The organism is Winogradskyella wandonensis (assembly GCF_004346845.1).
GTDB lineage: Bacteria > Bacteroidota > Bacteroidia > Flavobacteriales > Flavobacteriaceae > Winogradskyella > Winogradskyella wandonensis.
In genome coordinates this window covers 1-115,343 of sequence record NZ_SMGI01000001.1, presented here as the reverse complement: position 1 = coordinate 115,343, position 115,343 = coordinate 1, and the positions used below count along the sequence as shown (strand labels likewise).

The 115,343-nt window shown below is 35.4% G+C and carries 113 protein-coding genes, 2 tRNA genes and 1 pseudogene (1 of these 116 running past the window's edge); 38 read left to right on the top strand and 78 right to left on the bottom strand.

The genetic code is table 11. From position 1 onward, the window contains the following. From ftsH to DFQ05_RS00560, 5 genes are all read left to right on the top strand, one after another. On the top strand, nt 1-1,210 hold the 3' portion of the coding sequence (gene ftsH / locus DFQ05_RS00580; protein WP_132702507.1) for an ATP-dependent zinc metalloprotease FtsH. It extends 752 nt beyond the left edge of the window; the window shows 1,210 of its 1,962 coding nt (coding positions 753-1,962); the start codon falls outside the window, past its left edge; its stop codon occupies nt 1,208-1,210. A gap of 106 nt (nt 1,211-1,316) precedes the next feature. Continuing rightward, on the top strand, nt 1,317-1,925 hold the full coding sequence (locus DFQ05_RS00575; protein WP_132702505.1) for an LUD domain-containing protein: 609 nt from the start codon (nt 1,317-1,319) through the stop codon (nt 1,923-1,925). After that, the gene (locus DFQ05_RS00570) at nt 1,926-2,750 is read left to right on the top strand and encodes a phosphatidate cytidylyltransferase (RefSeq protein WP_132702503.1); all 825 of its coding nucleotides are present in this window, start codon (nt 1,926-1,928) and stop codon (nt 2,748-2,750) included. Further along, entirely contained in the window at nt 2,740-3,393 is a 654-nt protein-coding gene (locus tag DFQ05_RS00565) for a phosphatidylserine decarboxylase family protein (protein ID WP_132702501.1), read from the top strand. The genes DFQ05_RS00570 and DFQ05_RS00565 overlap by 11 nt, the downstream gene beginning before the upstream one ends. Beyond that, nucleotides 3,390-3,656: an acyl-CoA-binding protein gene (locus tag DFQ05_RS00560; protein ID WP_132702499.1), complete on the top strand. Its 267-nt coding sequence runs from the start codon at nt 3,390-3,392 to the stop codon at nt 3,654-3,656. The genes DFQ05_RS00565 and DFQ05_RS00560 overlap by 4 nt, the downstream gene beginning before the upstream one ends. A gap of 8 nt (nt 3,657-3,664) precedes the next feature. Here the strand turns inward: DFQ05_RS00560 and DFQ05_RS00555 are convergent, their stop codons facing one another. The 36 genes from DFQ05_RS00555 to rpsL form a co-directional block, all read right to left on the bottom strand. Next, nucleotides 3,665-4,576 (bottom strand): dimethylarginine dimethylaminohydrolase family protein, encoded by a 912-nt coding sequence (locus tag DFQ05_RS00555; protein ID WP_132702497.1) that lies wholly within the window; start codon nt 4,574-4,576, stop codon nt 3,665-3,667. 73 nt (nt 4,577-4,649) lie between these two features. Next, nucleotides 4,650-5,936, bottom strand: coding sequence for a citrate synthase (locus tag DFQ05_RS00550; protein WP_132702495.1), 1,287 nt, complete (start codon nt 5,934-5,936; stop codon nt 4,650-4,652). A gap of 176 nt (nt 5,937-6,112) precedes the next feature. After that, entirely contained in the window at nt 6,113-7,405 is a 1,293-nt protein-coding gene (gene eno, locus DFQ05_RS00545) for a phosphopyruvate hydratase (protein WP_132702493.1), read from the bottom strand. A gap of 237 nt (nt 7,406-7,642) precedes the next feature. After that, nucleotides 7,643-8,743, bottom strand: a complete 1,101-nt coding sequence (gene carA, locus DFQ05_RS00540; RefSeq protein WP_132702491.1) for a glutamine-hydrolyzing carbamoyl-phosphate synthase small subunit — start codon at nt 8,741-8,743, stop codon at nt 7,643-7,645. 225 nt (nt 8,744-8,968) lie between these two features. After that, nucleotides 8,969-9,442, bottom strand: coding sequence for a 50S ribosomal protein L17 (gene rplQ, locus DFQ05_RS00535; protein ID WP_132702489.1), 474 nt, complete (start codon nt 9,440-9,442; stop codon nt 8,969-8,971). A 69-nt stretch (nt 9,443-9,511) separates the two neighbouring features. Further along, a complete protein-coding gene (locus DFQ05_RS00530; protein WP_087491748.1) occupies nt 9,512-10,504 on the bottom strand; it encodes a DNA-directed RNA polymerase subunit alpha in 993 nt (330 codons plus the stop codon). Between the two features lie 97 nt (nt 10,505-10,601). Beyond that, nucleotides 10,602-11,207, bottom strand: coding sequence for a 30S ribosomal protein S4 (gene rpsD / locus DFQ05_RS00525; protein ID WP_132702487.1), 606 nt, complete (start codon nt 11,205-11,207; stop codon nt 10,602-10,604). Nucleotides 11,208-11,374: 167 nt separating this feature from the next. Beyond that, nucleotides 11,375-11,758, bottom strand: a complete 384-nt coding sequence (rpsK, locus tag DFQ05_RS00520; protein WP_132702485.1) for a 30S ribosomal protein S11 — start codon at nt 11,756-11,758, stop codon at nt 11,375-11,377. Nucleotides 11,759-11,857: 99 nt separating this feature from the next. Continuing rightward, nucleotides 11,858-12,232: a 30S ribosomal protein S13 gene (rpsM, locus tag DFQ05_RS00515; protein ID WP_132702483.1), complete on the bottom strand. Its 375-nt coding sequence runs from the start codon at nt 12,230-12,232 to the stop codon at nt 11,858-11,860. Between the two features lie 92 nt (nt 12,233-12,324). After that, a complete protein-coding gene (gene ykgO / locus DFQ05_RS00510) occupies nt 12,325-12,441 on the bottom strand; it encodes a type B 50S ribosomal protein L36 (RefSeq protein ID WP_008269159.1) in 117 nt (38 codons plus the stop codon). A 79-nt stretch (nt 12,442-12,520) separates the two neighbouring features. Then, complete coding sequence (gene infA, locus DFQ05_RS00505; RefSeq protein ID WP_007094967.1) at nt 12,521-12,736, bottom strand: translation initiation factor IF-1; 216 nt, start codon at nt 12,734-12,736, stop codon at nt 12,521-12,523. Nucleotides 12,737-12,746: 10 nt separating this feature from the next. Continuing rightward, the gene (gene secY / locus DFQ05_RS00500; protein ID WP_132702481.1) at nt 12,747-14,096 is read right to left on the bottom strand and encodes a preprotein translocase subunit SecY; all 1,350 of its coding nucleotides are present in this window, start codon (nt 14,094-14,096) and stop codon (nt 12,747-12,749) included. Between the two features lie 10 nt (nt 14,097-14,106). After that, nucleotides 14,107-14,559, bottom strand: a complete 453-nt coding sequence (gene rplO, locus DFQ05_RS00495) for a 50S ribosomal protein L15 (protein ID WP_132702479.1) — start codon at nt 14,557-14,559, stop codon at nt 14,107-14,109. Nucleotides 14,560-14,576: 17 nt separating this feature from the next. After that, nucleotides 14,577-14,756, bottom strand: a complete 180-nt coding sequence (rpmD, locus tag DFQ05_RS00490) for a 50S ribosomal protein L30 (RefSeq protein ID WP_132702477.1) — start codon at nt 14,754-14,756, stop codon at nt 14,577-14,579. Nucleotides 14,757-14,769: 13 nt separating this feature from the next. Continuing rightward, the gene (gene rpsE, locus DFQ05_RS00485) at nt 14,770-15,294 is read right to left on the bottom strand and encodes a 30S ribosomal protein S5 (protein WP_132702475.1); all 525 of its coding nucleotides are present in this window, start codon (nt 15,292-15,294) and stop codon (nt 14,770-14,772) included. Nucleotides 15,295-15,300: 6 nt separating this feature from the next. Further along, nucleotides 15,301-15,657: a 50S ribosomal protein L18 gene (gene rplR, locus DFQ05_RS00480; RefSeq protein WP_132702473.1), complete on the bottom strand. Its 357-nt coding sequence runs from the start codon at nt 15,655-15,657 to the stop codon at nt 15,301-15,303. A gap of 10 nt (nt 15,658-15,667) precedes the next feature. Then, nucleotides 15,668-16,210 carry a 50S ribosomal protein L6 gene (rplF, locus tag DFQ05_RS00475; RefSeq protein ID WP_132702471.1) on the bottom strand — a complete coding sequence of 181 codons (543 nt, stop codon included), beginning with the start codon at nt 16,208-16,210 and terminating at the stop codon, nt 15,668-15,670. A 13-nt stretch (nt 16,211-16,223) separates the two neighbouring features. Beyond that, nucleotides 16,224-16,622, bottom strand: a complete 399-nt coding sequence (gene rpsH, locus DFQ05_RS00470; RefSeq protein WP_132702469.1) for a 30S ribosomal protein S8 — start codon at nt 16,620-16,622, stop codon at nt 16,224-16,226. A 76-nt stretch (nt 16,623-16,698) separates the two neighbouring features. Next, nucleotides 16,699-16,968: a 30S ribosomal protein S14 gene (rpsN, locus tag DFQ05_RS00465; RefSeq protein WP_132702467.1), complete on the bottom strand. Its 270-nt coding sequence runs from the start codon at nt 16,966-16,968 to the stop codon at nt 16,699-16,701. A gap of 2 nt (nt 16,969-16,970) precedes the next feature. Then, nucleotides 16,971-17,522: a 50S ribosomal protein L5 gene (gene rplE / locus DFQ05_RS00460; protein WP_132702465.1), complete on the bottom strand. Its 552-nt coding sequence runs from the start codon at nt 17,520-17,522 to the stop codon at nt 16,971-16,973. 2 nt (nt 17,523-17,524) lie between these two features. Next, a complete protein-coding gene (rplX, locus tag DFQ05_RS00455) occupies nt 17,525-17,836 on the bottom strand; it encodes a 50S ribosomal protein L24 (RefSeq protein ID WP_132702463.1) in 312 nt (103 codons plus the stop codon). Nucleotides 17,837-17,850: 14 nt separating this feature from the next. Next, nucleotides 17,851-18,219 carry a 50S ribosomal protein L14 gene (rplN, locus tag DFQ05_RS00450; RefSeq protein ID WP_132702461.1) on the bottom strand — a complete coding sequence of 123 codons (369 nt, stop codon included), beginning with the start codon at nt 18,217-18,219 and terminating at the stop codon, nt 17,851-17,853. Between the two features lie 2 nt (nt 18,220-18,221). Continuing rightward, nucleotides 18,222-18,479, bottom strand: a complete 258-nt coding sequence (gene rpsQ / locus DFQ05_RS00445) for a 30S ribosomal protein S17 (RefSeq protein WP_073085362.1) — start codon at nt 18,477-18,479, stop codon at nt 18,222-18,224. A gap of 17 nt (nt 18,480-18,496) precedes the next feature. Beyond that, nucleotides 18,497-18,688, bottom strand: coding sequence for a 50S ribosomal protein L29 (gene rpmC / locus DFQ05_RS00440; RefSeq protein ID WP_073085360.1), 192 nt, complete (start codon nt 18,686-18,688; stop codon nt 18,497-18,499). Nucleotides 18,689-18,699: 11 nt separating this feature from the next. Next, a complete protein-coding gene (gene rplP, locus DFQ05_RS00435; protein ID WP_132702459.1) occupies nt 18,700-19,119 on the bottom strand; it encodes a 50S ribosomal protein L16 in 420 nt (139 codons plus the stop codon). A 23-nt stretch (nt 19,120-19,142) separates the two neighbouring features. Next, entirely contained in the window at nt 19,143-19,865 is a 723-nt protein-coding gene (gene rpsC, locus DFQ05_RS00430; protein ID WP_132702457.1) for a 30S ribosomal protein S3, read from the bottom strand. 9 nt (nt 19,866-19,874) lie between these two features. Beyond that, nucleotides 19,875-20,282, bottom strand: a complete 408-nt coding sequence (gene rplV / locus DFQ05_RS00425) for a 50S ribosomal protein L22 (protein ID WP_132702455.1) — start codon at nt 20,280-20,282, stop codon at nt 19,875-19,877. 5 nt (nt 20,283-20,287) lie between these two features. After that, on the bottom strand, nt 20,288-20,566 hold the full coding sequence (gene rpsS / locus DFQ05_RS00420; protein ID WP_008269180.1) for a 30S ribosomal protein S19: 279 nt from the start codon (nt 20,564-20,566) through the stop codon (nt 20,288-20,290). A 13-nt stretch (nt 20,567-20,579) separates the two neighbouring features. Then, nucleotides 20,580-21,407, bottom strand: coding sequence for a 50S ribosomal protein L2 (gene rplB / locus DFQ05_RS00415; RefSeq protein ID WP_132702453.1), 828 nt, complete (start codon nt 21,405-21,407; stop codon nt 20,580-20,582). A gap of 10 nt (nt 21,408-21,417) precedes the next feature. After that, on the bottom strand, nt 21,418-21,708 hold the full coding sequence (gene rplW, locus DFQ05_RS00410) for a 50S ribosomal protein L23 (RefSeq protein ID WP_073085351.1): 291 nt from the start codon (nt 21,706-21,708) through the stop codon (nt 21,418-21,420). A gap of 8 nt (nt 21,709-21,716) precedes the next feature. Further along, on the bottom strand, nt 21,717-22,346 hold the full coding sequence (rplD, locus tag DFQ05_RS00405; protein WP_132702451.1) for a 50S ribosomal protein L4: 630 nt from the start codon (nt 22,344-22,346) through the stop codon (nt 21,717-21,719). After that, the gene (gene rplC / locus DFQ05_RS00400) at nt 22,346-22,963 is read right to left on the bottom strand and encodes a 50S ribosomal protein L3 (protein WP_132702449.1); all 618 of its coding nucleotides are present in this window, start codon (nt 22,961-22,963) and stop codon (nt 22,346-22,348) included. Before rplC ends, rplD begins: the two co-directional genes overlap by 1 nt. A 124-nt stretch (nt 22,964-23,087) precedes the next feature. After that, nucleotides 23,088-23,393 (bottom strand): 30S ribosomal protein S10, encoded by a 306-nt coding sequence (rpsJ, locus tag DFQ05_RS00395; protein ID WP_007650482.1) that lies wholly within the window; start codon nt 23,391-23,393, stop codon nt 23,088-23,090. A gap of 12 nt (nt 23,394-23,405) precedes the next feature. Next, the gene (gene fusA, locus DFQ05_RS00390) at nt 23,406-25,532 is read right to left on the bottom strand and encodes an elongation factor G (protein ID WP_132702447.1); all 2,127 of its coding nucleotides are present in this window, start codon (nt 25,530-25,532) and stop codon (nt 23,406-23,408) included. 6 nt (nt 25,533-25,538) lie between these two features. After that, the gene (gene rpsG / locus DFQ05_RS00385; RefSeq protein WP_132702445.1) at nt 25,539-26,015 is read right to left on the bottom strand and encodes a 30S ribosomal protein S7; all 477 of its coding nucleotides are present in this window, start codon (nt 26,013-26,015) and stop codon (nt 25,539-25,541) included. Between the two features lie 22 nt (nt 26,016-26,037). After that, nucleotides 26,038-26,412 (bottom strand): 30S ribosomal protein S12, encoded by a 375-nt coding sequence (rpsL, locus tag DFQ05_RS00380; RefSeq protein WP_008269190.1) that lies wholly within the window; start codon nt 26,410-26,412, stop codon nt 26,038-26,040. Between the two features lie 179 nt (nt 26,413-26,591). On the opposite strand from rpsL, the gene DFQ05_RS00375 reads away from it, so the two are divergent. Together DFQ05_RS00375 and rlmB are read left to right on the top strand one after the other, a co-directional pair. Beyond that, a complete protein-coding gene (locus DFQ05_RS00375; RefSeq protein WP_241974184.1) occupies nt 26,592-28,277 on the top strand; it encodes a POTRA domain-containing protein in 1,686 nt (561 codons plus the stop codon). 23 nt (nt 28,278-28,300) lie between these two features. Then, complete coding sequence (gene rlmB / locus DFQ05_RS00370; protein ID WP_132702443.1) at nt 28,301-29,035, top strand: 23S rRNA (guanosine(2251)-2'-O)-methyltransferase RlmB; 735 nt, start codon at nt 28,301-28,303, stop codon at nt 29,033-29,035. Nucleotides 29,036-29,038: 3 nt separating this feature from the next. Here rlmB and DFQ05_RS00365 read toward each other — a convergent pair whose 3' ends face one another. Further along, entirely contained in the window at nt 29,039-29,773 is a 735-nt protein-coding gene (locus DFQ05_RS00365; RefSeq protein WP_132702441.1) for a rhomboid family intramembrane serine protease, read from the bottom strand. 215 nt (nt 29,774-29,988) lie between these two features. Between DFQ05_RS00365 and DFQ05_RS00360 the strand changes: the two genes are divergently transcribed. From DFQ05_RS00360 to DFQ05_RS00345, 4 genes are all read left to right on the top strand, one after another. Then, nucleotides 29,989-33,054, top strand: coding sequence for a SusC/RagA family TonB-linked outer membrane protein (locus tag DFQ05_RS00360; RefSeq protein ID WP_132702439.1), 3,066 nt, complete (start codon nt 29,989-29,991; stop codon nt 33,052-33,054). A gap of 10 nt (nt 33,055-33,064) precedes the next feature. Beyond that, on the top strand, nt 33,065-34,534 hold the full coding sequence (locus tag DFQ05_RS00355; protein WP_158281875.1) for a SusD/RagB family nutrient-binding outer membrane lipoprotein: 1,470 nt from the start codon (nt 33,065-33,067) through the stop codon (nt 34,532-34,534). Nucleotides 34,535-34,547: 13 nt separating this feature from the next. Further along, entirely contained in the window at nt 34,548-35,072 is a 525-nt protein-coding gene (locus DFQ05_RS00350; RefSeq protein WP_132702435.1) for a hypothetical protein, read from the top strand. 82 nt (nt 35,073-35,154) lie between these two features. Further along, nucleotides 35,155-36,432, top strand: coding sequence for a replication-associated recombination protein A (locus tag DFQ05_RS00345; RefSeq protein WP_132702433.1), 1,278 nt, complete (start codon nt 35,155-35,157; stop codon nt 36,430-36,432). Here DFQ05_RS00345 and DFQ05_RS00340 read toward each other — a convergent pair. The 4 genes from DFQ05_RS00340 to radC are packed head-to-tail and all read right to left on the bottom strand — an operon-like array spanning nt 36,429 to nt 40,031. Then, complete coding sequence (locus DFQ05_RS00340; RefSeq protein WP_132702431.1) at nt 36,429-37,307, bottom strand: coiled-coil domain-containing protein; 879 nt, start codon at nt 37,305-37,307, stop codon at nt 36,429-36,431. The genes DFQ05_RS00345 and DFQ05_RS00340 overlap by 4 nt on opposite strands. Before the next feature lie 48 nt (nt 37,308-37,355). Then, complete coding sequence (locus tag DFQ05_RS00335) at nt 37,356-38,039, bottom strand: YjjG family noncanonical pyrimidine nucleotidase (RefSeq protein ID WP_132702429.1); 684 nt, start codon at nt 38,037-38,039, stop codon at nt 37,356-37,358. Further along, complete coding sequence (locus DFQ05_RS00330; protein ID WP_132702427.1) at nt 38,032-39,330, bottom strand: polysaccharide deacetylase family protein; 1,299 nt, start codon at nt 39,328-39,330, stop codon at nt 38,032-38,034. Before DFQ05_RS00330 ends, DFQ05_RS00335 begins: the two co-directional genes overlap by 8 nt. Then, entirely contained in the window at nt 39,330-40,031 is a 702-nt protein-coding gene (gene radC / locus DFQ05_RS00325) for a RadC family protein (RefSeq protein ID WP_132702425.1), read from the bottom strand. The genes DFQ05_RS00330 and radC overlap by 1 nt, the downstream gene beginning before the upstream one ends. Before the next feature lie 61 nt (nt 40,032-40,092). Here radC and DFQ05_RS00320 point away from each other — a divergent pair, with 61 nt between their 5' ends. Together DFQ05_RS00320 and DFQ05_RS00315 are read left to right on the top strand one after the other, a co-directional pair. Then, complete coding sequence (locus tag DFQ05_RS00320; protein ID WP_132702423.1) at nt 40,093-40,536, top strand: DUF1569 domain-containing protein; 444 nt, start codon at nt 40,093-40,095, stop codon at nt 40,534-40,536. Then, nucleotides 40,536-41,147, top strand: coding sequence for an FMN-binding negative transcriptional regulator (locus DFQ05_RS00315; RefSeq protein ID WP_132702421.1), 612 nt, complete (start codon nt 40,536-40,538; stop codon nt 41,145-41,147). Before DFQ05_RS00320 ends, DFQ05_RS00315 begins: the two co-directional genes overlap by 1 nt. A 115-nt stretch (nt 41,148-41,262) precedes the next feature. On the opposite strand, the pseudogene DFQ05_RS13820 reads toward DFQ05_RS00315, so the two are convergent. Beyond that, nucleotides 41,263-41,514: pseudogene (locus DFQ05_RS13820) on the bottom strand (phage tail protein); the annotation flags it as partial. Between the two features lie 241 nt (nt 41,515-41,755). Here DFQ05_RS13820 and DFQ05_RS00305 point away from each other — a divergent pair. Both DFQ05_RS00305 and DFQ05_RS00300 read left to right on the top strand, forming a co-directional pair. Continuing rightward, nucleotides 41,756-43,600 (top strand): PLP-dependent aminotransferase family protein, encoded by a 1,845-nt coding sequence (locus DFQ05_RS00305; protein ID WP_132702419.1) that lies wholly within the window; start codon nt 41,756-41,758, stop codon nt 43,598-43,600. Nucleotides 43,601-43,642: 42 nt separating this feature from the next. Then, complete coding sequence (locus DFQ05_RS00300) at nt 43,643-44,527, top strand: dienelactone hydrolase family protein (RefSeq protein ID WP_132702417.1); 885 nt, start codon at nt 43,643-43,645, stop codon at nt 44,525-44,527. A 10-nt stretch (nt 44,528-44,537) separates the two neighbouring features. Here the strand turns inward: DFQ05_RS00300 and DFQ05_RS00295 are convergent, their stop codons facing one another. The 6 genes from DFQ05_RS00295 to DFQ05_RS00270 form a co-directional block, all read right to left on the bottom strand. Then, a complete protein-coding gene (locus DFQ05_RS00295; protein ID WP_132702415.1) occupies nt 44,538-45,890 on the bottom strand; it encodes a UDP-N-acetylmuramate--L-alanine ligase in 1,353 nt (450 codons plus the stop codon). 98 nt (nt 45,891-45,988) lie between these two features. After that, nucleotides 45,989-47,392, bottom strand: coding sequence for a TolC family protein (locus DFQ05_RS00290; RefSeq protein ID WP_199221950.1), 1,404 nt, complete (start codon nt 47,390-47,392; stop codon nt 45,989-45,991). A gap of 3 nt (nt 47,393-47,395) precedes the next feature. Further along, a complete protein-coding gene (locus DFQ05_RS00285) occupies nt 47,396-48,748 on the bottom strand; it encodes an HlyD family secretion protein (RefSeq protein ID WP_132702413.1) in 1,353 nt (450 codons plus the stop codon). 11 nt (nt 48,749-48,759) lie between these two features. After that, nucleotides 48,760-50,421, bottom strand: coding sequence for a peptidase domain-containing ABC transporter (locus DFQ05_RS00280; protein WP_132702411.1), 1,662 nt, complete (start codon nt 50,419-50,421; stop codon nt 48,760-48,762). A 7-nt stretch (nt 50,422-50,428) separates the two neighbouring features. Continuing rightward, nucleotides 50,429-51,103: a TetR/AcrR family transcriptional regulator gene (locus tag DFQ05_RS00275; RefSeq protein ID WP_132702409.1), complete on the bottom strand. Its 675-nt coding sequence runs from the start codon at nt 51,101-51,103 to the stop codon at nt 50,429-50,431. Between the two features lie 115 nt (nt 51,104-51,218). Further along, on the bottom strand, nt 51,219-52,172 hold the full coding sequence (locus DFQ05_RS00270) for a tetratricopeptide repeat protein (RefSeq protein WP_132702407.1): 954 nt from the start codon (nt 52,170-52,172) through the stop codon (nt 51,219-51,221). A 175-nt stretch (nt 52,173-52,347) separates the two neighbouring features. Between DFQ05_RS00270 and DFQ05_RS00265 the strand changes: the two genes are divergently transcribed. Continuing rightward, nucleotides 52,348-58,728 (top strand): alpha-2-macroglobulin family protein, encoded by a 6,381-nt coding sequence (locus DFQ05_RS00265; protein ID WP_132702405.1) that lies wholly within the window; start codon nt 52,348-52,350, stop codon nt 58,726-58,728. Between the two features lie 127 nt (nt 58,729-58,855). On the opposite strand, the gene DFQ05_RS00260 is transcribed toward DFQ05_RS00265, so the two are convergent. The 4 genes from DFQ05_RS00260 to DFQ05_RS00245 all read right to left on the bottom strand — a co-directional run bounded on the left by DFQ05_RS00260 (nt 58,856) and on the right by DFQ05_RS00245 (nt 62,242). After that, the gene (locus tag DFQ05_RS00260; RefSeq protein WP_132702403.1) at nt 58,856-59,410 is read right to left on the bottom strand and encodes a DinB family protein; all 555 of its coding nucleotides are present in this window, start codon (nt 59,408-59,410) and stop codon (nt 58,856-58,858) included. A gap of 78 nt (nt 59,411-59,488) precedes the next feature. Continuing rightward, complete coding sequence (locus DFQ05_RS00255; RefSeq protein WP_132702401.1) at nt 59,489-60,007, bottom strand: DUF4136 domain-containing protein; 519 nt, start codon at nt 60,005-60,007, stop codon at nt 59,489-59,491. 69 nt (nt 60,008-60,076) lie between these two features. Continuing rightward, a complete protein-coding gene (obgE, locus tag DFQ05_RS00250) occupies nt 60,077-61,075 on the bottom strand; it encodes a GTPase ObgE (protein WP_132702399.1) in 999 nt (332 codons plus the stop codon). A gap of 54 nt (nt 61,076-61,129) precedes the next feature. Continuing rightward, nucleotides 61,130-62,242: an adenylate kinase gene (locus tag DFQ05_RS00245; protein ID WP_132702397.1), complete on the bottom strand. Its 1,113-nt coding sequence runs from the start codon at nt 62,240-62,242 to the stop codon at nt 61,130-61,132. A 151-nt stretch (nt 62,243-62,393) separates the two neighbouring features. Between DFQ05_RS00245 and DFQ05_RS00240 the strand changes: the two genes are divergently transcribed. The 11 genes from DFQ05_RS00240 to DFQ05_RS00190 all read left to right on the top strand — a co-directional run bounded on the left by DFQ05_RS00240 (nt 62,394) and on the right by DFQ05_RS00190 (nt 70,563). Beyond that, nucleotides 62,394-63,548, top strand: coding sequence for a 5-(carboxyamino)imidazole ribonucleotide synthase (locus tag DFQ05_RS00240; protein WP_132702395.1), 1,155 nt, complete (start codon nt 62,394-62,396; stop codon nt 63,546-63,548). 2 nt (nt 63,549-63,550) lie between these two features. Next, nucleotides 63,551-64,033, top strand: coding sequence for a 5-(carboxyamino)imidazole ribonucleotide mutase (gene purE, locus DFQ05_RS00235; RefSeq protein ID WP_132702393.1), 483 nt, complete (start codon nt 63,551-63,553; stop codon nt 64,031-64,033). Nucleotides 64,034-64,040: 7 nt separating this feature from the next. Further along, nucleotides 64,041-64,274 (top strand): hypothetical protein, encoded by a 234-nt coding sequence (locus DFQ05_RS00230; protein ID WP_132702391.1) that lies wholly within the window; start codon nt 64,041-64,043, stop codon nt 64,272-64,274. Further along, on the top strand, nt 64,258-66,312 hold the full coding sequence (locus DFQ05_RS00225) for a M3 family metallopeptidase (protein WP_132702389.1): 2,055 nt from the start codon (nt 64,258-64,260) through the stop codon (nt 66,310-66,312). Before DFQ05_RS00230 ends, DFQ05_RS00225 begins: the two co-directional genes overlap by 17 nt. A 26-nt stretch (nt 66,313-66,338) precedes the next feature. Next, the gene (locus tag DFQ05_RS00220) at nt 66,339-67,112 is read left to right on the top strand and encodes a hypothetical protein (protein ID WP_132702387.1); all 774 of its coding nucleotides are present in this window, start codon (nt 66,339-66,341) and stop codon (nt 67,110-67,112) included. Between the two features lie 47 nt (nt 67,113-67,159). Further along, complete coding sequence (locus DFQ05_RS00215; protein ID WP_132702385.1) at nt 67,160-67,663, top strand: GbsR/MarR family transcriptional regulator; 504 nt, start codon at nt 67,160-67,162, stop codon at nt 67,661-67,663. 377 nt (nt 67,664-68,040) lie between these two features. Then, a complete protein-coding gene (locus DFQ05_RS00210) occupies nt 68,041-68,394 on the top strand; it encodes a hypothetical protein (RefSeq protein ID WP_132702383.1) in 354 nt (117 codons plus the stop codon). A 3-nt stretch (nt 68,395-68,397) separates the two neighbouring features. Continuing rightward, nucleotides 68,398-68,790, top strand: a complete 393-nt coding sequence (locus tag DFQ05_RS00205; protein WP_132702381.1) for a hypothetical protein — start codon at nt 68,398-68,400, stop codon at nt 68,788-68,790. Nucleotides 68,791-68,792: 2 nt separating this feature from the next. Next, nucleotides 68,793-69,689 (top strand): TIGR01777 family oxidoreductase, encoded by an 897-nt coding sequence (locus DFQ05_RS00200; protein WP_132702379.1) that lies wholly within the window; start codon nt 68,793-68,795, stop codon nt 69,687-69,689. A gap of 56 nt (nt 69,690-69,745) precedes the next feature. Continuing rightward, a complete protein-coding gene (locus DFQ05_RS00195) occupies nt 69,746-70,300 on the top strand; it encodes a sigma-70 family RNA polymerase sigma factor (RefSeq protein ID WP_132702377.1) in 555 nt (184 codons plus the stop codon). 5 nt (nt 70,301-70,305) lie between these two features. Beyond that, complete coding sequence (locus DFQ05_RS00190) at nt 70,306-70,563, top strand: hypothetical protein (protein WP_132702375.1); 258 nt, start codon at nt 70,306-70,308, stop codon at nt 70,561-70,563. On the opposite strand, the gene DFQ05_RS00185 is transcribed toward DFQ05_RS00190, so the two are convergent. Further along, a complete protein-coding gene (locus tag DFQ05_RS00185; RefSeq protein WP_132702373.1) occupies nt 70,546-71,379 on the bottom strand; it encodes a hypothetical protein in 834 nt (277 codons plus the stop codon). The genes DFQ05_RS00190 and DFQ05_RS00185 overlap by 18 nt on opposite strands. A 121-nt stretch (nt 71,380-71,500) precedes the next feature. Here DFQ05_RS00185 and gcvP point away from each other — a divergent pair, with 121 nt between their 5' ends. From gcvP to DFQ05_RS00165, 4 genes are all read left to right on the top strand, one after another. Continuing rightward, complete coding sequence (gene gcvP, locus DFQ05_RS00180) at nt 71,501-74,350, top strand: aminomethyl-transferring glycine dehydrogenase (protein WP_132702371.1); 2,850 nt, start codon at nt 71,501-71,503, stop codon at nt 74,348-74,350. 180 nt (nt 74,351-74,530) lie between these two features. After that, nucleotides 74,531-75,589 (top strand): 3-oxoacyl-ACP synthase III family protein, encoded by a 1,059-nt coding sequence (locus tag DFQ05_RS00175; RefSeq protein WP_132702369.1) that lies wholly within the window; start codon nt 74,531-74,533, stop codon nt 75,587-75,589. A gap of 42 nt (nt 75,590-75,631) precedes the next feature. Further along, nucleotides 75,632-76,168, top strand: a complete 537-nt coding sequence (locus tag DFQ05_RS00170; protein ID WP_132702367.1) for a class I SAM-dependent methyltransferase — start codon at nt 75,632-75,634, stop codon at nt 76,166-76,168. A gap of 58 nt (nt 76,169-76,226) precedes the next feature. Next, nucleotides 76,227-77,075 carry a glycosyltransferase family 2 protein gene (locus DFQ05_RS00165; RefSeq protein ID WP_132702365.1) on the top strand — a complete coding sequence of 283 codons (849 nt, stop codon included), beginning with the start codon at nt 76,227-76,229 and terminating at the stop codon, nt 77,073-77,075. Here DFQ05_RS00165 and pafA read toward each other — a convergent pair. Continuing rightward, on the bottom strand, nt 77,072-78,742 hold the full coding sequence (gene pafA, locus DFQ05_RS00160) for an alkaline phosphatase PafA (protein ID WP_132702363.1): 1,671 nt from the start codon (nt 78,740-78,742) through the stop codon (nt 77,072-77,074). The two genes, DFQ05_RS00165 and pafA, sit on opposite strands and share 4 nt — an antisense overlap. Nucleotides 78,743-78,848: 106 nt before the next feature. Here pafA and DFQ05_RS00155 point away from each other — a divergent pair, with 106 nt between their 5' ends. Beyond that, the gene (locus DFQ05_RS00155) at nt 78,849-79,586 is read left to right on the top strand and encodes an MlaE family ABC transporter permease (protein ID WP_132702361.1); all 738 of its coding nucleotides are present in this window, start codon (nt 78,849-78,851) and stop codon (nt 79,584-79,586) included. Further along, nucleotides 79,586-80,353, top strand: a complete 768-nt coding sequence (locus DFQ05_RS00150) for an ABC transporter ATP-binding protein (RefSeq protein ID WP_132702359.1) — start codon at nt 79,586-79,588, stop codon at nt 80,351-80,353. Before DFQ05_RS00155 ends, DFQ05_RS00150 begins: the two co-directional genes overlap by 1 nt. Here DFQ05_RS00150 and DFQ05_RS00145 read toward each other — a convergent pair whose 3' ends face one another. The 3 genes from DFQ05_RS00145 to DFQ05_RS00135 all read right to left on the bottom strand — a co-directional run bounded on the left by DFQ05_RS00145 (nt 80,354) and on the right by DFQ05_RS00135 (nt 83,616). Continuing rightward, the gene (locus DFQ05_RS00145) at nt 80,354-81,835 is read right to left on the bottom strand and encodes a DUF389 domain-containing protein (protein ID WP_132702357.1); all 1,482 of its coding nucleotides are present in this window, start codon (nt 81,833-81,835) and stop codon (nt 80,354-80,356) included. It abuts the gene before it with no gap. Between the two features lie 3 nt (nt 81,836-81,838). Next, nucleotides 81,839-82,921 carry a mannose-1-phosphate guanylyltransferase gene (locus DFQ05_RS00140; protein WP_132702355.1) on the bottom strand — a complete coding sequence of 361 codons (1,083 nt, stop codon included), beginning with the start codon at nt 82,919-82,921 and terminating at the stop codon, nt 81,839-81,841. Between the two features lie 95 nt (nt 82,922-83,016). Beyond that, nucleotides 83,017-83,616 (bottom strand): SprT-like domain-containing protein, encoded by a 600-nt coding sequence (locus DFQ05_RS00135; RefSeq protein WP_132702353.1) that lies wholly within the window; start codon nt 83,614-83,616, stop codon nt 83,017-83,019. 96 nt (nt 83,617-83,712) lie between these two features. Here DFQ05_RS00135 and DFQ05_RS13630 point away from each other — a divergent pair, with 96 nt between their 5' ends. Both DFQ05_RS13630 and DFQ05_RS00125 read left to right on the top strand, forming a co-directional pair. After that, nucleotides 83,713-84,438 carry a class I SAM-dependent methyltransferase gene (locus tag DFQ05_RS13630; RefSeq protein ID WP_199221949.1) on the top strand — a complete coding sequence of 242 codons (726 nt, stop codon included), beginning with the start codon at nt 83,713-83,715 and terminating at the stop codon, nt 84,436-84,438. After that, nucleotides 84,435-85,907: a hypothetical protein gene (locus DFQ05_RS00125; protein ID WP_132702351.1), complete on the top strand. Its 1,473-nt coding sequence runs from the start codon at nt 84,435-84,437 to the stop codon at nt 85,905-85,907. The genes DFQ05_RS13630 and DFQ05_RS00125 overlap by 4 nt, the downstream gene beginning before the upstream one ends. Here the strand turns inward: DFQ05_RS00125 and DFQ05_RS00120 are convergent. The 11 genes from DFQ05_RS00120 to porU all read right to left on the bottom strand — a co-directional run bounded on the left by DFQ05_RS00120 (nt 85,892) and on the right by porU (nt 102,209). Next, on the bottom strand, nt 85,892-86,629 hold the full coding sequence (locus tag DFQ05_RS00120) for a glycosyltransferase (RefSeq protein ID WP_132702349.1): 738 nt from the start codon (nt 86,627-86,629) through the stop codon (nt 85,892-85,894). The genes DFQ05_RS00125 and DFQ05_RS00120 overlap by 16 nt on opposite strands. A gap of 34 nt (nt 86,630-86,663) precedes the next feature. Then, nucleotides 86,664-90,701, bottom strand: coding sequence for an FG-GAP-like repeat-containing protein (locus tag DFQ05_RS00115; RefSeq protein ID WP_132702347.1), 4,038 nt, complete (start codon nt 90,699-90,701; stop codon nt 86,664-86,666). A gap of 32 nt (nt 90,702-90,733) precedes the next feature. Next, entirely contained in the window at nt 90,734-91,378 is a 645-nt protein-coding gene (locus DFQ05_RS00110; protein WP_132702345.1) for an HAD family hydrolase, read from the bottom strand. Beyond that, complete coding sequence (locus tag DFQ05_RS00105) at nt 91,379-92,062, bottom strand: SDR family NAD(P)-dependent oxidoreductase (protein ID WP_132702343.1); 684 nt, start codon at nt 92,060-92,062, stop codon at nt 91,379-91,381. Next, the gene (locus DFQ05_RS00100; RefSeq protein WP_132702341.1) at nt 92,055-93,020 is read right to left on the bottom strand and encodes a M28 family metallopeptidase; all 966 of its coding nucleotides are present in this window, start codon (nt 93,018-93,020) and stop codon (nt 92,055-92,057) included. The genes DFQ05_RS00105 and DFQ05_RS00100 overlap by 8 nt, the downstream gene beginning before the upstream one ends. 83 nt (nt 93,021-93,103) lie before the next feature. Continuing rightward, nucleotides 93,104-93,667 (bottom strand): hypothetical protein, encoded by a 564-nt coding sequence (locus tag DFQ05_RS00095; RefSeq protein WP_241974183.1) that lies wholly within the window; start codon nt 93,665-93,667, stop codon nt 93,104-93,106. 12 nt (nt 93,668-93,679) lie between these two features. After that, nucleotides 93,680-95,356 carry a pyruvate dehydrogenase complex dihydrolipoamide acetyltransferase gene (locus DFQ05_RS00090; RefSeq protein ID WP_132702339.1) on the bottom strand — a complete coding sequence of 559 codons (1,677 nt, stop codon included), beginning with the start codon at nt 95,354-95,356 and terminating at the stop codon, nt 93,680-93,682. Nucleotides 95,357-95,359: 3 nt separating this feature from the next. Next, complete coding sequence (gene pdhA / locus DFQ05_RS00085) at nt 95,360-96,361, bottom strand: pyruvate dehydrogenase (acetyl-transferring) E1 component subunit alpha (protein WP_132702337.1); 1,002 nt, start codon at nt 96,359-96,361, stop codon at nt 95,360-95,362. A gap of 135 nt (nt 96,362-96,496) precedes the next feature. Next, complete coding sequence (gene cdd / locus DFQ05_RS00080) at nt 96,497-96,979, bottom strand: cytidine deaminase (protein WP_132702334.1); 483 nt, start codon at nt 96,977-96,979, stop codon at nt 96,497-96,499. Nucleotides 96,980-97,051: 72 nt separating this feature from the next. Then, nucleotides 97,052-98,293 carry a type IX secretion system outer membrane channel protein PorV gene (gene porV, locus DFQ05_RS00075; protein ID WP_132702332.1) on the bottom strand — a complete coding sequence of 414 codons (1,242 nt, stop codon included), beginning with the start codon at nt 98,291-98,293 and terminating at the stop codon, nt 97,052-97,054. A gap of 58 nt (nt 98,294-98,351) precedes the next feature. Then, nucleotides 98,352-102,209: a type IX secretion system sortase PorU gene (porU, locus tag DFQ05_RS00070; RefSeq protein ID WP_132702330.1), complete on the bottom strand. Its 3,858-nt coding sequence runs from the start codon at nt 102,207-102,209 to the stop codon at nt 98,352-98,354. A 249-nt stretch (nt 102,210-102,458) separates the two neighbouring features. Between porU and gldJ the strand changes: the two genes are divergently transcribed. Then, a complete protein-coding gene (gene gldJ / locus DFQ05_RS00065; RefSeq protein WP_479686039.1) occupies nt 102,459-104,141 on the top strand; it encodes a gliding motility lipoprotein GldJ in 1,683 nt (560 codons plus the stop codon). Between the two features lie 66 nt (nt 104,142-104,207). Beyond that, entirely contained in the window at nt 104,208-105,491 is a 1,284-nt protein-coding gene (locus tag DFQ05_RS00060; RefSeq protein ID WP_132702326.1) for a UDP-N-acetylmuramoyl-tripeptide--D-alanyl-D-alanine ligase, read from the top strand. 40 nt (nt 105,492-105,531) lie between these two features. On the opposite strand, the gene DFQ05_RS00055 is transcribed toward DFQ05_RS00060, so the two are convergent. The 10 genes from DFQ05_RS00055 to DFQ05_RS00010 all read right to left on the bottom strand — a co-directional run bounded on the left by DFQ05_RS00055 (nt 105,532) and on the right by DFQ05_RS00010 (nt 113,930). After that, nucleotides 105,532-105,606 (bottom strand) — tRNA-Val (locus DFQ05_RS00055). 43 nt (nt 105,607-105,649) lie between these two features. Beyond that, nucleotides 105,650-105,724 (bottom strand) — tRNA-Val (locus DFQ05_RS00050). Between the two features lie 61 nt (nt 105,725-105,785). Then, nucleotides 105,786-107,003 carry a bifunctional folylpolyglutamate synthase/dihydrofolate synthase gene (locus DFQ05_RS00045; RefSeq protein WP_132702324.1) on the bottom strand — a complete coding sequence of 406 codons (1,218 nt, stop codon included), beginning with the start codon at nt 107,001-107,003 and terminating at the stop codon, nt 105,786-105,788. Further along, nucleotides 107,004-107,852: an energy transducer TonB gene (locus tag DFQ05_RS00040; RefSeq protein WP_132702322.1), complete on the bottom strand. Its 849-nt coding sequence runs from the start codon at nt 107,850-107,852 to the stop codon at nt 107,004-107,006. A gap of 42 nt (nt 107,853-107,894) precedes the next feature. Next, the gene (gene tolA, locus DFQ05_RS00035; RefSeq protein ID WP_132702320.1) at nt 107,895-109,004 is read right to left on the bottom strand and encodes a cell envelope integrity protein TolA; all 1,110 of its coding nucleotides are present in this window, start codon (nt 109,002-109,004) and stop codon (nt 107,895-107,897) included. 23 nt (nt 109,005-109,027) lie between these two features. Beyond that, nucleotides 109,028-109,420: an ExbD/TolR family protein gene (locus tag DFQ05_RS00030; protein WP_132702318.1), complete on the bottom strand. Its 393-nt coding sequence runs from the start codon at nt 109,418-109,420 to the stop codon at nt 109,028-109,030. A 1-nt stretch (nt 109,421) separates the two neighbouring features. Further along, complete coding sequence (locus tag DFQ05_RS00025) at nt 109,422-110,111, bottom strand: MotA/TolQ/ExbB proton channel family protein (protein ID WP_132702316.1); 690 nt, start codon at nt 110,109-110,111, stop codon at nt 109,422-109,424. 57 nt (nt 110,112-110,168) lie between these two features. After that, nucleotides 110,169-111,560 carry a sodium:proton antiporter NhaD gene (gene nhaD / locus DFQ05_RS00020; RefSeq protein WP_132702314.1) on the bottom strand — a complete coding sequence of 464 codons (1,392 nt, stop codon included), beginning with the start codon at nt 111,558-111,560 and terminating at the stop codon, nt 110,169-110,171. A gap of 5 nt (nt 111,561-111,565) precedes the next feature. Further along, entirely contained in the window at nt 111,566-112,792 is a 1,227-nt protein-coding gene (locus DFQ05_RS00015) for a Glu/Leu/Phe/Val dehydrogenase dimerization domain-containing protein (RefSeq protein ID WP_132704098.1), read from the bottom strand. A gap of 70 nt (nt 112,793-112,862) precedes the next feature. Beyond that, nucleotides 112,863-113,930 (bottom strand): anhydro-N-acetylmuramic acid kinase, encoded by a 1,068-nt coding sequence (locus DFQ05_RS00010; RefSeq protein WP_132702312.1) that lies wholly within the window; start codon nt 113,928-113,930, stop codon nt 112,863-112,865. Between the two features lie 92 nt (nt 113,931-114,022). Between DFQ05_RS00010 and DFQ05_RS00005 the strand changes: the two genes are divergently transcribed. Next, on the top strand, nt 114,023-115,165 hold the full coding sequence (locus DFQ05_RS00005) for an acyl-CoA dehydrogenase (protein WP_132702310.1): 1,143 nt from the start codon (nt 114,023-114,025) through the stop codon (nt 115,163-115,165). The last annotated feature ends 178 nt before the right edge of the window (nt 115,166-115,343 follow it).

The following is a 115,343-nucleotide window of genomic DNA, read 5'->3' as shown; positions in this document are numbered from 1 at the left end:
AGCAAAAGTTCCATTTTTCTCGCTTTCAGGTTCTGATTTTGTCGAAATGTTTGTCGGTGTTGGTGCCTCTAGAGTTAGAGATTTATTTAAACAAGCCAAAGAAAAATCGCCTTCAATTATTTTCATCGACGAGATTGATGCTATTGGACGAGCAAGAGGAAAGAATAATTTCTCTGGCTCTAACGACGAGCGCGAAAATACACTTAACCAACTTTTAACAGAAATGGATGGTTTTGGCACAAACACAAATGTAATTGTCTTAGCGGCTACAAACCGTGCCGATGTATTAGATAGTGCCTTAATGAGAGCTGGACGTTTTGATAGACAAATTTATGTAGACCTTCCTGATGTACGTGAGCGTAAAGAAATTTTTGAGGTACATCTACGTCCGCTTAAAAAAGAAGAAACCTTAGATGTAGATTTCTTAGCAAAACAAACACCTGGATTCTCTGGTGCAGATATCGCAAACGTTTGTAACGAAGCTGCTTTAATTGCTGCAAGGAAAGGCAAAAAAGCCGTTAATAAACAAGATTTCCTAGATGCCGTTGATCGTATTGTTGGTGGTTTAGAAAAGAAAAATAAAATTATTACGCCAGACGAAAAGAAAGCTATAGCCTACCACGAAGCAGGTCATGCCACAGTAAGCTGGATGTTAGAACATGCTGCGCCATTGGTTAAAGTAACTATTGTTCCTCGTGGACAATCGCTTGGTGCGGCTTGGTATTTACCAGAAGAGCGCCTTATTGTAAGACCTGAACAAATGCTTGACGAGATGTGTGCAACGATGGGTGGTCGCGCAGCCGAGAAAGTAATTTTTAATAAAATATCAACAGGTGCATTAAGCGATTTAGAAAAAGTAACAAAACAGGCTAGAGCTATGGTTACGGTTTATGGACTTAGCGATAAAGTAGGAAACGTTACTTATTACGATTCTTCTGGACAGCAAACTGGGTTTACAAAACCATATAGCGAAGAAACTGCGGAACTTATTGATAGAGAAATTTCCGAAATTATAGAAAAGCAGTATCAACGCGCTATTAAAATCCTTGAAGAAAATAAAGATAAGCTAACAGAGCTTGCCGAAGTTCTTCTGGAAAAAGAAGTTATTTTTAAAGATAATCTTGAAAAGATTTTTGGAAAACGTCCTTTCGAAAAAGAGACCGTTCCTTTAATTGAAAAAACACCAACCTCTACAGAAGAGGAAGAATAGATTAAATTTCCATTTCAACGAAAAAACTTAAATTAACCAATAGTTAGTTTAAGTTTTTTTATATTTGATACAATTGGTGAAAGACGCGTATTAACTGTATTTGTAAATGAGTTTATTTAGAAAAATCTTTGGAGGAAAAACTGAGAGTCCCGAAGAAAAAGTTCCGAATGAAGAACGAAGCAAATACATGCCAGACATTAAACTTCCTGTAGATGAGCGTTTTACCATTAACTTTAAAGCAAACGGCGGTAAATTCTTATACTGCGAAAATATTGAGGAAGTTTACGATAGTTTAGAAAACATAATTGCTGAAAATGCATGGGAAGACAAAAATGTTTTTTTGTTGGATGACAGGTTAAAAGATTTGTTTAAAGGCTTTGACCTAAAGTCGACTAAAAACACTTCGGAAAGCAGTTATTTTTTAACCACTTGCGAACACCTAATTTCCGATGACGGCTCACTTCTAATTTCATCAAATCAAATCGCAGAAAAAAAATTAAAGGAATTACCGACCAACTTCGTCGTTTATGCAACAACAAGCCAGTTAGTTGAGAATATCGGTGAAGGTCTTAAAGGCATAAAAAACAAAAACAAATCTAAAATTCCGACAAACATTACAACCATAAAGCATTTTAAAACGACTGAAGATAAAGACTTTTTAACCTACGGAAGTAGTGCTAAGAATTTATATTTATTGCTTTTAGAAGATTTATAAATGAAGGAACTTTTAACGCGTGCCATATCTGGCCTTCTGTACGTCACTCTTCTTATCGTTTCCATGTATTGGGAAAATGCTCTAGTTATTGTGCTTTTTATCTTTGGCTTAGTCTCTTTAGCGGAATTTAATAGGCTTATTAAACTAAATTCTTTTGTCGTTCCTGCAATTATCTTTTCGGTCTTATACTTTGGATTTTGGTACTGGAGTATGATTCATACATCTAACACAGGCACAAATGAAGCGATACAGATTTTATTGGTAATTACCATTTTTGTCAATCTTTTTTTAATCAAAGATCTTTTTACTTTTAGTAACATACCGTTGTTTGAGTCTAAACGTTACATTGCCACAACATTTTATTTGTCTAGTGGTTTTGTTTTTATGTTACTAATAGCCAATTACCTTAATATATTTACACCTCTTTTATTATTAGGAAGCTTTATTTTAGTTTGGATAAACGATAGTTTTGCCTACATCACGGGGAAAAATTTTGGAAGACAGAAATTATTTCCTAGTGTATCCCCTAAAAAAACAGTAGAAGGTTTTTTGGGCGGTTTATTTTTTGCATGTATCTCTAGTTATTTTATAGCTACCTATACAGAAACGTTAGGCTTTACAAGTTGGCTAATATTAGCTATTATTGTTAGCGTTTTTGGTACACTTGGTGATTTAATAGAATCTAAATTTAAACGTCAGGCTGAGGTTAAAGATAGCGGTGTAATTATGCCTGGTCATGGTGGACTTCTAGACCGATTAGATAGTATTATCTTTGCAGCACCATTTATATATTTATTCCTAAGAATTTTAAGTTATGTTTCATAAAGAAGGTCATAAAATTATACTAATTACACTAGTTTTAGTTGTTGCAACCATTTTTGCTATCGATTACTTTGTATCTACCGAGTGGCTTAGAAAAACGCTTATGCTACTTGTATTAGTGTTTTTTGTGCTTATTCTACAATTCTTTAGAAATCCTAAACGCTTTACAAACCCTGACGATAAACAAGCGATATCACCAGTAGATGGCAAAGTTGTAGTGATTGAAGAAGTTTTTGAAAAAGAAGTTTTTAATGATAAGCGCATCCAAGTCTCGGTATTTATGTCTCCCATTAATGTACATGTAACAAGGCATCCTATTTCTGGTAAAGTAACTTATAGCAAATACCATCCAGGCAAATATTTAGTAGCTTGGCATCCAAAAGCTAGCGAAGAAAATGAGCGTACGACAGTCGTTGTAGAAAATGAAGGGTTTGGTAAAGTCCTTTATCGTCAGATAGCTGGAGCGCTTGCAAAACGTATTGTTAATTATGCGGTAGTTGACCAAAATGTAAAACAAGGAGCAGACTCTGGTTTTATAAAATTTGGGTCGAGAGTTGATTTATTTTTACCTTTAGATGCAGAAATTAAAGTTTCGCTAAATCAAAAAGTTAAAGGTGGTGAATCTGTGATTGCCGAAATGACATGAGCAAAAATGAGTTGGACATAGAATTTGAAAACGCTGTAAAGCGTGTAAACGACTATACTGACCCATTCCCAGCAGATTTTTTATTACGCCTATACGCCTACTACAAAAAGGCTACTAATGACTACGGCAGACCAAGCAGCCGTAAGCAAATTATTAATGCGTTTAAAACTAATGCTCTTTTTCAAGTAAAAGATATCTCTGAAGAGGAAGCAAAGCGCGAGTACATTAAACTGGTAAAGCAGTATTTTTTGTATAGAAAATAATAATATAGTTACTCTCTAATTAAAGGCATTGTACTGCATCTTAATAAGCCTTCTTGTTTGGCAATTTCGGCATAAGGCACTTCTTCAACTGTAAAGCCTTGTTCGCGCAACCACGTATTTAAACGCGTAAAGTTTTTCTCTGAGATAATAACATCCTCAGAAATGGAAAAGATATTACTATTCATATCATACATTTCATCTTTGGTAATTTCAAAAACATTGTCTTTACCAAAAAAATCAACAAGCCATTGATATTCCTCTTCATTCAAAAAACCGTTTTTATGTATAATAGCCTTGTCTTTACCAATAGGTTGAAAACAGCAATCTAGATGTAATGCATTTTCTTTTGGGTCTGTGTTAGATTTACGTAACTCAAAAGACTTTACTTTTTTGTGAGGAAACAGCGCTTGTATGGCATTGACTGCATGTATATTGGTACGTGCAGTGATGTAGTCTGCGTAATCTTTTCCTGTATAAGTGCCAATAAAAATATAGTCGTTCCAGGGCATAACATCTCCACCTTCGACATGACATTCGTCTGGTAAAATTATTCTATTTTTTTTAGCCACGGTACTCCAAACGTATTCGGTAGCTTCAACCTCAAACTTACGATCTGGTAAAATATTAGCAATAATTATTTTGTCTTCAATAACAAAAGAAATGTCCCGCGCAAAAATTTGATTGTAATTCTCTATAACTTCTGGACGATAAACAGTAACTCCGTATTTTTTTAAAACAGCAGCAACAGCTTCCATTTCGGAAATCATATCTTCTTCCTTTGGGTACGTGCCTGCTAATACATGTTGTCTACTTTTAGGATCATAGCAGTCTTCTAGCTTTGGCGTTGGACCATTACTTTCTGCCGTTCCGAGAATAACCGCTTTTAGCCTTGAAGTTTCGTTTTGAATATTAAGTTTCATTGTAATAAAAATAATCACGTAAAGACACAAAAAAGCTTCATAATTTCTTATGAAGCCCTTTTTTTTTCTTGTTTTATCTTTTTTCTATCGGCGTAAACGACCTTAAAGTTTCTCCTGTGTATAATTGTCGAGGACGGCCAATCGGTTCTTTACGTAAACGCATTTCACGCCATTGGGCAATCCAACCTGGCAAACGCCCTAAGGCAAACATTACTGTAAACATTTCTACAGGAATACCCATAGCTCGATAAATAATACCAGAATAGAAATCAACATTTGGATATAGTTTACGGTCTACAAAATATTGGTCTTCTAAAGCCTCTTTCTCTAGACCTTTTGCAATGTCTAAAATTGGGTCTTCTACACCTAAGTCGCTAAGCACTTCGTCAGCTGCAACTTTAATAATTTTTGCTCTTGGGTCAAAGTTCTTGTAAACTCGGTGACCAAAGCCCATTAAACGGAACGGGTCGTTCTTATCCTTAGCTTTAGCCATATATTTCTTTGTATCGCCACCGTCTTCTTTAATAGCTTCAAGCATCTCTAAAACAGCTTGATTAGCACCGCCGTGGAGTGGTCCCCAAAGTGCAGAAATACCAGCGGAAAGTGATACAAATAACCCTGCGTGAGAAGAACCAGTAATTCTTACCGTAGATGTAGAACAATTCTGCTCATGATCTGCATGTAGGATAAGTAATTTATCTAGGGCGTTAACCAAAACTTCATTCTGTACATAATCATGATTTGGACTTTTAAACATCATTTTTAAGACATTCTCTACATACCCCAAATTATCATCGCCATACTCTAAAGGTAAACCACGCTTTTTACGCATTGTCCATGCGACTAATACTGGGAATTTACCTAAAATACGAACAATAGCATTGTACATCTCTTCTTCAGAATCCACGTTAACCGAAGAAGGATTAAATGCTGTTAAGGCACTTGTTAATGATGATAAAACTCCCATTGGATGTGCCGACTTAGGAAAAGCGTCTATAATTTTCTTAACATCGTCATCTACAACTGAATGGGATTTTATATCTGCATGGAACTTCTCTAATTGTTCTTTATTTGGTAGTTCTCCAAAAATCAATAAATATGCTACTTCTAAAAAGTCTGCTTTTTCAGCGAGTTCTTCTATAGCGTAACCACGATATCTCAGAATACCTTTTTCACCATCAAGAAATGTAATTGCACTTTGGCAACTGCCGGTATTTTTATAACCTGGATCTAACGTTATAACACCATTTGTAGCGCCTCTAAGAGCTTTTACATCTATAGCTACTTCATTTTCTGTTCCTCTTACTAAAGGAAATTCGTATTTCTCTCCATCAATTTCTAAAATCGCTTTGTCTGACATATATCGTGTGGTTTTACTAGAACTTTTAAGGATTACAAAATTACAAAATCTACATCGATTTCGGAACTGTATTTACAATCGTTTTAACATTTGTAAACATCTGGTATTATAACAAAAATAAAAGCGACTACCTTAATTGGGTAATCGCTTTATTTGTCTTTATAAGAAGTAGAAACTTACTTTACTTTAAACGCGTTTGTTTGAGGGAAATAAGCTACTTCATCTAGTTCTTCTTCGATACGCAATAACTGATTGTATTTTGCCATGCGATCACTACGTGATGCAGAACCTGTTTTTATCTGTCCGGTGTTTAGAGCTACTGCCAAATCGGCTATTGTATTATCTTCTGTCTCTCCTGAACGATGAGACATTACAGATGTATAACCTGCGTTGTGAGCCATATTAACAGCAGCAATTGTTTCTGTGAGTGTCCCAATTTGGTTTACCTTTATTAAAATTGAGTTTGCAATACCTTCAGAGATACCGCGACTTAGACGTTCTACATTAGTTACAAACAAATCATCACCAACCAATTGCACTTTATCACCAATTTTTTCAGTCAAATATTTCCAACCTTCCCAATCGTTCTCATCCATACCATCTTCAATAGAGATGATTGGATATTTTGCAGCTAATTCTGCCAAATAATCAGCTTGTTCTTGACTTGTTCTTACTTTACCTGATTCGCCCTCAAAAATAGTATAATCGTATTTTCCATCTTTATAAAATTCTGCTGAGGCACAATCTAAAGCTATCATAACATCATCACCTAAATTATATCCGGCATTTGCAACAGCTTTAGCTATGGTTTCTAATGCGTCTTCTGTACCACCTTCTAAATTCGGAGCAAAACCACCTTCGTCACCAACAGCTGTACTTAAGTTACGACCGTGTAATACTTTTTTAAGGTTATGGAAAATTTCGGTTCCCATCTGCATTGCATGTGTGAAGTTTTTTGCCTTTACTGGCATAATCATAAACTCTTGAAACGCAATTGGCGCATCACTGTGAGAACCGCCATTGATGATATTCATCATAGGCACTGGCAATGTATTAGCCGAAACTCCGCCAACGTATCTATATAATGGCATTCCTAACTCGTTAGCAGCTGCTTTTGCCGTTGCTAATGACACACCTAGAATGGCATTAGCGCCTAATTTTGATTTGTTTGGTGTACCATCTAAATCAATCATCAATTTATCGATAAGATTTTGCTCGAAAACAGAAACCCCTAATAGCTCCTGAGCAATTACAGAATTAACATTCTCCACTGCCTTTAAAACACCCTTGCCCATATAACTATCACCTCCATCTCTAAGCTCTACAGCCTCGTGCTCACCAGTTGAAGCTCCAGAAGGAACAGCTGCTCTTCCCATAATGCCGTTTTCTGTTAGTACGTCAACTTCTACTGTTGGGTTACCTCTAGAATCTAATATTTGTCTTGCGTGAATGTTAATTATAATACTCATTACGATTTTCTTTTTATGATTATAAATAATGTATTGATTGAGATACTGACACATCGACTTCGCTCAGTAACCAAAGCTCTACGAACGAAGTTAAACATGATAAACTCATTTGTAAATTTACGAAAAAAGTAGGCTATTTTTCTGACAAACGTAAGTATTACGATTAATATTTACGAAAATGTTTTCGCAACTAAAAAATGGCAACAGAATATCGATTTTGTTGCCATTTTTTTAGGTTTATTTTTTTAATCGCTCTATAAATTCGTCGAACAAATAGGTGGAATCATTTGGTCCCGGACTTGCTTCTGGATGGTATTGGACTGAGAACACATTTCTATCTTTCATTCTAATTCCTGCAACTGTATTATCATTAAGATGTACATGCGTTATTTCTATATCTGGATGTGCTTCTGTTTCTTCTCTATTAATTGCAAACCCATGATTCTGAGATGTAATTTCACCTTTACCGGTTAATAAGTTTTTAACTGGGTGATTGATGCCTCTATGCCCATTGTGCATTTTATAAGTAGAAATGCCGTTAGCTAAGGCAATAACTTGATGCCCTAAGCAAATTCCAAATAATGGCTTATTCTTAGCAATTATTTGTTTTGCTACTTCCTGCGCTTCGACTAATGGTTCTGGATCGCCAGGACCATTAGACAAAAAGTAGCCATCTGGATTAAAAGCTTCTAAATCTTCGAACTTAGCATTATAAGGGAATACTTTTATGTAAGCGTCGCGCTGTGCTAAATTTCTAAGAATATTTTTCTTTATACCTATATCTAAAGCAGAAATCCTGTAGGTTGCATTTTCGTTGCCATAAAAATAGGGTTCTTTAGTAGATACTTTTGATGCTAATTCTAGCCCATTCATGCTTGGCTGTTCAGCCAATTGCTTTTTTAGGCTTTCAATGTTATCCACATCTGTAGTGATAACGGCATTCATAGCACCATTATCGCGTATATAGCTTACGAGTGCCCTTGTATCTACGTCAGATATAGCTAATGTATCATTCATCTCGAAAAATTCTTCTAAAGATCTATCAGCACCAGGTCTAGAATATTCAAAGCTAAAATTTTTACATATTAATCCAGCTATTTTTACAGAATCTGATTCTACTTCGGAATCTTTTGTCCCATAATTACCAATATGTGCATTGGTTGTTACCATTAGCTGCCCAAAGTAAGATGGATCAGTAAAAATCTCTTGGTAACCAGTTGTACCAGTATTAAAACACACTTCTCCAAAGGCAGTGCCTTCTTTTCCTATGGATTTACCATAAAAGATTGTACCGTCTGCAAGAAGGATTAATGCTTTTTGTCTTTGTTTATATTTCATTTATTGTGCTGTGTTAGTTTCTCTTTAGATAACTTTAGTTTTACACCTCGGCAAACTCAGTGCATTGCAAAATTCCAAAAAAAAAGGATAAACTGAAACAGTTTATCCTTTATAGTTATCAATGCTTATTAACACTCGATAATCGAGGTTTGTAAAATGAAGAAAGCCGTTTAGATAAAATATCAATATTGAATTTTAAATCTATTTGCTTTCTTACTTGCATTTTTATTCTTCTTCGTTAGTAGCTTTAGTTTCTACTGGAGCAGCTGCACCAGCTTTTTTACCACCTCTTCTACTTCTACGAGTTGTTTTCTTAGCTGTTTTACCAGCATTGTAAATCTCGTTGTAATCTACTAACTCAATCATTGCCATATCAGCGTTATCACCAAGACGGTTGCCCAATTTGATGATTCTTGTATAACCACCTGGACGGTCACCTACCTTAGCAGCTACATCTCTAAATAACTCTGCAACAGCCTCTTTTTGTCTAAGCTTTGCAAATACTAAACGTCTGTTGTGCGTTGTATCTTCCTTGGACTTAGTAATCATTGGCTCTACATATTGCTTTAGAGCTTTTGCTTTAGCCACAGTTGTATTAATACGCTTGTGCTCTATTAAAGAACAAGCCATATTAGCCAACATTGCTTTTCTATGCGCCGTCTTGCGACCTAAATGATTGAATTTTTTTCCGTGTCTCATGACTTTTGTTTTAAACCTCTATCTTGCTACAACACTCTTTTGAGGAGCAAATTATAAAGGAGTTTATAATTAATCTTTATCTAATTTGTATTTACTTAAATCCATTCCGAAGTTAAGACCTTTAACATTTACAAGCTCTTCAAGCTCAGTCAAAGACTTTTTACCAAAGTTTCTGAATTTCATTAAATCGTTTTTATTGAAAGATACTAAGTCACCTAGAGTATCTACTTCAGCAGCTTTTAAACAGTTAAGCGCACGTACAGAAAGATCCATATCAACTAACTTTGTTTTTAATAGTTGACGCATGTGAAGTGATTCTTCATCATAAGTCTCAGTCTGCGCTATTTCATCCGCTTCTAAGGTAATACGCTCATCAGAGAATAACATGAAGTGGTGAATTAATATTTTTGCTGCTTCAGTCAATGCATCTTTAGGATGTATTGATCCGTCAGTTTGAATTTCGAAAACTAATTTTTCGTAATCCGTCTTTTGCTCAACACGAAAATTTTCGATTCCGTATTTTACATTTTTTATTGGCGTATAAATTGAATCAGTAAAGATTGTTCCTATTGGTGCTGAAGCTTTTTTGTTTTCTTCGGCTGGCACATAACCTCTACCTTTTTCAATTGTAATCTCCATATTAATGTTAACTTTTGGATCTAAGTTACAGATAACTAAATCTGTATTTAATACTTGGAATCCAGAAATAAACTTTTGAAAATCTCCTGCTGTAATTTGCTCTTGTCCTGAAATAGAAATTGTAACAGTTTCGTTATCAACTTCATCTATCTGACGCTTAAAGTTTACTTGCTTTAAATTCAGAATCATTTCAGTTACATCTTCTACTACCCCAGAAATTGTAGAGAATTCGTGATCCACACCTTCTATTCTTACTGAAGTGATTGCGAAACCTTCTAAAGAAGATAATAATACACGTCTTAATGCATTACCAACTGTTAATCCATAACCCGGTTCTAATGGTCTAAATTCGAATTTACCTTCGAACTCATTAGAATCAATCATGATTACTTTATCTGGTTTCTGAAAATTTAAAATTGCCATATTTTCTTCGTTTTAATTGTTCTTTGGTTGCGCGGTTTATAAGTTTGAAGAAGACTAATAAACCCTTTGGCCAAATACCAATATGATTATTAATTAATTATTTAGAGTAAAGTTCAACGATAAATTGCTCGTTGATTTGCTCTGGGATTTGGATACGTGCTGGTACAGAAACGTAAGTACCTTCTTTTGTATCATTATTCCATGTAATCCACTCGTAAACATTACTAGAATTCGCTAAAGAATTAGTAATCGCCTCAAGGGATTTAGATTTTTCTCTAACTGCAACAACATCACCTGCTTTTAATTGGTAAGAAGGAATGTTTACTTTTTCTCCGTTAACTGTGATATGTCTGTGAGAAACTAACTGACGTGCTGCACTACGTGTAGGAGCAATACCCATTCTGTAAACCACATTATCTAAACGAGACTCACATAATTGTAATAACACCTCACCAGTAATACCTTGAGCAGCCGTTGCTTTTTTAAACATGTTTCTGAACTGACGCTCTAAGATTCCGTAAGTGTACTTTGCTTTTTGCTTTTCTGCTAATTGGATTGCGTACTCAGATTTCTTTCCACGACGTCGGTTGTTACCATGTTGCCCTGGTGGGTAATTTCTTTTTTCGAAGGCTTTATCGTCTCCGAAGATAGCTTGACCAAATTTTCTAGCTATTTTAGTTTTAGGACCAGTATATCTTGCCATTTTTTAAATTATTTTGAGAGTGATTGTAGAATTAAGGTCTTAATCTTATCCTTCTATATCGTTTGCCTCTCGTTGATACTTGTTATTATTTTCGGTTTGCAAAAATACATAAAAAGTTAATACCAAACTGATTAAAGTTTGATATTAACTTTTAGCATTTAAATAAATTAAACGCGACGTCTCTTTGGAGGACGACATCCGTTATGTGGTTGTGGTGTTACGTCAATGATTTCTGTAACTTCGATACCAGCGTTGTGGATAGATCTAATTGCAGATTCTCTACCATTACCAGGACCCTTTACATAAACTTTTACTTTCTTTAGTCCAGCTTCTTTAGCAACTCCAGCAGCATCTTCTGCAGCTAATTGAGCAGCGTAAGGTGTGTTCTTTTTAGAACCTCTAAATCCCATTTTACCAGCTGATGACCAAGAAATAACGTCACCTTTTTTATTTGTTAAAGAAATAATGATATTATTGAAAGATGCTGTTACGTGAGCTTCTCCGATTGCATCAACAATTACTTTACGTTTTTTTGTACTTGACTTTGCCATATTTTTTAGTTTTTAGTAAATAGTGAATAGTCGCTAGAATCCTAAACCTTTAAAATTTCAAACAGATTCTTTCCAACGTCTATAGACTAAAGACTAGTTTTATTTAGTTACCTTCTTTTTGTTAGCAACTGTTTTTCTTCTACCTTTTCTTGTACGTGAGTTGTTCTTAGTACGCTGCCCTCTTAAAGGAAGCCCTGCTCTATGACGGATTCCTCTATAGCATCCGATATCCATTAAACGCTTAATGTTTAACTGAGTTTCAGAACGTAATTCACCTTCAATCTTAAAAGACCCTACAGCCTCACGGATAGCTCCGATTTGATCATCTGTCCAGTCTTGTACTTTAGTGCTCTCGTCTACTTTAGCAGTTTCTAAAATTTCTTTAGCACGACTTCTACCTATTCCATAGATATAAGTTAGAGAAACAACGCCTCTTTTTTGTTTTGGTATATCTACACCTGCAATTCTTGCCATATTTGTTTTAGTTTTTAATTAGTTGTTAGAATCCTAAACCTTTCGATTTCGAACAGATTCATTTCAGTCTAATAACTAATACTTTTTAGTGTTTATCCTTGTCTTTGTTTGAATCTAGGATTCTTTTTGTTAATTACGTAAAGTCTTCCTTTACGACGTACCAATTTACAATCGGCACTTCTCTTTTTAACTGATGCTCTTACTTTCATCTTAAATGATTTAATTTACTATCAGTGACTTCGAGAGTGCTTCGACATGCTCAGCATGACACCTCAGTCACCAATCAGATTAGTATCTGTATGTTATGCGAGCCTTAGTTAAATCGTAAGGACTCATTTCTAATTTTACTTTGTCTCCTGGTAATAATTTAATGTAATGCATTCTCATTTTACCAGAAATATGCGCAGTCACAATATGACCATTTTCTAATTCTACACGGAACATGGCATTAGATAATGCCTCTATAATTGTACCGTCTTGCTCTATTGCTGCTTGTTTTGCCATGTCTAAAATATTATTGAGCTACTGCTTTTCTATTTTTACCTGATTTCATCAAACCATCATAGTGCTTGTTTAACAAGTAAGAGTTTACTTGTTGCATTGTATCTATAGCAACACCTACCATAATTAAAAGGGATGTGCCACCAAAAAATAATGCCCATCCTTGCTGAACTCCCATTAGTTTTACAACAAACGCAGGAAATATTGCAATTAATGCTAAGAATATAGAGCCTGGTAATGTAATCTGAGACATAATTTTATCCAGATATTCCGATGTTTCAGTACCTGGACGAATTCCTGGAATAAAACCACCACTACGTTTTAAGTCATCCGCCATTTTATTGGTAGGAACGGTAATAGCAGTGTAGAAATATGTGAATACAATGATTAGGAGTGCAAATACTAAATTATACCAAAATCCAAAGATATCAGAAAAATTAGCTTGCATCCATTGACCTGCGTCAGTATCCTTTAACCAAGATGAACCACCAATTAAACCAGGAACAAACATTATAGCTTGAGCAAAGATAATTGGCATTACACCAGAAGCGTTAAGCTTTAATGGTAAAAATTGACGTGACCCAAACACATTCTTTTCGTATCCTCCGCTAGCCGTTCTTCTTGCATACTGAACTTGTACTTTACGAACCGCCATTACTAATAGGACAGAAGCTAATATGATTACGAACCAAATAACTAATTCTATTAGAACTAACATAATTCCACCATTACCTTCAGTTCTAGATGCTGTGTTAAGCAGCCATGACTGTGGTAAAGTTGCAATGATACCAACCATAATAAGTAAAGAAATACCATTTCCTATTCCTTTGTCGGTAATTTTTTCTCCCAACCACATTGCAAAAATACAACCCGTTACAAGAATTACAATTGAAGAGAAATAGAAGATACCTCCTGTACCTAATAAGAAAGCACTTGATGGAATCCCTAAACTTGGCAAGCTTACTAAATATCCTGGTGCTTGAACTAAACAGATGGCAATAGTTAACCAACGTGTGATTTGGTTAATTTTTTTACGACCACTTTCACCTTCCTTTTGAAGTTTCTGTAAGTAAGGAATTGCAATTCCCATTAGCTGAACAACAATAGAAGCCGAAATGTAAGGCATAATACCTAATGCGAATACTGATGCGTTTGCAAAAGCACCACCTGTAAAGGCATTTAACAAACCTAATATTCCACCATCAGCTGTATCTTGTAATCCACCTAATTGCGTTGCATCAATACCTGGTAAAACGACTTGCGCTCCAAATCGATAAACTAATAATAGCCCAAGGGTTAAAATTATTCTATCCTTAAGTTCGGTAATCTTCCAGACGTTTTTTAATGTATCTATTATCTTCATTATATCTATCTTATAAAGTTACAGCTTCACCACCAGCAGCTTCGATAGCAGCTTTTGCCGACGCAGTAAATTTATGAGCTTTTACTGTTAATTTTGCTTTTAATTCTCCACGTCCTAGGATTTTAACTAACTCATTTTTTCGAGCTAATCTCAATTCCACTAGTGTCTCAAAATCTACAGTATCTTTAATTTTTTTAGCCTCTACCAACTCTTGTAATGTGTCTAAGTTTACACCTTGATACTCTACTCTATTGATGTTAGTAAAACCAAACTTAGGTACACGACGTTGTAATGGCATTTGACCACCTTCAAATCCTAATTTCTTAGAATAACCAGAACGTGACTTAGCACCTTTATGACCACGTGTTGCAGTTCCGCCTTTACCAGAACCTTGACCACGACCAACGCGTTTCCCTTGATTTTTTACTGAACCTTCTGCAGGTTTTAAATTACTTAAATCCATCTGTTAAGTTATATTTTTTAAGCTTCCTCTACAGAAACTAAATGTTCAACTTTTTTAACCATACCAAGGATGTTTGGTGTGGCATCGTGCTCTACAACTTGACCGATTCTCTTAAGGCCTAAAGCTTCTAATGTAAGCTTTTGTCTTTTTGTACGGTTGATTGCACTCTTAACTTTTTTTACTTTAATCTTTGCCATCTTATCCTAATGATTATCCGTTAAATACTTTTTCAAGTGAAATACCTCTCTCTCTAGCGATAGCACCAGCATCTCTTAGTTGTAATAAAGCATCAAATGTTGCTTTCACTACATTATGAGGGTTTGATGATCCTTGAGACTTGGAAAGTACATCATGCACTCCTACTGCTTCGAGAACTGTTCTAACAGCACCACCAGCGATAACTCCTGTACCAGGAGCAGCAGGTATAATATTTACTCTTGCTCCACCAAACTTACCCTTTTGTTCGTGAGGTAAGGTTCCTTTAATGATAGGAATTCTAACTAAGTTTTTCTTAGCATCTTCGACAGCCTTAGCAATAGCAGTTGCTACATCCTTAGACTTACCTAAACCATGTCCTACTACACCAGCTTCGTCACCGACTACTACGATAGCAGAAAAACCAAATGCTCTACCACCTTTTGTTACTTTAGTAACACGTTGTACGCCTACCAAGCGATCCTTTAAATCTAAACCTCCTGGTTTTACTAGCTCTGCGTTTTTATATTTTTGATACATAATGTCTTAAAATTTAAGTCCTGCTTCTCTTGCACCTTCTGCTAATGATTTTACTCTACCATGATATAAGTAACCTCCTCTATCAAAAGAGATGGTTTCAACACCAGCTTTTAATGCTTTTTCTGCGATTGCTTTACCAACTAAAGCAGCAACTTCGGTTTTATTACCTTTTGCACCACTTACGTCTTTATCTCTTGAAGATGCAGCAACGATAGTTTTACCAGTCACGTCATCCACGATTTGAGCATAAATTTCTTTATTACTTCTAAAAACAGATAATCTTGGTCTAGCTTCAGTACCAGATACAATCTTACGTATTCTGTTTTTAATTCGTTGTCTTCTTTCGTTCTTTGTTAATGCCATAACCTTACTATTAAGCTGATTTACCTGCTTTTCTTCTAATTTCTTCACCAACAAACTTAACACCTTTTCCTTTGTAAGGCTCTGGCTTACGGAAACCACGGATTTTAGCCGCTACTTGCCCCACCAGTTGCTTGTCATGAGAAGTTAATTTTACGATTGGATTTTTACCTTTTTCAGAAACAGTTTCTATTTTGATTTCTGGAGCAATATCCATTATTATATTGTGCGAAAAACCTAAAGCTAAGTCAAGTTTTTGTCCTTGGTTTGATGCTCTATAACCTACACCCACCAATTCTAATTCTTTAGTCCATCCTTTAGATACGCCTTCTATCATGTTAGCGATTAAGGCTCTATAAAGACCATGCTTAGATTTGTGTTCTTTCTTCTCTGAATGACGCTCTAATGTAATAGTAGCATCTTCAACTTTAATGTCAACACCTGAAAACTCTTGAGTTAATTCGCCTAACTTACCTTTGGCAGTTACAACGTTGTCTTTAACTTCTACAGTTACACCTTCAGGAATTGAGATTGGATTTTTACCTATTCTTGACATAATATTCCTGTTTTTAGTATACGTAACATAATACCTCGCCACCAACGTTTTCTCTTTGCGCTTGTTTCCCTGTCATAACTCCATGAGAGGTAGAAACGATTGCAATACCAAGACCATTTAAGATTCTTGGCATTTCGTTAGCACCGGCATACTTACGTAAACCTGGTTTACTGATTCTTTGAATTTTTTTGATGACAGACTCTTTTGTGTCTTTGTTGTACTTAAGGGCGATTTTAATTGTGCCTTGAGCTGTTGAGTCATCGAATTTGTAACTTAAAATATATCCTTGGTCGAATAATATTTTAGTTATCTCTTTCTTGAGGTTAGAGGCTGGAATTTCAACCACTCTATGGTTAGCTTTCACAGCATTTCTAACTCTAGTAAGATAATCCGCTATTGGATCTGTATACATAGTTATTAATTTGCGGTAACGGTATTCGGCTTTTAACTCTTAAATGCCAAACCTGAAACCAATTTATAATTCTTTTTTACCAGCTGGCTTTTTTAACACCAGGGATTAACCCTTGGTTAGCCATCTCTCTAAACATAACACGCGAAATCCCAAACTGTCTCATGTAACCTTTTGGTCTTCCCGTAAGTTTACAGCGGTTATGTTGACGAATTGGCGAGGCGTTCTTTGGTAGTTTTTGTAATGCTTCGTAATCACCTGCTTCTTTTAAAGCTTTACGTTTCTCTGCATACTTTGCTACCATTTTTGCACGCTTTACCTCGCGGGCTTTCATTGATTCTTTAGCCATAATTAGTTCTTTTTAAAAGGTAATCCTAGTTCTGTTAAAAGTGATTTTGCTTCTTTATCAGTCTCAGCTGTCGTTACAAACGTAATATCCATACCTGAAATTCTATTGATTTTATCAATATCTATCTCTGGAAAGATAATTTGTTCTGTAACACCAAGATTATAGTTTCCACGTCCATCAAAACCAGTGGCTTTGATACCATTGAAGTCTCTAACTCGTGGTAAAGCTGAAGTCACTAAACGATCTAAAAATTCGTACATCTGCTCTCCTCTTAAAGTTACCATAGCACCAATAGGCATCCCTTTACGTAACTTAAAAGAAGCAACATCTTTCTTAGATAAAGTAGCAACAGCCTTTTGCCCAGATATCTTCGTTAACTCGTCCACAGCATGGTCAACTAACTTCTTATCTGCAACAGCAGCACCAACTCCTCTAGATATAACAATCTTTGTAAGCTTAGGCACCTGCATTACGTTTTTATAACCAAATTCTTCTGTAAGAGCAGTAACGATTCTGTCCTTATACTCTTGTTTTAATCTTGCAACGTAAGCCATAACTAAATTACTTCATTAGATTTTTTAGAAAATCTCACTTTATTATCACCATCCATTCTAAAACCTACTCTTGTAGCCTCGCCTTTACCTGTAAGTAAAGATAAATTTGAAATATGGATAGCTGCTTCCTTCTCTACTATACCACCTTGAGGACTTTGTGCACTTGGCTTAGTATGTTTCTTAACCATGTTCACGCCTTCTACGATGGCTTTATTCTTTTCTTTAAATACTCTAAGCACTTTACCTTCTGAACCTTTATGGTCTCCAGCAATAACTTTTACAGTATCTCCAGTTTTTATTTTAAGCTTTGTCATTTTTTCTTGATGTATTAAAGCACCTCTGGTGCTAATGATACAATTTTCATGAATTGTTTATCACGAAGCTCTCTTGCTACTGGTCCAAAAACACGCGTACCTCTCATCTCACCTTGCGGGTTTAATAATACACATGCGTTATCATCGAAACGGATGTAAGATCCGTCTGGACGTCTTACCTCTTTTGCAGTACGCACAACAACGGCTGTAGACACAGCTCCTTTTTTAATGTTACCGTTTGGTGTAGCAGTTTTTACTGAAACTACAATCTTATCACCAACTGATGCGTAACGTCTCTTTGTGCCACCAAGAACACGGATAGTTAATACTTCCTTTGCTCCTGTGTTATCAGCTACTTTTAATCTTGATTCTTGTTGTACCATAATTACTTCGCTCTTTCAATTATTTCTACTAATCTCCAACACTTAGATTTACTTAAAGGTCTTGTTTCCATAATCTTTACAGTATCTCCAATATTGCAGTCATTTGTTTCGTCATGAGCAACATATTTCTTTGTTTTCAAAACGAATTTTCCATACATAGGGTGTTTTACTTTTTTTACCTCAGACACAACAATTGATTTTTGCATCTTGTTACTTGTAACAACTCCTATACGTTCTTTTCTTAAGTTTCTTTTTTCCATCTTTCAGCAGAATACAATTATTGATTGTCTCTATTTGTTAACTCGGTCGCTAATCTAGCTACGGTACGTCTTACGTTACGTAACTGGATAGGATTTTCTAATGGAGATATAGCATGAGCCATTTTAAGGTCTGTATAACTCTTTTTAGTTTCACCAAGTTTTTCTTGTAACTCAGCTGTAGATAGCTGTTTAATTTCTGATTGCTTCATAATACTTTTTATTAAGCTTCGTAATCTCTAGCTATGATAAACTTAGTTTTAACTGGAAGTTTTTGTGCTGCTAAACGCAATGCTTCTTGAGCTACGTCTAATGGCACTCCACTAATTTCAAATAAAACGCGACCTGGCTTTACAACTGCTGCCCAATATTCTACAGCACCTTTACCTTTACCCATACGTACTTCAAGAGGCTTTTTAGTGATAGGCTTGTCTGGAAATATCTTAATCCATAACGACCCTTCTCTTTTCATGTAACGAGTAGCGGCGATACGCGCTGCTTCTATTTGACGTGCAGTAATGAACGATGAATCAAGCGACTTAATACCGAAAGTTCCATTTGATAACAAATGACCTCTTCCAGAATTACCTTTCATACGTCCTTTTTGCTGCTTACGAAATTTTGTTCTTTTAGGCTGTAACATTTTCTTTTCTTTACTTTAAAAAATTACTTTCTACGACGTTGGTTTCCGCCTTTTTTGGCACCTACACGTCCACCTTTTCCTTTTTGTTTAGAAAGGCCTACTAATGGAGAAAGTTCTCTTTTTCCATAAACCTCACCTTTCATAATCCAAACTTTTACACCTAAACGACCGTAAGTCGTATGTGCTTCTACTAAAGCGTAATCGATATCTGCTCTAAACGTAGATAACGGAATACGACCCTCTTTGTAGTGCTCAGAACGTGCCATCTCAGCTCCGTTAAGACGACCACTAATTTGGATTTTGATTCCTTCAGCATTCATACGCATTGCCGCTGCAATAGCCATTTTAATTGCACGTCTGTACGAAATTCTACTTTCGATTTGACGAGCAACACTGGCTGCCACTAAATACGCATCTAACTCAGGTCTCTTAATTTCAAAGATGTTCAACTGAACTTCTTTACCAGTAATTTTTTTAAGCTCTTCTTTTAACTTGTCTACCTCTTGACCGCCTTTACCGATAATAATACCAGGTCTTGCAGTAGTGATAGTAACGGTTACAAGCTTAAGCGTACGCTCAATAATCACTCTTGACACACTTGCTTTAGATAAACGAGCGTGAACATACTTTCTAATCTTATCGTCTTCGGCTAACTTATCTCCATAGTCATTACCACCGTACCAGTTAGATTCCCATCCTCTGATAATACCTAAACGATTTCCGATTGGATTTGTTTTTTGTCCCATATCTCTATCTTAGCTTTGTGTTTTGTTTAATGAATCTACCACAACAGTAACGTGGTTAGATCTTTTTCTAATTCTATGTGCTCTACCTTGAGGTGCCGGACGTAGTCTCTTTAACATTGAGCCACCGTCTACTCTAATTTCTTTTACAAATAAATTAGCTTCCTCGATATCTGCATCTTCGTTTTTAGCTTGCCAGTTTGCAATAGCAGACAATAATAATTTCTCTAAACGACGAGATGCTTCTTTTTGGCTAAATCTAAGAATCTGCAGCGCTTTATCAGCCTTTTCACCTCTAACTAAATCTGCAACTAAACGCATTTTACGCGGAGATGTAGGACAGTTATTTAGCTTAGCGAAAGCAACTTGCTTCTTCTCAGCCTTAATGGCTTCTGCCATTTGTTTTTTACGACTTCCCATGATTCTTATTTTTTACCTTTATTTTTAGCACCAGCGTGACCACGGAATGACCTTGTTGGTGAAAATTCTCCTAACTTATGACCTACCATGTTCTCAGTTACATATACTGGAACGAATTGACGACCATTATGAACAGCTATAGTCTGACCTACGAAATCTGGGGAAATCATAGATGCTCTAGACCAAGTTTTGATAACTGTCTTTTTGTTTGAAGCTACATTCTCTGCAACTTTCTTTTCTAATTTATAATGGATGTAAGGTCCTTTTTTTAATGAACGTGCCATACTACTTTCTTAATTATTTCTTTCTACGTTCTACAATGTACTTATTACTCGCTTTAGTCTTAGAACGTGTTCTATAACCTTTAGCAGGAATACCATTTCTAGATCTTGGGTGTCCACCAGAAGATTTACCTTCACCACCTCCCATTGGATGATCAACAGGGTTCATTACTACTGGTCTTGTTCTTGGACGTCTTCCTAACCATCTACTTCTACCTGCTTTACCTGATACTAATAATTGATGGTCAGAGTTAGAAACAACTCCTATAGTTGCCATACAACTTGCCAATATCATTCTAGTTTCTCCAGAAGGGAGCTTAACAGTAGCGAATTTACCATCTCTTGCCATTAATTGAGCAAAAGCACCAGCACTACGCGCCATAACAGCACCTTGACCTGGACGCAACTCTATACAAGAGATTATTGTACCTAAAGGTATTTCACTTAAAGGCATTGCGTTTCCTATTTCAGGAGCTACACCGTTTTCACCAGAAACAACATTTTGTCCTACTTGTAAACCATTCTGTGCGATAATGTATCGTTTTTCACCATCCTGATAATTAAGTAATGCGATAAATGCTGTTCTGTTTGGATCGTACTCAATTGACTTAACCTCTGCTGGAATACCAGTTTTGTTACGTTTAAAATCGATAATACGATACTTTTTCTTATGACCACCACCTATATAGCGCATGGTCATTTTTCCTTGACTGTTTCTACCACCAGACCTTTTTTTCGGAGCAAGCAAGCTTTTCTCCGGCTTATCAGTAGTAATGGCGTCAAATCCATTAACTACTCTAAAACGCTGGGCTGATGTGATTGGTTTTAATTTTCTTACTGACATTGATGTCTAATTACATGTTAGCGTATAAATCTATTGTCTCACCTTCCGCCAGTTGTACAATTGCTTTTTTAACAGCATTTGTTTTACCATGTTGAATACCCGTTTTTGTATAACGTGTTCTTCTATCTGGACGGACATTTATTGTACGAACTTTTTCAACAGAAACACCATAAGCCGCCTCAACAGCTTTTTTGATTTCTACCTTGTTCGCCTTAGTATTCACTTCGAACGCATATGCGTTAAGCACCTCGCTTTGCATGGTCGCTTTTTCAGTGATTATTGGTTTAATTAAGATACTCATTTGGTGTACTATTTACTTAAATTCGATTCAATTCCTTCTAATGCACCTTCTAAAAGAACAACTTTATTTGCGTTCATTATTTTATAAGTGCTTAATTCTGAAGAAGTTACAACTTCAGAGCGTTTTAAATTGCGCGACGACAAATATACATTATTATTCGAGTCACCCAACACAAACAGTGTTTTTTTGTTTTCTACCTCTAAGGCTTTCAATACATTAACAAAATTCTTAGTCTTTGGAGAGTCGAAGTTAAAATCCTCTAATACCATTATTGACTTGTCATTTGCTTTAATTGATAAAGCCGATTTACGAGCTAAACGCTTAACATTTTTGTTAAGTTTAAACCCATAATTTCTTGGTCTTGGGCCAAACATACGTCCACCACCTTTAAATACACCAGACTTGATAGAACCCGCACGAGCCGTACCTGTTCCTTTTTGTTTCTTAATCTTACGTGTACTACCTGTAATTTCTGCACGCTCTTTAGATTTATGCGTTCCTTGTCTCTGATTAGCCAAGTATTGCTTAACATCTAAATAAACAGCGTGATTATTTGGTTCAATAGCGAATACGTCTTTAGAAAGCTCAGCTTTTCTACCCGTATCTTTTCCGTTTATATCTAAAACTGCTACCTTCATTACTTCTGAATAATTACATAAGAGTTTTTGTGTCCTGGGACACATCCTTTAACAACTAATAAGTTCTTTTCAGGAACCACTTTGTAAACTCTTAAATTTTGAACTTTTACTGTATCTCCACCCATTCTTCCGGCCATCTTCATTCCTTTGAAAACTCTCGCAGGATAAGATGCTGCACCAATAGAACCAGGAGCTCTTAAACGGTTGTGTTGACCATGCGTTGCTTGACCTACACCTCCAAAATTGTGACGCTTTACAACACCTTGAAAACCTTTACCTTTAGAAGTTCCTGAAATATCCACGAACTCACCTTCCATAAAGTGCTCTACAGTGATGGCATCACCTAATTTGTACTCCGCATCAAAACCTTTGAACTCAGCAACTTTGCGCTTTACAGAAGTACCCGCTTTTTTAGCATGACCTAAGTCTGCTTTTGTAGCGCTTTTTTCTGTCGCGTCATCGAAACCTAATTGCAGTGCACTATAACCGTCCACTTCTTCAGTTCTGACTTGGGTAACGATACATGGTCCAGCTTCGATTACTGTACATGGAATATTTTTTCCATTTTCGTCGAAGATGCTGGTCATACCGATTTTTTTTCCAATTAACCCAGACATATTTATTATTTATTTAATTATTAATTCTTTTTTAAAATTCAAGGCTGAAAAATACGTTTCAGCCTTGAATTGTATTTTTATCCGTCTTTCCCTCGCCCGCAGCTTAGGACATGTTTAGTTCAAATTACACTTTGATTTCAACTTCAACTCCGCTTGGTAATTCAAGCTTCATTAATGCATCAATCGTCTTAGAAGATGAAGAGTAAATATCTAATAATCTCTTGTAAGAGCTTAATTGAAATTGTTCTCTAGACTTCTTGTTTACGTGCGGTGAACGTAACACAGTGAAAATTTTCTTGTGCGTTGGTAATGGGATTGGACCCGTTACAACAGCACCTGTACTTTTAACTGTTTTTACAATCTTATCAGCAGACTTGTCAACTAAATTATGATCGTAAGACTTTAATTTTATTCTAATTTTTTGACTCATTTTCTTTTAGTTTTAAGCTTCTACGCCTTTTGCTGCTTTAATTACTTCTTCTGATATATTCTGAGGAGTTTCTGCATAGTGAGAGAATTCCATTGTAGATGTTGCTCTACCTGAAGATAGTGTACGTAACGTTGTTACATAACCAAACATCTCAGATAATGGCACTGTAGCTTTTACAGTCTTAGCACCTGCTCTATCACCCATGTCACTCACTTGACCACGACGACGATTTAAGTCACCTACTATATCACCCATGTTTTCTTCTGGAGTAATTACCTCAAGCTTCATGATTGGCTCCATAATAACTGCCTTTGCAGCTTTTGCAGCAGCCTTGAATCCTAATTTTGCAGCTAATTCGAAAGATAACTGATCAGAATCTACATCGTGATAAGATCCATCGGTTAACGTTACTTTCATAGCATCAACCTCGTATCCCGCTAATGGTCCATTTACCATAGCCATTTTAAATCCTTTTTCTACAGACGGGATAAATTCTTTTGGAACATTACCACCTTTAATCTCAGAAACAAATTCTAAACCTACTTTTCCTTCTTCGGCTGGTTCAAGCGTAAATACGATATCAGCAAACTTACCACGTCCACCAGATTGTTTCTTGTAAACTTCTCTATGCTCCGCACGTCTTGTAATTGCTTCTTTGTACTCTACTTGAGGTTGACCTTGATTAACTTCAACTTTAAACTCACGCTTTAAACGGTCTACAATAATATCCAAGTGAAGCTCACCCATACCAGAAATAATAGTCTGACCAGAAGCTTCGTCTGTACGAACTGTGAATGTTGGATCCTCTTCAGCTAACTTAGACAATGCCATACCTAACTTATCTACATCTGCCTTAGTCTTAGGCTCAACCGCTATACCAATTACTGGATCAGGGAAGTCCATAGATTCTAAAACAATAGGATGTTTTTCGTCAGACATGGTATCACCAGTCTTAATATCTTTAAAACCTACAGCAGCTCCAATATCACCAGCTTCGATGAAATCGATAGCATTTTGTTTATTAGAGTGCATTTGGTAGATACGTGAAATACGCTCTTTCTTACCTGAACGATTATTTAAAATATAAGAACCTGCGTCTAAACGACCAGAATAGGCTCTAAAGAATGCTAAACGACCTACGAAAGGGTCCGTCGCAATCTTAAATGCTAAAGCAGAAAATGGCTCTTTTACATCTGGTCTACGAATTTCTTCTTGCTCTGTTTGAGGATTGATACCCTTAATACCTTCCTTATCTACTGGAGATGGTAAGTAACGACATACAGCGTCTAATAAAAACTGTACGCCCTTGTTTTTAAAGGCAGAACCACAAATCATAGGAATAATAGACATATCCATAACAGCAGCTCTAAGTGCAGCGTGCACTTCGTCTTCTGTAATAGAATCTTCATCTTCCATATATTTTTCTAACAGATTCTCATCATAAGCAGCAACCTCTTCAATAAGTTTACCTCTTAATTCTGCAGCTTCTGCTTTTAGTTCTTCTGGAATATCGATAACATCAAAGGTCGAACCTTGTGTTTCATCGTGCCACACTATAGCACGGTTCTTCACTAAATCAACAATACCTTTAAAGTCTATCTCATCACCAATATTCATTACGATAGGTACTGCATTAGAACCTAACATATCTTTAACTTGCTGACAAACTGCCATAAAGTTAGCACCTTGGCGGTCCATCTTGTTCACGAAACCAATACGTGGCACTTTGTAATTATCTGCAAGTCTCCAGTTAGTTTCGGATTGTGGCTCAACACCATCAACTGCACTAAACAAGAAAACTAATCCATCCAATACACGTAAAGAACGATTTACTTCAACCGTAAAATCAACGTGACCAGGAGTATCTATAATATTGAAATGATATCCTTTAGTTTCGTCAGTAGGCTGACCATTCTCCAACGGGAAGTTCCATGTACAAGTTGTAGCAGCAGAAGTAATTGTAATACCTCTTTCTTGCTCTTGCTCCATCCAGTCCATTGTTGCTGCACCATCATGAACCTCACCAATTTTATGAGAAACACCTGTATAATAAAGTATACGCTCTGTTGTGGTAGTTTTTCCAGCATCAATATGTGCTGCAATACCAATATTTCTTGTAAATTTTAAATCTCTTGCCATTTCTAATTAAAATCTAAAGTGTGAGAATGCTTTGTTTGCCTCTGCCATCTTATGAGTATCAACTCTTTTCTTTACAGCAGCACCTTCTTCTTTAGCAGCCGCTAAAATTTCTGATGCTAAACGTTGTGCCATAGATTTCTCGTTTCTTTTACGAGCATAACCTATTAACCACTTCATTGCAGTAGAAACTTTTCGGTCTGGACGAATTTGCATTGGTATCTGAAACGTAGCACCACCAACTCTACGACTACGTACTTCTACGTGAGGCATAACGTTAGATAACGCATCTTTCCAAAGTTCTAATGCTGTTTTTTCGTCATCTGTTTTCTTTTCTTCTACGATATCGATAGCATCGTAAAACACTTTAAACGCCACAGACTTCTTTCCGTCCCACATCATCATGTTAACAAAACGTGTTACTAACTGATCATTAAATCTTGGGTCTGGTAAAAGAGGCCTTTTTTTCGCTTGTCTTTTTCTCATGTCTTCTTTTTAAAGTTTTAAATTACTTTTTAGGGCGTTTTGCACCATACTTAGATCTACGTTGAGTCCTTCCAGCAACACCTGCTGTATCTAAGGCACCACGAACGATGTGATATCTAACACCTGGTAAATCTTTTACCCTTCCACCTCTAACCAATACTATCGAGTGCTCTTGTAGGTTGTGACCTTCTCCACCAATGTATGCATTGACCTCGTTTCCGTTTGTTAAACGAACCCTTGCTACCTTACGCATTGCTGAGTTTGGTTTTTTAGGTGTCGTTGTATAAACACGAGTACATACACCACGTCTTTGAGGACACGAATCTAAAGCAGCCGATTTACTCTTCTTGGTTATTTTGGCTCTTCCTTTTCGTACTAATTGTGAAATTGTTGGCATATATTTCTATATAAATTTTTGTTAACCCTCACTTTTGAGGGCTGCAAAGGTAGAAATATATCTTTATAATTCAAATACTTGACAATTAATTTTGCAAAGAATATTAATTCTTGCATATACAACTATACATAATACTATATTTTTACGTTGTTTAGTGGTATTATTCACTTCTACTTTTTATGAAGAAAAAACTTTGGTTTGTCTTAATATTCGGATTTTTTATTTTTCCATACATGTATGGACAGAAAGTCTTGCTGCAAATTGAAGCTGAGTCTGAACTGGCTCTAAAGGAAATCGATTCTCTTGACTACAAGAAACTCTTCTCTAATTACCTAGAGCTTGAAAAAGAAGTTTATACTGTAAAAAATAAACTCATTAAAAAAGGTTTTATTGACACAGCAGTCAGAGAAATTAAAAAGCAGAACGATTCTTTATTTAATGCATACTTACATGTAGGCAAAAAAATAAAAACAGTAAGAGTTTATCTAGATTCTGAATTTGATAAAAAACTACTTGAATTTTCGAACACTTTAGTTCAGTCTAATTATTTTGAAGTCTCTGTTGAGAATCTTGAAGCCGTCTTAGAATTACTTAACAAAAGAATAGCAGAACAAGGCGACCCCTTTTCTACGCTTCAGCTTATAAATATCAAAAAAGAAAAATCTAATTTAATAGCTGCAGAATTATTTACTGAAAACAACTTAAAAAGACAAATAGATAAAATTGTAGTTAAAGGTTATGAGAGGTTTCCAAAATCTTTTATTAAACGGTTTTTAAAGTTAAAAAAAGGACAATCCTTTAATTTACCAGAAATCCAAAAACGGAATGAACAATTACAAAATCTTAGATTCGCCAAAGAAATTAAATCACCAGAAGTTTTGTTTACCAATGACTCTACAACACTTTATCTTTACACAGAAAAAACACAAAGCAACAACTTTGACGGATATTTAGGCTTCGGCACTAATGAGAACACGAATCGTCTTGAGTTTGACGGCTACGTTGATTTAAGATTAGTTAATAACCTGAACTTTGGCGAATCACTTCGCCTATTTTACAAAAGCGATGAGATTGACCAACAAACCTTTGATATAAGATTAAATGCACCCTATTTGTTTAGCTCTCCCATTGGGCTTGACATTGGCCTAACTATTTTTAGAAAAGATTCAACCTTTTCCACCACCACACAACAGCTAAAACTCAATTATCAGGTAAAGCCAAATCACATTTTAAGTGCAGGTATAAAAAACTCTGTTTCTAGCGACTTACTCGACTCCAACTCTAATTTAATCGATGACTTTAAGTCTAATTACTACCAGATAGGTTATAATTTTATTAAACCTCAATACTATGATACGTTGTTCCCCATAAATTTTTGGCTCGATATTTCTGCTGGTCTTGGGAATAGAAAACAGAACGGTCTTGAAACACAACAAAACACTCTATCCCTTGAGGCATATAAAATTTTTAATCTGAATAATAAGAATAGTTTATTTATAAGACTCACAGGAGCAGCGTTGACCTCAGACAACTATCTTGATAACGAGTTATTTCGGTTTGGCGGTATAAATTCTATTCGAGGTTTTGAGGAAAATAGCTTAGTCGCAAACCTTTATGGTGTAATAAATACAGAGTACAGGTATAGACTTAGTAACACGATATATGTACACTCTGTAATAGACGCAGCTTATTTTGATAATGATATTAATGATGTAAAAAATAAACTTTTTGGTTTTGGTTTTGGACTAGGTCTTCTTACCAAAGCAGGGCTATTTAAATTGAACTATTCTAGTGGAAAAACAGAAAATGTACCTTTTAAATTATCCGATTCTAAAATTCATGTGAGTTTAACTTCTACGTTTTAAATTTTGATTAATATTTTTACAATATGAAAGATGAAACCACAATATTTGGATTAAGAGCTATTATAGAAGCTGTAAATTCTGGAGAACAAATCGATAAAGTTTTTTTGCAAAAAGGACTTAAAGGCGAACTTTTTACTGAATTAGAACACGCTTTGAAACAAGCAAAAATTAATAGTTCTTATGTGCCTGTAGAAAAACTTAATCGTTTATCTAAAGGAAATCATCAAGGCGCAGTTGCACAAATCTCTCCTGTTACTTTTCATGACATTGAGGATTTAGTAATGTCTGTCATAGAATCTGGAAAGACGCCGTTGTTTCTTCTTCTTGACCAATTAAGTGATGTTAGAAATTTTGGGGCTATTGTTCGTACTGCAGAATGTACAGGTGTTTCAGGGATTATAATTCAGAAAAAAGGTGGTGCACCAATTAATGGAGATGCCATTAAAACAAGTGCTGGTGCGATTTTTAAAATTCCCATTTGTAAAGTTGACCACATTAAAGATGCCGTTTTTCATATGCAAGCCTCAGGTATTAAAGTTATAGCAGCAACTGAAAAAGCAAAGCAATTAGTTTACGACATCGACTTCAATGTGCCTTGCGCAATAATAATGGGCTCTGAGGGTCGAGGTATAAATCCTTCCGTCTTAAAGGCTGTAGATGAGCATGCCAAATTACCTATTCTGGGTGAAATTGAATCTTTAAATGTTTCGGTTGCTTGTGGTGCTTTTTTATATGAAGCTGTAAGACAAAGAGTGTAGCATTTACTCTTCAGATTCTTTATAGATATAATTCATTTCTCTTTGGGTAGTACTTTCATCTTCAATTTCATCTTCTGGTAGAATTTCAATAAAATTTCCATCCTCATCAAAATGCTTCATGAAGGGGTCATCTTCTTCATTATAAGCTTCTGTTTCCCATAAATATTTTTCAGGCTTAGCGACTTTGCTCTTAAAGAATAAAGCCAATAAAAAACCAGTTATCAAACCACCTAAGTGTCCTTCCCAAGACATCCCATCTTTTATAGGAAAAACATACCAAATCATACTTCCGTATAAAAAGATAATAATTAGAGATAATGCTATTAATCTATAATGCTTAGCAATAATACCTTTAAAAAAAATAAAGCTTACCAACATGTAAATAACACCACTTGCTCCGATATGATTTCCAGATTTACCTATGACCCATGTGAGTAATCCAGAAATTAACATCCCAAAAAACAATACACGCCAAGCTATTTTATTATAGAAATAAAACAACGCCATTGAGAGTATTAGCAAAGGAATAGAATTGTTGTATAAATGACTTAAGCCAGAATGAAGAAACGGGCTTGTAAATATCCCTAAAAGCCCTTCTATCTTTTGAGGATAAATACCAAAATGCCTAATCCCTGAATCAATCCTAACTTGATACCAAAAGACCAACCAAATCGAAAACACCAACAATAGTGGATAGACTATTATGGCGTTTGAATATCTAAACTGTTGTTGCGCCATGTTCAAATTTAGGAGATACATTTCAAATTTAGAGCCAATAGGCTTTAATATGAAATATTGTCACGCTGATTTTAAAACTAATGATTAAAAAATAGTATGTTCTATATCTGTCTTTAACATATTTTTAGTAAAAAATAATCAATAAATCATCTTTTTCTTTGCATAAAAAATAAAAAATTACAAAATTTGGTGAATATAAATTAATCAATCACTTTATGAAAACAAAACTTAACGGAATACTATTAATATTCACTTTACTAGTATTCCAATTTTCCAATGCTCAGGAAAGGATAATCACTGGCATCGTCAATGATGTTAATAACCTTCCTTTACCTGGCGTAAATGTATTAATCAAAGGGACCACGACGGGAACCCAAACTGATTTTGATGGTAAATACTCTTTAAGTGCTAAGTCTGGTGATGTTTTAGTCTTTAGCTATGTAGGCTTAAAAACTCAAGAGATAATTGTTGCAGAGTCTAATACAATTAATATCTCTATGGAGGAAGATAGTGAGTCGTTAGATGAAATTATTATCACTGCTGTAGGTATTAAAAGAAAGCCTGACGAAATTACAACCGCTAATCAAGTCGTAAAATCTGAAGAATTAAACCAAGCCAATAACCCTGATGCAGTACAAGCGCTAGCTGGTAAAGTTTCAGGTCTTCAAATAAACACTACATCTGCTGGTTTAGCACCAAATACCCAAATTACTTTAAGAGGTAACCGCTCTATCTCAGGTAATAACAACGCTTTAATTGTAATAGATAATGTTGTCTCAACAGCACAAACTCTGTCGAGCTTGGATCCAAACACCATAGAATCTTTAAACGTGCTAAAAGGCCCAAACGGCGCTGCACTTTATGGAGAACAGGGTGCTGCTGGTGTAATAATTGTAACTACGAAAAAAGGTAGCAAAAACGCCAGTAAATTCAATATAAACATAATTTCTTCTGCCACTTTTGAAGAGATAGCGTTTTTACCTGAAACTCAAAATCGTTTTGGACAAGGTTGGGGCGGAAATATAGAAACAGTAGACCAAGGATCATGGGGTGTACCTTACAATGGTATTGATATTCCTATTGGTACTCCGGATGCCAATGGAAACTTTAGATACTTCCCTTATATGCATATAGAAGATAATATTTTACCGTTTTTTAACACTGGAGTTAATTTGCAAAACGCTATATCTATATCTGCCGGAGATGTTGATAATGGTTATTTAAATTTTAGTTATTTAAATCAAGATTTAGATGGTATAATACCAGACAGTAAGCTTACTAAAAACAACTTCTCGCTAACAACAGGTAAGAAGCTTGGTAAATTTTCGGTACAAGGTATTGCGAGATACACTTCTCAGAAAACCGAAGACGTTAATGCAAATATGTACAGACAGTTAATGAATACACCAGGTAATGTACCTATTGAAGCTTTTAGTAGCGGAGACAACAATGATCACTGGACAATTTATGAAACTAGCCCTTACTGGACACTTAGAAACAATAGAGGGTTTGGAAATAGAAATATTTTTGATCTCTCTGCGGAACTAAGTTATGAATTCAATGACCACATAAGTTCTGTTTTAAGATCTTCTGTGAGAACAACAACTAACGAAACAGAAATACGGAGAAATGCTTTTGAGGATAACTTAAACTTTGTATTTGGAGATAGAAGTATCCGTTCTTTCTATCAGGTAGATAATGATAGAGAACAATTTATATATACAGATTTCTTGGTGAATTTCGATTATAATCTTACTGAAGATATCACCTTTAAAAGTAATATAGGTTTTAATGCCACTGATAGAAAATACAATAGAGAATTTATTGGCGGGTTTGATCTTGCTGTACCTGGATTGTTTCAGCTATCTAACATAACATCAATTCCCGAGTTCGATGAATCTAATATTAGACAAAGAACCTCAGCAATATTTGGTCAGGTTGATTTAGGATATAAAGATTACTTATTCTTAAATATTACTGGTAGAAATGATTGGAACTCTGTGTTACCAAAACAAAACAGAAGCTTTTTCTATCCTTCATTGGGTGTCTCTTTTATACCAACAAGAGCTTTTGAAAATCTTAAAAGTGACATCTTGTACAAAGCTAAATTATCTGCTAGTTACGTAAAAACAGGTAATGCCACTGCACTAGGTCCTCAACAATTATCTACAGTTGGTGTAAATGATACATTTTTCCCTGGCACTGGTTTAGTACCAATAGTAGCGCAAACTACATTAGTAGATCAAAATATAAAACCTGAGTTTATTAATTCTTTTGAAGCCAATGCCAATTTAGAATTTTTAAATAGACAAGGTCCTAGACTTACTTTAGATATATCTGCTTCGCTTAGTAAAAATACAGACCAGATATTAGCAATCTCAAGTTCATCTCCTACTGGTTTTTTCAACACATTAATTAATGTAGGTGAAACAAGATCTAAATCCTTGGAAATTGACTTAGGGTTTACACCTTTAAAAACTGAAGATTTTGAATTTAACGGACGTATTGGTTTTAGCACATTTAGGACTACCGTTGAGAAAGTTACAGACCAATCAGATAGAGTACAGGTAGCAAATTTAGGAACTGCAGGAGCATTTGCCATAGAGGGGCAAGAATTTCCGCAGATATTAGGGACTGCTTACCAAAGGGATGAGCAAGGTCGTGTTGTTATAGATGCAAATGGTAACCCTTTAATTGACTCTGAGTTAAAGATTTTAGGACAAGCAACCCCTGATTACATTTTAAATTTTGGGTTTAACTTTAGATACAAAGGTTTTAGACTTGCGGCTGTAGGAGATTACAGAACTGGTCATCAATTTTTCTCTGGAATAAAAAGACAATTATCTGGCCAGGGAAGAACCTTTGACACAACCTTTAATGACAGACAGCCATTTGTTTTCCCTAACTCTACAGTAGAAGGAAGCGGCGTTACTAATACAACTGTACTTACTGCTGGTGGCGGCAACTTACAACCACTAGGTGAAGCCTACGCGTATTACACTGGCGATCATAACAATATTGATGAAAACTTTATTGTAGACGCCACTGCATTTAAATTAAGAGAGGTGAGTTTAACGTATGATTTTTCTACTAAAATAGTAGAGTCTTTAAATCTATCTCGCTTAAGTGTTGGAGTTAGTGGTAGAAATTTATTAACTATTCTACCTAAATCTAACCTAGATTATAACGACCCTGAATTTGCTGGTAGATTTGGATTAGCCACTTATGGCATAACACCTCCTACTAGATACTATACATTTAATGTTAACTTATCATTCTAAAAAAGAAACTATGAAAAAAATTAAGAACATACTAGTACTCATACTGGTAACAAGTATATGCTTCACCTCATGTGATGATTATTTAGATGTTAATGATAGCATAGATAATCCTAACCTGAGCGAACTTAACCCCAATCAATTAATTGTAGGTGCTCAGTCTCGAAGTGCAGAGACATACACTAATAGAGTTAATCGCATTGGAAATTGGATGGGAGTAGCTTGGTCAGGTAACTATTTAGCTTTTAATGATGCTTACGGACCAGAAAGCAGGTATCAATTCTCTACAACATTCTACAATGATGTATGGGATAATCTCTACCGTTTTACTTCAAATTTTGCAACAATAGAAAATTATGAAGATGGAAGAAATTGGAATAACCAAAAAGCAGCAGCAAAAATCCTTAAAACCTTCTACTTTCAATACATAGTAGATTTGTATGGAGACGCACCATATACTGAAGCATTTCAAGGATCAGATTTTTTGTTTCCAACTTACGATGATGCGCAAGACATCTATATAGATTTGATTAATACATTAGACGAAGCCATAGCACTTATTAATAGTGGTACTGACTTAGAACCTTTTGGCAGTTCAGACATCACGTTTAATGGAGATATGGATAAATGGCTAGCTTTTGCTAATACAGTAAAGTTAAGACTACTCGTAAGGCTAATTCTGAAGGCCGAAACTGATTCTGAATTATTAACGTTTGTGAATTCTAAATTTACCGATTTAAACACTGCAACATTCATCGATGAAGATGTAGTAATTAATCCAGGCTATACCAATTCCGATGATAGGCAAAATCCTTTTTGGGAAGTCTATGGTGCTAATCCTGTTGGAGTACTAACAAATCAAGGAAGACAAACAGGGCCATCACTTTTTGCCTTTAATTTACTAACCAATTCTAATGACGAAAGATTAAATCGTATATGGAAGACCAATCCAGATAGTGGTGTCTTTGCAGGAACACCGCAAAATGGCAATGGAAATTCTGCAGCTATTGGAGATGGAATATTAAAAGGTCCCGATGCTGATTTACCAATCATGCTTTCTTCTGAAAGCTATTTTTTACAAGCTGAAGCTATACAAAGGGGCTATCTAAATGGCAATGCCCAAAGTATGTTTAATATGGGTATACAATCTTCATATGACTTCTTAGGTGCTGGAGATGCGTCAAGCTATATTTCTGATAATGACACGGACATTGATTTAGGATTTAATGGAGGTAATCCTCTTAGAGCAATTTTAACTCAAAAATGGATAGCACTTACAAGTGTTTCTGGAGCTGAATTATGGATTGAGTACAACAGAACTGGCTATCCAAGTAATTTGCCTTTACCTGAAAATTCAACTGACACTAATATTCCTTTAAGATTATTATATCCTGCATCTGAATACTCTGGAAATTCTAATAACGTAATAAACCAAACTAGAAGCGATGCATTTACTTCTAAAATCTTTTGGGATGTCAACTAAAATTTAAGAAATCATGAAAAATATATATTATTCAAAATTAATAGTGTGCTTACTCTTCGGATTTGTTTTTATCTCTTGCGACCAAGATGATAGCCTTGAAGACACACCATTAGAAAATACAACAAAAGCAGAAATTGTAGAAGAATCAATTACTGTTAGCGAAGGAGAAATACCTACATTTAACTTAATCCAAGAAGATTTAGTTCAAAATGTAGTAGATAATTGGGAAGCAATTTTTGTTTTTCCTGAAGTTTCAGGACAAGTTGGTGTAAGAGTTGTTGGAGGTACAGCCACAGAGGGTGAGGATTACACTTTTAACCTTTTTACCATTCAAGATTTTAGTCCTTTTTTGCTTCAAGATGGTTACTATCTTGGATATGACGCCAGCACTAGCCTAGAACATAATATATCTGGAATTATAGATATAATTGACGATGGTATTGCTGAAGGCACAGAAACCATTGAACTACAATTTTATCCTATCGCTCTGGGTTATATTATAATTGATGATACATTAACAATCAATATAAACGATTAATAGAAATCAATTAAGAACAATTGTTAATTAGAAACTAGAGACTAAATGCTTAGTCTCTAGTTTTTTTATTTAATTTTAATTTATGAATACACCATTAGCTGAACGTCTTCGCCCAAAAACTTTAAATGACTACATAAGTCAGACACATTTGGTCGGAAAAGATGGACCACTCTATCAACACATAAAAAGTGGTGTTTTGCCTTCCCTAATTTTATGGGGACCACCAGGTATTGGAAAAACCACCTTAGCTAATATTATTGCTAATGAATCTGCACGACCTTTCTTTAAACTCAGTGCTATAAATTCTGGCGTAAAAGATATAAGAGAAGTCATAGATAAGGCTAAAAAAAGTGGCGGTTTGTTTACGACCAAAAATCCTATACTTTTTATAGATGAGATTCATCGCTTTAGCAAATCTCAACAAGATTCTTTACTTGAAGCCGTAGAAAAAGGATGGGTCACTTTAATTGGTGCTACTACTGAAAATCCGAGTTTTGAGGTAATTCCCGCACTGCTATCACGTTGCCAAGTCTATATTTTAAATTCATTTAGCAAAGAAGATTTAGAACAACTCTTGCAGCGTGCAATAACCAAAGACGACGTTCTTTCCAAAAAGAAAATCACTCTAAAAGAAACGGAACAGCTATTGCGCCTTTCTGGAGGTGATGCCAGAAAACTATTAAATATTTTTGAACTTATAGTTGCTTCCTTTGGAGATGACAAAATCATTATTACAAATGACGCAGTTTTAAATCAAGTACAGAATAACACGGCTCGATATGACAAGACTGGAGAACAACATTACGATATTATTTCGGCTTTTATAAAATCAATTAGAGGTAGCGACCCTAATGCGGCTGTATATTATTTAGCTCGAATGATTGAAGGTGGTGAAGATGTAAAATTTATTGCTAGACGCTTACTAATTTTAGCAAGTGAAGATATAGGTAATGCCAACCCTACGGCTTTGGTTATTGCCAACAGCACGTTCCAAGCTGTGTCAGTGATTGGCAACCCCGAATCTAGAATAATTTTAAGCCAATGTGCTACGTACTTGGCCTGTTCCCCGAAAAGTAATGCGGCATACGAAGCAATAAACAAAGCACAACAACTTGTTAAAGAAACTGGGGATTTATCTGTTCCGTTGCCTGTAAGAAACGCTCCAACAAAATTAATGAAAGATATTGGCTATGGCGAAAACTATAAGTACGCCCATAACTATGAGAATAATTTTGTCACCCAAGAGTTTATGCCAACTGAGATAATAAACACAAAATTATACAACCCAGGGAAAAACGCTCGAGAAGATGCACAACGCCAAAAATTAAAACAACTTTGGAAAGAGAAGTACGGCTATTAAAACTTAATTTTTAGTTCTTTTTTCTGGTTACCTTCAGAATATATCCATTTATCATTTTCTTTAAAAACGATAGCATCTTTTCCTTTAACTGCATATACATTTGGAGCCGCCGTTTTTAGTAGAACCATAACTACTTTAGGAGTAGCATCGACCACCTGAAAACCTACATCAATAGCTTGAGCATATAATGTATCTGAACTCGAAACTTCAGAATTTAAGCTTTTCTTCTCAGCACGCTGTTCAAGTTTCTCTGCTTGAAGTTGCTTTTCTTTTTCTAAATCTGCTTTAGCCTTTGCAAGTTCTTTCTGCTTGTTTAAATCTTCAACCTCTTTCTTTAAACGCACGACTTCAGCTTCTGCCGCTTTCGTTTCTTCAATCTTTTGTAATTCATTTTCAGCTTTAGAAATGTTTTGCTTTGGTTTAGAGCCCACATTTGCTGAAGGATTATATTCGTAATTTAAAAATTCAATACTTTTAAAAGCCTCTCTTATGGCTTCTGGATAAGCCTTTATATATTCCTTTATCTTTGTTGATCCGATGTCACTGACAAAAACTTCTCTGCCTCTACAATCTTTAAGTTCTATTTGAACCTTCGTTTTTAAAAAACTAGATATTTTAGCAAGATTCGCATAAAGACCCAAACATCTGTCATTAAATAATTCCTCCGGAAGTTCTTCTTCATCAAAATAGACTTCAAAACCTTCTTTCTTAAATAAATATCTAAGGAGAGTACTTGTTCTATATGCGTCTTTCCCCTTAAAAAAATCAGCCTTCAATGGCACCACAACATATTTATAATCGTTGATAGTCGTCTGAGAAAAGGACGATATTCCTATGCCAATAGCAACGACGAAAAGAATTAGTTTTTTTGACATGTCTTGTAATTAATTTGAGTAAATATAAGTATTGTTTATCTAAGCTAACTATAGAAAATCTTTAAGCTGTATAAGACTTGTAATTCTTGTATGATTTTTTACATAATTAGCGTCTTTATAATCGAAGTAAACAGATTTCATGCCAACATTAATCGAACCTTGGACATCTGCCTCCAAACTATCACCAATCATTAAACTTTCTTCTGGTCTAGCATTGGCCAAATCTAGAGCTAATTTAAAGATTTTTGGATTAGGCTTTTTTACACCAGCCATCTCAGAATTTGTTACAGTTTTAAAGTAGTGGTTTAATTTTGAAGCCTTTAATTTTTTTTCTTGTGCTTCCTCGAATCCGTTAGTAATAATGTGTAATTCGTAGTTATGACTTAAGTAATCTAAAATTTCGTGAGTGTTATCGAAAACGTGATTAAACGTGGTTAGGTAATTTATATAGTCTTCTGATAGCTGATGTATAAGTTTATCTGAAACGCTAACATTAATCCCATTAAATGCCTCGTTTAGTCTACCGTATCGAAGTTCAGATTTTGTAACCTTTTCTTCTCTGTAAAGTTTCCAGTATTTAAAGTTAATTGGCTCGTATGTATTTAAAAATGTATCAAGCTCTACATTGACATTATGAATATCGAAAATCTTTCTAAAGGTTAAAGCTGAATTTTTATCAAAATCCCACAGCGTATGGTCTAAATCGAAAAATATGTGTTTAATGTCAGTCATCTACAGATTTTAAAATAAGATTAAAAAGTTCTTTGAAGCCTTCCCATTCGCCATCATCTGCTAAAGAATAATTATGAAAAACTGGGCAGAAGGTGCCTTGGACGATTTTGATTTTTGAAATAAAACGTTGAAGATACTCCTTTTTATCCAGCTGTGACTCATACTTTAACATTGCAAAATCCATCATATGGTAAGGATGAATTTGTAATGGTGTTTGCACTTCGTAGTCTAAGTCATAAAAAAGAAAAGGCGTACAAGTCCCTGCTCTAAAGCCAATCTCATTAAAATAACCCATTGTATAATCATTCGGTATCTCTAATTCAACAGCATTTCTGTATGCAAATGGTAAATTAATTTTTGCATGAGAGTTTCTAACGGCTAAAAGATTGAAATTGGTAACAGATTCTAGGTTTTGTTTCTCTTTTTTTAGAACAGAAACGTCATCTATTGCAAAATAGGATGCTTTAAGTCCTATGTTGCAATAATCTCCAATAGATTTTATTAGAGATATAAAGTCTTTCTTATTAATGCTAATATTCTTATCGTAGGTGGAATAAGCCCCAATTAAAAAAAAGACATAAAACTTAAATTCTACAGTTTTCTGACGATTTATAAGCCAATTATAAATATCAAATGGGTCTTTTTGAAAACCAAGAAGCACCGACAGTCTCTGATAAAACTGTCGAAATTTTAATCTTAGTATGTCTCCAAAAAGACCGCCTAAAGTTCTTAATAAGCCCCTTTGCAGATACTTATAAGCGCTAGGAACATCTATTACAGGTACAACATTGTATTTTCGTTCAGAGAATTGATACTCTGGAAAACGCTTTTGTAAAACCGCTTTTAATTTATAGGCCCATATATCTATGATGGGTTCTTCTAGAAATCCAGATTTATAAGCTAAACTTTCTGATGCTAAAAATCGTCCATAATCATCATTTACATGAGGTAAATACTCTTCATAACGACTTAACAAATAAAACGAAGCTGCAAAAATATCATAAGGTAAATCGCTGCGTTCTCCTGTCGCAAAAAAGCCTTTGGTGTCGTCCCATTGATTAACACCAATGTCTAAATCCGAAAGGCCCTGTTCGAAAAGTAAGCTATGACTTCTCACGAAAATCTCTTTACTTAAAGGTTGTTTTGCATAAGACATTTTCAGAGAATCATGCGCAATAAAGTCCTCGATTTTTGATGTAAAAGACACTTCTAATCCCAAAATACGCTTACAAATATGCTTAAAAACATAGGTAAGCCTCGGCGTAATTTTATGTGTATAAACTAAAAGCATTATGGCATTATAGTTTCGTCTGCAAAGCTAAAGTATGCAGTTTCGGTTATAATCAAATGGTCTAAAACTTTAATATCTAGACTCAATGCCGCAGCACTTAGCTTTTTAGTAATTAGACGGTCTGCCTCACTTGGTTTTAATGTCCCTGAAGGATGATTATGGCACAAAACTAGAGCTACTGCTCCAACTTCTAAGGCATATTTAAGTACCAAACGTACATCTACCATTGTCCCGGTAATGCCACCTTTGCTCAATTGTTGCTTTTGTAAAACTTTATTAGAATTATTAAGGTAAAGTATCCAAAATTCTTCATGAGGCAATTCGCCAATAACGGGTTGCATGATATCATACACATCTCGACTACTTGTTATTTTTTCTTGCTTTAACGCTTCTTCTAATTTTCGTCGACGCCCTAATTCTAATGCCGCAGCAATAGTAATTGCCTTTGCTTCACCAATACCTTTAAATTCTTGTAATTGCTTTAAGGACAGTTTGCCTAAAGCGTTTAAGTTATTTCCTGCACTTGCCAAAATTCGTTTACTCAAATCTACCGCACTTTCATCTCTGCTACCAGAGCCAATAAGTATAGCTACTAGTTCTGCATCGCTTAGTGAAGACTTACCTTTATCTCTTAATTTTTCTCTAGGCTGATCGTCTTGCGACCATTGCTTTATAGAAAATGAATTTGAAGATTCTGACATGCTCTAAAGATAAAAAATTGTAAATTCCGATGTCAATTTAAATCAATTAATTCTACTCAACATGAAATCATTTTTTGAAGATGGTGTTTATGAGGAAATCTCAACACGAATAAACAATCTAAACAAAGACACAAAAGCACAATGGGGAAAGATGAATCCAGGGCAAATGCTTCATCATTGCCAGATGCCATTGAACATTATTTTAGAAAAAGAGGATTATGGTGTAAAACCAAATTGGTTGATTAATCTATTGTTTAAAAAATCAATGTATAGCGATAAGCCGTGGCGAAAAAATATGCCAACTGCTCCGGGTTTTAAAATTACGGAAGACAAGAATTTTGAAGCTGAGAAAACAAAAATCATTTCCCTTATTAACGAATTAAATGCGCAACGCGAAAGAAAAGACTGGCAACCACATCCTGCTTTTGGAAAACTAACCAAAGACCAATGGGGCAAAATGCAATATAAGCACTTAGATCATCACTTAAGACAATTTGGAGTATAATGAAGTATCCTCCAAAACATCACCAAGATAATGACATCAATCACATGATTGAGGTCATTAAAACCTATCCGTTGGCTACTGTAATATCAGTAAAAGATAATCAACCGCTAATAACACATTTACCATTAGTTTACGAAAAAGACCAACTCATTGGGCATATCGATATCTATAACCCTCAAGCCGAATTGTTAAAGAACAACAATGATGTAACCATCTTATTTTCTGGACCAGAATGTTACATTTCTCCTAGTATTTATAGAACGACTCAGCTACCTACTTGGAACTACATTAAGGTACATCTTAAGGGTAAAGTAAAAGGCATTGAAAGTAAAACCGCTTTAAAACAGTCATTAATTACTATGACTGAGTTCTTAGAAGCTCCAGACCACAAATACGTTTTAGAACCAGACAATCCTCGCTTAGACAGAAATCTAAACTATATCGAGATGTTTGAGATTGAAATCACCCATTGGGAAGGTAAATTTAAACTCTCACAAGACAAAAATCCTAAAGACATGAGAGCCGCTAGAGCAGAATTAGTTAGAGCCAATCAAGAAAGCATAAAACAGTTTTTGGATAAAGTGTTTTTAATAAAAAAGCAACCTAAGTAGGTTGCTTTTAATTTAAATATTTACTTTATCAACTCCGCGAAGGATAAAAACCTTGAATGCATATAATATAATTAAGACCTAACGTAGATTGCGTTTTTGCATTTCCAGAATCACTCTCATTGACGGATTTACCATTACTTATTTGACCAAGCTTCACTGGCGAATGTCCAGGTCCAGTACCTGGTGATACCGGCACACGACCTCTTAAATCTGGTAAAGCAAAGGTCGTTCGGCCATCGCCACCATAAGTGGTGCCTAATAAGGAAAATACTGCAGAATATTTAGATATTGGCAAAAGCTGACCATGACAAAATGCCCAACCTCTTGGCGCAAAATTTCCCGCAAAAAGTTTTATTTCACCTAACATAGCGTCTTGAGCAGAGGCTTCATTTGTATAGCTCAATGAAGTAAATAGAATAGCGATTAATAGTAGTTTTTTCATTTTTAAAAGATTTAGAATTCTCCTAAATATACAAATATGATAAGTCTTTTAACAAACCATATTAAAAACGTAATTGAATTCTTAATAAGGCGACAAATAGATTATCATCTAGAATAATAGAAAGTCCTAAAATTATATATTTGAAAACCATAAGAAATCCAAAGTAATGCAAGACCAAAATATCCAGAATTATATAAAAGGCGTATTAAAAAATATGCCCTCAGATTGGCTGAATTTAACCACGCATAGGTTAGATATCTACAATGAAAAATTGGCAAAAACCGATTTTATTAATCAATTTGAAATATTGTTCAATAATAACAACTCTCAAGCATCAGCACTCAAAGCGCTACCAACAGCTTACGACTATATTAGGTTAGGTCATCCGTTGTCTTCTGTTTTTGAATGGGCCATTGCCAAAATTTATAATATTCACCCAAGTCATGTCATTAGTTTTTCGTCTCAAGCTATGCCAATTCTCGCGGTGCTTAGAAAGAATTTACTAGACAATAAAAAGACATTAATCGTCTACAAAGACGAGTTACCTAAAAACTTCACTACTGAGCTTTTAAAACGCGTTTACGGTTATAATTTTGAAATAAAACAGACAGAGAACATAGATGCTATACCTGAATTTAATGGTAGTGTTGTATTTATTTCAAATGAAGAAAAAATCAGTACAAATCATCTCAACCCAAATATTGATTTTTATATAAATCTTTATGAAAATTTAGGTAGTGTTATTTTAATTAATGGCGAACAAAACAAAAACTACGTTTCGGAAATTCAGCATGTGAGACGTAGAGAAAGCATTGCCATGACACCACAAAATACCTTGGTTGCTTTGAATGCTTTAGTTGAAAATTCTACTATAAAAAGGCCAAACAATAATCGCGAAGCGAATAAACAACGTGTTTTAGAATCTATCAAAACCATTACTGCAACAACAGGACAACCTTTAGTTGGTTCAAGCGGATTATCAATACAATATGCGATTATGATGGGTTTGATTGACGATGCCCAACAAAACCACCAAGGCAAAGCCATAAAATTTATAGTACCAACAAATTGCTACGGCGGTACAAACGACCAAGCTAGACGTGTTGCGGCTTGTAATGAAAATGTTGAAATTGTAGACTTAGAAGTCGATGGCGATAACGATATGGTAAGCAGCCTAAAAACGGTTTTAGATGCTATTGCCAAACAAGATGCTATACCATATATCATTGCAGAAATTCCGACTAACCCAAGAGTTGAAGTTCCAGATTTAGAAGAATTAAAAGCGGTCTTAGCCAAAGACCGAAAAACAGACGCTGGTGCTAATGCTACTCAACCTGTTTTTATTTTAGACCAAACGTTTTGCCCGAATATTCAGTTTCTAGCTGAAGACGAAATCTTAGCATCTGGTAAAGCATTATCGTATGCTAGTGGCTCTAAGTTTCCTAGTGGTGGAAAATGCACCGCTGGTTATTGCGTTGGCAATAAAAATTCTGAACAACTTATGGAGAAAATTGCCATTCATTTGTCACTTTGCGATAATGAAGCTACCGATTTTCAGTATGAGGTTTTGGCAGAACAAATGCCATCAATGAATCAAAGAATTGATGATGCCTACAAGAATACACGCGAATTTGTAGACTATATAAGTGAAAAACTTCCTGAAGCCAAAATCAATTTTGTGTCTGAAGAACTGGCTGCACGCGGTTTTACACCATCTGTTTTTTCTTTAGACTTACCTACAAAAGGCGATACAGAAGAAGAAAGAGAAGCTTACAAACGACAACTTAATCACAAACTCATCAATATGATGATTACCAAAATCCCTAATGAAAGTAAATACTGTGTAAGCTATGGACAATTAAAAGGCTGTTATTGGACGATTCCTGCAACCTCAACACAAGGTACCACCAAAGAAGGTCATAAAGATTACATTGCTCGTGTGGCACTTTCTGGCAATATGGATTTAGAACGTCATAAAGCCGTGTTTTTAGAGTTTGTTGAAAGTATTTAAAAATCCGTAACTTTAGAAAGCAGTTTAAAACTTACTCTAAAGATGAAAGACCTAAAAAAAGAAGACATCAACCAAGACGTATTTGATTTGTATGACGACTATGCGCATAACAAATTAAACCGCAAACAATTCATTGAAAAACTTGGCATCTATGCCGTTGGTGGCTTAACCGTATCATCCTTGCTCAGTTTTATGTCTCCTAATTATGTGGACGCTTTACTTGTAAAACCAGATGACCCAACTTTAGATTCTGATTATATCACTTACGATTCTCCAAAAGGAGGCGGAACAATAAAAGGTTTGTTATCTAAACCAAAAGGCGCTAAAAAATTACCAGGTGTTATTGTTGTTCACGAAAACCGAGGACTTAATCCATACATTGAAGATGTTGGAAGACGAACCGCTAAAGAAGGCTTTATAAGTTTAGCCCCAGACGCTTTATCACCTTTGGGTGGTTACCCAGGAAATGATGACGATGGTAGAGCCATGCAAAAAAAACGTGACCGAAACGAAATGCTCGAAGATTTTATCGCTGCGTATCATCATTTGAAAAATCATGAAAACTGTACAGGCAAAGTCGGCGTTGTAGGTTTTTGTTTTGGCGGTTATATTTCTAATATGATGGCTGTACGCTTACCGGACTTAGGCGCTGCAGTACCTTATTACGGCAGACAACCCGAAGCTGAAGATGCTAAGAAAATTAAAGCACCGCTTCTACTCCAATATGGTGAGTTAGACAAGCGTGTTAATGCGGGCTGGCCAGATTTTGAAAAAGTTTTGAAAGAAAATAATATTGAATACACAGCTTACATTTATCCAGAGGTCAACCACGGTTTTCATAACAATACAACACCGCGTTACGACAAAGAAGCTGCGAATTTATCTTGGGAACGTACTATTGTTTTTTTTAAGGAGCATTTGAAATAATGACAAAACATTAAAACAACCCTTTCACCTCATCAAAATCCAAACCACCATAATTACCTGAACTCATTAACAATAAGGCTTTATTTTCAAAATTCTGTGAGAATAAAAAGTCTTTAAAATCTTGTGGATTGGTATAGATAATTAAATCATCACGCTCAAAAGCATCCGCAATTTGTTGGTGTGAGACTTCCTCGAGTTTTTTAATTTCTACCGCGTGTGGCGAGTAAAACACTACCGCTTTATCGGCTGCATCTAATGCGCCTTTGTATTCTTTTAAAAACTCTGCATTAAGGCTAGAATAGGTGTGCAATTCTAGGCAAGCTAGTAATTCCTTGTTCTGGTATTGTACTTTTACAGCTTCGGTTGTGGCTTTTACTTTACTTGGCGAATGCGCAAAATCTTTATAAGCTACAGAAGTTCTAGATTCCGCTATTTTTTCTAAACGTTTACTTGCACCTTTAAAGGTAGATATGGCTTCATAAAAATCATCCTCATCAATGCCCATATGCTGGCAAATCCATTTGGCACCAGCTAAATTATTAAGGTTATGTGCACCAAAGACTTCAATTGGCATCGGACCTTCGGGAGTTTCTAAAAGTGTTTCACCATCTTCCACAGTGTACTCAGGCGTTTGGTAAGGCAGTTTTCTAATTTGGTTTTCAGACGCTTCAACAACACGTTTTACTTCTGCATCTTCTTCATTGTAATTTATGCTTCCACCACGTACTATGCTATCTACAAAAATGCTAAACTGCTCAACATAATTTTCATAAGTTGGAAATACGTTAATATGGTCCCAAGCAATGCCACTTAACAAGGCAATATTGGGTTTGTACAAATGAAATTTTGGTCGCCTATCTATCGGTGAACTTAAATACTCATCACCTTCTAAAACAATAAAATCATTGTCTTCAGTGAGTTTTACCATAACGTCAAATCCTTCCAATTGGGCACCAACCATATAATCGACATCTCTATCGTGGTAATGCATCACGTGCAAAATCATGGACGTTATAGTTGTTTTTCCGTGACTTCCTCCAATAACCACACGCGTTTTATCTTTGGATTGCTCGTATAAAAATTCGGGATAACTATAAATTTTTAAGCCTAGTTCTTGGGCTTTTAATAGCTCAGGATTATCGGCTTTGGCATGCATTCCCAAAACAATTGCATCTAAATCTGCTATAATTTTTTCTGGAAACCAACCAAACTCCTCAGGCAATAAACCTTTGGCTTCTAATCGTGATTTTGAAGGGTCGAAAATAGTATCATCACTTCCGGTGACGTTATAACCTTTATTATGAAGAGCGATGGCCAAATTGTGCATTGCAGCGCCACCGATAGCTATAAAATGTACGTTCATTTAACAAAGATAAAATTTAGTCTTCTAAAAAGAAGTCAAGACATAAGATTTCTCGACTAACGCTCGAAATGACAGAAATTTTCGCTTAATACTCATCACTAAAACTCCGGATTAATAGCTAAGCTATTAAAGAGTTTCGCTTTTGTATCGAAGAATTTATTCTGAATTTCGATAGCCTTTAATTGCCCTTCGATGAGTTTGGATTCACGAGAATTTACCAAGAATAGAGAACTTTCACCTAATTGAAATTTGCGTTCTTCGGCTCTAAGCATTTGCTGATAATCCTCTATCATCTGAAGCGTAATTGCATTTTGAGTCACGTAAGAATCTAACTCTTGTTTTAAGCCATTAATCTTATTCTGCAGATTAACACGTGTGGCGTTAATTTCGAATTCAGTATCATTAAGTTTAATCTTGGCTAACTTTAAATCTCCTCTTTCTTTCCTAAGAAATAAAGGCATACTTATATTTAAACCGCCTTTGTAATCTGCCGTATTAAAAGACCTCGCGATATCTGGTGTATCTGTTAAGAAATTATATTCTACATCTACTCGAGGTAATAACATATTTGCTTTGAGGCGTCGCTCTACATCAAGACTTTGACGTTTAAAATCTAAAGACCTCATCTTTGGATGCGCATCTATGATGAATTCTTCACTACGTAGCTGACTAATATCAAAAGTAGCATCTACAATAGGCTCTGTATCTACATCTGGAATGACATTTGGTTGCAGTTCTACTGGTATATTATTTTCTAGCCATAAAAACGTCGATAATTCTAAAGTTGCCTTTATCATTTTTACACGAGACTGCTCCAAACTCAGCTTTCTATTATTCAACGCAATTCTCGCTTCTGTCGCATCTATTTGCGCATTTTCGCCCAGTTCTACACCTCTTAGAATACCTCGATAACGCAACTCGGCGTTGGTTAAAAAGTTTTCGAAAAGCTTCAGCTCGTTATAAGCTCTTAGCCATTTAAAATAGACTTTAGAGGCTTCGAACAAAATGTTGTTTACAAAAATATCTCTATCTGCCTTAGCCTGCTCTCTAAATAAACGTGCTTGTTTTAATGAGGCCATCCTGTCATTAATGAAAAGTCCTCTCGCCACTGGAACTGAAACTCCCGCAGAATATAAGCCTCCGTCACTAATAAAGTTTTCTGGATTTAAAAAATCGCCCGTATTTTCTTCGAAATTGGCTTTTAATTCTACACCAAACCATGTCGGAATTTTAAATGTGCCATTAAGCTTATCGAAATACTCTGTGCCTTTTAACTTTTTTCGGTCGTAATCAATATCAATTTTAGGATCGAAAGCGCCTCGGGACTTCATAAGTTTTGCTTGACTCTCGTCTATAACTAATTCGGCTTGCTTAACAATAGGATGAAATTTCTTGACATACCCCAAATATTCATCGAACCTAAGCACGTTAGGCAATTCCTCTTCCTGTGAAAAACCTACAAAACCTAAGATTGAAAAAACAACAACTTTTAGAAATCTCATGCGTTATTTCTTTTTGGTATTTGATGCCTCAATCGGCTGATAATAATTTGGCGGGAAACCATTAAGTTGTCTCCATAGCTCGAACCAAATAGGTACATCTTCTAGAAGTGCTATAGTTCTAGCCCCAGACCCAGGTCTAATTTCTTTTGGCCATGGATTATCATCTGTATCAGGTTTTAGTAAAATTCTAAACTTTCCATTCTTTTTGGTAATAAAGCGTTCTACTGCCACTACTTCTGCACCGTAAGTTCCGTAAGATACATTTGGCCACCCACTGAAAACTATAGCAGGCCATCCATCGAATTCTACTCTTACTTTTTCGCCCACATGGATTAATGGTAAATCAATTGGTTCTACAAATGTTTCTACCGCCAAATCGACCTCAGCAGGGATAATACCAACCAATTCCTCGCCTTCTTTAAAAGTTTGCCCAATACCACCGCGTAGCGCTGTCTGTATGTACCCATTATATGGTGCTGTTACATACATAAGTCCATTTCTTATGGTGTAATTTGTTACTTCGTTTTCTAATTTCTGCACATCGGCTTCCGAGCTTGCTTGACTAGATAGTGCCGAAAATTTTTCGCTCTCTGCTTTAGATATCTTATCTGCATATTCTGCTTGAATACGAGCAATATCTAACTTGGCATTAATGACTTCGTTTTTACTAACTAAAAGTTTAGCCTCTTGCGATGTCTCTTTGGCCTGAGTTTCTTGTAACTTTACTCTAGCATCTTCTACACGTTTTAATGCCGTAAATCCATCTTTGTATAAAGAATCTGCTCGGTTATATTTTGTTTGTGCAATACTTAAGTTGGTTCTTGCAGCCACTAAATCTATGCTATCTGCTTTTACTTTTTGAAGCGCTTGTAAGATTTTATTCTCAGCCATTTCTAAATTTAACCTTCTTTCCCTTATTAATGCAGAAATTCTAACATCTTGTGCCTTTACCTTTCCTTGATAAGATTCTACCGAGAATTCTTTAGCTAACTTTTGCTTTTGTGTGCGCTCTACAAGATTGGGGTCAAAGTATTCACTTTTAATTTCGGCAATTTTCATGATGGTATCGCCCTTACTTACATAATCTCCTTCTCTTACATACCATTCTTGTATACTACCCGGAATTGGGGATTGCACGGTCTGTGGTCGCTGTCCAGGTGTTAAGGTTGTTACTTCACCTCTGCCAGAAATGTTCTGTGTCCATGGCAGAAACAGTATTATAAAACAGACTATTGCAAACCCACCGAGAAAACGCCTCCAGTATTTGTAATAATCTTTATTAAATACATGACTTGCAGACCTAAAGTGACTAAGGTCGACATTCTTATTTAATGGGTTACGAGATATATTTAACATAATACTTTAGTTTAAACGATTTGACCTTTGCTAAGGTTAATTATTTGAGAACAGCCATTTGACCACTCTGAATTAAAACTAACTACAACTAAAGACCAAGGATGACTTTCATCGGTCAGGTATTTAATAATTCGCTTTGTTTCTTCGGCTTCAAAATGTTCTAGAGGCTCTTCTAAAATCATCATATTTGGTCGTTTTAGAATTGCTCTTGCTAACATTATTTTTTTGGTAACCGTAAACGGAATTTGTCGTCCTTCCGGATAAATAACCGTATTTAGACCAAACTCTGTTTCTTTTAGAAATTCGATTAAACCAACAACAGATAATATTTCCTCTATTTTTTGCTGGGTTATTGATGTATCGCCAAGTGTAAGGTTTTCTCTTATTGTTCCCTCGAACGGTGTTTCATCACTTAAAACCAATCCTAAATGTGCTCTATAGCTATTTAACTTTAAGTTATTTACAGCTGTATCATTTAAGAAAATACGGCCCGTAGTAGGTCTGAATATGCCTGATAATATTCGAATTAACGTTGATTTTCCAGAGCCACTCTCTCCTGTGACCAAAATTCTACTTTTAGAATTAATTTTCAATGACACGTTATTAAGGATAGGCAAACTTCTATCCGGCACAACGTATGACACTTTATCTAATTCGATATCAAAATCTTTGTCTACAACAACCTCTTCGCCTTCTTGCGACTCTATTTTCTTATCTACAACCTGTCCCATTTTTTCCAGCGACGTTAATACATCATAGAAAGATTCTAGGCCTAAGATGAGTTTTTCTACAGAACCAATGACCAGAAGAATAATAATTTCTGCCGCAACAAATTGCCCTATGTTCATTTCTTGACTAAGAACGAGTAAACCACCAATAATTAGTAAACCTGCGGTTACTAAAACCTTAAATCCAATCATTTGAATGAATTGGATGATTAAAATCTTAAAGTGGCTTTCGCGAGCAATTAAATAGTTCTCGACAAGCTTATCATTTTTATCGATGGCTAAAGAGGTTTTTCCTGAAATCTTAAAGCTCATAATAGCGCGAGCAACTTCTTGAATCCAATGTGCAACTATATATTTTTTCTTAGACTCTTTAAGACTGGTTTCCATTCCTCTTTGAATTGTGTATTTAAAAACGATATATATCAATGCTATAAGCAATACACCAAAAGCTATAAAAAATGGATGATAAAATGATAATAAAACTAGTGCAAAAATTATCTGTAGCACAGCTGTTGGCACATCTATCAATAGCTTTGCCAGTCCTTTTTGGACGGTAAGAACATCGAAAAATCGGTTAGCCAACTCTGGCGGATAATAATTGTGTAATTCGTCCATCCTAATTTTTGGAAAGCGATACGTAAACTCAAAAGACGCTCGCATGAAAAGACGTTGCTGAATCGTCTCAATTATACGCATTTGCATCAACTGTAATACGCCTACAAATGCAACGCCTATTGTAACTAAACTTACTAATACTATCCACGATGTACTAACTTGTGCACCTTGAATTAAATTTATTATCGCCTGGATTCCCAAAGGAAGCGTTAGACTTATTATACCCGAAAAAACAGCATAGTAGATAACCTGCGTTAAATCCCTTTTCTCTAATTTTAATAAGCCTACAAAACGCTGCCACGGCGTTAACATTGGTTTTTCTGTATTCATCGATTAATTAGGATTTAATGGCGTTGATAGTTAATTCTTGAAAGAATTGTGTTGGCGTAACTGTCTCGTTACAATCTGTTATAGATTTAAAATGATCTTTTAAAAAATGTTGATGTAAAGCTCCCTCGACAATAGTACTAGAGATACTAGAGGCATATTTATACTCCGAATTAACATTCAAAATCATATCTCTAAGTCTAGCTATAAGACGCTTATACACCACAAAATAGCCTTCTTTATTTTCGCTATCCACTTCTTTTGTAAGATAGGATTTTGAGTATTCATTAATGATAATTTGATTAAGCTTTACTTCATTGACGTGAGAGAAATCAAAATCCTCCTTAATTGTTTGCGTTACAACTTCTATTGCTTTTAGAAGTCGTTTTTCTGGATTTGGAATATTAGATGTAGAAAAAACCAACTGATATTCTATCCAAGCCCAGTACCATGAAGTAAGATATAGTAATAGCTTATGCTTACTTTCGAAATAGCGATAAATAGAACTCTCGTTAGAGCCAATTTTTGCACCCAACTTTTTAAATGTGAAATTATCAAAGCCTATTTCATCAATCAATAATATACTGTGCTCGATAATACGCTTACCTAAATCTGAAGATTCTGGATCTTTCAGAAAAATTTTTTCTGGTACCGAAATCTTAATATTTGAAAGTAAATTTTTCATCATTAATAATTTAAACCGCTAATTTAATAGTATTACTATCATATTTGCGAATTATTAACATATTTTTAGGTTAATTAGCTATAACCCAAAATCATAATTTACTTAAAAACGCTGCTTATTTAGTAGAAATTACCCGCTTCTCTTTTAAAGCTTGCTTAAAATCTGCCCGAAGTGATAGTGCTTTGTCGATAAAATTAAGGGCTTTTTTAGTGTTGTTTTTGTGTTTGTATATCTGAGCCAATCGATAATAGGCCCATTCTAAGGGCACACCATCAGCTGCGGTGTAATGCTTTATATATTGAAGTAAACATTGTTCGCCCTTATCTAATTGAATGTTATAATCGGCTGATACTTTGCCAAGTTGATAATGCAGTGCGTTACGATTGTGTTTATCTTGAGATGCCTCTATTGTGGCTATCGCCTTGTCTGGCTCATTGTAGGCTTCGTATAAATTAGAGAGTTTTTCATAGCAATTTAACGACCCACCAACCTTAACTGCTAGCTTGTAATACTTTTCAGCAAGCTTTGGTTGATTATCATATTCGTAAACATAACCTTTAGCCAAATAACCATCAACTTTAGATAATTTCTCTAACTCATTGGCATATTTTAAAGATTTCTTTGTACTTCCGCCTACAATCCCAGGTAAACTAATGTACAATTCTACTAGCGCCCAACGTGCGTCTATGTGCTTAGCATCTAGCGCTGCTGCTTTAAGAAACGCTTCTTTAATATCGCCAATAAGTGTTAATGCCTTTAGCGTACTAACCTGTTGTGCTTTCATACCTAAAGCACCTCCATATTTATAGTGGTAATTGGCATTGCTATCGTCTATATCTTTTAATTTTCTATACTGTTCAATCGCGTTATCCCATTTTTTTTGGTAACCATAGCTATCACCTAGTAATTCTATTGCCTCTTTATCCGTTTGGTGATTTTTAACGTAATCCAACATCAACTTTTCTGCCTTTATGTAAGCTTTTTCCGTAATGCATTGTGCCGCCTTTTCTTTAGGCGATTGCCCTAAAAGCACATTAGAAAAAAATAATAAAAGGATAAGGTATCTCATTACGTGTACTAAAATACAAATAGCAGCATATAATATAAAGTCGTAAATATTTATTTTTCTTACAGACGTATTCCCTCAGAAAATTACTAACTTAACTCAGCCAAATAATACCTTTACGTATTATGTCTTTTTTTGGAATACCTTTTGAAGGTATTTTGCTGAAAATACAACACTCATGAAATATAATATTATTGCCTTGATAATCATCTGCTTTTCTTCATTTTCAACAGCTCAGAACACTAATTACGATTCTGATTGGGCTGCTGTAGAGAAGTTAGAAACTGAAGGCTTAACCAAATCGGCTTCTGAAGCTGTAGATAATATATTTAAAAAAGCGAAGTCAGAAAAGAACAGTATTCAAATTGTAAAATCTTTATTGTACCAAAGCAAGTATTTGCAAATCCTTGAAGAAGATTCACAACTTAAAATTATTGAAAATTTTAAAACCGAAATTGAATCTCAAGATGTTTTAACAACACACATTTTAGAAAATTTATTGGCAAAACTCTATTGGCAATACTACCAAAACAACCGTTATAAATTTTATAACCGCTCTAAAACCGATGTACAGATTGGAGAGGATTTTAGAACCTGGGATTTGCAAACGTTATTTGCCGAAATTCATAAATATTATCAGTTTTCTTTACAGAATGGCTTAATACTTCAGCAAGAACCTTTAGAAAAATACAGTGCGCTTTTAAACGAGGTTGAGGATTCTAAAACCTACCGGCCGACACTCTTTGATTTTTTAAGTCATAATGCTTTAGAGTTTTACCAAACTACGGAAAACGGCATTAATCAACCCGCTTATAAATTTACTATAAGTCAGCCCGAATTTATTGCACCGTCAGAGATATTTATGGGTTTAAATATTAGCTCAAAAGATTCGGTAAGCCTTCAATTAAATGCCTTAAAAATCTTTCAAAATATTTTACGTTTTCATCAAAAAGATAAGACGTCAAAAGCTTACATCTCGACTAATATTAAGCGTTTAGATTTTGTAAAACAAAATGCAACTTTTAACGATACCGAAACTAAGTTAATCGAAACTTACACTCAGGAATTAGAAGGCATTTCTAATACTATAAATTCTAGTTTATACAGTTTTGAGATAGCCAATCAGCTAAATAAACTCGCTCTTAAATACCATGCAAATGCTAGTGAAGACAGTGATAATTATAGATGGAAAAACAAAGAAGCCTTAGAGCTTTGTGAGGCTATAATAAATAAATTCCCAAGTAGTGATGGCGCAAAACAGTGTGAAGTTTTAAAAGAACAAATCCTTAATCCTACGCTAAATCTACGAACCGAAAAACACATTCCTGTAAATAAGCCATCCTTGGTTTTAGTGAATTATAAAAATCTTGAAGCCTTAGATTTTAAAATCTATAAAGTCAACAAATCAAAACTTAATAGATTCTACAGACTTTATAATGTCGAAGAAAAATCTAAATTTCTCACTAAACTAAAGGCTGTAAAATCGTTTACAAGTCCACTTAAAAACGAAAACGATTATCAAAATCACAGTTTAGAACTCGTGCTTCCGCCGCTAGAAAATGGACTTTATCTTATCTCGGCACATACTAAAACTGATGTTTTTGCCACTGCCGACATTCAAGTGACAAATTTAGCATTATTAGAAGCTCAGGAAAATGATACTGTTAACTACCAAGTTATAAACCGTAATAACGGACAGCCTATCGTCGGGGCTTCTGTAGAAATGGTATATACAGCATCATACGACAGAAACGATAGACGTAAATCCTCTTTTACCACAGACAAAAAAGGACGTTTTGTTTTTGCGAAAAATGGCACAAATTACTACGACGTCACTACAACCATTAATTACAATGGCGAAACTGCTGTATTTGGCAATTATTATATCAACAGACGCTACGACACAAATAACAATTCAAAAATTAATTATAGAACCTTTATTATTACGGACAGAAGTATTTATAGACCAGGACAAACGGTATATTTTAAAGGTATTGCAATCAAAACTGAAGATAGAAAAACAAATGTTGTATCTAACGAAGTTATTACAGCCGAATTACATGATGTCAATGGTCAAAAGCTAAAGGAACTTCAATTTGTCACAAACGAATACGGCTCCTTTCATGGTGAGTTTATCTTACCAGATGGCGGACTGACGGGCGATTTTTCTATAAACACTACATCCGAGGTTTTAGGATTTTCATCTCATTATTTTTCTGTTGAAGAATACAAGCGTCCTAAGTTTAAAACTGAATTTTCGCCAGTAACAGAAACCTACAAAGTTAATGATAGTGTAACCGTAAAAGGAAATGCTATCGCTTTTGCAGGAAGCACCATTACAGATGCTAAAGTAGTGTATCGCGTTAAGCGAAATGTACAGTTCCCTAATTGGTATTATTGGCGAGGACCAAGCTATAATTCCAGCGAACAAGAAATCACATTTGGAGAAACAATAACAAACGCAAAAGGCGAATTTGAGATTACTTTTAAAGCATTACCAGACGAAAAAGCTCCTAAAGATAATCTACCGGTTTTCTCCTACGAAGTTACAGCAGATGTCACAGACATTAATGGGGAAACAAGAAGCGCTACAACAATTGTGCGCGTGGGCTATCATGCGTTAACTGCGAACATAATTGCGCCGCAAAAAATAAATAAATCACAAAAAACAACCGAATTAAGCATCAGCACAGCAAATTTAAACGGCGAATATGTTCCTGCTAAAGGAACACTACAGATTTACAAATTAAAACACCCAGAGTATGTGCTTCGTCCAAGACCATGGCCTGCTCCCGATTACAACTATTTGAGTGAAGCCGAGTTTAAACAACAATTCGCGCATTGGGCTTATGATAATGAGAGCCAAATACAAAACTGGGACAAAGGCAAAGCTATTTTTGAAACTGATTTTGATACCGAAAAATCTAAAGAAATAACCCTAAAACGCATCAAAAATTGGGAATCTGGTACTTACCTTATCACATTAGAAACCAAAGATAAGTTTGGGCAAGATGTAAAAGACCAAGCCTATACATTTTTATACAGTGACTCCGACAAGATTGTTGCAGATAATATGTTGTTTGATGCCAGCTTAGATAAAGACACGTATCGACCAAAAGATAACGCCAAACTAACTTTTGGCACGGCAGCAGAAGAGGCCTACGTTACCATAAGTGTAGAAAAACAGGGCAAACTTATCGACACACAAATCCATAAACTAAGCACATCAAAAAAACAAATAGCACTACCTATTAACGAGGCTGATTACGGTGGTTTTGTGGTGCATTATAGTTTTTCGTTTTTTAATTACTTAAACTCTGGAAGTATCACTGTCAATGTCCCTTATCCTAAAACCGATTTACAAATTGAAACAAGCACATTTAGAGATAAGTTGCAACCAGGACAAGATGAGACTTGGCAATTTAAAATCAAAGGACCAAAGGGCGATAAAGTTACTGCCGAAGTTTTAGCGAGCATGTACGATGCCTCTTTAGATGAATTTAAATCCAACGACTGGAACTTCTCTCCTATTTATAGACCAAACTACAATTCTAGAATTAATACAAACTATTCCAGAAGCTTTGGTGTTGTAAATTTCAGAAATGCCAATTATTTTAGAACTACAAAAAATTACAGCTACCAAGGCTTTGATACTTGGAACTGGTTTGGGTTTTATTTTGGAAATGAATCTCAAGCCCGAAGAGCATATTTCAGAAATATAAACTCCATAAAATCTAAGATAATTTCTAATTATGATGATACAATTAAAGATGGTACTATAAAAGGCATAGTTACAGACTTTACTGGTGCAACGTTACCTGGTGTAAACGTTATTGTAAAGGGAACTGCTACTGGAACACAAACTGATTTTGACGGTAAATTTGAAATTGAAGCAAAAAATGATAAAGTACTTGTGTTTTCATATGTTGGAATGAAAACTATAGAACACAAGGTTGATAAGTATAATAAGTTACAGATAATACTTACTGATGATTATGCCAGTTTGGATGAAGTTGTAATTACCGGATATTCAGGAGCAAAAAAATCAGCAAAAGTTAGTTCTGCATTGGCAACAGTATCTAGTGAAGAAGCTCGCTTCGCTAATGCTGATAATATTGAAGACGCAGAATATCAATTCATTTCAGACAAAGTAAAATTAGTTCCTGGAGATTCAACTATTATTGGAGCTGCATATATGGAAATTTATGGCGTTCCAACAAAACAAATCCAAATCCGTAAAAACCTTCAAGAAACGGCGTTCTTTTTTCCACAGTTACAAACGGACAAAGACGGCAATGTGAGTTTCAATTTTAAAGCTCCAGAAGCCTTAACCAAGTGGAAATTACAACTTTTAGCGCATACCAAAACCTTAGAAAGTTCAGTAGCGCAATTTGAAGCCGTTACCCAAAAAGAATTGATGGTTTTACCTAATACTCCACGTTTTTTGCGCCAAGGCGATGAGATTACGATTAGTACTAAAATCGCAAATCTTACTGATAAACCTTTATCTGGACAAGCACAACTTATTTTAGAAGATGCTGTTACGAGCAAAAATGTCACCAACTTACTTATTGGGTCGAGCGCAGTCGAGACCTTTTCAGTTGATGCCAAAGGTAATACTTCAAAAGAGTGGATTTTAAGCATTCCTGATGACATTCAAGCTGTACAATATAAAATCATTGCACAATCTGAAGAATTCAGCGACGGTGAGCAAAACGTTTTACCTGTTTTAACCAACAGAATGCTAGTGACTGAGAGTTTACCAATGTGGGTGCGTTCTAATCAAACCAAAACATTCACTTTAGATAAGCTGGCGAATAATTCGTCTTCGACCTTAATAAATCATAAACTGACATTAGAAATCACATCTAATCCAGCGTGGTATGCTGTACAAGCTTTACCATATTTGATGGAGTATCCTTACGATTGTAATGAGCAAACCTTTAGTCGCTATTACGCTAATGCATTGGCACAACATATTGTAAACTCTAACCCTAGAATAGAAACAGTTTTTAACCAGTGGGCATCTCAAGATGCGCTTATCTCCAACTTAGAAAAAAACCAAGAATTAAAATCGTTGCTCATTGAAGAAACACCTTGGTTACGAGATGCCCAATCTGAAACGGAGCAGAAAAAACGCATTGCCTTGTTATTCGATTTAAACAAAATGAATAACGAGCTACAAAATTCTATTAGAAAGCTCAAAAACAACCAACATAATTCTGGGGCATGGCCTTGGTTTAGTGGCGGACGTGATAACAGGTATATTACGCAGCATATAATTTCTGGTTTTGGACACCTCAAAAAACTATCTGTCAAATCAAGCGAAGTCGAGATGCCAATGATAGAGAAAGCTATAAATTATCTAGATCAAGAATTCGTCAAAGACTATAAAGACCTTAAAAAGTATAGCGCTAAAGTAGATTTAAACAAAGACCATTTATCGTACACGCAATTGCATTATTTATATGTCCGCAGCTTTTATCCTGAAATTAAAGCTTCAAACGAAGTCTCTAAAATTATGGATTACTACATGGGGCAAATTCAAAAATACTGGCTAAAACGTTCGCTTTATGCCAAAGGTTTAATGGCGTTAGTTTCTCATAGAAATCAAGACGAAAAAACAGCTTCTAAAATCTTAAAATCTTTGGAAGAAAATTCTATTACTTCTGAAGAATTAGGCATGTATTGGAAAGAAAACACAGCATCTTGGTATTGGCACCAGGCACCAATTGAAACCCAAGCCTTATTGATTGAAGCCTTTTCTGAAATTCAAAACGATATAGAAACCATTGACAACCTTAAAATTTGGCTGCTTAAAAATAAGCAGACTAACAAATGGGAAACTACCAAAGCTACAACCGAAGCGGTCTACGCATTATTGCTCCAAGGAAGCGAATGGCTAGATGTTACAGAAGCTGTTGATGTGCAAGTCGGCACTGAAACGATTTCACCCTCTAAATTAGAAAACGTAAAAGTTGAAGCTGGTACAGGTTACTACAAAACTAGTTGGAATGGCTCTGAAATTAATCCAGAGCAATCTAAAGTCACGCTTTCTAAAAAAGGCGAAGGCATCGCATGGGGTGCGCTTTATTGGCAATATTTTGAGGATTTGGATAAAATCACACCTGCTGAAACACCGCTTAAACTGAAGAAAAAACTATTCCTAAAAACCAATACTGACCGTGGTGAAGAAATCACAGAAATTACAAAAGATACCAAACTCAATGTTGGTGATTTAGTAAAAGTCCGTATAGAATTACGTAGCGACCGCGATATGGAATTCTTACATCTTAAAGATATGCGTGCTGCAGGTTTTGAGCCTATCAATGTGTTATCTCAATACAAATGGCAAGATGGTTTGGGTTATTACGAAAGCACAAAAGATGCCGCAACTAATTTCTTTATCGATTATTTACCGAAAGGTGTTTATGTTTTTGAATACGATTTAAGAGTTAATAATTCTGGAGATATGAGTAATGGCATTACCACAATTCAATCGATGTATGCGCCAGAATTTAGTAGTCATTCTGAAGGCATTCGGGTAAAAGTTGACTAAATAAAAGGCTGATTGAAAAGTAAATATTGCTGTCATTTCGACTAAAACGGAGAAATATAATTGTTAGATAGTGAATAAATTTCATCGGTTTCGACAGGCTCAACCTGACGTTTAGCTGCAATGTCAATTACTTAATCCGTTTACTAATCATAGCTAACTGTCCCATGTGATTAGCTTGATGTTCCATGACATGAAACCAAGCCCAGTGATTTGTCATACCTTGATTATTTTTTGCAAACCACTTATCGTCTTTAGTTTTTAAAAGTTCTTTGGTTTTTGCTCTAACCTCATCGTAAATTTCTAAATAATAAGAGATAGGCTTTCCAACAAACTCTTTGCGAGCTTTATCACCAAGACTTAAGGCAGTCCCCCATTTTTCCTCTTCTTCTTTATTAAATTGTCTCCCTTCAAAAGTGTACACCTGATAATATTTTTCTGTTGCTGCTAAATGATAAATCATGGCGCCAGGTGTATTTGCATTTTCATCGAGCAGAAAGTCAGTTGCGTTTTGATCCATATTTCTAACGATGCGTGTGACTCTTTCTTTTAAACCATCGAGCATTGATACCATATTACCAATATCTTGAGTGTAGCCTTTTGGTGGTTTTACATCGTATTGTGCATTAGAAAATGAGAAGATAGCAATGCATAAGATTGCTAGTGTGTGTTTTAAAGATTTCATTTGATTGTTGATTTTGTTACCTAAATGTAATAGGTAGAAGCTCTAATACAAGCCCACTTAACAACACCTTAACGAAACTTATTTTTGCTTTGGAGGAAATTTACTAAAGACTTTTTCTATTAATTTATCGAAACTTTCCTCGCGTTTTTCTGGAGTGTTTCCAATATTAGATTGTGTCGTCACGGCTTGCCAAAACGTTCCATTTTTAGAGTCGTCAACAAATTCAATTTTTATTTCACGCATAGCTCTATTGCCTCCAACAGGAATACCAATAGAGACGCCGCCTCCAACATTACGACCAGTACCGCCAATCCCAACACCAACATTACTATTTGGACTATTGGTAACTTCTGCTGTTGAAATGTCGATATTAAAACTAGGTGTTTCTGACTTTGTGTATCCCAAAGCCTTCATTTTAGCATCTATAGAATTCATTATACGGTTTAAATCTAATTGACTTAATCCAGATTGCATATCGGTAAAATAATTATAGGTTTTGTACTCTGAAAAATTGGTGTTTTTATCGTAGTCGTAGTCTACATAAGCTCCGCAGGAAGTGAATAATGCGAGGACTAAAAAATAACGTATTAGCTTCATCTTTTTCTTTTAAAGATACTAAATTTTGAAGCTGAAGTATAAATTTTAACGCTTTACAAATGCGTATAATTACGAATTAAGCATCTTCCAAAGCTTATCCTTTAACTCCTGAATACCTTGGTGTGCTGCTGAAGACATAAACATATAGTCTATAGGCAAAGTTTTGTCAAGTTCTATTTTTAGTTCTGCTTTTAACTCCTCATCCAATAAATCAGATTTAGATACTAAAAGAAAACGTTCCTTGTCTAACATTTCAGGATTATAGCGTCTTAATTCGTCTAACAAAATCTCGTATTGTTTTAGGATATCGTCTGCATCGGCAGGAACTAAAAATAGCAAAATAGAGTTACGCTCTATATGCCTTAAAAAGTAATAACCCAAACCTTTTCCTTCTGCCGCACCTTCTATAATTCCGGGGATATCAGCCATGACAAAAGACTGAAAATCGCGATATTTAACGATGCCTAGGTTAGGTTTAAGAGTTGTAAATTCGTAATCTGCAATTTTTGGTTTTGCGGATGTCATTACAGACAATAAAGTCGATTTTCCTGCATTAGGAAACCCCACTAAACCAACATCTGCTAAAACCTTTAGCTCAAGGGTAATGTGTTTTTCTTCAAGAGGAATACCGGGCTGTGCATAGCGTGGTGTTTGATTTGTAGAACTCTTAAAATGCCAATTACCTCGACCGCCTTTTCCGCCTTCGGCAATAATTTTTTCCTCTCCATCCTCTGTAATCTCAAAAAGAATCTCGTTAGTTTCGGTATCTCTAACTACAGTACCTAACGGCACCTCTAAATACTCGTCTTGACCATCAGCACCAGTACTTCTAGCAGAACTACCATGCTCGCCATGACCAGCTCTAATATGCCTTTTGAATTTAAGATGCAGTAGTGTCCAAAGGTTTTCGTTACCACGAATAATAACGTGACCACCTCGACCACCATCACCACCATCTGGTCCACCTTTAGCATTATATTTTTCACGATGTAAATGCGAAGACCCTTTTCCTCCGTTACCAGAAGAGACGTGCATTTTTACATAGTCAACAAAATTTCCTTCAGTCATTTCTTGAGTTTAAAATGAAAAGTTTAAAGCTTAAAGTTTAAACTCACTTGGTGATTATAGCTTATCTAAAACAGCGCTTAGACGCTCAGTGATTTCTTCGATAGTTCCAACACCATCGACAGCTACGTATTTTTTTTGTTCAGAGTAATAATCTGCAACTACTGCTGTTTCATCATAATACACTTTTAGACGATTTCTTATAACATTTTCGTCGGCATCGTCTGCTCTTCCACTAGTTTTTCCTCGTTCTAATAAACGGCCAACTAATACCTCGTCATCAACCTCTAAAGCCACCATTGCATTGATTTGCGAATCTTTAGAGTTCATTAATGCATCCAAAGCTTTTGCTTGGGCATTTGTTCTTGGAAAACCATCAAAAATAAAACCATTAGCATCCGCATTTTTTTCTACTTCAGCATTCAACATATCAATAGTAACTTCATCTGGCACCAATTCGCCTTTATCAATGTATGATTTTGCTAGAGTACCTAAAGCAGTTTCGTTTTTTATGTTATATCGAAATACATCTCCAGTAGAAATATGTACCAAATTGTATTTGTCTTTTAAGTAATTTGCCTGTGTACCTTTGCCTGCTCCTGGTGGGCCAAATAATACAATGTTAGTCATGTGTTGTGTAGTTTTAAGTTGATAAACAGCTGGCAAATCTCTCCCTAAGCCATTATAGTCTAAGCCATAACCGACAATAAATTTGTTAGGAATTTCTATACCAACATAGTGAAGTTTAAAGTCTTTCTTGTAAGCCTCTGGTTTGTAAAACAAGGTTGCTATAATGAGTTGTTTTACGTTCTCATTTTCAAAAATACGATGTACTTCTTCGAGCGTGTTTCCAGAATCTATAATATCTTCTAAAATAACAACTGTTCTGCCAGTTAAGTCTTGTGTAAGACCAATAAGTCGTTGGATATCTTCGGTAGATTTTACACCATCATAAGAGGCTAGCTTTATAAAAGTAACCTCACAAGGATGAGGGTACTTTTTCACAAAATCACTAACAAACATAAAAGACCCGTTGAGAATACCAACAAAAATGGGCATTTCGTCCTTTAAATCTACTGCAATAGCATCTACCATTTGCTGTACAGCATCTTGTATTTTCTCCTCGGAAATAAAGGGTTTAAAATATAAATCTTGAAGCTTAACGAGCATGTTATTATTTTGAAAGTGCAAAGATAATCAATAGATTGAGGATTGACTATTTTTGGTTTCCTATTTTGGAATATTCTTCTATAATTAGTGTATTTTTGTTAGCAAATTATGTTGAACGTAAAAAAGATTTCTGCTCTCGCGGAACGTGAATATGAGCTATTTTTCATCAAACTTTAAACTCGGTATATTGGGTGGCGGCCAATTGGGCAAAATGATGCTTTATGTCACCAGAAAATTTGATATTACAACAAAAGTTATTGATTCTAGCCAAGATGCACCAGCGCGATTAGCTTGTGATGAATTTATTCAAGGTGATATTTTAGATTATGATACCGTTTTAGATTTTGGACGTTCGGTGGATGTCTTAACTTTTGAAATTGAAAATGTAAACGTTGATGCTCTTGAACAACTAGAGCACGAAGGCAAAAAGGTGTTTCCTTCCTCGAAAACGCTGAGAATCATTCAGAATAAAGCCACACAAAAATTATTTTATACCGACCATAATATTCCAACAGCATCTTTTTCACGTTTTGCCTATGTTTCAGAAATAGAAGATGCCATAACCAATGGTGGATTAGAATTACCATTTGTTTGGAAAAGCGCGCGTTTTGGTTATGACGGTCAGGGCGTAAAAGTCGTTCGCTCATTTTCGGATGTAAAGCAATTACCAAAAGGCGAATGTATTGCTGAAGACCTCATTCCGTTTAAAAATGAATTATCTGTAATTGTATCTCGAAATGTTTCTGGAGAGATTAAAACGTATCCTACGGTTGAAATGGAATTTCACCCTGAAGCCAATCAAGTAGAATACGTATTGTGTCCTGCCCGATTACCGAAAGCGATAACGGACAAAGCAGAGCGCTTGGCATTGAAGGTCTCAGAAGCATTTCAACATGTTGGCCTGTTGGCCGTTGAAATGTTCTTAACTAAAGATGATAAAATTTTGGTGAATGAAGTGGCCCCAAGACCACACAATTCTGGTCACCAAAGTATCGAAGGTAGCTTTACCTGCCAGTTCGAGCAGCACATAAGAGCCATTTTAGATTTACCATTGGGCAATACCGATAGTAAAGTGGCTAGCGTTATGGTAAACCTTGTTGGTGCAGAAAATCACACAGGTGATGTGGAATATAAAAACATTGAAACCATTATGGCGATGGATGGTGTAACACCGCACATTTATGGAAAAAAACAAACCAGACCGTTCCGTAAAATGGGACACGTAACCATTGTAGATAAAGACATAAACAAAGCGCGCGCTATAGCGCAAAACGTTAAGGAAACTATAGAAGTAATAAGCAAATAATTATGAGCAAAGTAGGCGTAATCATGGGTAGCAAGAGTGACTTACCAGTCATGCAAGATGCTGTAGATATTTTAAAAGGTTTTGATATTGAGGTCGAAGTCGATATTGTTTCGGCACATCGCACACCAGAAAAATTATTCGACTATGGAAAAAACGCTCATGAGCGAGGGATAAAAGTGATTATTGCTGGTGCTGGTGGTGCAGCGCATTTACCTGGAATGATAGCCTCATTATCGCCACTTCCTGTAATTGGCGTTCCGGTAAAAAGCAGCAATTCTATAGACGGCTGGGATTCGGTATTGTCTATTTTGCAAATGCCTGGTGGCGTACCTGTAGCAACCGTTGCCCTTAATGGTGCAAAAAACGCTGGGATTTTAGCGGCACAGATTTTAGGCTCTAGCGATAAATGCGTTTTAGATAAAGTTTTAGTCTATAAAGAAGGCTTAAAAGCTAAGGTTATTGAATCTTCTAAGGATTTGAAATAATGACTAAATGCAATTGGCAGAAGAAATATTATTACGATTGATTGTTTATCCATTCTGTGCTTTTATTTTTTATTTGTCATGGGAAATGACTTTTGAACCTACTCATTATCCTTTAGAAATTAACAACTTCAAAGCGAAATTCTACGGGCCAATTGGCTTAATTTTCTCATTAATATATCCAGTAACAGATATTCTAATCGGACTCAAAAAACTTTTTAAAAAAAATGACAATCTTAAATAAACCCTTCAAAACCTCATACAATACAGCACCATTTTCTTCAATTAAGACTGAAGATTTTATGCCAGCCTTTACAACGGCTATAGAAAAAGCTAGAGCCGAAATTGATGCTATTGTGAATAATTCTGAAGCACCTTCATTCGAAAACACGATTGAAGCGTTAGATTATTCAGGTGAAGAATTAGACCGAATTTCAAGTATATTTTTTAATTTGAATTCAGCAGAAACCAATGATGAGATTCAAAAAATCGCTCAAGAAGTTTCGCCATTATTATCAGAATTTAGTAATGATATTACACTGAATGAAGATTTATTTAAGCGCGTTAAGGCGGTTTATGATTCAAAATCTGATTTAAAATTAACAACTGAACAAAGCACACTTCTCGATAAAAAATACAAGAGTTTTTCTAGAAACGGCGCTAATCTTTCTGAAGATAAGAAAGGAAGACTTCGCGAAATTGACAAACAATTAAGTCAACTAAAATTAAAATTTGGCGAAAATATTCTTGCTGAAACCAACAAGTTTGAACTATTAATTACCGATGAATCGGATTTATCTGGTTTACCTGATGACACAAAGGAAGCCGCTAAACAATTAGCCGAAAGCAAAGGAAAAGAGGGCTGGCTCATTACATTAGATTACCCAAGCTATATTCCGTTTATGACCTATGCCGATAATCGCAAATTGAGGGAACAACTCTCAAAAGCTTTTGGTAGCAAAGGTTTTAAGGGCGATGAACTTGACAATCAAAACAACGTCTTAGAGATTGCAAAACTCCGAAATGAGCGAGCCCAATTATTAGGTTACAAAACGCATGCGCATTTTGTTTTAGAAGAGCGCATGGCAGAGTCACCAGATAATGTTCAAAAATTCTTAAATGAATTATTAGAAAAAGCTAAACCAGCTGCGGAAGAGGAATTCGAGCAGTTAGAAAAGTTTGCCAAGGAAATAAAAGACCCTTCGACTGCGCTCAGTACAAGTGACCAACTGCAAAAGTGGGATTCCGCTTACTATTCTGAAAAGTTGAAGCAGAAACTATTTAGTTTGGATGATGAGCAATTGAAACCCTATTTCAAGCTAGAAAATGTTATCGATGGAGCGTTCACAGTTGCTGAAAAATTATTCGGTTTACAATTTGAAGAAATTGACACGATTGAGAAGTATCACAAAGATGTGTTAACCTATAAAGTTGTTGACGCTGATGGCGAATTAGTTTCCATTTTTTACGCCGATTTTTTCCCCAGAGCAGGAAAACGAAATGGTGCATGGATGACGTCTTACAAACCTCAGATGATCAAGGATGGACACAATCATCGTCCGCATGTATCTATTGTTTGCAACTTTACAAAACCTACAAAAAGCAAACCTTCACTCCTAACCTTTAATGAGGTTACGACGTTGTTCCACGAATTTGGTCATGCACTTCACGGTATGTTGGCCAACACAACCTACCCAAGTTTATCGGGTACAAGTGTACATTGGGATTTTGTGGAGTTACCAAGTCAGATTTTAGAAAACTGGTGTTATGAAGAAGAAACGCTAAAACTTTTTGCCACACATTACGAAACTGGCGAGGTCATCCCCATGGAATTAATAGACAAAATAAAAGCTTCAGCTACCTTTCAAGAAGGAATGCAAACTCTTCGTCAAATCAGTTTTGGATTGTTGGATATGGCTTGGCACGCACATGAAAATCCTTCGGAAATCAGGTCTGTAAAAGATTTTGAAGAAAAAGCCTTTGGTGATACCAACCTATATCCTGACGTAAAGGAAAATTGTATGAGTACAGCTTTTGCACATATCTTTCAAGGTGGTTATTCATCCGGTTATTACAGTTACAAATGGGCTGAAGTTTTGGATGCCGATGCTTTTGAGTATTTTAAAGAAGAAGGTATTTTTAATAAAACCGTAGCTCATAAATTTCAGGCTTATATTTTATCTCAAGGTGGCACAGAAAATCCAATGACACTTTACAAGAAATTTAGAGGACAAGAGCCTAAGCCAGAGGCGTTGTTGAGACGTGCTGGGTTGTTGAAATAACTTTAAAAACATCTCGTTATTAAACAATGAGATTACTTAAGTTTCTTGGTCATTTGTTACTAACGGTATTTATGACTGCAATCACACAAGTTGGCGGAATCATTTGGCTTCTATCTTTAGTTATTTGCAAGAAGTATAAATTCAGAAAAAGGTTGGTTTTCCCAATATTATATTTGGTTTTTAATCTTTTTGTTATTCCTCCAATTGCAAAATTTACAGGTAGAGAAAAACTTCCTTATTTTAATGAACATTTAAAATCTGCAAATTGGTTTTATCCACTTGCATTTAGAAATTATGTGAAGCCTGAATTGAAAATTTTACTAATTGAAACTTCTAAACGATGTCAATTACAAATGCAATATTTAGATGCTAATTTTCCATTTTTTGATGGTTTTCCCCTTTTACCACATTCAAGTCATGATGATGGTAAAAAGATTGACTTATCGTTTAAATACAAAGATGAAAATGGAAAATCAACAGAAGATTCTCCTTCATTTTCAGGGTATGGCGCATACGCGAATTCAGATGAAAACTTTACAGCTTCGAGATGTAAATCTAAAGGGTTTTGGCAATATGATTTTTCAAAATATTTAAGCCTTGGAATAAACCATGATGTAGAATTTGATTCGAAACAGACGAAACTTTTGATTGAAACACTTCACAACGGAACTAAAACTCAAAAAATCTTTATTGAGCCACATTTAAAGAAAAGTATGGGTTTATCAAATTATTCTAAAATTCGATTTCATGGCTGTAAAGCAGTAAGACATGATGACCATATTCATCTACAAATAAAATAAACTTTCAATAATTATTGAAAGTTTAAAAATTATTGTATATTTGTCTTATGGAGTATCAAGAAGCAAAAGACAAATTTATAAGCACTTGGGGAAGCCTAGGCACGCTATGGGGCATAAATAAAGCCATGGCACAAATACAGGCATTGCTTTTTATATCCACAAAACCTCTGTCTATGGAAGACATTATGGAAGACCTTAAAATCTCTCGTGGAAATACCAGTATGAATTTAAGACAACTTATGGATTGGGGCATTGTGACCAAAGTACTTGTCTCTGGGGAGCGCAAAGAATTTTTTACTACAGAAAAAGACGTACAAGAATTAGCTAGAGTTATTGCAAAAGAGCGCAGTCGAAGAGAAATAAAGCCTGTAATTAAAGTTTTGGATGAAGTCTCCTCTATTAAAGACGACGGCACTGAAATAACAAAAGAATTAATTAAACAAACTAAAGCTTTACATAACTTAACTAAGGACGCAGACGCGATGATAAATAAACTTATGGACCAAAAACAAAATTGGCTGACGAAATCTGTTTTTAAACTCATAAAATAGATTCCTATTTTTTTAAACTTAACTTTCAATATTTTCTGAAAGTTTTAAATATTAAAAATTATGAAAAAACTATTCAAAATTAATCTTGTCCTTTTTTCGATTACTGCCGGACTTTACCTAACTGTTTATCTAGGCATGTTATTTAGCATGGTGCTCGGGGCTGCTCAAATACTAATGAGTCTTGTAATACTTTATTACTTCAAAACGCTAAGCAAAACGACAAAAATACTTATTGCTTTTTACTTAATCTTAGCAGCTTCGGTTTTATCACTTGTCTATTTGAATAGCGTTTTTGATAATATCTTATTATACTTTGGTCTACCAATGCTAACTGCACTATTCCATCTATACATTACCTATAGAATAAAAATTGAAAAATGAACTATAACCTCATCACATATTGCATCTACTTGCCCATCATCATTTTTATAATGGTAAAAATCGGTTGGCTGTTTTATAAAAATGGAGAAGTGTTTTTGCTTAATCTTTTTCAGAACAATTCTGAGCTTGTAAAAAGTATAAATAACCTCCTTTTAATAGGCTATTATCTAACCAATATAGGATACGCCATCATTACAATTGCCTATTGGGAATATGTACATTCTGCAATTGAAATGTTGAACTCATTATCGTATACCATCGGTAAAATAATACTGCTACTGGCCTTAATGCATTATAACAACATATTCTGGCTGAAGCATCTAAATAAATCGAAACTTTTAAATCAATAAATTATGGAAAATTCAAAAATTATCATCGGCTACATTATCTATTTACCAATAGTTATTTTTCTAACCATTTACGTTTCAAAACTACTTTTTAAAAACGGGAGACTCTTTATGATAGATATTTTTAGAGGAAAAGAAGATATTGCTTTGGCTACTAACAAATTATTTGAAATTGGTTTCTACCTTATCAATATTGGGTTTGCTTTGTATATTATGAAAATCTACGGTTACAGTTCAAATTACGAAATGAGTAATCAAACACTCATGGAAATTCTAAGTAAAAAGATTGGAGGCTTCACTATTTATTTAGGCATAATGTTATTCTTCAATCTATTCTTATTCTTTAGAGGAAGAAAAAAATCTAGACGCTTTACAACAAAAACCACTAAAGTTATATAGTTATGAAAACAATTGTAATAGCAGGTGGAACAGGGTTTTTAGGTCAAGTTCTAGAACAGTATTTTCATGATAAAGGATATGTAATCAAAATCTTGACTCGAAAACCCTTAAAGCAAAACCACATTTTCTGGGATGGCAATAATCTTGGAAACTGGACTAACGATATAGAAAACACTTTTGCGCTTATAAATCTTGCCGGAAAATCTGTGGACTGTAGATATACCGAAGAAAACAAGAAACGTATTCATGATTCAAGAATAGACTCAACCAATGTCCTAGGTTTAGCCATAAATTTGTGCGAAAATCCACCCAAATATTGGTTCAATTCTTCCACAGCCACAATATATAAAGACTCATATAGAAAAGAGATGACAGAAGAAAACGGAGATATTGGTGATGATTTCTCAATGAATATTGCAAAGTCATGGGAACAAGCATTTAATTCTATTACCAACCCAAAAACCAAAAAGGTAATTATGAGAACGTCAATTGTTTTTGAAAAAAAAGGGGGCGCTTTTGTACCATTAAAGCGATTAGCTCAATTTGGATTAGGCGGAAAACACTGGCATGGTAACCAAAAAGTGAGTTGGATTCATGAGCTAGATTTTGCAAGAGCTATTGATTTTATATTGACCAATGATTTAGATGGCACTTTTAATATCGTAGCTCCAAAGCCTACTAATAATAAAACGTTAATGAAAACAATTAGAAAAGCTCTGAAAATTCCTTTTGGTATTTCACACCCAAAATGGTTATTAGAGTTTGGCGCAAAACTCATCGGTACAGAAACAGAATTAGTTTTAAAAAGCCGAAATGTAATTCCTGAACGACTAAGTGCATATGGTTTCAAATTTAAATACACTACTATCGGAGATACAATAAGAGCAATCAGTAGTTAGATATAAAATTCTCATTTTTTTGAACTATTTTTAGCTTTTGAAATTTATGTCCCACAATGGCAGAGCATTCTATAAATCCTAATAATTGGATAAAAGACTATTCCGATTACCTCTTTAATTACACCATAACTCGTGTGAGCGATAGAGAAATTGCACAAGATTTAGTACAAGAAACGTTTTTGGCGGGGCTTAAATCTATGGCTAATTTCAAAGGTGAAGCTAGTGAGCGTACTTGGTTAATTGCTATTTTGAAACGAAAAATAATTGATCACTACAGGAAAATTAACTCTAATAAAGGTAAAGCCGAAGTACGCATGTCTTACAACAGCGATGCAGAAACCGAGGGCGATTGGCTCGAAGAACGCGTTGCGGACCCTTTTGACAAAACTGCTGAGGATGACTTGGAAAACACTGAGCTAGGCATAGCTATACACGACTGTTTGGGTAAGCTGCCGTCAAAACAAGCAGAGGTTTTTAAAATGAAAACCTTATTAAATTATGAAACTGAAGCAATTTGTAATGAATTAGACATTACTGCGTCTAACCTCTGGGTAATTATCCATAGAGCAAGAACGGCTATGGCGAGTTGCATGGAAGAAAATTGGTTTTAACAAAAATGAAAAAAAGTATCTTATTTATTAGTTGTGAAGAGGCGCATCATATTTGTGACAAAAACCAATATGGTGAAGCTACAACTTGGGAAAAAATAAAACTTAAAATTAGATTATCTTGGTGTAAAATTACTCAAGCCTATACAAAGCGCAATACAAAATTGACTGAGGCCATAAAAGAAGCCGAGGCAGATTGTTTAAATCCAGAAGAGAAAACCGCACTTCAGCAAGCTTTTGAACGCGAATTAAGAAAGCAGCAATAAAGAAATAAGCCAAAATATAGGAATACCTTCCACCCAAAACGATGCATAATATTTCGTCTGTCTTTCCGTCGAAAAAAGCAAAAGTAAAAATGTAATACCAACTAACATAAAAGTAGAAAGAACAGAAGCATTAGTGAGTTCGTTCTTAAAAAACTCTAGAATCCAATAAGCCAAAAGCAATAGTGTACCTATTATTTTGGTTTTTTTTATGCCTATTTTTTGAGGTATAGTTGCCAGTTTTAAACTGTCGTATTTCAAATCTCTTATCTCAAAAGGTAACATCAAAACAATAACAATAAAAAATCGTTGGATAAGCAACAATATCACATCTGAATTTATTTCATAACCATTATTTAAAACAGGAATTAACACAGTAACAAAACTCCAAACCATTGCAATAATATAGACCTTTAATCCGCCTACCTGTCGAAGGTTTTGCTCCTCATCAAACAAAAAACGCTTAGGAATTAACGGAATCGCGTATAAAAAAGTAACTAAAGCTAAACCACCGACTAATAAAACAGCATCGAGTTTAAGCCGTGTTAAGTAAAAGCACATCAACAGAAAACAAAACGCAGAAAACACTTGTATAATACGAAGCCAATTAGCCAAACTTCGATGATGAAATTTTGCCAAGCCAAAATACTTTACAAAATTATAAGCTGTAATCGTGGCATAAAAAACAAAGTAAAGGCTGTTTTCATCATAGGATAAATCCAAACCAACTAGGGTCACCCATGTCATCGCATAAACTGCTAATGCTACGTGAATACTGCTATTTACATAAAAGCTAAAGAGAGACTTTAACACCTTCATATTGTAAAAATAGGCAATGTGTTAATAACACCTATTTTCGGTTAAAAACTTTAGTATTCATTAACTAAAAAAAAGTGCATATTCCGTATTTTTGCGTATCAAAAAAAACAGCTAGAAAAGAATGGACACAACTTCTTTTGCATTAAGACACATTGGCCCAAGTCCTCAGGAGCAAAAAGCCATGTTAAACACTATAGGCGTCACCAGTATAGAACAATTAGTTTCAGAAACTGTTCCTGCTGATATTCGTCTAAAACAAGATTTAGATTTAGAACCTGCAATGAGCGAGCAGGAGTACCTATCTCACATCTATAAACTTTCTAATTTAAACAAGGTTTATAAGTCGTATATAGGCATGGGCTATCACCCTTCTAATCTACCTTCGGTAATTCAACGAAACATTCTAGAAAATCCAGGTTGGTACACCGCCTACACGCCTTATCAAGCAGAAATCGCTCAAGGACGATTGGAAGCTTTGCTTAATTACCAAACCATGGTTATTGATTTAACAGGAATGGAAATGGCTAATGCATCTCTTTTAGACGAAAGTACAGCTGCCGCCGAGGCTATGAGCCTGCTTTTTGCTGTTAGAGAACGTGACCAGAAGAAGGCTGGAGTTAATAAATTCTTTGTGTCAGACTTGGTACTACCTCAAACCATTTCTCTGTTAGAAACAAGAGCCATTCCAATAGGTATCGAGCTTGTTATAGGTAATGAAGCGGAATACAATCTAAGTGACGAATTTTTTGGTGCTTTATTGCAATATCCTGGCAAAAATGGCCAAATTACAGACATCAAAGGCTTTATTGAGCGTGCAAATGCAGAAGGTATAAAAGTCGCTGTAGCAGCAGATATTTTAAGCTTAATAAAACTTGAAGCGCCAGGAAAATTTGGAGCTGATGTCGTTGTTGGTACAACACAGCGTTTTGGAATTCCAATGGGCTATGGCGGACCTCATGCAGCATTTTTTGCAACCAAAGAAGCCTACAAAAGAGATGTACCTGGTCGTATTATAGGCGTTACCAGAGATGTAGATGGAAATCGTGCTTTACGTATGGCATTACAAACGCGAGAACAACACATTAAAAGAGACAAAGCAACATCAAACATCTGTACTGCACAAGTTTTATTAGCCGTTATGGCTGGTATGTATGCCGTATATCATGGCCCAAAAGGTTTAGAGTTTATTGCTAATAAGGTAAAAAATTCAGCAGCAACCTTGTCAAAAGCTTTAGAAAATCTAGGTTTAGAACAAGTAAACACGCATTACTTTGATACCATCCAGATTAAAGCAGATCCTGTAAATGTAAAGTACGAAGCTGAAAAGAAAGAAGTCAACTTTTACTATCCAGATAGCAACACCGTAACTATTTCAATTAACGAAACAACAACGATTGATGACTTAAACGAAATTGTTTCAATTTTTGAAGCTGTTACAGGCAATACTACTGATAAAATTACCGAACTCTTAGATACCGAAACAGTACCTAGCGAGCTTCAGCGTAAATCAGAGTTCTTAACTTATGATGTATTTAATTCATTTCATTCGGAAACAGAATTAATGCGTTACATCAAACGCTTAGAGCGTAAAGATTTAGCTCTTAATCATTCTATGATTTCTTTAGGATCATGTACCATGAAACTAAATGCAGCATCCGAAATGTTGCCGTTAAGTTGGTATAGTTGGGGTAATATGCATCCTTTTGTTCCGGCAGACCAAGCTACTGGCTATAAGTTAATGCTAAATGAGCTCGAAAATCAATTAACTGAAATTACCGGTTTTGCAGGAACGTCTTTACAACCTAATTCTGGAGCTCAAGGTGAATTTGCTGGACTCATGGTCATAAGAGCTTATCACGAATCTCGAGGTGACCATCATAGAAATATTTGTCTAATTCCATCTTCTGCGCACGGTACAAATCCAGCAAGTGCAGTCATGGCAGGCATGAAAGTTGTTGTAACTAAGGCCAGCGACAATGGAAATATTGATGTTGACGATTTAAGAGAAAAAGCCGAATTACACAAAGATAATTTGTCGGCGCTCATGGTTACTTATCCTTCAACTCATGGGGTTTACGAATCTGCAATTAAAGAAATAACACAAATTATTCATGATAATGGAGGTCAGGTCTACATGGACGGCGCAAATATGAACGCCCAAGTAGGACTTACAAATCCAGGAAATATTGGTGCTGATGTTTGCCACCTTAACCTGCACAAAACCTTTGCTATTCCTCATGGCGGTGGTGGTCCAGGTGTAGGTCCAATTTGTGTTGCAGAGCAATTGGTGCCGTTTTTACCTGGCAATCCATTAGTGAAAACTGGTGGTCACCAAGCCATAACAGCAATTTCTGCCGCACCATTTGGTTCTGCTTTAGCCTGCATTATCTCTTACGGTTACATTAAAATGTTAGGTGCAAAAGGTCTTAGAGAAGCTACCGAAGTTGCTATCTTAAATGCCAATTACATAAAAGAGCGCTTAGAAGGGTATTACCCAACTTTATATACCGGAGAAAATGGCCGAGCTGCACACGAAATGATTATTGATTGCCGTGCATTTAAAGAAAAAGGCATCGAAGTAGTCGATATTGCAAAGCGCCTAATGGACTATGGTTTCCATGCACCAACCGTGTCATTCCCTGTGGCTGGAACAATGATGATAGAACCTACTGAAAGTGAAAGCAAAGCCGAAATGGATAGATTCTGTGACGCAATGATTTCTATTCGAGAAGAAATTGAAACAGTCTCTAAAGATGAGCCTAACAATGTTCTTAAAAATGCGCCACATACTATGGAAATGCTAACCTCGGACGAGTGGAACTTACCATACTCAAGAGAAAAAGCGGCTTTTCCATTAGAGTTTGTTGCAGACAATAAGTTTTGGCCTACCGTAAGACGTGTTGATGAAGCCTTTGGCGATAGAAACTTAATCTGTAGCTGCGCACCTATCGAAGCTTATGCGGAAGTATAATATTTCAAAATTATAGACTTAAGAAAAGCATCTAATATAGGTGCTTTTTTTATGGTTTTTATAGTAAAAACACCAAAAACTAAGAATATCCAAAAAAAAATTCATTTTAGCATTTAAAATTCCTGTAATTCAAATAATTAGTTAGTTTAGTTGATTAGTTTTATAAAAAATAACACAACTATGGCTATAAAAATAACAGGAACTGGAAGTTTTATACCTAAAAGCATAGAGCGAAATGAGGATTTTCATGAGCATAAATTTTTAAACGCTGATGGCTCTAACATTGATTATCCAAACGAAGTTATTGTAGAAAAATTTAAGGCCATTACTGGTATTGTAGAACGCAGGTATGCAGATAAACAATTAACAGCTTCTGACCTCGGATTTCTTGCTGCACAAAAAGCTATTGACGATGCCGATGTAGATATGGAAACTATAGACTACATTATCTGTGCTCACAATTTTGGAGATGTAAAACACAATACTATACAGAGTGATATTTTACCATGTTTGGCATCAAGAATTAAGCATAGACTTCGCATTAAAAATCCTAAGTGTGTTGCTTACGACATCCTTTTTGGTTGTCCTGGTTGGGTCGAAGGTGTTATACAAGCCCAGGCCTATATTAAAGCGGGTATGGCTAAACGCTGTTTAGTTATTGGTGCAGAAACGTTATCTCGTGTTGTAGATAAGCACGATAGAGACTCTATGATATATTCAGATGGTGCTGGGGCGAGTATTGTTGAAGTCACTGATGAAGACGGAGGAATTTTAGCGCACGAAACAGCAAGTTTTACTTATGACGAAGCTTACTATCTTTTCTTTGGAAACTCAAATAATAAAGAATTATGCCCTGACACACGTTACATAAAGATGCATGGTCGCAAAATCTATGAATTTGCATTAACCAATGTAGCTCAAGCTATGAAAGATTGCTTGGATAAAAGCGGAATAGCTATTTCTGAAGTTAAAAAAGTACTCATCCACCAAGCAAATGAAAAAATGGATGAAGCCATTATTAAACGTTTCTATCGACTATACAAAGCAAAAGCCCCAGAAGATATTATGCCTATGAGTATTCATAAATTAGGGAATAGCTCGGTAGCTACGGTACCGACACTTTTTGATTTAATTAGAAATAATAAATTAGATAACCACGAGATTAATAAGGGTGATGTTATTATTTTTGCAAGTGTCGGTGCAGGAATGCATATAAACGCTGTAGTCTATAAATATTAACACAACACTGAAATTTGCTTTAGTGTTTTGTCTAAAAAACTAATGTACGAAAACACATACCCAAGCAAACGATTTAAGTTAACGCTAGAATTTCTAAAAAAGCACGTTGATGCGTCTGAAACAATACTAGATTTAGGTGTCGAAAACCCATTGACCAAAATCATGAAGGCTCATAATTTTAGTGTCGAAAACACGAAAGGCGAAGATTTAGATATAGATACCTCAACCATCGAAAACTCTGAAGCAACAGTTATTACAGCTTTCGAAATTTTTGAGCATCTTCTCTCTCCTTTTACGGTTTTAAAATCTATAAAAGCAGAAAAATTGGTGGCAAGTGTTCCTTTGCGTTTATGGTTTTCTCCAGCTTACAGAAGCAAAACAGACAAGTGGGATAGGCACTATCACGAATTTGAAGATTGGCAATTTGATTGGCTCTTAGAAAAAGCCGGTTGGGAAATTAAAGCAACCCAAAAATGGACCAATCCAACAAAAAAAATTGGACTAAGACCTCTACTTAGATGGTTTACACCACGATATTACATTGTTTATGCAGAACGTGTAAAAAATACAAACTCTTAAATTCTAAATTCCATTAGCTTATCGTTAGATTTGTGCTTAGGAATTTATTTTTGGACGTTTGAAATTCTACATTATCATACCAACACATAACGAGGAAGATACCATAGGCTTAACTTTGGAGTCCTTAATCAATCAAACTCTAAAACCAGAAAAAATAGTCGTTGTTAATGATAATTCTTCAGATAAAACCGAAGCTATTATTAGAGATTTTGCGAACAAGTATGATTTTGTAAAACTTGTAAACAACAACTCATCTAACCTACATCTCCCAGGAACAAAAATTATCAATGCATTTTATAAAGGGTATGACAATTTAGATGATACTTACGATGTTATATGCAAATTTGATGCAGACCTAATCTTTCCTGAAAATTATCTAAAACAGCTCGCTTTTCATTTTAATACTAATAAAAAAATTGGAATGGCAGCAGGCTTTTGTTATATCAAAAAAAATAATGAATGGATTTTAGAAGGACTTACCAATAAAGACCATATAAGAGGCGCACTTAAAGCTTATAGAAAAGCGTGTTTCATTGATATAGGCAAACTAAAAACATCTATAGGCTGGGATACTGTAGATGAGCTTTTAGCCAAGTTCTACAATTGGGAAATTAAATTGGATGATGCACTTAAAGTGAAACATCTAAAACCAACTGGAGCTTCATACAATAAAGCCTCAAAACATCTTCAAGGCGAGGCAATGTACAAAATGCGATACGGACTTAGTTTGGCGGTTTTAACAGGTCTAAAAATGGCGTGGAACAAGAAATCCACAATCTATTTCCTAGATTTTGTGGTAGGCTATTTAAAAGCAAGGTTCAATAACACTGAGTTCTTGGTAAATAAAGACCAAGGCAAGTTTATAAGACAACTTCGCTGGAAAGGGATTAAAGATAAGATACTTTAATCCAAAACAAATCCTAAAGGCACACCAGTAGCCCCATTAGGGAAACTTATCCCTAAAAGTGCAGAAATCGTTGGCGCAATATCGGGAATTACTGTTTTTTGTAATGTCTCTCCTTGTTTTATACCTTTTCCAAAAAACAATAACGGTACATGTGTATCGTAATTAAGGCCGCTGCCGTGCGTCGACCCAGTTCTTCCATAAGGTATATGTGCAATATCATCGACTACAATGACATCTCCAGAGCGTTTTTGATTAAAGCCATTTTGCAATAAGACTTCTATACCTGTCGTAAAATTAGTTGAGTTCATTGTAGTTGCCGTATACACTTTTGCAATATTTGGATAACTAATTTGCTCATCAACTAGGTCCTGCTCTACCTTATGTAAGTCTAACCCTAATTCTTTAATTTTCGATTTATTAAAAAAGATTTGATTGTTACTTACATTTTCAACAATATCTTTCGTACCGTATTTTTCTTCGAGGAAGGCAACAAATTTTTCTTTCCTAGAATTAAAATCTAAATATCCTGCTGGGATTTTTACAGACTGCAAATACGCTGGAACATTTACTGCACCGTGGTCTGCGGTTAGAAACACGGTATATTCACCTTTCCCTACTGTTTCATCTAAAAACTTGAAGAAACGTTCTAAATCTTTATCTAATCGAATATAGGTATCTTCGATTTCTTTAGAGTTTACACCAAAATTATGACCTACATAATCTGTGGAAGAATAACTTAACGTCAATACATCTGTGACTTCATCAAGACCCAAGTTTTCACCTTTTACAGCTGCTATGGCAAAATCTGTTGTCAAGCTATTGCCGTAAGCTGTTGCTTTTAAAATATCAAAACCGCCGTTTTCATCTTTCAATTTTGCCAAATCGTATGGGAACGTTGCTTTTTCTTTTCCTTTAAAACCAGCTTCAAAATTGTTATCATCGCTTCCACTTTCGGTATACGAATCGATATTATAATACGTGTCCCATGTTTTTAAATACGATTCAGCCGCGTCGGAATTATTAAATTCATTTACCCAATTAGGCAAATTAGTTCTGTAAAATGAGCTGGTTATCCATACACCTTCATCCTTACCATGAAACCAGTATGCGCCATCTGCTGTATGACCCGCAGGTAAAATAGCACCTCTATCTTTTATAGCCACACCAATAGTTTTTCCACGCATTTGCGTAAATAGCCTATTTTCGTCTGCAAAAGTTGTTGTGAGCATTCTATGCGGAGACATTTGCCCTGCTTTATTTTCTGTTCCTATCGATTCTACACCATCATCTCCAGCACAGTAAACAATTTTCTTTTGTTCTTTATCGTACCAATTATTAGATATTATTCCATGATATTTTGGCGTAGTTCCTGTGAACACAGAAGCGTGACCTGGCCCAGTATAGGTGGGCACATAGTTAAAATGATTATTCTTACAATTAAAACCTTCGTTTATCATACGCTTAAAACCACCATCACCAAACTTAGTATTAAAGCGAGTTAGGTAATCGTATCTCATTTGGTCAACAACAATGCCAACGATTAGCTTTGGGTTAGTCGTCTCAATTTTTGGATTACTAGATAATGATGCCTTTGCTGTTTCTTGCGCATTACAAGAAAATAAGACTAAAAAGATTAAAATTTTAATGGTAAGAAATTTGATTTTCATATCTATTTTAATTGAAGTACAAAAATAAAATATTCTAATGCATCTAAATTTAATAAATCATTAATTAACGCTGATATTTTTATAATTTAGCGGTAATTCTACTTTCATGAAGTACCTACACAATATTGGTGTTTATTTTTTGATGATTAAAGATATGTTTCGCAAACCAACTAAATGGTCTGTGATGCGTACCTTGATACTTAAAGATATCGACGACCTTATCATTAATTCGCTTGGTATCGTAGCCTTTATTTCGTTCTTTGTTGGTGGTGTGGTTGCCATCCAGACCTCCTTAAATATTTCTAATCCGCTTATCCCAAAATATCTTGTTGGTTTTGCAACACGACAATCCATAATTTTAGAGTTTGCTCCTACATTTATTTCCATAATCATGGCTGGTAAAGTAGGCTCATTTATTACATCTAGCATAGGAACCATGCGTGTTACAGAACAAATAGACGCACTAGAAGTTATGGGTATTAATGCTTTAAATTACCTGGTTTTTCCAAAATTTATAGCCCTGTCTTTGTACCCTTTTATAATATCCATAGCCATGTTTTTAGGTGTTCTTGGCGGATTAGCGGCTTGTGTTTATGGTGGGTACGGGACTTTCGAAGACTATATTCAAGGTATACAAACAGATTTTATACCGTTTCATATTGTTTATGCATTTATTAAAACACTAGTCTTTGCTTTTTTATTGGCCACCATACCGTCTTTTTATGGTTATTATATGAAAGGTGGTGCCCTTGAAGTAGGCAAAGCAAGTACAACCTCTTTTGTTTGGACAAGTGTTGTTATTATTTTGGCAAATTACTTTTTAACCAGTTTACTTTTAGGATAATGATAGAGGTTAAAGACTTACACAAATCGTTTGGAGATGCTCATATTCTTAAAGGCATTAGCACCTCGTTTGAAAAAGGAAAAACAAACCTAATTATCGGGCAAAGTGGCTCTGGAAAAACGGTTTTTTTAAAGTGTCTCTTGGGACTTTTTGACTACGAAAAAGGAAGTATAGCTTATGAAGGCCGTATAATTAGTGAAATGAAACCCGATGAGAAAGGAAACTTACGAGCTGAAATAGGTATGGTTTTTCAAGGCAGTGCCTTATTTGATTCCATGACTATTGCAGAAAATGTTATGTTTCCATTACGCATGTTCACTAAACAGAGTAAAAGTGAAATGGAGGACCGTGTGGATTTTGTTTTAAAGCGTGTTAATCTTCCTGATGCGCATGATAAAATGCCAAGTGAGGCTTCTGGCGGTATGCAAAAGCGTGTAGCGATTGCTCGTGCTATTGTAAACAATCCCAAATATTTATTCTGTGACGAACCAAATTCTGGATTAGACCCAAAAACAGCAATTGTAATAGATAATCTAATCCAAGAAATTACAGACGAGTACCAAATGACCACTGTCATTAATTCTCACGACATGAATTCTGTAATGGAGATTGGCGAAAAAATTGTATTCCTAAAAGATGGTCTAAAAGAATGGGAAGGCTCTAAAGACACCATTTTTAAAACAGATAATAAAGCCGTAACAGACTTCGTATATTCATCTAACTTATTTAAAAAAGTTAGACGCATGTATATTGAAGAAAATCAGTAACTACTCTCTCTTTATCTTTACCTTTTCTGTTTTTAAAACACCTTTTAACCAAGAAAATAGTTCCTTTTCTCGTACAAGTACCAAACTATCACTAAGCGAAGATTTCCAAGAAATATTAGCAACATTTAATGTGTCTATTTTTATAAAATCTTTAGACTCTAACATCTTGCCATAGCTAAAATATTCTAAATCAATAAACCTAATTTTAGCATCTTTTGCCAATGTAGAAAAGGGAATGTCCTCTTTACTGGTTTTTGCTTCAAGCTGCTGATTTAAGCCTGTAATATTCTCTTTGAGTTCTTCTATTTGCTTTTGTAATCCTGAGATAATATTATCCTTTTCGTCTAAGTCTGTTATGGCTCTATCGTAGGCATCAGAAAGCTTATCAAAACTTCTGTTTTTATTGCCAATAACATCTAATTCAAAATCGCTTATATATTCGTAATTCTTCAATTCATTTCGTAAATCAGTTTCTGTGGCAAGCGAAATTTCATCATTAAAATAAAGCTTTATGATTTTGTTTTCGAAATCAGGAATATCTTTTTGAAACCATAAATCTGGATTAGAGCTCACCTCGTTTTCCATAAACTGGTCGTAATCTACCTCTTGGCGCTTTTCTTTAACTAAATCGACAAATTTTATAGTAGGCCAAATCATAACTAGGATAGCCACTAAGGATGCTAATTGAGAGATGCGTTTTCTTTTTTTAGAATTGGCATATCTAAGCATTGGGAAACGCAAAATTTTTAAAACTAAAAACGTAGCTAAGGCAATGAAAATCGTATTAATGGTAAACAAATACATGGCACCCACAAAAGATGGCCAATCGTTAGCTAAACCGTAACCAGCCACGCATAATGGTGGCATTAAGGCCGTGGCAATAGCAACACCAAAAATTACTGAAGCGATAGTCCCTTTTTTAGTTCTTGCAATTATCAATGCCAACCCACCAAAAAATGCTATTAAAACGTCTCTAATATCAGGTTTTGTACGTGCAAATATTTCGTTATTGCCTAAATCTGCAGTTGGAAAAAACTTAAAGAACAAGAATGCAGTTAATAAACTCAGCACTATCATTACGGCTAAATTTATCAGCGACTTTTTTAGCGTGTCTATATCATTTATTGCAATTGACAAACCAACACCTAATATTGGCCCCATTAAAGGCGAAATTAACATGGCACCAATAACAACAGCAGTAGAATCGGCATTAAGACCAACCGATGCCACAAAGATTGAACAAATTAAAATCCATGCTGTGGCACCTTTAAACGGAATATCATTTTTTATCGCCGTTATTGTAGCGTCTCTATCAGTATCGTCTCTAAAGTCTAATAATTCACTTAAAAAGTTAGAGATACTAGCAAAAAGACCTTTAGCATCCTGCCTTACAGCTTCCTTTTTTTCCTCGACCGCTTTTTCTTTGTCAACTTGTTTTTTTTCTTCTTCTTCAGAAAAATTAAATTTATTCTCTTCGCTCATATATTAACCATATTGCTCTCCATATTTATCCTTAACAGATTGGAGTACTTTTTTTATATCTTGTTCTTTAGCTTTAGGAAAGATAAGCAAAACTTCATCTTTATCGACAATAATATAGTCCTCTAAGCCGTCTACAACCACGATTTTATCGTTTTTAGTTCTAATCATGTTTCCTGATGCGTCTGTAGTTAACGTTTTGGCATTAACGACCGCGTTACCAGAGCCATCTTTTTTTAATTTATCGTATAAACTGCCCCATGTTCCTAAATCGTTCCAATCGAAAGTGGCAGGAATAACATAGACATTATTACTTTTCTCCATGATTGCATAATCCACAGAAATATTCTCGGCTTTACCATAGTTATCTCTTATAAAATCGTCTTCAAACTCTGTATTATAAACAGGTATGCCTTTTTCAAAAAGTTGAAAAAGCGTTGGTTGATTCTTTCTAAATGCGTTGATGACAGTAGCTGTACTCCACATAAAAATTCCGGCATTCCATAGGAAATTACCTTGACTTAAAAACAATTTTGCCGTTTCGTAGTCTGGTTTTTCTCTGAATTGATTAACCGATTTGATATTTGATTCTGAAGATTTGTCGTATTCTATATAACCATAGCCTGTATTTGGGAATGTAGGCGTTATACCTAATGTCATTAAAGCATTATTAGTCTCACAGAAATCGAAAGCTTGTTTTACATTTTCACTAAAAGCACTTTCGTCTTCTATCCAATGATCACTGGGCGCAACAATCATTACTGAATCTGGATTTTCTTTTTGGATTTTCAATGAAGCGTATAAAATGCATGGTGCCGTATTTCGCATGGCAGGTTCTAAAACCACTTGACGTTTGGTAACACTAGGTAATTGTTCAAATACCAAATCATTATAACGCTCGTTGGTAAGTATAAATATATTCTCTTCTGGTATTAGTTGAGATAGTCGATTAAACGTTTTTTGGATTAAGGTATCACCTGTACCCAACATATCATGAAATTGCTTTGGAAAATCTTGTGTGCTTACTGGCCAAAACCTTGAACCAACTCCACCAGCCATTAATATGGCATAATAATTTTTGTTTTTCATAGAAAAATTACAATTTTTCTTTTCCCTTGAAAATGGGAATCTTATTAAATTTTAGTTACACTTTCCTTAATATTCCCATATTCAAGGGAATGGAATTATTCTTCTAACAATTCCACTTCAGCATTTGGATTAAACAAATATAACTTTCCTGAGCTTATCTCTAAACACTCGTAGCGTTTTCTGCGCTTTGCGCCTTTTCTAAATATACGTCCGTTGTAAAGCTTAAATGTTACACCTTGTGGAATTTCGAAAACATAGGTTTTATCCTGATTTTCATCGTAATGTTTTAAAGCTAATGCTAAATTCTCATCAGTATCACTAGATGCTTTAGGATTTTTAAAATGCTTTGCAAGTAGCGGTAATAACTCGGTTGGAAATATTTCAGGCCTTAAAAACGGCAATATTAAATGCTGAAAAGTTTGTTTCCACTCCTTACCATGCGGCTTTATAAATCTACCATGTTTTTGATAAGCCTCTAAATGCGCAATTTCATGAATTAACGTTATTAAAAATCGATAAGGATTCAGATTAGAATTTACAGTAATTTGATGCTTTCCGTTTGGTAGTTTTCTGTAATCACCATGTCTTGTTTTGCGTTCGCCTTTAACTTTGATTACTAAATTATCTGCACTTATTAAGTCCTGAATTTGAGCTTTTGCTTCGTGCGGAATAAAGTTTAAAACGGGTTTTTGCATTCAACAAAAATAACGAAACCGGACAATTAAGTTGGGTAGTTAAAATAATAGTTTGTTAATTAGCTATCTTTATTTTTGAAAAACTAAAAGCACCTAATGTTCGAAAATTACCCAAAGAAAAGACCTCCATTATCAGAGAAAATTCAGGATATATATGACGAACAGTATAAATCTAACAGAGATGGTATTACACCTGCTTCTGGCTTAGCACAAAAGATGGAACGATGGCTTCATCAGAAAGTTTGTTCTGATGTCGGTAGAGTACATAATAAAAAAACTCTTGAAATAGGTGCCGGCACATTGAATCAACTTCAATATGAAGAGTCTAATCATTATGATATTATTGAACCTTTCAAAAAACTTTATTATAAGTCGCGTTATTTAGAAAAAATTAAAAATATTTATAATGACATTGACGAAATAGGCCTTTCTAACAAATACGATAGGATTACTTCTATTGCTACATTTGAGCATATTACAGATTTACCAAAAGTTGTAGCAAAATCCTGTTTGTTATTAAAGCCTAAAGGCAGTTTGAGAACTAGTATACCCAACGAGGGCACATTTTTATGGACGCTTGGCTGGAAACTAACAACAGGTATAGAGTTTAGATTAAAGCATGGTTTAGATTATGGCAACTTGATGCGGCATGAACATGTAAACAATGCACGAGAGATAGATGAGATTTTGAACTATTTTTACGAGAATAATACATGTTCGGTTTTTGGCTTAAGCAAGGGAATTGGTTTCTACAGGTTCTATGAGAGTAAAAACCCTAATAGAGATAGAGCAGAAAATTACCTAAAGACATTACAAGAATGACTCTAAAGACTAAAAGACTAAAAGCTTCTCTATTATTTTTTTGCTTCGCTTTCTTAATTTGCCTTGGGTTAAACTATCAAATCTTCTACGACTATGCCTTTCTTGATACTAACGAACTTATTTATACGGCGAGTAGAAATAACGATTTCCATAATATCTTTATTGAAAATGGGAGACCTTTATTAGGTTGGTGGTCAGAGTATTTATATGGCCACGTTTTTACTAAGATTTCGGACTTAAAATGGGTACGTTTTTTTACGCTCTTCTTCTGCGTTTTGTTTTCTACTCAAGTTTTTAGATTTCTACTCAACATTGGTCTTAAGATATACGAATCAGCTATATTCTCAATTTTAATATTAGCCCTACCTAGTTTTACCGTTTACTATGGCTGGAGTGCTACGGCTCAAATTCCCTTACTACTTATTGTTAATTTCTATGCTGGCCAGTTACTACTAAAAGTTTTAGATAATAGAAAAATTATCTCTTGGAACACTGTAGTTGCTGTTCTTATTGTATTAACCTCGCTATTTATGTATCAATCAGTCGTGATGATGTTTGTAGTACCTTTTTTAATTTCAACAATTAAAACTAACAACTACAATGTAAAAAGATGGTGGTACATTATCATATTTACATTGTTCTGCTTTATCGTTTACTATATATCTTTTAAAATTATTGCTGAATTTAATAATCTAGAAACAGCAAACCGAACTGCCCTTAACATTCTAGATATTCCTAAAAAAGTTATTAAATTTTATCTGTTTGAACTTAGTATTTTATTGAAGAACAGTGGCTTTCTTATCATCTCTATTATTTCACTTTTACTAGGATTAATTGGTTTTATTGGCTTTGTCTATCGTCAAAGTATTGATAGTAAATCATTACTTTTTACTATAAGTTTTATTCTTGCCTTACCATTTAGTTATGCACCGAATATATTATCAGGGCAGGATTACTTCTCACTAAGAACCATAGCTACAACAGCGGTTATTGTACTTTTCTATCAGTTTTGGTTTTTAAGGTATCTGAGTATAAAATATTTAAAGCTGAAAAAAGTATTGCTGCTATTACCAATCGTCTTTTTAGTATTAAGTATGCATAATCAAGATGATTATGTTGCTGGCCTGCAACACAAAGAATACAATGTTCTAAAAAACGTATTTCAAAATGTAGATATTAAAAACAAATCAGAAATTGTGATAATTATTCCCGAATACGGATTTTTACAAAAACATGGGTATTTAAAAAATGGTTTTTCTGATGAGTTTGGTAACTTATCTTCGGTAAAAGAATGGTCATCACCTCATCTTTTCGCACAAATAAAATGGGAACAACTAAATACTAATGATAATACTATTTCTGCTTATCCTCCTGAGAATGTAATAATACAAACTAAGGATACGCTTCAAGAAAGAAATGATTTAAAAGTGATTAATCTAATCGAATATTTTCATCAGACTTTTGAATAAGCTTTTAAGATATGGTATCTAATTGGTAAACTTAGAACATCAAAAAACATTCTAAAAGACGAAGAAAATAGATTGATGGTAGATATTGTATTACCTTCAAACTGAACAGGTATTCGCTTTATTCTTAGATTATATTTGGAGCACAAATAAATGGTTTCTACGTCAAAAGCAAAACCGCTTATCTTTAGTTTAGAAAAAATATTCTCTGCTGTCTGAGCGGTAAATCCCTTTAAACCACATTGCGTATCACCTACCTTATCTATCACAAACTTTGTAATAAAAAACGTGAAGACTTTACTAGAAATAGTTCTAAAAAAACTACTCTTTACTCTGTATTTTGAAGCTTTCTCTACTCGACTACCAATACAAACATCAAAATTATTTGAATCAAAATGTCCCAGGATTTCATTAATCTTTTTAAAACCATAAGGTATATCAGCATCGGTGAAGACTCTATACTTTCCTTTTGCTTTAAGCATTCCTTGTTTTACTGCGTGTCCTTTTCCTTTATTTGATGAATATGAGATTAGAGCAAGACAATCACTCTTGCCAATGTTCTTTTTTAAAAGAAGTTCTGTATTATCTGTACTACCATCATTAACCAAAATTACTTCTATAAGATAGTCCTGTTCTATCATCCAATCTTTAAGTCGCTGTATACTATCTTCAATAAAAACACCAGCATTATAAATAGGAATGACTAAACTTAACTTTGGTTGCAATTTATAGTGAGTTTATTTCTTAAAGCTATTGAAACTATTTACTTATAGCTACCATTTTAGAATTATCATTTACTCGCAGTACGTAAAGCCCAACAACAGCGTTGCTTAACTTTATTCTTGTAACTCTAGTATCCTCGTTATAGTCACGTTCCGAAAGTTCAATTTTTCGTCCTCTTATGTCGAAGATAGCAATATTGTCAGTTTCTAAAGTCTCTGAAATAAAGAATTGCTGATTATCTGAAGGATTTGGATAAATCTTTTGATTAGTTATATCTATTTCGGTGTCAATAATATTTGACTCAAAATAAGGTACAGCAAATTCAAACGTGTCATCTGCAACTTTTTGACCAATAAAACGTCCAGGAATATCATCCGCTGGCGGATGAATTCCACCCCAAATTCTAGATAAACTTGTTTGGTCAGATGCATCTCTATACGTTGCCCATTGTAAAACCACATCTACAGATGGTCCTTTTTCAAAAACTAAGAATTCGTCTTTTTTAGCGACAAACTCACCTACACCGCCTGGAAAAAACGGACTTCCTGTAATTTTTGTTAAAATCTCTGAAGCCGCTCTAGAATAAGTGGAATGACCTGAGACATAACCTGCAAAAGGTGGCGTAACAAATGTTGGTCGTTGGTATGGATACCAATCTTCAGCTAAAATCCAACCTACACCAGCAGTATCTGTGGCAGGGTCATTTATAAAATCATGACCTCTCCAAGTATATAATTTTACTTTACCAATATTTTGACCAAAAAAGCCAGCTAATGGGTCACCTGCTTCTACCAATTCTATATATCCAGGAATTAGTTTAAAACCTGACACACTATAATTAGGAAGGTTTGGGTCAGAGCTTTGCCCTTGTTCGTCTCCCATATATCGAATAGCAGAAATAGGTCTTATATAATCGTACCATCCTTTTACACTCCATGCGGCTATAGCAGAATCGTGCATTGCACCTCCTAAAATAAAGTATGCTTTCACATCCCATTCTAATCCATCTAAAACATCACCTTCACCTTGAAAACGTTTTTCTAATTGCGGATGGTCATTTACGTAGTTTAGGATAGAAAACCAATGTCCTGGCGGTGTTTCAGAGTCTGGACCATCGGCCCAAAATTCTGCTAAAACTCTGGCATAATCAGCCCTTGGAACGATATTTGGCTCATAAGCCGATGATGTTATTGGGTTAACAGAGTGTCCTGTACCTATATCTCCACCTTCTATAAAATTATAAAATGAAGGATATTCTGAAAAATCCCTAGGAAAATCAGCTATATCGGTATTTCCTATGGCACCTGGTGAAATATCTATCAATACACCATCTGTTGGGTCTAAATGCGATTGCCATACCGAAACCATAGAAAACCCCCATTTATACTGCTCACTTTCTTCATCTTCAACTGTAGTATTAATCTGTGGTGGTGCTTGAGGATCATGAAAAACACGGTAATTATTTCCATCTCTATTGTAGGTTGTCACATCTTCTTCTTTAAGTGCAAAACCGTTTACATTTCCCCATTCTGGACTTAAAAATTCTGGCACATTCCCTTCAACCACATTACCGCCCTGATCTATAAAAGTATCTAAACCTAGGGGTTGCCAACGGTTTGGGTCTACTACAGGCGGGTTGTTATCTAATTCTAGATTATAAGCTTGATTTACGGGCTGATAATAGGCATTGTCATAACCTGTATTTTCTCTTGAACCGTCCTGGCTTCCATAATCTATAATGGTTTGCGCCACATAATTCCCTAATGCCGCTGCATTTCCAAATTCGTATAAAACGGAAGTAAATGTAGTTTCATAACCTAATTTTTCCATCAACAAATCGATACGCTCCTGATTAGCTTCAGCGCCAGGAGAATTTTGAAAACGGTATGACAGCAAACGGTACATTGCATAACTAATGGCCTCTCTTACGGATTCTTCATTTGAATTTATTGGAATAAAATCTTCAAGCTCACTTGAAAATCCATTAACCTCATTTCCTATTAGATAAGGTCTTGCTTGGTCGTCATAAATTGCCCAAATATCGTACATAGCAACACTGGTATGAAACAAATTTCTAGCGTGTACCGTTGGCCTAGCAAAATCGCCTCTGATAGCATCCAGAAGCGCTTCATTCCAAAGTCTAGCAATGGAAATATTATCTGGTAAATCTGTAGCGTTTAATTCAACGCTAATAGAAATTTCTTGACTAGAGCATTGTTCATCAGATTCCACAACCGAAACTATTCCTTCTGCTTCTAATTCCCAATGCACCGTAATCGTATCAGTACCTTGACCACTTAAAATCTCTCCACCAACCACATTCCAAACAGCTGTTGAATTTGCACCTAAAGTATAAGTGTACGTCTCTGTAGAATAAAATGCAGCGTTTGTTGCTCCGACTATTATTTGGGAATCTAAATATGTACAACTACCGTCATCTAAAGTAGCTTCTGGATTGTAAGAACACGAAACTGGGTCTGTACAGCCATATACTTTTTGGCTTGGCTCAATATTTAAAACTTCAATTCCTTGACCCTCAATAGCTTTCATTGTTACATCGGCACTAAGGTTAGAATATGTTTCTACTAGACCAGATGGCCAGCTAATTTCAATTTCTAGAATTTCTGTTTCATCATTTAGTCCAAAATGTACAGGAGTTAAACTTTGACTTAAAAAACCAACTCCTGATTTATATCTTATAAACGTATCGTTAGCTGTTGTTAGCTTAACAATTGTACCTATAGCATCCCTATTGGACGTGGTGCCTTGTAAGTCTAACTTAAACCAATGTAATGCAGGACTAGCATCGTCGAAATTGAGTGTTTTGTTTTCGTATAAGAAAGAAGGGCCATCGTTATTGGTAACATACAAATCGATGTCACCATCATTATCGTAATCCCAATCTATAGCCTCGACACTTATGGTTAGCTCATTGAGGTTTAATTCTTGTGACGCATCTTCAAAATTATTTTGTCCTTGCGCGTGTAAATTTCTAAAATAGAAATTAGGCTCAGTACTTCTATTTTCAAACTCATAACCGTTGACTACATATAAGTCTTCATCACCGTCTAAATCGAAATCTGAAAAGCGTGTTCCCCAAGCCCAGAGTGTATTTCCTAAACCAAAAGTATCTGCATTTTCAGTAAACGTATTATCTCCATTATTTGTTAACAGGAAGTTGTTGTCAATTGCTGTGATGAACAAATCGAAGTACCCGTCTTTATTGTAATCTCCTATGGTAATACCCATATCGTCTCCCATAGTATCCACGCCAAATGCTTGCGCTTGACTGCTAAATGAGGTGCCATTATTATTGATGTACAAATCATTAGGCTCATCGAAATCATTTGAAATATAAAGGTCCATAAAACCATCTTCGTTAAAATCGAATGGTAGTGCTACATAACTCGCTAATCCATTTGTAGCCTGAATCCCAGTAGATGCTGTAACATCTGTAAATGTATTATTTCCGTTATTTCTAAATAATTGATTACTCGCGCATTCATCCCAATCGCTTACATAGATGTCTAAGAATCCGTCATTATTATAATCGAACCAAGTAGCACCAGTATTTCTACAATCGTTTAAAGAATCAAAACCTGCAATAGAAGTCAGGTTTACAAAAGTACCGTTACCCAAATTTCGCCATAGCTGTACTTTAAAAGAATAGGTTAAAAACAAATCCGGAAAACCATCATTGTTATAATCACCCCATGATGCTCCACTTTTTTGTCCCTCGAGACCAAACCAATCGCCACCACCTTCGTCTTGAGACAACAAATCAGTTAATCCAGCAGACTCCGTAACATCCGTAAAAGAGCCATCATTATTGTTTCTAAACAAACGGCTTAATGTTTTTGGACTATCTGGATTGTCTTTTGCTCTAGCAACAACAAAAATATCAAGGTCATTGTCGCCATCATAATCTGCAACAGCCACACCATTATTTTCTTCGAGAATTCCGAGACCAGCAATATCTTCTACTCTATCGAAAGTTTGACTTGATAAATTTTGGATTGAAAAACCCAAAACCATAAGAATAAGAGGGAAGTTTTTGAGTAATTTTCTTAGCATATATTTCTTTTTTGCTAATATAAAAATTACTCTTAATCTTTTGTTAATAGGAGCGGTAGATTTAACATGTTGTCAAACGTGTTGTCGGTTATTTTAGACAGTTCGTCTTTATAATCATGTGCCGTAAAAGCTAGAACATCAAAACCACCATTTTTGGCAGCTTGAATTCCAGTAAGACTATCTTCTATTACTAAACAATCCTTTGGTGAAAAACCCATTGCTTCTGCCGCAAATAAAAATACATCTGGCTCAGGTTTCCATTTTTGAATTGTATAACAGCTAAAAATTTTGTCTTCAAAATAATGAAGCAATCCAGTTAAGCTTAAATTGAGTTTAATTTTTGTTTCAGGTCCACTTGAAGCTACACAAAACGGAATTTCTATGCCTTCGAGCACCTCCTTAATACCTTCAATTGGTTTGATAGACATTTTAAAAGCCTCGTAAGTCCGCTTTCTATATTCAGTAACGAAATCATCAGAAAGGTGCTTATTTGTAATCGACGAAATATGTCTTACACAATCGTAAATTGAATTTCCTTTAAAATACTGATATGCATAATCTAAATCGATGGACGCACCCACTTCATTAGCCATATCTACCAAAACTTGATTGCCTATTGGTTCACTATCGACAAGTACACCATCACAATCGAAAATTATGCACTTGTAGCTTCCCATTTATGGTGTAGAATTGGAAACTTGAAGCACTTTACCGTTATAGAATTTATTACCAGTTAAGGAAAAATCTAAGACATACTGTGCCATTTCTAAAGCTGTTGTTGGCGCTTGATATCCCGGAAACGCCTCTTCTAACATTTCGGTTTGGACAGCGCCAAGGGCCAATACATTAAATTGAGGACCTGACTCCTTATATTCTTCGGCTAATAGTTCTGTTAATGTAATAACTGCGCCTTTGCTAGAACTGTATGCGGCTAAACCAGGAAACTTCATACTTCCTTGAATGCCTCCCATAGAGCTAATAGTTATTACATGGCTATCTTTTTGCATAAATGGTAAAACAATTCTAGTCATTTCGGAAACTCCAAAAACGTTAGTCTGGTAAACCTTTGTAAAATCTGAAATTGTTGTTTCGGCAAAAGGCTTATTTAAAAGCATTCCAGCATTATTAATGAGAATATCTACATGCTGCCATTCATTATTTATAAAAGTTTCTACCTTTTTGTAATCGTCTTCATCAGCTAAATCACACGAAACTGCAGTTACATTTTCTAAGGCTAATTGAGAAACGGGCTGACTATTTCTTGACAGTGCTAAAACCTTATGACCGAGATTTGAAAATAATTTTACCAATTCAAATCCAATCCCACGACTAGTTCCTGTAATTATAACGTGTTTACTCATTAGTTAATACAATTTCTTTAGAAGACGAATTGATTACTTTTTCTAGACCAACGATTGTCTTGTTTATGACATCTGCCATAAACGGATAGTCCATCTTATCGGCCTCGTCACCCACCTTATGATAGTGGTCAAAGTTAGTTAAATCACAAGACGAAATAGTATGACTTGGCACATTAAATTCTTGAAAAAACGCATAGTTATCCGAACGTCTAAACAAACTGTATTGTTTAGAAACTTCAGAAAAACCTATAAGATTACTTCCTTGATACTCATTGAATTTTGAAGCAAAATTAGATTTATCGTAACCTGTTAAAAACACTTCGTAATCTCTTTCTTTAAAGGGCACACCAAGCATCTCGAAATTAATCATTGTGTATAAATCTATGTCTTGGTTCTTTAATTTTTTTGCTAAATGGGCAGAGCCTCTTAACCCCATTTCTTCTGCTGAGAATAAAGCAAAAATCACGCTACGTTTGTTATTCTTTTTATCTGCAAGATATTTAGCAATACTCATTACTGTTGCGGTACCTGTAGCATTATCGTTAGCGCCATTGGCAATAGAATCGTTTTCGACCTTTTTTCCAAAGCCTATATGGTCATAATGTGCGCCAATGACAACAAATTCATTTTTTAATTTTTCGTCATTTCCTTCAAGGTAGCCTACTACATTATAGCCTGTAATACTATCTTCAGCTCTACCTTTAAATGTAAATTCGTCAAGAAACCCATCAAAGTAAGGCTTCACACCATATGATTTCAGTTCCTTTTGAATGTAATCTGCCGCAGCATCGATACCATCTGTACCTGTATTTCTGCCTTTAAGTTCGTCTGAAGCGAGATAGGTCACAATAGTTTTAACCTCATCTTTGGTTATCTCTATACCTTGTTTCTCTTCCTTTTGTGCTTTACAGTTGAAGGCTAGAAAAGGAACTATTAAAACGAGTAGTATTTTTTTCATGTTGAATTTATTTAATGACTAAAGATAAAAAAACCTGACTCGAAATGAATTCAAATCAGGTCTATTATTTTAATTCTCTGTAATTAATCTATTGGGAATGACAGTCCAACCGCGACTGCGCCAGAAAATTGCTTTTCTTGAGGCTGAAAATAATAAGTAAAGCCTAAATCGACACCATGATTTTTACCTAGTTCTAAACCTAGAGCAACTGGAATATGATAAGCCAAACCTGACTTATCTACAACATCAAAAGCGGTTATTGTGGTAAACTTTCCTACTGATGTGCCTATGCCTAATTCGATGTAAGGTGCTACGTATGGAATAGGCGCTCTTAGCCTAAATTTTCCACCTAAAAAAACAGCAGTAGCCTCTGCGAATTCGGGCGAAGGATTTCCGTTTACATCTTCTCCGTTAGAGTTTGTAGTAATAAACCCAAAATATGGTTTGAGTTCAAGCCAAGATTTTACGGTAAGAACATATTCACCTTGAATAAAAAAACCTGTACTTGATACATCGTCTACACTGTTATAGGGAACTGTTAGGCCTAAACCAATTTGCGCATTAATGCTTCTTTCCTTAATAAACTGTGCTGTTACTGTATTTGCAAACCCTACAACTACACAAAACAATATAATTTTTCTAATCATAAAGACCGATAATTACACTAACATCGTTACAGGATTCTCGATATATCCTTTTAATGTTTGAAGAAACTGCGCACCTGTAGCACCATCTACCGTTCGGTGGTCACAAGCTAACGTCAATTTCATAGTGTTACCAGGTACAACTGCACCATTTTTAACCACTGGTTTTTGTACAATTGCACCAACAGATAAAATAGCGGAATTAGGTTGGTTGATGATAGACGTAAAACTCTCTATACCAAACATTCCTAAATTAGAAATCGTGAATGTGCTACCTTCCATTTCATCAAGAGTCAATTTCTTATCTCTTGCTCTACGCGCATAGTCTTTAACCGCTGCTCCAATTTGTGGTAAACTCTGTTCATTTGCAAAACGCACTACTGGCACAACCAATCCATCTGGTACCGCTACTGCAACACCGATATGAACATGATTGTTCATGCGCATTTTATCATCAAACCACTGAGAATTAACTTGTGGATGCTGACGTAAGGCTAAGGCACATGCCTTTACAATCATATCGTTAAAGGATATTTTTGTGTCCGGTAGTGAGTTGTATTGTGTACGGAAAGCAATAGCATTATCCATATCGAACTCAACACTTAAATAATAATGAGGTGCGGTGAATTTAGACTTTGCTAAATTCTTTGCTATGGCCTTACGCATATTACTGTTTGCAACCTCATCGAAATCTTCTTGTCCTGTAGGCACAAACTTAGCAACTGGAGCGGAAGACGTAGCAACTGCTGCTGGCGTAAAGTTTTCTATATCTCTTTTTACAATTCTGCCATTTTCTCCAGAACCTTTTACCTGACTAAGATTTATTCCTTTTTCTTCAGCCATTTTTTTAGCTAATGGTGAAGCAAATATTCTCTCAGAAGATGAAGTTGAAGTCGAAGTTGATTGAGATTTTTCAGCTGCGCTCGAAGTAACAGCCTTTTTTTCTTCCTTTTTCTCAGAAGCTGAACTTGTTGAAGCTTCTTCTTTAGTTTCTGATTTTGTTTCTGTTTTAGCTTCGGTTTTACCGTCTGCCTTAAAGTTTTTAGCTACTCCCGAAACATCAGTACCTGCTGGACCAATAATTGCTAAAAGTGAATCTACCTTTGCAGAATCACCTTCTTCTAAACCAATATGCAATAACGTTCCTGAGTTAAAAGATTCAAACTCCATAGTAGCCTTATCCGTCTCAATTTCGGCTAAAATATCGCCTTCTTCGACCTCATCACCAACTTTTTTTAACCATGACGCCACCGTACCTTCTTCCATGGTGTCACTTAAGCGTGGCATTGTTACTACAACTACACCTTCAGGTAGCTTTTCCTCTGAAGATGAAGTTGAAGACGACTCTGAAGTCGAAGTATCTTCTTCTTTTTTGGATTCGCCATTATCTTTATTAGAATTTTCTTCTTTGCCCTCAGAAGCTTTGCCATTTAAAAGGCCCGAAATATCTTCACCTTCGTCTCCAATTATAGCCAAAAGCTCATCGACTTTTGTAGTTTCTCCTTCTTTCACACCAATATGAAGCAGTGTTCCTTCATGAAAGGACTCAAACTCCATCGTTGCTTTATCTGTTTCTATTTCGGCTAAAATATCGCCTTCTTCTACTTTATCACCAACTTGTTTTAGCCATGTTGCTACGGTACCTTCTTCCATGGTATCGCTTAGTCTTGGCATATTTATTACTTCTGCCATAGCTTATCTAATTTTATGGTCTATAAATGGATAATCTTCTTGCTCGTAAACAGAGTCGTACATAACGTTTATTTCTGGATATGGTGATTCTTCTGCAAATTTTTCACATTCAGAAACCAAATCCTTAACACGCTTATCTATAGCTTTTATCTCGTCTTCTGTAGCATATTTGTTTTCTAAGATTGTATCTTTTACCTGCGTAATTGGGTCTATTTTCTTATACTCTTCGACCTCTTCCTTAGTTCTGTAATGCTGTGCATCGGACATTGAGTGTCCTCTGTAGCGATAGGTTTTTACCTCTAAGAAAGTTGGTCCACCACCTTTACGTGCGCGCTGAATGGCCTCATCAAAAGCTTCGGCAACCTTTACCGGATTCATCCCATCTACTGGACCGCAAGGCATTTCGTAACCTAAACCAAGCTTCCAGATATCTGTATGATTTGCTGTGCGCTCTACAGAAGTTCCCATGGCGTAACCGTTATTCTCACAAACGAAAACTACAGGTAAATTCCATAACATAGCTAAGTTAAATGTCTCGTGAAGCGAGCCTTGTCTTGCGGCTCCATCTCCAAAACAGCAGATAGTTACAGCATCACTATCGTGATATTTATCCCCAAAAGCGATACCAGCACCTAAAGGAATCTGTCCACCAACAATACCGTGTCCACCATAAAAACGGTGTTCCTTGGAAAAAATATGCATAGAACCTCCAAGACCTTGTGATGTTCCTGTTGCCTTACCATATAATTCTGCCATAACACGCTTTGGGTCAACACCCATACCGATTGGCTGAACATGATTACGGTAAGCTGTAATCATCTTATCTTTTGTAAGGTCCATCGCATGCAATGCTCCAGCCAAAACGGCTTCTTGACCATTATATAAATGAAGAAAACCTCTTACTTTTTGTTGAATGTAGACTGCCGCTAGTTTGTCTTCGAACTTGCGCCAAAACAACATGTCTTCGTACCACTTTAGGTAAACTTCTTTAGTTACTTTTTTCATGAATCACTATTATATAAAACGATTAGTTTGCCTACTTGACAAAACAGAATAACAAAAATAATATTTTAAGCTATAACCAAGAAACACTATTTCGTAAAAATTGTCCCATATTCGTTGGATTATTTTACGAAAACGTTACAGTACGGAACTTTCGAAAACTAATGGCAGTAAATTAGCTAGCGATTTTGATTTTACCACTTTTCCTTTAGCGCCCATAAAGTAAATCTCAATTGGCAAATTTTGTTTTACTTCGTATTCTGCAATGGCTTGTCTACACGCGCCACAAGGTGGAATTGGCTGCAATGTTAGCTGATTTTGTGAAGAAGCTGTCAACGCCATTTTAAGCATTTTAGCTTTTGGATATTTTGCGCCTGCATAATAGATAGCTGTACGCTCGGCGCAAAGGCCAGATGGATAGGATGCATTTTCTTGATTGCTTCCTGAAATAATTTCCCCGTTATCTAGTAATATGGCTGCACCTACGTCGAATCTGGAATATGGCGAATACGCTTTATTGCGAGCCTCAACCGCAACCTTCATTAAATTTTGAACAGTCTCGGAAGTATCTTCGATTGAATCGTAAACTTCTAACGTCGTTTCAATTTTAACCTCTTTCATTACATTTACGTTTAGACAAAAAAACTACTGCTTTTGGCAATAGTTTTTTGATTATCGAATTACAATTTACGATTAATATTCGGTATAAGAACCATCTCCAAAATTAAAGGTTAAAGAGAATCTTAATGTATTTTCTAAAGGACTTTGTACTCTAGATGCCGAAAACAGGTATGATAAATCTAACTGAATGGTAGTGTATTTAAAACCTGCACCTAAAGCAAAAAATTGACGAGCACCTTTATCCTGAGATTCATTAAAATAGCCTGCGCGCAATGCGAACGAATTATTATAGGTGTATTCTGCACCTAAAGCCCAAGTAAACTCTTGAAGCTCCTCGCTAAAACCACCTGGTGCATCTCCAAAAGATTGAAACATACCAGACAAGAAACTTACATCGTTGTCTTGACCTGCAATGATTACGTTTTCTTCTTCACTGATTAGTGTATCGTCATCTTCATCGTACACACCATTACCATTATTATCTTCAAACTCTATAACGGTTCCTCTTTCGGGAGGTGTTGGCACTAAGTATTTCGTTACCTCCGCGGTTAAAGCTAACTTACTGTTTTGGTCGAATATAAAATCGAATCCACCACCTAATCTTAAATTTGTTGGTTGAAAAACATCTTGCCCACCATCATCGTAGCTAAATTTTGGCCCTAGATTTTGCAAAGCAAAACCTGCTCTCCATCGCCCATTAAAATCGTTATAAGCATTTTCTTCACTTTGATAATAGCCAGTAATATCAGCACCAAAGGAACTACCAGGATTAGCATTTGGGTCTACCTGACCTATACGCAATGCAGACCTAAAATAACGCAAACCAACAGCCATTGAAAATTGGTCATGGAGTTTTAGAGCATAAGCTACATCTACTGCATACTCATTTGGTTTTACTGCCACACCTGGGTCGTTAGCGTCTTGCGTAAGAACTATTTCTCCCAAACTGAAATATTTAACACTCGCAGATACCGCACTAAAATCATTTAAGCGGTTAAAATAAGTTAAATAGCTAATTGAGATATCATTAACAAGTCTTGTTAAATATGGTGTAAAACTAACACCTACTCCAGATTTAGTTTCGGAAAACGCATATTTTGCTGGGTTGTATTGCTGCGAAAAGCCATCGACAGATGTTGCAACACCCATATCTCCCATTGCTGCCGAACGCGCATCGGGCGAAACTAACATAAAGGGAACACCAGTGGTTATTACTCTACTGTCATTTGTGTTAGGTATAATTTGTGTGGTTGTTTGAGTAAAAGAAGCACTACTTACTAAAAGTGCTAATATAAATATTGAAATATTTTTCATTCTAAGTGTGTGTATACTTCTAATATGATGGTTAAAAAGTGTTAACAAATATAATTTATTATTGTAGTATTACAAGTTTTTGGATTTTTTCAATCTGTTTATTTAAACGTTGAGATTTTACTTTTAGTTTATAGATATAAGTTCCTTTTCCGATTTTATCACCAAAATCATCTAAACCATCCCAAACAATATCACGTGATAATGTGCTTGTAGATTTCCCAGAAGTATTTGTTTGTCCGTTTAGAGTTTTTACCAATTTACCTGATATGGTAAATATTTGAACCGAAATATCGAGAACATCACTGCTGTTATGATTAAACCAAAACTCGGTATAATCTACAAACGGGTTTGGATAGTTAAGGACATTATTAATTACAAGCTCTTCGTTATTATTAAATACTTCAAACTGAATTTCTGAGGTCGACGAATTATTATAAACGTCCCATGCTTTTAAGGTTAACGTATGCAGACCTGGTTCTAAATCTCTAAATGCAAAAGTAACAGTGCCTCTTGTATAATCATCTACTTCAGCCTGATAATAATCGTTTAACACAAACGGATTAGTTTCATCTCCGTCTAAAATAGCCGTGATATCGTGGCCGATTCCGCTTGCTGTGTTTATTCCATTATCGTCTTGAAGCTTAGCTAATAATGTTGGTGACTCGTTAGTTATTCCGCCTGAAACAAAATTTTCGTCGTTCATAAATAAATTTACAACCGGACCAATGTTATCTTCCTCGGCATTCTCGTTAATCCCACCGACTTGGATATCGAAACTATGGCCAGTTTGGTCTTCGAGCACGTTATTTCGTTTTGCATAAAAGCTAACTTTACCTTGACCTATAGGAATTCCTATATCTCTTGGCACAACAAAATTAAACTCGAATTGACCGTTTTGAATAGTAGCTTGCCCTTTAAAAATTATTTCTCCTAGGGTTGTAAACTCTAAAACAATAAGACCATTAGCATCAGAGGTGTTATCGTTTGCTAATGTGCGTCTTTCAATATCTTTATCAAAAACCGTTGCCGTTAAAATTCCATTATAATTAGGAATTAAGTTTCCACTTTCGTCCACAACCTCTCCAGACAATTTCACTCTACCAAGGGCTTCAAGAACATCTGTCGTTTGCGTTATTGGTGTATCGTTGATATGCGTTAGACGTATACTTGGTCTTGGGATAGCGAGTTTCATTGCTGGATCACCAATAAAATGAACTAATCGTTTTTGCGAACTCCCTGCAATTTGCGGGTCTAGTTTTGTAAGCCGTAATGCTTCGGCCATTGAAGGATAGTCATTAGAACCATATGCAAAGAGATAATCTTCTAAAACCTCGTTATAGTCCGTACCGACTGTAACAAAAATTTGACGCGTCGTTGTTATTAAACCTATGGCACCACCTTTGGTATTCCAGTAAGTATATTCTCCAGCCGTCTGTAAATCTGGATTATCGTATTTGGTATACTCGCAAGTAACGGTTACGAAGCAATTAAACCTGCAATTATTATTTAAACTTTGAGAGTCGTTGATATCAAAAATACGCTCTTCTGCTAGACCTAATTCACCACCATGACCAAAGTAATTAACTAATAACACACCAACATCTATAGCATTTCTAAAAGCATCATTAACTTCGGGATATCTATCGCCGCCGGAAGAAGATAATTGCTGAAAAGCATCTGTATGCACTTTTATAGAATTAAGAAAAGGTTTTTGAGCTCTAACATCTGTTGCTACATCGTCAGTGGTTTGCTGAAGAACTCGCTCGAAAGGTTCATCTACATCATCTGATACTAACAAAATATTATTTCGCCAACTACCATAAGAATCTTCAGCATAGTAGGCTTCAATTTTATCCACGACTTCTTTTGCACGTTGCGGGCTATCTACAAGCATTCTACCAACGGCTATATCTAGTCTATTAAATGTTGCGAGAGTTCCTTCGTTATCATCCATGATTCCGTAAAAATCATCAGAAATTAAGGAGCCTGTAACACTGAAACTATTTAGTGAAAACCATGAAGGGACAAAATTGGTATTATTTCTTAATCGGTCTTTATAATCGTAAGACGCATCCCCAAAGAGACCAACATACTTTACACGTTTATCAGGACTACTAGCATTATTATATACATAGCGTACAAAGTTTCTGATGGCTGCTATGTCTTGATTACCAGAACTAAACTCGTTATATATATCTTGAAGCGTAACAACTTTTACTGTTAAATTATTATGAAATCGATTAATAGCTGCTAAACGTTCTGCTTGGTCCAAAAATAATTGCGGCGTAATTAATAAATAATCCACGTCCTGAAATTGACCTTGATTATCTGTAAGAACGGTACCTTTTAGATTCTGATTACTTATTTGAGTTATCGCATCTCTTTGTGGTTCTAGAAAATCCGTATTAGAAAATGCAACATAATGTCTTAGTTCGCCAGCATTAGTTTTAAAATTAAATTCTGAAGACTGGTTTTCGTTAATAACATGTCGGACATTAAAAATATCTGTAACATCCCAAATTTGATTAACACCAGCAGCATTACTTAAATTGTATTGTACAACGCCCGATGTTGAAGCCACAGAATTGTTCTTAAAAAATAATTGTTCATTGGCATACTGTAATCTTCTGGTAGCTTCTATAGTTATGTAATCTAAGTAAGCTGAAGCAACAGGATTACCACCATTATCGTACTCTAGACTTATATCTAAATCTTCACTCGATAAATTCATAGCATTGAAAAAATTTGCGCCAGTCGCAAATAAAAAACCATCCGGATTTATAGCAGGTAACCCTACGTTTGTGGTATTGCTACCATTAATAGATACAGTCATAGAGCTTGGAAGCTCTGATACAGAACCAAAAACTATTCTAATATTTACAGGAACAGAACTATCTATATTCGGAATTTTAAACTCGTAATTGCGTTGTGTCTCTACATCGAATCGGTCTCCAAACCACCGCCTACCTAGTTTTACTAAGTTGAATTCATCAACTTCATAAAAATCGTAGTCTTGGAAGGTGTCTATTATTATATCTGCTGCTGCATCTGGCTGAGACAATTCATTAATTCGTTTTCCATTGCCGCCGCTAATATTTACATAATAGTAAGTCTTATCCGTATATAAATTAATATTGGTGTTTTGCTCTTGATTAAAACCTTGTGGACCCTTTGCGTAAAACAATATATAATCGTTATCATCGAATCGCCCATCTTCTTCACCCACAAACTGAATGGCATTTTCTTGTAAATCGATAATAGAGTTGGCAGAATTTAAGTAAGGTAACATTTCGCCACCATTGCCAAAAACTTTTAATTCTCTTGGATTAATACCGTTAACATTTACACCTAATCGACTCAAAAAACTTTTTGATAAGCGATATACACCTGTCGTATCTACATAAAACCGGTACCATTGACCAGACGCTAAAACAGAGTTACTAACTGCTGAAAAAACTGAACTTGTAGATTGTCTATTTAACGTACCACTACTATAATTAACAGTAAACTGATTTAGTCTCTTATAAATATTACCATCTTTAATTATAGGATTAATTTCTAGATAAACCGAGCGTTTTCCTCTAGCTTGGACATTGACAAGCTTAACCTTAAATTCGGATGTTAGTTTTGAGAGGTCTAAATCTTTTAATTCGGTTTTACTAATGTCTGAATACGTAACATTACTCAAAGATGCTGAAGATTCGTTTATTAAAGTAGATTCCTTCCACTCGGCAAAATATATCAATCCGTTATCTTGGCTGTACGAAAAATGATTAGAATCGAAAGATGGGATTTCTAACTTTGCGTAACCAGCTTCTAAATTAACATGGCCATTCCAATTAATTGTAAATTGTCTTTGCTGAGCAAACGAAAAAAAACAAAAGATTAATAATGTAATAGTAAAGCTCTTTTTCATGCTAAATAAACGCTCTAGTTTTAACCTTATTATGGTATCGGAATTTTTATTTCAAAAGTACAACAATAATTTATTTCAGGTGTCGTTATTGGTATGTGAAATAGACGATAAAAACGGATAAAAATCCGTTGTAATGATTAAAAAGTAGGATGAAATGCACATTTTTTTACACTTTATCGGTAAAAAATGTTGTTTGTTTGTCTTTAATTGCTATATTGCACGTCCAATTTAAAAGAACTTACTTAATCTATAGTTATGAGAAATGTCATAAATTTTAAATTATTAGCAGCTACAGCCCTAATAGTTACTGCTTTTAGTTGTAAGCGCTCATCCAACAACAGCAATGTCGATAGTGCTACTGGTTGGGCCATTAATGACAAGAATGGTGGTTTTCAATACAACACCAGCTTTAAAGAACAAGAAACTCCGCCAGGAACAGTATTTGTAGAAGGTGGTACATTTACCATGGGTAAAGTACAAGATGATCCAATGCACGATTGGAACAACTCTCCTTCGCAACAACACGTTCAGTCTTTTTATATGGACGAAGCGGAAGTAACAAATGTCAATTACTTAATGTACCTTGACTACTTAAAGAGTGTTTATCCTCCAAGTGACCCAGCTTATTCTAATATCTATAATGGTGCTTTACCAGACACCTTGGTATGGAGAAACCGTTTAGGTTACAACGAAATGATGACAGAAAATTATCTTCGTCATCCTGCTTACGCTAATTATCCTGTTGTAGGTGTTAGCTGGATTCAGGCTGTCGAATACGCAAGCTGGAGAACAGACAGAGTTGCGGAAATGTCTTTACAAGAGTCAGGTTATTTAGAGAGAGACTCACAATATTCAGCAGAAGCAGGAAGTACTTTTAATACAGATACTTACATTAATGCGCCAACCAAAACTTATGGTGGTAATGACTCTATCATTAATCCTATAAAATCTAGAAGACGTGTTCAGGTTAACTTAAAAGGTGACACTATTAATGTTTATGCTAAAAGAGAATCAGGACTTATTCCTGTTAAATTTAGACTTCCAACCGAAGTTGAATGGGAATACGCTGCCTTAGGAATGAGCGAACTTAGAAGTTACAACATTTATAGAGGACGTAAAAAATATCCATGGGATGGACAATATACGCGTTCTGGTAAACGTGCTAAGCGAGGCGACCAATTAGCTAACTTTAAGCAAAGTGACGGTGACTACGGTGGAATTGCTGGATGGTCTGATGATGGTGCAGATATAACTCAAGAAGTTAAATTCTACGAGCCAAACGATTTTGGTCTTTACGATATGGCTGGTAACGTTGCCGAATGGGTAGCCGATGTATACCGCCCAATTGTAGATGACGAGTTTAACGATTTTAATTACTATAGAGGTAATACATATTACAAGAATGCCATTAATGACGATGGTACAGTAAAAATTGTAGAAGAAACAGTTTACGATACCTTAAGTAATGGAAAAATTGTAGCGAGAAATTTACCAGGAGAAATTATAAAAGTTCCTGTTGACGAAAAAGAAACGTACTTAAGAACAAACTTCGACAGAAGTGATAACAGAAACTTTAGAGACGGTGATCAAAAATCTTCTAGATACTATAGAGATAGTTTTGATGACGATGAAAGAGAAGAAAGCAAATTTGATACAAGAAAAATGTACAATTCGCCTAAGCATAACATCGAAAGAGATTCTGCTACAGGGAAGTTGATAAAAGAGTACGATAAATCTAGCAGAAGAACCTCTTTAATTAACGACGAGGTAAGAGTTATTAAAGGTGGCTCTTGGAAAGACAGATCTTACTGGTTAGATCCAGCGCAAAGACGATTCTTCCCGCAAGATATGGCTACGGATTATATCGGATTTAGATGTGCCGTGTCTCGTGTAGGTTCAAAATCTAAAACAAATAAGAAAAAACGTAACTAATACTATTAGTTAACTACAATACTAAAAGTCCTAGCAAATTTTGTTAGGACTTTTTATTTTTACATTATGATTATAGAAGAATTATACAAACTATATAAAAGTGCTAAGTCTGTTTGTACGGACACGAGACAGTTAAAGAGTGGAGATATATACTTCGCATTAAAAGGTGAAAATTTTGATGGCAACGCCTTTGCAAAATCAGCTTTGGATAAAGGTGCTAGTTATTGCGTAGTCGACGATGAAGGTATTGCCAATTCTTCAGATAAATTTATTCTTGTTAAAAACAGCCTTAAAACCCTTCAAAAACTAGCTAATTATCATAGAAACACTTTCAGTTTCCCAATAATTGGATTGACTGGAAGTAATGGAAAAACAACCACAAAAGAACTAATTTATGCTGTTCTTTCATCCAAATACAAGGTAAAAGCAACGAAAGGCAATCTAAATAATCATATAGGCGTTCCTTTGACACTTTTAAGTTTTGATAATAATTTAGATTTTGGCATCGTAGAAATGGGCGCTAATCATCAAAAAGAAATTGCTTTTTTATCCTCGATATCAGAACCAGACTATGGATTAATTACCAACTTTGGTAAAGCCCATCTTGAAGGGTTTGGTGGTGTAGAAGGCGTTATTAAAGGTAAATCTGAGCTTTACGATTATTTAATAGCTAATAAAAAAACTGTATTCTTAAATAGTGATGACGAAAAACAGATTCAGCAAATACACAATTACGCCAAAATTTCAACCTTTGGCAGTAAAAAGACTAACGACTGTCAAGTTTCATTTCAGTCTGCAAATCCTTTTGTTCAATTATCTTATAATGATGTTCTTATAAAAAGCCATCTAATAGGTAAATACAATTTTAGCAATATCGCTGTAGCCATTGCTATCGGAGCATTTTTCAATATCGAGCCTAACTATATAAAAGCATCTATAGAATCGTATAAGCCTAATAATAACCGTTCTGAAATTAGACGTATTGGCACTAACAAATTCATTTTAGACGCCTATAATGCTAATCCAACAAGTATGCTAGCGGCATTGCAAAATTTTAAACAACTAAAGGCAGATAAAAAATACGTGTTTTTAGGGGACATGTTTGAACTTGGTGCTTCTGCAAAAGAAGAACATCAAACTATTGCGAGTTACGCTGAGACCAATTTTAACGCTAACGTGTATCTCATCGGCGAAAATTTCTTTAAAACAAAAACAGAAGAGCGTACTTATAAATACGAATCTTTTGAAGACTTTAAATCTGGATTCGAAGCAAATTCACTGAGAAACGCAACAATCTTGATTAAAGGCTCTAGAGGTATGGCCTTAGAACGGATTTTGGAATTATTTTAAACTAGAACATCCAAACTTACGTTGGATGTTCTACTCAATGTGGGTCATACTGGATTCGAACCAGTGACTTCTACCCTGTCAAGGTAACACTCTGAACCAACTGAGTTAATGACCCTTATCTAATAAACCAAAAAAGTTCACATCACTGTGAACTTTAGTGGGCGCGAAGGGATTCGAACCCCTGACCCCTTGGGTGTAAACCAAGTGCTCTGAACCAACTGAGCTACGCGCCCGATAATTGGATTGCAAATATAGACTAGTTTTTAAAATCTCAAAAGAATTTAAAGAAAAAAATTATAATATTTCCGCAACAACAAAAGTACTGCCACCAACGTATAAAACATCATCTGCATTAGTGTTTAATTTTGCGGCTTTGTAAGCGTCATCCACAGAAGAATATACTTTATTCTTCAATTTCCAAGTGTCGAAAACTTTGGATAACTCATCAGCATCTAAACCTCTTGGAATATCTGGTCTAGCTAAATAATAGGATGCCTCCTTAGGTAATAAGGGCATAATCTCATCTAAATTCTTATCATTAACTACACCAAAAACTATACGTAATCTTTTATAAGTTTCTGCTTGTAATTGCTTCATAACATAAGATAGTCCTTCTGTATTGTGCGCTGTGTCACAAATAATCTTTGGGTTATCTCCTAATACTTGCCATCTCCCCATTAAACTCGTGTTTTTAACCACCGATAACAACCCAACTTTTATTTGATTTTCAGAAATAGAATATCCAATGGTTCTTAAAACGTCAATAGATTTCATGACCGTCTTAATATTATGAATCTGGTATGCCCCTTTTAAATCACTAGGATATACTTCTGAAATACTTGTATCCGCAAAATAAATTGGAGAATTACACGCTTTCGCTTTTTCTGTAAAAACAGGTCTAGTCTCAGCATGCGTTTCGCCAATAACAACAGGTGTATTAGGTTTAATAATTCCTGCTTTCTCTCCGGCAATCTTAGGCCGTGTATCTCCAAGAAACTGAACATGATCAAAACCAATATTGGTAATCACAGATAGCTCTGGTGTAATTATGTTAGTTGAATCTAACCTACCGCCTAAACCAACTTCAATAATGGCTATATCTACTTTTGATTTTGAAAAATAGTCGAAAGCAAGACCAACAGTCATTTCAAAAAATGATAAGGTATTGGCTTCTAAAAACGATTTATGTTTTTCTACAAATTGAACAACGAACTCCTCAGAAATTTCTTTTCCGTTTATTTTAATTCGTTCTCGGTAATCTTTTAAATGAGGCGATGTGTACAGGCCTACTTTATAGCCTGCTTCTTGAAAGATTGATGCTAACATGTGGCTGCAAGATCCTTTTCCGTTAGTTCCGCCAACATGGATTGACTTAAACTTCTTTTCTGGATTATTTAGGTAATTTGAAAGTACAATTGTATTTGATAAATCCTTTTTATAAGCCGTTTTCCCTTGTCTTTGGTACATTGGCAACTGAAGGAATAACCAATCGACAGTTTCTTTATAATTCATCTATTGACTGACATCAAAATTGATACTTACAAAACCTATCTGCTTGGCTGGTGCATTTGCGTCCGCAGGCCACTTATGAGATAATGCTATTTTTTTTGCAGGCTCTAGTAAGCACGGATGTGTGTTTGTAGAACCTTTAGCACCTGGCGTTGCCGACGTTACTCTACCGCTTCTATCTACTTCGATACGTACAATGACCAAGCCATACTCGTTACAATCTTGTTTAAATATCTTTTTACTTGGTCGACCTCGTCCGCTTAATCCATATCCAACGCCTCCCTTTCCTGGGCCTGGTCCACCAAAATAACTTGGCGCATAAGGATTTCCGTCTAATTGTCCTTTATTACCCGGCGAGTTATCTGGTCCTTCTCCATCGGTATCGTTACCCTTAGAATTTTTTACGCCACCGATTAAATTATCAAGTTTTTTCCGCTTTTCTGCCTCTTCGCGTTTCTTACGCTCTTCGGCCTCGCGCTTAAGTCGTTCGGCTCTTTCTGCATCAGCTTTAGCCTTCGCTTCAGCTTCTCTCTTCTTTTTAATTGCCAGCGCTTCTTCTGTTTCTTGCGTTAAAACGTCTTCAGTTTTTGGTTCGGATTTTTGAGGCACTGTTGTCTCTTGTTTCGTGTTTTCTTCTTGTGGTTTACTCGGAATATCTGCTTGTTTTGGTTTGCTCAAAGGCGTATTACCACTACCAAAATCGTTAGTCCCAAAATTTACAGCCACACCATATTCTTCTGGTGGGTCCATATACTGAGGGCCAACTACAAAAATAAGCAACATCAATATTAAGATTATTAATGCGGTAATTTTTGCAGAATTTTTCTCGTGCTTTGTCTCTAAATACTTCATATAACCAAATTTTACACGAACAACGAATGCAGAAGTTAGCTATTATTCTTTAGCCTTAAAACGAATAGATGTCGAATAAGGCGCTGTCGTAGGCTGACCTTGCTGCATTGCTGGTCTAATCTTAGGCAACAAGCTTATTACTCTTTTTGTTTCTTGTTCGAGTTTAGGATGCGCTGCTTTAGCTCTTACATCAATAATCTGACCAGTTTTACTGATTTTAAAATAAATTCGTATAGACTGGTCTTCAGAAAGGCCTAAAGTTGCGGCTAAATCGCTATCGAAGGTTTGACTGAAAAAGGCACTAACTTTTTGGTTCATGCATTGCTTCCTGTCTGTGTTGTTTTTGCCTTCGCAACCAGGGAAAATTGGGCCTTCTTGGCTGAGCTTAAAACCTTCTGAAATACTGCCGCCACTTTTATTCTTTTCAGCGGCTGCTGCAGCAGCCGCTTTTCTATCAGCTTCTGCTTTTGCAGCTTTGGCTGCTGCGGCTTTATCTGCACGTTCTTTGCCTTCTCTTGCAGCTTTGGCCTTCGCTAGTCGTTCTCGCTCTACTTGTGCTTCTCGTTCTGCTTTTTCCTTTGCCTCTTTATCAGCTTTAGCTTTTGCTATACGTTCTGCCTCTGCTTTAGAATCTGCAATTCGTTTTGCCTCTATTCGTTCTTTTTCACGCTGTTCTGCTTCCGCTTTTTCTTTGGCTTCTTTAATACGTAAGGCTTCTTCTTCCTGCTGCGCCAAAAGCTCCTCCACAGCTTTTTGTTTCTCTGCTTCTTCTTTAGCAGCTTCTTGTTTTGCAGCTTCTTCAGCCGCTTTTTGTTCTTCTAATTCTTTTTGTGCTTCAGCTTCAGAATTATCCTCAACATCTTCTTTTGCAATATCCTCTGCAATATCTTCTATCAACTCATCTTCTACCTCTTGTTCTGGAGAAACTTCTTCTTCAACTTCTTCAGTTACCGCCTCAGAATTTGAAGGCTTGTCGGGTGTATTTGCTTCATTAACCTGACTAGGTTCTCCAAAATTAATGGCTACACCATACTCTTCTGGAATCTCTTTATAAGGTGGACCAACTACAAAGAAGAGCAGTGCTACAATGAGCACTGTTAACCCTGTTATTTTGGCTGAATTACGCTCATGCTTGGTTTCGAGGTACTTCATAGTTGGCTTTTATAAGCGACGTCTTAATTAGATTTAACCGCTAATGTGGATTTAATTTTATTTCTATTAGCAATATCCATAATAAAAACAACATGTTTTAAATCTACATCTTGGTCTGAACGGATTGTAATAGTGGGCGAATCTGATTCTCCTACTTTTTCTAAAACAGCACTTTCTAATTGGTCTTTTGGCACTTGTTTTAAGTCTACAAAATACTGAAGGTCTTTATTAACACTTACCGACACATTCTTAGTTTGTGTTGTTTTACTGCTAGATTTAGGCAACAACAAATCAATTGCTTCTGCAGAAACTAAAGTTGAAGCTATCATAAAAAATATGAGCAAAAGAAATACAATATCCGTCATTGACGACATATTGAATTCTGGTGTTACCTTATTTCTTCCTCTTAAATTCATACTAGCTTGGTTCGTTTAATAAATCTAAAAACTCCAAAGAGTTGGCCTCCATTTGGTACACGACTTTATTAGTCTTAACTACCAAGTGGTTATAAGCGATGTACGCGATAATACCCACAATAAGTCCACCAACGGTTGTTGTCATTGCAGTGTACAGTCCATCTGCAAGCGTTTTTATATCGATTGAACCACCTGAATTGGCAATTTCGAAAATGGATAGTATCATCCCTATTACTGTTCCTAAGAATCCAATCATAGGGGCAGCACCAGAAATTGTTGCCAGCACACTGACATTTTTTTCTAAACCATAAATCTCTAAACGACCTGCGTTTTCGATAGCTGTATTAATATCGTCAAGAGGTTTTCCTATTCTTGAAATACCCTTACTTATTAAACGAGACACCGGCGAATTTGCTTGCATACATAAGTTTTGAGCAGAATCTATTTTACCATCGCTTACATAATCTCTAATTTGATTCATAAAGTTAGAATCTACCTTAGATGCTTCTTTAATAGCAAAAATGCGTTCAAAATATATGTACACTGCTGCAATAAATAGGATAAATAGAATTGTAATAATTATTATTCCTGCTGTTCCACCAGTTGTTATTAATTCTATTATTGATAGTGTTTTCTCTACGGATTCGCCCTCTACCAAAGGCTCTACTTCTTGAAAAGTTGTATTTAACATAAATGATGATTTAGTTTTTTACTTTGATATAACGTTGAAATTGGGATAAACGTGTGTTTAGAATAAAGTTCTTGTTACCATAAAGGCTGCGGCACCAGCTATAAAGCCTAATAAGGCTAACCAAGAAATCTTTTTTAGATACCAAAAGAAGTCTATTTTTTCCATTCCCATAGCAACCACACCTGCTGCGGAACCTATGATGAGCATACTTCCGCCAGTTCCTGCAGAATAGGCTATAAAATGCCATAATTCGTTATCTAGCGGCTGAGAAAACATTCCTAAACTTGCAGCTACCAAAGGTACATTATCAATCACTGCAGAGCCTACACCAAGCAGAAGAACTACTAAATCCGAAACGCCTTCGCCATGTAATTCGGTTCCCATCATTGGCATGGTTTCTTGTAATGTATTAGCAAATCCAAATAGAATTCCTAAGGATTCTAAGGCGGCAACTGCCATTAATATCCCTAAGAAAAATAAGATACTTGGCATCTCGATTCTGGATAACGAGCGATGAACAGGACTGTGATGCTCTGGTGTAAATGCTTCGCCTTGATCTACCTGTGTCATCGTAAATCTAGAACTTGTATAAATTTCAGCAAAAATAGCGACTACACCTAGAGATAACATCATACCAACATATGGTGGCAAGTGTGTTATTACTTTAAAAAACGGTACAAAGACTATAGCTCCCAAACCTAAAAATAACATTGTAGAACTAAATCTGTGTCTTGGCTTGTCATCATCCTCCTGTAATTCTAACTCTCCTTTAAAAGGTTTTAAGAAAGACGCAATAAATGTTGGAACGACCATACATAAAACAGAAGGTATAAATAGATATAAGAATAATTGACCGGTAGATACTTTATTACCAATCCAAAGCATTGTTGTAGTAACATCACCAATAGGAGACCAAGCACCACCTGCGTTAGCTGCAATGATTATTAAACCAGCGTACCAAATACGAATATCTCTATCCTTAACAATTTTTTGAAGTATTGAAATTAATACAATCGTAGCAGTTAAGTTGTCTATTATAGCAGAAAGTATAAATGCTAAAATAGAAAACAACCAAAGCATCTTTTTACGACTTCTAAAGTTTACAGCTGCTTTAATGGTTGAAAATCCATCAAAGTAATCGATAATTTCTACAATAGTCATCGCTCCTAGTAAGAATACGAGTATTTCTGCTGTTTTACCTAAATGGTGCAATAAAGTTTCCTCCATTAGGTGCATTTTTTCTTCATGACCGAGAAGGCCAAAATTTTCCATTAGGGTATGCTTTGCAGAATCGAACCATTGCGGAAAAGCATCTATACCTAAGGATATCAATGCCCAACTTATGGCCATCATTACTAAGGCTGGTATTAATTTATCGATTTTAAGCGTATGCTCTAGCGTAATAGCCAAGTAGCCAAATACAAATACTAAGATTATAATGGTTTCCATAAATATTATATTAATTGTTTAAGCGCTATCTCGAAAGCGGATGCACTAATTTTTGTTTTAGATGGATTAATTTCGTTTAAATTTTGAAGGGCTTTTTTTATCGTCTCGGACGTATCTTCAAATATAGCATCGTCTGTCATTTGAACCTTACGCTCCATAAAATACGCAAAAACTCTGGCCATTCCGCAATTAGATATAAAATCTGGTATTAAACTCACTTTATTATCTGTATGCTCCATAATTGGCCCAAAAAATATTTCCTTGTCCGCAAACGGAACATTTGCTCCACAAGAAATTACCTCTAAGCCAGTACTTATTAATTGGTCTATTTGGTTTTTAGTAATTAATCGTGATGCTGCACAGGGTGCAAAAACTTCGGCCTGGAGCGACCAGACCTTTTCATTCATTTCGTCAAAAGGAATTAAATTATTGTTTCCTAATGTATTTCCGTTTTTAGATAAATACATATTCCTAACGTCCTCGAAAGTAAAGCCTTCTTCGTTTATTAAACCACCAACACGGTCTATAATTCCGACAATTTTAGCACCCATCTGCGCTAGATAAAATGCTGCCGCCGCACCAACATTTCCAAACCCTTGCACAATAGCCCGTTTACCAACGATAGGCTCGTTATGAATTTCGTAAAAATGACGTGCTGCTTCGGCTACACCAAAGCCAGTAATCATATCTGCTACCGTATATTTCTTGGTGACATCTGGCGAATATTTAGGATTCTCTATAACCTTAATTACGCCATGACGTAACTGGCCTATTCTATTAATCTTATCAGCGGCTGTTGGCTTAAAATGACCCTCGAAAACACCTTCTTGCGGATGCCATACACCGCTTTCTTCTGTTATAGGAATGACTTCGTGAATTTCATCGACATTTAAATCGCCTCCTGTTCCATAATAACTTTTTAACAACGGAGAAACCGCAGCATACCAGCGCTCTAAAACACCCTTTTTACGTGGGTCTTTTGGATTAAAATTTATCCCTGATTTAGCACCACCTATAGATGGTCCAGACACTGTAAACTTTACCTCCATTGTTTTTGCCAATGACAACACTTCGTTCATATCTAGTCCTTCTCGCATTCTAGTACCACCACCTGCAGCACCACCACGAAGGGAGTTTATTACCGTCCAACCTTCGGCTTCGGTTTCTGGGTCATTCCAGTGAAAAACAATTTCTGGTGCTTTATTTTCGTATGTATTGAGTAAATCTTTTATTAAAGACATTAGTTGGTTTTAGTGATTAACAAATATAAAAAACTCTATTGGGCCTTTTGTAAATTATATATTAATTTCTAGGACGAAAAATCTTCCCAGAAGAATGGTCTTTTATTGCTCCAGTTACACTGCTTAAACAATTTATTTGGTTTTCTTTCTTTAAAACACCCAAAAGCCCGAAGATTAAAGCCTCTTTATATTCGATAATTTGGTCGGAAGGAATTACGATTTCGCAATTTGACAATTCTTTAATCCTATTAATTAAAAACAAGTTATAGGCACCGCCACCCGTTATTAGCGCAGATGTTTCTTCTTGGTTTAAAAATTTTGAAATTTGAAAAGCACTATGCTCTACAAATGTTCTAAGGATATCTTTGATTTGAAGATTATACGAATCTATTAATGGAAATATAGCGTTTTCAACCCATTCTAATCCCAAAGATTTTGGTGGGTGTAATCGGTAAAAATCTAGACTATTCAGACGAGCTAAAAGCAAATCATTTACGTTTCCGCTTTTAGCTATTTCGCCTTTATTATCATAGTTAAAACCGAGTTTAGAGACATAGTGATTGAGCACAATATTAACTGGACAAATATCGAACGCTATTCGCTCCTTACTATCTTCAAATGAAATGTTTGCAAAACCTCCTAGATTGACGCAATAATCGTACTCCGAAAATAATAGCTTATCGCCAATTGGTACTAATGGCGCGCCTTGACCGCCATACTCAACATCTTGCACTCTAAAATCGCAAATAAGTATGTGCTGAATTTTATCGGCAACAATTTGTTGATTTCCTATTTGATAGGTAAAACCCTCAGCCGGCTTATGAAGTGCCGTATGCCCATGCGAGGCTACAAAATCTAAATTTTTAATATGATGTTTACGAATGAATTCTGATATTCTTTCGGCTAGGTACAACGAATAATCGTCATCAATTTGCTTCAATTCAGCTTTAGAAAACTTTGTTAATTGCTTAAGCTTTTTAATCCAATTTTCAGAATAACCAACAGTTTCAAAATTAAAAATTTGAAATTTCCATTTGGCATTAAAACTAAATTTTGCGTGTAATAAATCGATTCCGTCTAAAGACGTTCCAGACATTACAGTAACAACATTATAGCTTTTCGTTAACATATATGTAAAATTAAGATTATACATTGAAAATACCACAACAAACAGTTATCTTTGCATGAAATTTTTAAGAAATCAACAATAATTCTTTACGTATGGACTTTAGCTTAACAGAAGAACATTTAATGATACGCGACGCCGCTCGCGATTTTGCACAAACCGAATTACTTCCTGGTGTTATAGAACGTGATGAGAAGCAATCGTTTCCGCAAGAACTAGTTCGTAAAATGGGTGAACTAGGATTTATGGGTATTATGGTTGACCCAAAATATGGTGGAAGTGGCATGGATACAATTTCTTACGTGTTAATCATGGAAGAACTTTCTAAGATTGATGCTTCGGCTTCTGTTATGGTGTCTGTAAATAACTCATTGGTATGCTACGGTCTTGAAGCTTATGGCACAGAAGAACAAAAGCAAAAATACCTAACTAAACTAGCTACTGGCGAGCAAATTGGAGCGTTTTGTTTAAGTGAACCAGAAGCTGGAAGTGATGCAACATCTCAAGCAACAACAGCAATAGACATGGGAGACCATTATGTACTTAACGGTACTAAGAACTGGATTACAAATGGTGGACGTTCTGATGTTTACTTGGTAATTGCCCAAACTGACCGCGAAAAAGGACACCGCGGTATCAATGCATTTATTGTTGAAAAAGGAATGGCAGGTTTTGATATAGGACCTAAAGAAGATAAGTTAGGGATTAGAGGTAGTGATACCCATACATTACAATTTAATGATGTAAAAGTTCTTAAAGAAAATAGAATTGGAGAAGATGGTTTTGGCTTTAAGTTTGCCATGAAAACGCTTTCTGGAGGACGAATTGGTATTGCAGCACAAGCGTTAGGAATTGCTTCTGGAGCTTACGAATTGGCATTAAAATATTCTAAAGAGCGTAAAGCGTTTGGTACCGAAATTTGTAATCATCAAGCTATTGCCTTTAAATTAGCTGACATGTACACAGAGATTGAAGCTGCTCGAATGTTAGTAATGAAAGCTGCCTGGCTAAAAGATCAAGGTGAGAATTATGATATGGCAAGTGCTATGGCAAAACTCTATGCGAGTAAAGTAGCTATGGAGCAAACAGTTGAAGCAGTGCAAATACATGGTGGTAATGGTTTTGTAAAAGAATATCATGTTGAGCGATTAATGCGTGATGCAAAAATTACTCAGATTTATGAAGGTACTTCTGAAATACAAAAGATTGTAATTTCTAGAGGTTTAATCAAAAGTTAAATTTAATAGTCAAGCCAATAATATAAAAGCTCATCGATGGATGAGCTTTTTTTTGACCTTAGTATTAAACTAAGTTAACATTGTATAAACAAAAAAAGACCCAATCGTTATGATTGGGTCTTTCAAAAAAGGCGGCGACCTACTCTTCCACAGTAAGCAGTACCATCGGCGCAAACGG

Excerpts from the sequence above, each read along its gene's own strand:
- DFQ05_RS00305 (WP_132702419.1), top strand. The coding sequence starts at position 41,756 with ATGCAAGACCAAAATATCCAGAATTATATAAAAGGCGTATTAAAAAAT.
- DFQ05_RS00030 (WP_132702318.1), bottom strand. The coding sequence starts at position 109,420 with ATGAATTTAAGAGGAAGAAATAAGGTAACACCAGAATTCAATATGTCG.
- rpsK (WP_132702485.1), bottom strand. The coding sequence starts at position 11,758 with ATGGCAAAGTCAAGTACAAAAAAACGTAAAGTAATTGTTGATGCAATC.
- DFQ05_RS00090 (WP_132702339.1), bottom strand. The coding sequence starts at position 95,356 with ATGGCAGAAGTAATAAATATGCCAAGACTAAGCGATACCATGGAAGAA.
- DFQ05_RS00110 (WP_132702345.1), bottom strand. The coding sequence starts at position 91,378 with ATGGGAAGCTACAAGTGCATAATTTTCGATTGTGATGGTGTACTTGTC.
- DFQ05_RS00280 (WP_132702411.1), bottom strand. The coding sequence starts at position 50,421 with ATGAATACAGAAAAACCAATGTTAACGCCGTGGCAGCGTTTTGTAGGC.
- rplD (WP_132702451.1), bottom strand. The coding sequence starts at position 22,346 with ATGAAGGTAGCAGTTTTAGATATAAACGGAAAAGATACGGGTAGAAAA.
- DFQ05_RS00190 (WP_132702375.1), top strand. The coding sequence starts at position 70,306 with ATGAAAAAAAGTATCTTATTTATTAGTTGTGAAGAGGCGCATCATATT.
- secY (WP_132702481.1), bottom strand. The coding sequence starts at position 14,096 with ATGAAGATAATAGATACATTAAAAAACGTCTGGAAGATTACCGAACTT.
- DFQ05_RS00315 (WP_132702421.1), top strand. The coding sequence starts at position 40,536 with ATGAAGTATCCTCCAAAACATCACCAAGATAATGACATCAATCACATG.
- purE (WP_132702393.1), top strand. The coding sequence starts at position 63,551 with ATGAGCAAAGTAGGCGTAATCATGGGTAGCAAGAGTGACTTACCAGTC.
- DFQ05_RS00010 (WP_132702312.1), bottom strand. The coding sequence starts at position 113,930 with ATGTTAACGAAAAGCTATAATGTTGTTACTGTAATGTCTGGAACGTCT.
- rplQ (WP_132702489.1), bottom strand. The coding sequence starts at position 9,442 with ATGAGACACGGAAAAAAATTCAATCATTTAGGTCGCAAGACGGCGCAT.
- DFQ05_RS00260 (WP_132702403.1), bottom strand. The coding sequence starts at position 59,410 with ATGAAATCTTTAAAACACACACTAGCAATCTTATGCATTGCTATCTTC.
- DFQ05_RS00320 (WP_132702423.1), top strand. The coding sequence starts at position 40,093 with ATGAAATCATTTTTTGAAGATGGTGTTTATGAGGAAATCTCAACACGA.
- DFQ05_RS00300 (WP_132702417.1), top strand. The coding sequence starts at position 43,643 with ATGAAAGACCTAAAAAAAGAAGACATCAACCAAGACGTATTTGATTTG.
- DFQ05_RS00285 (WP_132702413.1), bottom strand. The coding sequence starts at position 48,748 with ATGTTAAATATATCTCGTAACCCATTAAATAAGAATGTCGACCTTAGT.
- DFQ05_RS00220 (WP_132702387.1), top strand. The coding sequence starts at position 66,339 with ATGAGATTACTTAAGTTTCTTGGTCATTTGTTACTAACGGTATTTATG.
- rplE (WP_132702465.1), bottom strand. The coding sequence starts at position 17,522 with ATGGCTTACGTTGCAAGATTAAAACAAGAGTATAAGGACAGAATCGTT.
- rlmB (WP_132702443.1), top strand. The coding sequence starts at position 28,301 with ATGAAAGATGAAACCACAATATTTGGATTAAGAGCTATTATAGAAGCT.
- rplX (WP_132702463.1), bottom strand. The coding sequence starts at position 17,836 with ATGACAAAGCTTAAAATAAAAACTGGAGATACTGTAAAAGTTATTGCT.
- DFQ05_RS00335 (WP_132702429.1), bottom strand. The coding sequence starts at position 38,039 with ATGACTGACATTAAACACATATTTTTCGATTTAGACCATACGCTGTGG.
- infA (WP_007094967.1), bottom strand. The coding sequence starts at position 12,736 with ATGGCAAAACAAGCAGCAATAGAGCAAGACGGTACAATTATAGAGGCA.
- DFQ05_RS00115 (WP_132702347.1), bottom strand. The coding sequence starts at position 90,701 with ATGCTAAGAAAATTACTCAAAAACTTCCCTCTTATTCTTATGGTTTTG.
- rpsS (WP_008269180.1), bottom strand. The coding sequence starts at position 20,566 with ATGGCACGTTCATTAAAAAAAGGACCTTACATCCATTATAAATTAGAA.
- DFQ05_RS00150 (WP_132702359.1), top strand. The coding sequence starts at position 79,586 with ATGATAGAGGTTAAAGACTTACACAAATCGTTTGGAGATGCTCATATT.
- eno (WP_132702493.1), bottom strand. The coding sequence starts at position 7,405 with ATGAGTATTATAATTAACATTCACGCAAGACAAATATTAGATTCTAGA.
- tolA (WP_132702320.1), bottom strand. The coding sequence starts at position 109,004 with ATGAAGTACCTCGAAACCAAGCATGAGCGTAATTCAGCCAAAATAACA.
- DFQ05_RS00045 (WP_132702324.1), bottom strand. The coding sequence starts at position 107,003 with ATGAATTATAAAGAAACTGTCGATTGGTTATTCCTTCAGTTGCCAATG.
- DFQ05_RS00270 (WP_132702407.1), bottom strand. The coding sequence starts at position 52,172 with ATGAGATACCTTATCCTTTTATTATTTTTTTCTAATGTGCTTTTAGGG.
- DFQ05_RS00550 (WP_132702495.1), bottom strand. The coding sequence starts at position 5,936 with ATGTCAGACAAAGCGATTTTAGAAATTGATGGAGAGAAATACGAATTT.
- DFQ05_RS00265 (WP_132702405.1), top strand. The coding sequence starts at position 52,348 with ATGAAATATAATATTATTGCCTTGATAATCATCTGCTTTTCTTCATTT.
- DFQ05_RS00560 (WP_132702499.1), top strand. The coding sequence starts at position 3,390 with ATGAGCAAAAATGAGTTGGACATAGAATTTGAAAACGCTGTAAAGCGT.
- rpsD (WP_132702487.1), bottom strand. The coding sequence starts at position 11,207 with ATGGCAAGATATACTGGTCCTAAAACTAAAATAGCTAGAAAATTTGGT.
- DFQ05_RS00135 (WP_132702353.1), bottom strand. The coding sequence starts at position 83,616 with ATGCAAAAACCCGTTTTAAACTTTATTCCGCACGAAGCAAAAGCTCAA.
- obgE (WP_132702399.1), bottom strand. The coding sequence starts at position 61,075 with ATGACTGAAGGAAATTTTGTTGACTATGTAAAAATGCACGTCTCTTCT.
- rpsH (WP_132702469.1), bottom strand. The coding sequence starts at position 16,622 with ATGTATACAGATCCAATAGCGGATTATCTTACTAGAGTTAGAAATGCT.
- DFQ05_RS00105 (WP_132702343.1), bottom strand. The coding sequence starts at position 92,062 with ATGAGTAAACACGTTATAATTACAGGAACTAGTCGTGGGATTGGATTT.
- DFQ05_RS00195 (WP_132702377.1), top strand. The coding sequence starts at position 69,746 with ATGGCAGAGCATTCTATAAATCCTAATAATTGGATAAAAGACTATTCC.
- carA (WP_132702491.1), bottom strand. The coding sequence starts at position 8,743 with ATGAAATATAAACAAAGACAAAAAGCATTAATCCTTCTTGCAGACGGT.
- rplR (WP_132702473.1), bottom strand. The coding sequence starts at position 15,657 with ATGGCATTAACAAAGAACGAAAGAAGACAACGAATTAAAAACAGAATA.
- DFQ05_RS00170 (WP_132702367.1), top strand. The coding sequence starts at position 75,632 with ATGTACGAAAACACATACCCAAGCAAACGATTTAAGTTAACGCTAGAA.
- DFQ05_RS13630 (WP_199221949.1), top strand. The coding sequence starts at position 83,713 with ATGTTCGAAAATTACCCAAAGAAAAGACCTCCATTATCAGAGAAAATT.
- DFQ05_RS00575 (WP_132702505.1), top strand. The coding sequence starts at position 1,317 with ATGAGTTTATTTAGAAAAATCTTTGGAGGAAAAACTGAGAGTCCCGAA.
- rpsJ (WP_007650482.1), bottom strand. The coding sequence starts at position 23,393 with ATGAGTCAAAAAATTAGAATAAAATTAAAGTCTTACGATCATAATTTA.
- rpsC (WP_132702457.1), bottom strand. The coding sequence starts at position 19,865 with ATGGGACAAAAAACAAATCCAATCGGAAATCGTTTAGGTATTATCAGA.
- DFQ05_RS00095 (WP_241974183.1), bottom strand. The coding sequence starts at position 93,667 with ATGATTAGAAAAATTATATTGTTTTGTGTAGTTGTAGGGTTTGCAAAT.
- cdd (WP_132702334.1), bottom strand. The coding sequence starts at position 96,979 with ATGAAAGAGGTTAAAATTGAAACGACGTTAGAAGTTTACGATTCAATC.
- DFQ05_RS00245 (WP_132702397.1), bottom strand. The coding sequence starts at position 62,242 with ATGCTCGTTAAGCTTCAAGATTTATATTTTAAACCCTTTATTTCCGAG.
- rpsG (WP_132702445.1), bottom strand. The coding sequence starts at position 26,015 with ATGAGAAAAAGACAAGCGAAAAAAAGGCCTCTTTTACCAGACCCAAGA.
- porU (WP_132702330.1), bottom strand. The coding sequence starts at position 102,209 with ATGAAAAAGAGCTTTACTATTACATTATTAATCTTTTGTTTTTTTTCG.
- DFQ05_RS00555 (WP_132702497.1), bottom strand. The coding sequence starts at position 4,576 with ATGAAACTTAATATTCAAAACGAAACTTCAAGGCTAAAAGCGGTTATT.
- gcvP (WP_132702371.1), top strand. The coding sequence starts at position 71,501 with ATGGACACAACTTCTTTTGCATTAAGACACATTGGCCCAAGTCCTCAG.
- DFQ05_RS00330 (WP_132702427.1), bottom strand. The coding sequence starts at position 39,330 with ATGCTTTTAGTTTATACACATAAAATTACGCCGAGGCTTACCTATGTT.
- DFQ05_RS00365 (WP_132702441.1), bottom strand. The coding sequence starts at position 29,773 with ATGGCGCAACAACAGTTTAGATATTCAAACGCCATAATAGTCTATCCA.
- DFQ05_RS00125 (WP_132702351.1), top strand. The coding sequence starts at position 84,435 with ATGACTCTAAAGACTAAAAGACTAAAAGCTTCTCTATTATTTTTTTGC.
- rpmC (WP_073085360.1), bottom strand. The coding sequence starts at position 18,688 with ATGAAGCAATCAGAAATTAAACAGCTATCTACAGCTGAGTTACAAGAA.
- rpsE (WP_132702475.1), bottom strand. The coding sequence starts at position 15,294 with ATGTATCAAAAATATAAAAACGCAGAGCTAGTAAAACCAGGAGGTTTA.
- DFQ05_RS00005 (WP_132702310.1), top strand. The coding sequence starts at position 114,023 with ATGGACTTTAGCTTAACAGAAGAACATTTAATGATACGCGACGCCGCT.
- radC (WP_132702425.1), bottom strand. The coding sequence starts at position 40,031 with ATGTCAGAATCTTCAAATTCATTTTCTATAAAGCAATGGTCGCAAGAC.
- rpmD (WP_132702477.1), bottom strand. The coding sequence starts at position 14,756 with ATGGCAAAGATTAAAGTAAAAAAAGTTAAGAGTGCAATCAACCGTACA.
- pdhA (WP_132702337.1), bottom strand. The coding sequence starts at position 96,361 with ATGAAAAAAGTAACTAAAGAAGTTTACCTAAAGTGGTACGAAGACATG.
- rpsM (WP_132702483.1), bottom strand. The coding sequence starts at position 12,232 with ATGGCAAGAATTGCAGGTGTAGATATACCAAAACAAAAAAGAGGCGTT.
- rpsN (WP_132702467.1), bottom strand. The coding sequence starts at position 16,968 with ATGGCTAAAGAATCAATGAAAGCCCGCGAGGTAAAGCGTGCAAAAATG.
- DFQ05_RS00295 (WP_132702415.1), bottom strand. The coding sequence starts at position 45,890 with ATGAACGTACATTTTATAGCTATCGGTGGCGCTGCAATGCACAATTTG.
- rplC (WP_132702449.1), bottom strand. The coding sequence starts at position 22,963 with ATGTCTGGGTTAATTGGAAAAAAAATCGGTATGACCAGCATCTTCGAC.
- ykgO (WP_008269159.1), bottom strand. The coding sequence starts at position 12,441 with ATGAAAGTAAGAGCATCAGTTAAAAAGAGAAGTGCCGATTGTAAATTG.
- DFQ05_RS00215 (WP_132702385.1), top strand. The coding sequence starts at position 67,160 with ATGGAGTATCAAGAAGCAAAAGACAAATTTATAAGCACTTGGGGAAGC.
- DFQ05_RS00255 (WP_132702401.1), bottom strand. The coding sequence starts at position 60,007 with ATGAAGCTAATACGTTATTTTTTAGTCCTCGCATTATTCACTTCCTGC.
- DFQ05_RS00340 (WP_132702431.1), bottom strand. The coding sequence starts at position 37,307 with ATGTCAAAAAAACTAATTCTTTTCGTCGTTGCTATTGGCATAGGAATA.
- rpsL (WP_008269190.1), bottom strand. The coding sequence starts at position 26,412 with ATGCCAACAATTTCACAATTAGTACGAAAAGGAAGAGCCAAAATAACC.
- rplW (WP_073085351.1), bottom strand. The coding sequence starts at position 21,708 with ATGAGTATCTTAATTAAACCAATAATCACTGAAAAAGCGACCATGCAA.
- DFQ05_RS00060 (WP_132702326.1), top strand. The coding sequence starts at position 104,208 with ATGATTATAGAAGAATTATACAAACTATATAAAAGTGCTAAGTCTGTT.
- DFQ05_RS00360 (WP_132702439.1), top strand. The coding sequence starts at position 29,989 with ATGAAAACAAAACTTAACGGAATACTATTAATATTCACTTTACTAGTA.
- DFQ05_RS00210 (WP_132702383.1), top strand. The coding sequence starts at position 68,041 with ATGAACTATAACCTCATCACATATTGCATCTACTTGCCCATCATCATT.
- DFQ05_RS00275 (WP_132702409.1), bottom strand. The coding sequence starts at position 51,103 with ATGAAAAATTTACTTTCAAATATTAAGATTTCGGTACCAGAAAAAATT.
- DFQ05_RS00145 (WP_132702357.1), bottom strand. The coding sequence starts at position 81,835 with ATGAGCGAAGAGAATAAATTTAATTTTTCTGAAGAAGAAGAAAAAAAA.
- pafA (WP_132702363.1), bottom strand. The coding sequence starts at position 78,742 with ATGAAAATCAAATTTCTTACCATTAAAATTTTAATCTTTTTAGTCTTA.
- rplV (WP_132702455.1), bottom strand. The coding sequence starts at position 20,282 with ATGGGAAGTCGTAAAAAACAAATGGCAGAAGCCATTAAGGCTGAGAAG.
- rplF (WP_132702471.1), bottom strand. The coding sequence starts at position 16,210 with ATGTCAAGAATAGGTAAAAATCCAATCTCAATTCCTGAAGGTGTAACT.
- nhaD (WP_132702314.1), bottom strand. The coding sequence starts at position 111,560 with ATGGAAACCATTATAATCTTAGTATTTGTATTTGGCTACTTGGCTATT.
- DFQ05_RS00175 (WP_132702369.1), top strand. The coding sequence starts at position 74,531 with ATGGCTATAAAAATAACAGGAACTGGAAGTTTTATACCTAAAAGCATA.
- DFQ05_RS00040 (WP_132702322.1), bottom strand. The coding sequence starts at position 107,852 with ATGAAGTATTTAGAGACAAAGCACGAGAAAAATTCTGCAAAAATTACC.
- DFQ05_RS00355 (WP_158281875.1), top strand. The coding sequence starts at position 33,065 with ATGAAAAAAATTAAGAACATACTAGTACTCATACTGGTAACAAGTATA.
- DFQ05_RS00200 (WP_132702379.1), top strand. The coding sequence starts at position 68,793 with ATGAAAACAATTGTAATAGCAGGTGGAACAGGGTTTTTAGGTCAAGTT.
- DFQ05_RS00140 (WP_132702355.1), bottom strand. The coding sequence starts at position 82,921 with ATGAAAAACAAAAATTATTATGCCATATTAATGGCTGGTGGAGTTGGT.
- DFQ05_RS00025 (WP_132702316.1), bottom strand. The coding sequence starts at position 110,111 with ATGTTAAATACAACTTTTCAAGAAGTAGAGCCTTTGGTAGAGGGCGAA.
- fusA (WP_132702447.1), bottom strand. The coding sequence starts at position 25,532 with ATGGCAAGAGATTTAAAATTTACAAGAAATATTGGTATTGCAGCACAT.
- DFQ05_RS00155 (WP_132702361.1), top strand. The coding sequence starts at position 78,849 with ATGAAGTACCTACACAATATTGGTGTTTATTTTTTGATGATTAAAGAT.
- DFQ05_RS00100 (WP_132702341.1), bottom strand. The coding sequence starts at position 93,020 with ATGAAAAAAATACTACTCGTTTTAATAGTTCCTTTTCTAGCCTTCAAC.
- DFQ05_RS00205 (WP_132702381.1), top strand. The coding sequence starts at position 68,398 with ATGGAAAATTCAAAAATTATCATCGGCTACATTATCTATTTACCAATA.
- porV (WP_132702332.1), bottom strand. The coding sequence starts at position 98,293 with ATGAAAAATATTTCAATATTTATATTAGCACTTTTAGTAAGTAGTGCT.
- DFQ05_RS00240 (WP_132702395.1), top strand. The coding sequence starts at position 62,394 with ATGAGCTATTTTTCATCAAACTTTAAACTCGGTATATTGGGTGGCGGC.
- rplB (WP_132702453.1), bottom strand. The coding sequence starts at position 21,407 with ATGTCAGTAAGAAAATTAAAACCAATCACATCAGCCCAGCGTTTTAGA.
- DFQ05_RS00290 (WP_199221950.1), bottom strand. The coding sequence starts at position 47,392 with ATGAGATTTCTAAAAGTTGTTGTTTTTTCAATCTTAGGTTTTGTAGGT.
- DFQ05_RS00225 (WP_132702389.1), top strand. The coding sequence starts at position 64,258 with ATGACAATCTTAAATAAACCCTTCAAAACCTCATACAATACAGCACCA.
- DFQ05_RS00565 (WP_132702501.1), top strand. The coding sequence starts at position 2,740 with ATGTTTCATAAAGAAGGTCATAAAATTATACTAATTACACTAGTTTTA.
- DFQ05_RS00375 (WP_241974184.1), top strand. The coding sequence starts at position 26,592 with ATGAAGAAAAAACTTTGGTTTGTCTTAATATTCGGATTTTTTATTTTT.
- DFQ05_RS00350 (WP_132702435.1), top strand. The coding sequence starts at position 34,548 with ATGAAAAATATATATTATTCAAAATTAATAGTGTGCTTACTCTTCGGA.
- rplN (WP_132702461.1), bottom strand. The coding sequence starts at position 18,219 with ATGGTACAACAAGAATCAAGATTAAAAGTAGCTGATAACACAGGAGCA.
- DFQ05_RS00185 (WP_132702373.1), bottom strand. The coding sequence starts at position 71,379 with ATGAAGGTGTTAAAGTCTCTCTTTAGCTTTTATGTAAATAGCAGTATT.
- rplP (WP_132702459.1), bottom strand. The coding sequence starts at position 19,119 with ATGTTACAGCCTAAAAGAACAAAATTTCGTAAGCAGCAAAAAGGACGT.
- DFQ05_RS00230 (WP_132702391.1), top strand. The coding sequence starts at position 64,041 with ATGCAATTGGCAGAAGAAATATTATTACGATTGATTGTTTATCCATTC.
- DFQ05_RS00345 (WP_132702433.1), top strand. The coding sequence starts at position 35,155 with ATGAATACACCATTAGCTGAACGTCTTCGCCCAAAAACTTTAAATGAC.
- DFQ05_RS00530 (WP_087491748.1), bottom strand. The coding sequence starts at position 10,504 with ATGGCAATTTTAAATTTTCAGAAACCAGATAAAGTAATCATGATTGAT.
- rplO (WP_132702479.1), bottom strand. The coding sequence starts at position 14,559 with ATGGATTTAAGTAATTTAAAACCTGCAGAAGGTTCAGTAAAAAATCAA.
- rpsQ (WP_073085362.1), bottom strand. The coding sequence starts at position 18,479 with ATGGAAAAAAGAAACTTAAGAAAAGAACGTATAGGAGTTGTTACAAGT.
- DFQ05_RS00570 (WP_132702503.1), top strand. The coding sequence starts at position 1,926 with ATGAAGGAACTTTTAACGCGTGCCATATCTGGCCTTCTGTACGTCACT.